At 72.4% G+C, this 112,992-nt stretch carries 96 protein-coding genes, 1 tRNA gene, 3 pseudogenes and 1 riboswitch (2 of these 101 only partly in view); of the genes and pseudogenes, 46 read left to right on the forward strand and 54 right to left on the reverse strand.

The genetic code is table 11. From position 1 onward, the window contains the following. A protein-coding gene (locus ACLJWH_RS03175; protein WP_411139991.1) for a type II toxin-antitoxin system RelE family toxin crosses the window boundary here: on the forward strand, positions 1–183 show its 3' portion. The gene continues 87 nt to the left of window position 1, outside the view; 183 of the gene's 270 nt are visible here — the last part of the coding sequence; its start codon lies beyond the left edge, outside the window; the stop codon is at positions 181–183. A 49-nt stretch (positions 184–232) separates the two neighbouring features. Here ACLJWH_RS03175 and ACLJWH_RS03180 read toward each other — a convergent pair whose 3' ends face one another. The 8 genes from ACLJWH_RS03180 to ACLJWH_RS03215 all read right to left on the reverse strand — a co-directional run bounded on the left by ACLJWH_RS03180 (position 233) and on the right by ACLJWH_RS03215 (position 9,150). Beyond that, positions 233–1,186 carry an exopolyphosphatase gene (locus ACLJWH_RS03180; protein WP_411139992.1) on the reverse strand — a complete coding sequence of 318 codons (954 nt, stop codon included), beginning with the start codon at positions 1,184–1,186 and terminating at the stop codon, positions 233–235. After that, positions 1,183–1,761, reverse strand: coding sequence for a DUF501 domain-containing protein (locus ACLJWH_RS03185; RefSeq protein ID WP_411139993.1), 579 nt, complete (start codon positions 1,759–1,761; stop codon positions 1,183–1,185). The genes ACLJWH_RS03180 and ACLJWH_RS03185 overlap by 4 nt, the downstream gene beginning before the upstream one ends. A gap of 109 nt (positions 1,762–1,870) precedes the next feature. Beyond that, positions 1,871–2,323 (reverse strand): FtsB family cell division protein, encoded by a 453-nt coding sequence (locus ACLJWH_RS03190; protein WP_411139994.1) that lies wholly within the window; start codon positions 2,321–2,323, stop codon positions 1,871–1,873. Positions 2,324–2,649: 326 nt separating this feature from the next. Then, complete coding sequence (eno, locus tag ACLJWH_RS03195) at positions 2,650–3,936, reverse strand: phosphopyruvate hydratase (RefSeq protein ID WP_411139995.1); 1,287 nt, start codon at positions 3,934–3,936, stop codon at positions 2,650–2,652. 423 nt (positions 3,937–4,359) lie between these two features. Further along, positions 4,360–5,043, reverse strand: a complete 684-nt coding sequence (locus ACLJWH_RS03200) for a transglycosylase family protein (protein ID WP_411139996.1) — start codon at positions 5,041–5,043, stop codon at positions 4,360–4,362. Positions 5,044–5,047: 4 nt separating this feature from the next. Continuing rightward, a riboswitch (cyclic di-AMP (ydaO/yuaA leader) is annotated at positions 5,048–5,259 on the reverse strand. A gap of 206 nt (positions 5,260–5,465) precedes the next feature. Further along, positions 5,466–6,506, reverse strand: coding sequence for a LysM peptidoglycan-binding domain-containing protein (locus ACLJWH_RS03205; protein WP_411139997.1), 1,041 nt, complete (start codon positions 6,504–6,506; stop codon positions 5,466–5,468). Between the two features lie 274 nt (positions 6,507–6,780). Beyond that, positions 6,781–8,115 (reverse strand): cytochrome P450 family protein, encoded by a 1,335-nt coding sequence (locus ACLJWH_RS03210; RefSeq protein ID WP_411139998.1) that lies wholly within the window; start codon positions 8,113–8,115, stop codon positions 6,781–6,783. A 156-nt stretch (positions 8,116–8,271) separates the two neighbouring features. Further along, positions 8,272–9,150, reverse strand: coding sequence for a LysR family transcriptional regulator (locus ACLJWH_RS03215; protein ID WP_411139999.1), 879 nt, complete (start codon positions 9,148–9,150; stop codon positions 8,272–8,274). 139 nt (positions 9,151–9,289) lie between these two features. On the opposite strand from ACLJWH_RS03215, the pseudogene ACLJWH_RS03220 reads away from it, so the two are divergent. Then, a pseudogene (locus ACLJWH_RS03220) lies at positions 9,290–10,537 on the forward strand (MFS transporter); the annotation flags it as partial. Positions 10,538–10,575: 38 nt separating this feature from the next. On the opposite strand, the gene ACLJWH_RS03225 reads toward ACLJWH_RS03220, so the two are convergent. The 5 genes from ACLJWH_RS03225 to ACLJWH_RS03245 all read right to left on the reverse strand — a co-directional run bounded on the left by ACLJWH_RS03225 (position 10,576) and on the right by ACLJWH_RS03245 (position 17,772). Next, a complete protein-coding gene (locus ACLJWH_RS03225; protein ID WP_411140000.1) occupies positions 10,576–11,706 on the reverse strand; it encodes a nucleoside triphosphate pyrophosphohydrolase in 1,131 nt (376 codons plus the stop codon). Positions 11,707–11,837: 131 nt separating this feature from the next. Continuing rightward, the gene (locus tag ACLJWH_RS03230; protein ID WP_411140001.1) at positions 11,838–12,482 is read right to left on the reverse strand and encodes a SurA N-terminal domain-containing protein; all 645 of its coding nucleotides are present in this window, start codon (positions 12,480–12,482) and stop codon (positions 11,838–11,840) included. 319 nt (positions 12,483–12,801) lie between these two features. Then, positions 12,802–14,511 carry a protein kinase domain-containing protein gene (locus ACLJWH_RS03235; protein ID WP_411140002.1) on the reverse strand — a complete coding sequence of 570 codons (1,710 nt, stop codon included), beginning with the start codon at positions 14,509–14,511 and terminating at the stop codon, positions 12,802–12,804. Then, positions 14,508–15,290 carry a hypothetical protein gene (locus tag ACLJWH_RS03240; RefSeq protein WP_411140003.1) on the reverse strand — a complete coding sequence of 261 codons (783 nt, stop codon included), beginning with the start codon at positions 15,288–15,290 and terminating at the stop codon, positions 14,508–14,510. The genes ACLJWH_RS03235 and ACLJWH_RS03240 overlap by 4 nt, the downstream gene beginning before the upstream one ends. 292 nt (positions 15,291–15,582) lie before the next feature. After that, positions 15,583–17,772 carry an N-6 DNA methylase gene (locus tag ACLJWH_RS03245; RefSeq protein WP_411140412.1) on the reverse strand — a complete coding sequence of 730 codons (2,190 nt, stop codon included), beginning with the start codon at positions 17,770–17,772 and terminating at the stop codon, positions 15,583–15,585. Positions 17,773–18,157: 385 nt separating this feature from the next. On the opposite strand from ACLJWH_RS03245, the pseudogene ACLJWH_RS03250 reads away from it, so the two are divergent. After that, positions 18,158–18,529, forward strand: a pseudogene (locus ACLJWH_RS03250) (DUF4190 domain-containing protein); the annotation flags it as partial. Positions 18,530–18,648: 119 nt separating this feature from the next. Here the strand turns inward: ACLJWH_RS03250 and ACLJWH_RS03255 are convergent. Beyond that, complete coding sequence (locus ACLJWH_RS03255; protein WP_411140413.1) at positions 18,649–19,401, reverse strand: HNH endonuclease family protein; 753 nt, start codon at positions 19,399–19,401, stop codon at positions 18,649–18,651. Between the two features lie 345 nt (positions 19,402–19,746). On the opposite strand from ACLJWH_RS03255, the gene ACLJWH_RS03260 reads away from it, so the two are divergent. Together ACLJWH_RS03260 and ACLJWH_RS03265 are read left to right on the forward strand one after the other, a co-directional pair. After that, entirely contained in the window at positions 19,747–21,321 is a 1,575-nt protein-coding gene (locus ACLJWH_RS03260) for a DUF2079 domain-containing protein (RefSeq protein ID WP_411140004.1), read from the forward strand. Between the two features lie 17 nt (positions 21,322–21,338). After that, on the forward strand, positions 21,339–21,872 hold the full coding sequence (locus tag ACLJWH_RS03265; protein WP_411140005.1) for a chloramphenicol phosphotransferase CPT family protein: 534 nt from the start codon (positions 21,339–21,341) through the stop codon (positions 21,870–21,872). A 34-nt stretch (positions 21,873–21,906) separates the two neighbouring features. Here the strand turns inward: ACLJWH_RS03265 and ACLJWH_RS03270 are convergent, their stop codons facing one another. After that, positions 21,907–22,431: a hypothetical protein gene (locus ACLJWH_RS03270; protein WP_411140006.1), complete on the reverse strand. Its 525-nt coding sequence runs from the start codon at positions 22,429–22,431 to the stop codon at positions 21,907–21,909. Between the two features lie 159 nt (positions 22,432–22,590). Then, positions 22,591–26,178, reverse strand: a complete 3,588-nt coding sequence (mfd, locus tag ACLJWH_RS03275; protein WP_411140007.1) for a transcription-repair coupling factor — start codon at positions 26,176–26,178, stop codon at positions 22,591–22,593. Positions 26,179–26,569: 391 nt separating this feature from the next. Here mfd and ACLJWH_RS03280 point away from each other — a divergent pair, with 391 nt between their 5' ends. Then, a complete protein-coding gene (locus ACLJWH_RS03280) occupies positions 26,570–28,351 on the forward strand; it encodes an MFS transporter (protein WP_411140008.1) in 1,782 nt (593 codons plus the stop codon). A 93-nt stretch (positions 28,352–28,444) separates the two neighbouring features. On the opposite strand, the gene ACLJWH_RS03285 is transcribed toward ACLJWH_RS03280, so the two are convergent. The 4 genes from ACLJWH_RS03285 to ACLJWH_RS03300 form a co-directional block, all read right to left on the reverse strand. Next, the gene (locus ACLJWH_RS03285; RefSeq protein ID WP_411140009.1) at positions 28,445–29,509 is read right to left on the reverse strand and encodes a cellulose-binding protein; all 1,065 of its coding nucleotides are present in this window, start codon (positions 29,507–29,509) and stop codon (positions 28,445–28,447) included. Positions 29,510–29,635: 126 nt separating this feature from the next. Then, entirely contained in the window at positions 29,636–30,571 is a 936-nt protein-coding gene (locus ACLJWH_RS03290) for an LCP family protein (RefSeq protein WP_411140414.1), read from the reverse strand. A gap of 438 nt (positions 30,572–31,009) precedes the next feature. Then, a complete protein-coding gene (locus ACLJWH_RS03295; protein ID WP_411140010.1) occupies positions 31,010–33,958 on the reverse strand; it encodes an SUKH-4 family immunity protein in 2,949 nt (982 codons plus the stop codon). A 5-nt stretch (positions 33,959–33,963) separates the two neighbouring features. Next, a complete protein-coding gene (locus tag ACLJWH_RS03300; RefSeq protein ID WP_411140011.1) occupies positions 33,964–34,971 on the reverse strand; it encodes an SMI1/KNR4 family protein in 1,008 nt (335 codons plus the stop codon). 460 nt (positions 34,972–35,431) lie between these two features. Here ACLJWH_RS03300 and ACLJWH_RS03305 point away from each other — a divergent pair, with 460 nt between their 5' ends. Continuing rightward, on the forward strand, positions 35,432–35,944 hold the full coding sequence (locus tag ACLJWH_RS03305) for a YwqJ-related putative deaminase (protein ID WP_411140012.1): 513 nt from the start codon (positions 35,432–35,434) through the stop codon (positions 35,942–35,944). Positions 35,945–35,952: 8 nt separating this feature from the next. Beyond that, positions 35,953–36,501: an SUKH-3 domain-containing protein gene (locus ACLJWH_RS03310; RefSeq protein WP_411140013.1), complete on the forward strand. Its 549-nt coding sequence runs from the start codon at positions 35,953–35,955 to the stop codon at positions 36,499–36,501. A gap of 89 nt (positions 36,502–36,590) precedes the next feature. On the opposite strand, the gene ACLJWH_RS03315 is transcribed toward ACLJWH_RS03310, so the two are convergent. Beyond that, positions 36,591–38,006 carry a sensor histidine kinase gene (locus ACLJWH_RS03315; RefSeq protein ID WP_411140014.1) on the reverse strand — a complete coding sequence of 472 codons (1,416 nt, stop codon included), beginning with the start codon at positions 38,004–38,006 and terminating at the stop codon, positions 36,591–36,593. A 156-nt stretch (positions 38,007–38,162) separates the two neighbouring features. On the opposite strand from ACLJWH_RS03315, the gene ACLJWH_RS03320 reads away from it, so the two are divergent. From ACLJWH_RS03320 to ACLJWH_RS03350, 7 genes are all read left to right on the forward strand, one after another. After that, on the forward strand, positions 38,163–39,008 hold the full coding sequence (locus tag ACLJWH_RS03320; protein ID WP_411140015.1) for a hypothetical protein: 846 nt from the start codon (positions 38,163–38,165) through the stop codon (positions 39,006–39,008). A 29-nt stretch (positions 39,009–39,037) separates the two neighbouring features. After that, positions 39,038–39,109 (forward strand) — tRNA-Gln (locus ACLJWH_RS03325). Between the two features lie 121 nt (positions 39,110–39,230). Next, entirely contained in the window at positions 39,231–40,688 is a 1,458-nt protein-coding gene (gene glmU / locus ACLJWH_RS03330; RefSeq protein ID WP_411140016.1) for a bifunctional UDP-N-acetylglucosamine diphosphorylase/glucosamine-1-phosphate N-acetyltransferase GlmU, read from the forward strand. Positions 40,689–40,759: 71 nt separating this feature from the next. Then, positions 40,760–41,734, forward strand: coding sequence for a ribose-phosphate diphosphokinase (locus ACLJWH_RS03335; RefSeq protein WP_411140017.1), 975 nt, complete (start codon positions 40,760–40,762; stop codon positions 41,732–41,734). 214 nt (positions 41,735–41,948) lie between these two features. After that, the gene (locus ACLJWH_RS03340) at positions 41,949–42,542 is read left to right on the forward strand and encodes a 50S ribosomal protein L25/general stress protein Ctc (protein WP_411140018.1); all 594 of its coding nucleotides are present in this window, start codon (positions 41,949–41,951) and stop codon (positions 42,540–42,542) included. Positions 42,543–42,826: 284 nt separating this feature from the next. Then, positions 42,827–43,414: an aminoacyl-tRNA hydrolase gene (pth, locus tag ACLJWH_RS03345; protein WP_411140019.1), complete on the forward strand. Its 588-nt coding sequence runs from the start codon at positions 42,827–42,829 to the stop codon at positions 43,412–43,414. A gap of 81 nt (positions 43,415–43,495) precedes the next feature. Next, entirely contained in the window at positions 43,496–44,020 is a 525-nt protein-coding gene (locus ACLJWH_RS03350) for a hypothetical protein (RefSeq protein WP_411140020.1), read from the forward strand. Between the two features lie 75 nt (positions 44,021–44,095). On the opposite strand, the gene ppc is transcribed toward ACLJWH_RS03350, so the two are convergent. Continuing rightward, entirely contained in the window at positions 44,096–46,873 is a 2,778-nt protein-coding gene (ppc, locus tag ACLJWH_RS03355) for a phosphoenolpyruvate carboxylase (RefSeq protein WP_411140021.1), read from the reverse strand. A 259-nt stretch (positions 46,874–47,132) separates the two neighbouring features. Here ppc and ACLJWH_RS03360 point away from each other — a divergent pair, with 259 nt between their 5' ends. From ACLJWH_RS03360 to ACLJWH_RS03385, 6 genes are all read left to right on the forward strand, one after another. Beyond that, a complete protein-coding gene (locus tag ACLJWH_RS03360; RefSeq protein ID WP_411140022.1) occupies positions 47,133–48,146 on the forward strand; it encodes an acyl-CoA desaturase in 1,014 nt (337 codons plus the stop codon). Between the two features lie 22 nt (positions 48,147–48,168). Continuing rightward, positions 48,169–48,855: a TetR family transcriptional regulator gene (locus tag ACLJWH_RS03365; protein ID WP_411140023.1), complete on the forward strand. Its 687-nt coding sequence runs from the start codon at positions 48,169–48,171 to the stop codon at positions 48,853–48,855. Between the two features lie 847 nt (positions 48,856–49,702). Next, positions 49,703–49,993 carry a WXG100 family type VII secretion target gene (locus ACLJWH_RS03370; RefSeq protein WP_411140024.1) on the forward strand — a complete coding sequence of 97 codons (291 nt, stop codon included), beginning with the start codon at positions 49,703–49,705 and terminating at the stop codon, positions 49,991–49,993. Between the two features lie 136 nt (positions 49,994–50,129). After that, positions 50,130–51,365, forward strand: coding sequence for a WXG100 family type VII secretion target (locus ACLJWH_RS03375; protein WP_411140025.1), 1,236 nt, complete (start codon positions 50,130–50,132; stop codon positions 51,363–51,365). Between the two features lie 28 nt (positions 51,366–51,393). After that, positions 51,394–52,515, forward strand: a complete 1,122-nt coding sequence (locus tag ACLJWH_RS03380) for a hypothetical protein (protein ID WP_411140026.1) — start codon at positions 51,394–51,396, stop codon at positions 52,513–52,515. 215 nt (positions 52,516–52,730) lie between these two features. Continuing rightward, complete coding sequence (locus ACLJWH_RS03385) at positions 52,731–53,363, forward strand: hypothetical protein (protein ID WP_411140027.1); 633 nt, start codon at positions 52,731–52,733, stop codon at positions 53,361–53,363. A gap of 23 nt (positions 53,364–53,386) precedes the next feature. Here the strand turns inward: ACLJWH_RS03385 and ACLJWH_RS03390 are convergent, their stop codons facing one another. Further along, the gene (locus ACLJWH_RS03390) at positions 53,387–53,749 is read right to left on the reverse strand and encodes a VOC family protein (RefSeq protein ID WP_411140415.1); all 363 of its coding nucleotides are present in this window, start codon (positions 53,747–53,749) and stop codon (positions 53,387–53,389) included. A gap of 53 nt (positions 53,750–53,802) precedes the next feature. After that, positions 53,803–54,657 carry a trans-aconitate 2-methyltransferase gene (locus ACLJWH_RS03395; RefSeq protein ID WP_411140028.1) on the reverse strand — a complete coding sequence of 285 codons (855 nt, stop codon included), beginning with the start codon at positions 54,655–54,657 and terminating at the stop codon, positions 53,803–53,805. A gap of 161 nt (positions 54,658–54,818) precedes the next feature. On the opposite strand from ACLJWH_RS03395, the gene ACLJWH_RS03400 reads away from it, so the two are divergent. Both ACLJWH_RS03400 and ACLJWH_RS03405 read left to right on the forward strand, forming a co-directional pair. After that, positions 54,819–55,316: a MarR family winged helix-turn-helix transcriptional regulator gene (locus ACLJWH_RS03400; RefSeq protein WP_411140029.1), complete on the forward strand. Its 498-nt coding sequence runs from the start codon at positions 54,819–54,821 to the stop codon at positions 55,314–55,316. Positions 55,317–55,637: 321 nt separating this feature from the next. Further along, positions 55,638–56,435: an SDR family NAD(P)-dependent oxidoreductase gene (locus tag ACLJWH_RS03405; RefSeq protein ID WP_411140030.1), complete on the forward strand. Its 798-nt coding sequence runs from the start codon at positions 55,638–55,640 to the stop codon at positions 56,433–56,435. 206 nt (positions 56,436–56,641) lie between these two features. On the opposite strand, the gene ACLJWH_RS03410 is transcribed toward ACLJWH_RS03405, so the two are convergent. The 4 genes from ACLJWH_RS03410 to galT form a co-directional block, all read right to left on the reverse strand. Continuing rightward, positions 56,642–57,415 (reverse strand): response regulator transcription factor, encoded by a 774-nt coding sequence (locus ACLJWH_RS03410; RefSeq protein ID WP_411140031.1) that lies wholly within the window; start codon positions 57,413–57,415, stop codon positions 56,642–56,644. A gap of 514 nt (positions 57,416–57,929) precedes the next feature. Continuing rightward, a complete protein-coding gene (gene galK, locus ACLJWH_RS03415) occupies positions 57,930–59,123 on the reverse strand; it encodes a galactokinase (RefSeq protein WP_411140032.1) in 1,194 nt (397 codons plus the stop codon). Continuing rightward, on the reverse strand, positions 59,120–60,181 hold the full coding sequence (galE, locus tag ACLJWH_RS03420; RefSeq protein ID WP_411140033.1) for a UDP-glucose 4-epimerase GalE: 1,062 nt from the start codon (positions 60,179–60,181) through the stop codon (positions 59,120–59,122). Before galE ends, galK begins: the two co-directional genes overlap by 4 nt. Further along, positions 60,178–61,251, reverse strand: a complete 1,074-nt coding sequence (gene galT / locus ACLJWH_RS03425; protein WP_411140034.1) for a galactose-1-phosphate uridylyltransferase — start codon at positions 61,249–61,251, stop codon at positions 60,178–60,180. Before galT ends, galE begins: the two co-directional genes overlap by 4 nt. A 262-nt stretch (positions 61,252–61,513) precedes the next feature. Here galT and ACLJWH_RS03430 point away from each other — a divergent pair, with 262 nt between their 5' ends. Further along, a complete protein-coding gene (locus tag ACLJWH_RS03430) occupies positions 61,514–63,205 on the forward strand; it encodes a sodium:solute symporter family protein (RefSeq protein ID WP_411140035.1) in 1,692 nt (563 codons plus the stop codon). Positions 63,206–63,223: 18 nt separating this feature from the next. After that, a complete protein-coding gene (locus ACLJWH_RS03435) occupies positions 63,224–63,553 on the forward strand; it encodes a hypothetical protein (protein WP_411140036.1) in 330 nt (109 codons plus the stop codon). A 28-nt stretch (positions 63,554–63,581) separates the two neighbouring features. On the opposite strand, the gene ACLJWH_RS03440 is transcribed toward ACLJWH_RS03435, so the two are convergent. From ACLJWH_RS03440 to rsmI, 8 genes are all read right to left on the reverse strand, one after another. Further along, on the reverse strand, positions 63,582–64,286 hold the full coding sequence (locus ACLJWH_RS03440; RefSeq protein WP_411140037.1) for a response regulator transcription factor: 705 nt from the start codon (positions 64,284–64,286) through the stop codon (positions 63,582–63,584). 240 nt (positions 64,287–64,526) lie between these two features. Further along, the gene (locus ACLJWH_RS03445) at positions 64,527–66,326 is read right to left on the reverse strand and encodes an ABC-F family ATP-binding cassette domain-containing protein (protein ID WP_411140038.1); all 1,800 of its coding nucleotides are present in this window, start codon (positions 66,324–66,326) and stop codon (positions 64,527–64,529) included. 146 nt (positions 66,327–66,472) lie between these two features. After that, on the reverse strand, positions 66,473–67,372 hold the full coding sequence (locus ACLJWH_RS03450) for a 4-(cytidine 5'-diphospho)-2-C-methyl-D-erythritol kinase (RefSeq protein WP_411140039.1): 900 nt from the start codon (positions 67,370–67,372) through the stop codon (positions 66,473–66,475). Continuing rightward, complete coding sequence (rsmA, locus tag ACLJWH_RS03455; protein ID WP_411140040.1) at positions 67,369–68,286, reverse strand: 16S rRNA (adenine(1518)-N(6)/adenine(1519)-N(6))-dimethyltransferase RsmA; 918 nt, start codon at positions 68,284–68,286, stop codon at positions 67,369–67,371. The genes ACLJWH_RS03450 and rsmA overlap by 4 nt, the downstream gene beginning before the upstream one ends. A gap of 73 nt (positions 68,287–68,359) precedes the next feature. Further along, the gene (locus tag ACLJWH_RS03460) at positions 68,360–69,463 is read right to left on the reverse strand and encodes a ubiquitin-like domain-containing protein (protein WP_411140416.1); all 1,104 of its coding nucleotides are present in this window, start codon (positions 69,461–69,463) and stop codon (positions 68,360–68,362) included. Between the two features lie 721 nt (positions 69,464–70,184). Further along, positions 70,185–71,105, reverse strand: a complete 921-nt coding sequence (locus ACLJWH_RS03465; RefSeq protein WP_411140041.1) for a TatD family hydrolase — start codon at positions 71,103–71,105, stop codon at positions 70,185–70,187. A 33-nt stretch (positions 71,106–71,138) separates the two neighbouring features. Beyond that, complete coding sequence (locus tag ACLJWH_RS03470; protein WP_411140042.1) at positions 71,139–71,585, reverse strand: hypothetical protein; 447 nt, start codon at positions 71,583–71,585, stop codon at positions 71,139–71,141. A 188-nt stretch (positions 71,586–71,773) separates the two neighbouring features. After that, on the reverse strand, positions 71,774–72,643 hold the full coding sequence (gene rsmI, locus ACLJWH_RS03475; protein WP_411140043.1) for a 16S rRNA (cytidine(1402)-2'-O)-methyltransferase: 870 nt from the start codon (positions 72,641–72,643) through the stop codon (positions 71,774–71,776). Between the two features lie 105 nt (positions 72,644–72,748). On the opposite strand from rsmI, the gene ACLJWH_RS03480 reads away from it, so the two are divergent. From ACLJWH_RS03480 to ACLJWH_RS03510, 7 genes are all read left to right on the forward strand, one after another. After that, the gene (locus ACLJWH_RS03480; RefSeq protein WP_411140044.1) at positions 72,749–74,485 is read left to right on the forward strand and encodes a dolichyl-phosphate-mannose--protein mannosyltransferase; all 1,737 of its coding nucleotides are present in this window, start codon (positions 72,749–72,751) and stop codon (positions 74,483–74,485) included. Positions 74,486–74,803: 318 nt separating this feature from the next. Beyond that, positions 74,804–76,006, forward strand: coding sequence for a serine hydrolase domain-containing protein (locus ACLJWH_RS03485; RefSeq protein WP_411140045.1), 1,203 nt, complete (start codon positions 74,804–74,806; stop codon positions 76,004–76,006). A 302-nt stretch (positions 76,007–76,308) separates the two neighbouring features. Then, a complete protein-coding gene (locus ACLJWH_RS03490) occupies positions 76,309–76,665 on the forward strand; it encodes a VOC family protein (RefSeq protein ID WP_411140046.1) in 357 nt (118 codons plus the stop codon). A gap of 300 nt (positions 76,666–76,965) precedes the next feature. Continuing rightward, positions 76,966–79,371: an ATP-binding cassette domain-containing protein gene (locus tag ACLJWH_RS03495; RefSeq protein ID WP_411140047.1), complete on the forward strand. Its 2,406-nt coding sequence runs from the start codon at positions 76,966–76,968 to the stop codon at positions 79,369–79,371. A gap of 246 nt (positions 79,372–79,617) precedes the next feature. Beyond that, positions 79,618–81,273, forward strand: coding sequence for a penicillin-binding transpeptidase domain-containing protein (locus tag ACLJWH_RS03500; protein ID WP_411140048.1), 1,656 nt, complete (start codon positions 79,618–79,620; stop codon positions 81,271–81,273). A gap of 186 nt (positions 81,274–81,459) precedes the next feature. Then, entirely contained in the window at positions 81,460–81,978 is a 519-nt protein-coding gene (locus tag ACLJWH_RS03505; protein WP_411140049.1) for a YbaK/EbsC family protein, read from the forward strand. Further along, complete coding sequence (locus tag ACLJWH_RS03510) at positions 81,975–82,838, forward strand: EamA family transporter (protein ID WP_411140050.1); 864 nt, start codon at positions 81,975–81,977, stop codon at positions 82,836–82,838. The genes ACLJWH_RS03505 and ACLJWH_RS03510 overlap by 4 nt, the downstream gene beginning before the upstream one ends. 118 nt (positions 82,839–82,956) lie before the next feature. Here the strand turns inward: ACLJWH_RS03510 and ACLJWH_RS03515 are convergent, their stop codons facing one another. The 3 genes from ACLJWH_RS03515 to ACLJWH_RS03525 form a co-directional block, all read right to left on the reverse strand. Further along, entirely contained in the window at positions 82,957–83,739 is a 783-nt protein-coding gene (locus ACLJWH_RS03515) for an SDR family NAD(P)-dependent oxidoreductase (RefSeq protein WP_411140051.1), read from the reverse strand. A 252-nt stretch (positions 83,740–83,991) separates the two neighbouring features. Then, positions 83,992–84,552, reverse strand: a complete 561-nt coding sequence (locus ACLJWH_RS03520; RefSeq protein WP_411140052.1) for a hypothetical protein — start codon at positions 84,550–84,552, stop codon at positions 83,992–83,994. Between the two features lie 158 nt (positions 84,553–84,710). Beyond that, positions 84,711–85,961, reverse strand: coding sequence for a serine hydrolase domain-containing protein (locus ACLJWH_RS03525; protein WP_411140053.1), 1,251 nt, complete (start codon positions 85,959–85,961; stop codon positions 84,711–84,713). 256 nt (positions 85,962–86,217) lie between these two features. Between ACLJWH_RS03525 and ACLJWH_RS03530 the strand changes: the two genes are divergently transcribed. Next, positions 86,218–86,364 (forward strand): hypothetical protein, encoded by a 147-nt coding sequence (locus ACLJWH_RS03530; protein WP_411140054.1) that lies wholly within the window; start codon positions 86,218–86,220, stop codon positions 86,362–86,364. Continuing rightward, positions 86,361–86,525 carry an LAETG motif-containing sortase-dependent surface protein gene (locus tag ACLJWH_RS03535; RefSeq protein WP_411140055.1) on the forward strand — a complete coding sequence of 55 codons (165 nt, stop codon included), beginning with the start codon at positions 86,361–86,363 and terminating at the stop codon, positions 86,523–86,525. The genes ACLJWH_RS03530 and ACLJWH_RS03535 overlap by 4 nt, the downstream gene beginning before the upstream one ends. A 232-nt stretch (positions 86,526–86,757) precedes the next feature. On the opposite strand, the gene ACLJWH_RS03540 is transcribed toward ACLJWH_RS03535, so the two are convergent. After that, positions 86,758–87,165 (reverse strand): hypothetical protein, encoded by a 408-nt coding sequence (locus ACLJWH_RS03540; RefSeq protein WP_411140056.1) that lies wholly within the window; start codon positions 87,163–87,165, stop codon positions 86,758–86,760. 257 nt (positions 87,166–87,422) lie between these two features. Between ACLJWH_RS03540 and ACLJWH_RS03545 the strand changes: the two genes are divergently transcribed. The 3 genes from ACLJWH_RS03545 (at position 87,423) to ACLJWH_RS03555 (ending at position 90,634) form a co-directional block, all read left to right on the forward strand. Continuing rightward, positions 87,423–87,677: a hypothetical protein gene (locus tag ACLJWH_RS03545; RefSeq protein WP_052856999.1), complete on the forward strand. Its 255-nt coding sequence runs from the start codon at positions 87,423–87,425 to the stop codon at positions 87,675–87,677. Positions 87,678–88,257: 580 nt separating this feature from the next. Further along, positions 88,258–90,264: a hypothetical protein gene (locus ACLJWH_RS03550; RefSeq protein WP_411140057.1), complete on the forward strand. Its 2,007-nt coding sequence runs from the start codon at positions 88,258–88,260 to the stop codon at positions 90,262–90,264. Further along, positions 90,224–90,634, forward strand: a complete 411-nt coding sequence (locus ACLJWH_RS03555) for a hypothetical protein (protein ID WP_411140058.1) — start codon at positions 90,224–90,226, stop codon at positions 90,632–90,634. The genes ACLJWH_RS03550 and ACLJWH_RS03555 overlap by 41 nt, the downstream gene beginning before the upstream one ends. Before the next feature lie 57 nt (positions 90,635–90,691). Here ACLJWH_RS03555 and ACLJWH_RS03560 read toward each other — a convergent pair whose 3' ends face one another. Beyond that, positions 90,692–91,972 (reverse strand): chloride channel protein, encoded by a 1,281-nt coding sequence (locus ACLJWH_RS03560; protein ID WP_411140059.1) that lies wholly within the window; start codon positions 91,970–91,972, stop codon positions 90,692–90,694. A 279-nt stretch (positions 91,973–92,251) separates the two neighbouring features. On the opposite strand from ACLJWH_RS03560, the gene ACLJWH_RS03565 reads away from it, so the two are divergent. Beyond that, the gene (locus ACLJWH_RS03565) at positions 92,252–92,476 is read left to right on the forward strand and encodes a hypothetical protein (RefSeq protein WP_411140060.1); all 225 of its coding nucleotides are present in this window, start codon (positions 92,252–92,254) and stop codon (positions 92,474–92,476) included. 244 nt (positions 92,477–92,720) lie between these two features. Here ACLJWH_RS03565 and ACLJWH_RS03570 read toward each other — a convergent pair whose 3' ends face one another. Then, positions 92,721–93,293, reverse strand: a complete 573-nt coding sequence (locus ACLJWH_RS03570) for a TetR/AcrR family transcriptional regulator (protein ID WP_411140061.1) — start codon at positions 93,291–93,293, stop codon at positions 92,721–92,723. Between the two features lie 359 nt (positions 93,294–93,652). On the opposite strand from ACLJWH_RS03570, the gene ACLJWH_RS03575 reads away from it, so the two are divergent. Continuing rightward, positions 93,653–97,186 carry a S41 family peptidase gene (locus tag ACLJWH_RS03575; protein ID WP_411140417.1) on the forward strand — a complete coding sequence of 1,178 codons (3,534 nt, stop codon included), beginning with the start codon at positions 93,653–93,655 and terminating at the stop codon, positions 97,184–97,186. Between the two features lie 173 nt (positions 97,187–97,359). Here ACLJWH_RS03575 and ACLJWH_RS03580 read toward each other — a convergent pair whose 3' ends face one another. From ACLJWH_RS03580 to ACLJWH_RS03595, 4 genes are all read right to left on the reverse strand, one after another. Then, complete coding sequence (locus ACLJWH_RS03580; protein ID WP_411140062.1) at positions 97,360–97,533, reverse strand: hypothetical protein; 174 nt, start codon at positions 97,531–97,533, stop codon at positions 97,360–97,362. Positions 97,534–97,781: 248 nt separating this feature from the next. After that, positions 97,782–98,663 (reverse strand): SDR family oxidoreductase, encoded by an 882-nt coding sequence (locus ACLJWH_RS03585; RefSeq protein WP_411140063.1) that lies wholly within the window; start codon positions 98,661–98,663, stop codon positions 97,782–97,784. Further along, positions 98,660–99,727, reverse strand: coding sequence for an alpha/beta fold hydrolase (locus tag ACLJWH_RS03590; protein WP_411140064.1), 1,068 nt, complete (start codon positions 99,725–99,727; stop codon positions 98,660–98,662). Before ACLJWH_RS03590 ends, ACLJWH_RS03585 begins: the two co-directional genes overlap by 4 nt. Then, the gene (locus ACLJWH_RS03595) at positions 99,724–101,349 is read right to left on the reverse strand and encodes a flavin-containing monooxygenase (RefSeq protein ID WP_411140065.1); all 1,626 of its coding nucleotides are present in this window, start codon (positions 101,347–101,349) and stop codon (positions 99,724–99,726) included. Before ACLJWH_RS03595 ends, ACLJWH_RS03590 begins: the two co-directional genes overlap by 4 nt. A gap of 210 nt (positions 101,350–101,559) precedes the next feature. On the opposite strand from ACLJWH_RS03595, the gene ACLJWH_RS03600 reads away from it, so the two are divergent. The 3 genes from ACLJWH_RS03600 (at position 101,560) to ACLJWH_RS03610 (ending at position 104,797) form a co-directional block, all read left to right on the forward strand. Beyond that, on the forward strand, positions 101,560–102,390 hold the full coding sequence (locus ACLJWH_RS03600; RefSeq protein ID WP_411140418.1) for a MerR family transcriptional regulator: 831 nt from the start codon (positions 101,560–101,562) through the stop codon (positions 102,388–102,390). A gap of 323 nt (positions 102,391–102,713) precedes the next feature. Continuing rightward, complete coding sequence (locus ACLJWH_RS03605; RefSeq protein ID WP_411140066.1) at positions 102,714–103,478, forward strand: DUF4389 domain-containing protein; 765 nt, start codon at positions 102,714–102,716, stop codon at positions 103,476–103,478. Positions 103,479–104,104: 626 nt separating this feature from the next. After that, positions 104,105–104,797 carry a DUF4232 domain-containing protein gene (locus ACLJWH_RS03610; RefSeq protein WP_411140067.1) on the forward strand — a complete coding sequence of 231 codons (693 nt, stop codon included), beginning with the start codon at positions 104,105–104,107 and terminating at the stop codon, positions 104,795–104,797. A 294-nt stretch (positions 104,798–105,091) separates the two neighbouring features. On the opposite strand, the gene ACLJWH_RS03615 is transcribed toward ACLJWH_RS03610, so the two are convergent. The 3 genes and pseudogenes from ACLJWH_RS03615 to ACLJWH_RS03625 all read right to left on the reverse strand — a co-directional run. Next, complete coding sequence (locus ACLJWH_RS03615) at positions 105,092–105,736, reverse strand: dihydrofolate reductase family protein (RefSeq protein WP_411140068.1); 645 nt, start codon at positions 105,734–105,736, stop codon at positions 105,092–105,094. A gap of 195 nt (positions 105,737–105,931) precedes the next feature. Further along, entirely contained in the window at positions 105,932–106,396 is a 465-nt protein-coding gene (locus tag ACLJWH_RS03620) for a VOC family protein (protein WP_411140069.1), read from the reverse strand. Positions 106,397–106,674: 278 nt separating this feature from the next. After that, a pseudogene (locus ACLJWH_RS03625) lies at positions 106,675–106,812 on the reverse strand (exodeoxyribonuclease III); the annotation flags it as partial. A gap of 244 nt (positions 106,813–107,056) precedes the next feature. Here ACLJWH_RS03625 and ACLJWH_RS03630 point away from each other — a divergent pair. The 3 genes from ACLJWH_RS03630 to ACLJWH_RS03640 are packed head-to-tail and all read left to right on the forward strand — an operon-like array spanning position 107,057 to position 108,905. Continuing rightward, positions 107,057–107,947: a hypothetical protein gene (locus tag ACLJWH_RS03630; RefSeq protein ID WP_411140070.1), complete on the forward strand. Its 891-nt coding sequence runs from the start codon at positions 107,057–107,059 to the stop codon at positions 107,945–107,947. After that, complete coding sequence (locus tag ACLJWH_RS03635; protein WP_411140071.1) at positions 107,944–108,102, forward strand: hypothetical protein; 159 nt, start codon at positions 107,944–107,946, stop codon at positions 108,100–108,102. Before ACLJWH_RS03630 ends, ACLJWH_RS03635 begins: the two co-directional genes overlap by 4 nt. Beyond that, a complete protein-coding gene (locus tag ACLJWH_RS03640) occupies positions 108,099–108,905 on the forward strand; it encodes a hypothetical protein (protein ID WP_411140072.1) in 807 nt (268 codons plus the stop codon). The genes ACLJWH_RS03635 and ACLJWH_RS03640 overlap by 4 nt, the downstream gene beginning before the upstream one ends. A 55-nt stretch (positions 108,906–108,960) precedes the next feature. On the opposite strand, the gene ACLJWH_RS03645 is transcribed toward ACLJWH_RS03640, so the two are convergent. From ACLJWH_RS03645 to ACLJWH_RS03665, 5 genes are all read right to left on the reverse strand, one after another. Next, positions 108,961–109,788 carry a phosphotransferase family protein gene (locus ACLJWH_RS03645; RefSeq protein WP_411140073.1) on the reverse strand — a complete coding sequence of 276 codons (828 nt, stop codon included), beginning with the start codon at positions 109,786–109,788 and terminating at the stop codon, positions 108,961–108,963. Next, positions 109,769–110,677, reverse strand: coding sequence for an aldo/keto reductase (locus ACLJWH_RS03650; RefSeq protein WP_411140074.1), 909 nt, complete (start codon positions 110,675–110,677; stop codon positions 109,769–109,771). Before ACLJWH_RS03650 ends, ACLJWH_RS03645 begins: the two co-directional genes overlap by 20 nt. Next, positions 110,674–111,861 carry a JmjC domain-containing protein gene (locus ACLJWH_RS03655; RefSeq protein WP_411140075.1) on the reverse strand — a complete coding sequence of 396 codons (1,188 nt, stop codon included), beginning with the start codon at positions 111,859–111,861 and terminating at the stop codon, positions 110,674–110,676. Before ACLJWH_RS03655 ends, ACLJWH_RS03650 begins: the two co-directional genes overlap by 4 nt. 12 nt (positions 111,862–111,873) lie before the next feature. Next, positions 111,874–112,023, reverse strand: coding sequence for a hypothetical protein (locus ACLJWH_RS03660; protein ID WP_411140076.1), 150 nt, complete (start codon positions 112,021–112,023; stop codon positions 111,874–111,876). Positions 112,024–112,156: 133 nt separating this feature from the next. Beyond that, positions 112,157–112,426, reverse strand: a complete 270-nt coding sequence (locus ACLJWH_RS03665) for a hypothetical protein (protein ID WP_411140077.1) — start codon at positions 112,424–112,426, stop codon at positions 112,157–112,159. Positions 112,427–112,966: 540 nt separating this feature from the next. Between ACLJWH_RS03665 and ACLJWH_RS03670 the strand changes: the two genes are divergently transcribed. Further along, on the forward strand, positions 112,967–112,992 hold the start of the coding sequence (locus tag ACLJWH_RS03670) for a helix-turn-helix domain-containing protein (RefSeq protein ID WP_411140078.1). It continues 802 nt past the right edge of the window; the window shows 26 of its 828 coding nt (coding positions 1–26); the start codon lies at positions 112,967–112,969; its stop codon lies beyond the right edge, outside the window.

Genomic DNA, 112,992 nt, shown 5'->3' on the forward strand with positions numbered 1-112,992 from the left:
CTGACCGCACTCGGCGACGATCCCTACCGCGAGGACGCCGACGTCAAGAAGCTCACCGGCCCCTCAGGTCTCCATCAGCTCCGGGTCGGCAACTACCGGGTCGCCTACCAGGTCGAAGGCGGCGAACTCAGCGTCCTCGTCGTCAAGGCCGGCGATCGACGCGACGTCTGCCGCAGCATCTGAGAAGCAGGCCGCGGATGCCCGGAAGCCCCGGGCATCCGCAGTCAGAGGGTCACTCCTCGTCAAGTGCCGCGTGCCAAGCGATCCCGTCAAGGATGTCGTGCTCGCTGACGACGACCTCCTCGGCGCCGACCCGCTCCATGACCGACAGCAGGACGAGTGCGCCGGCGGCGATCACATCGACCCGGCCCGGGTGCAGCACCGGGTTCGCGGCCCGCTCGGCGTGCGTGGAGGCCAGCAGGTCGCCGGTGATCTCCCGGACCTTCGCCAGCGAGATCCGGGAGTGGTGGATGGCCGCGGAGTCGTAGTGGCCGAGGCCCAGCGCGATGCCGGCGACGGTGGTGACGGACCCGGCGAGACCGACCAGGGTGGCGGCCTCGCTCAGCGGCACCGTCTCCTCGGCCCGGTCCAGCGCCGCGCCGATGTCGGCCTTGATGGCGGTGATCTGGCCGGGCGTCGGCGGATCGCTGATCTCGCCGTCCCGCAACAGATGCCGCTCGGTCATCCGCACACAGCCGACGTCCACCGAGCGTGCGGCCCGTACGGACTGTCCGCCCAGCACGAATTCGGTCGAGCCGCCACCGATGTCCACCACGAGGTAGGGCAGCTTCAGGTCCGTGCGGCCGGCCAGCTCCGTGGTGGCGCCGGTGAAGGAGAACTCCGCCTCCTGGTCACCGGTGATCACCTCGGGCTCGACGCCCAGGATCTCCAGCACCCCGTCGACGAACTCCGCGCGGTTCTCCGCGTCCCGGGAGGCGGAGGTCGCCACGAAGCGGACCTTCTCGGCGCCCAGGCCCTTGATCACCGCGGCGTACTCCCGGCAGGCCGCGAAGGTCCGCTCCAGCGCCTCGGGGGCCAGCCGCCCGGTCCGGTCCACGCCCTGGCCCAGCCGGACGATCTCCATCCGGCGGTCCAGCTCCCGGAGCTCACCGGTGCCCGGATCGACGTCCGCGACCAGCAGCCGGATGGAGTTCGTACCGCAGTCGATGGCGGCGACCCGCTTCACCTGACGTCTCCTTCGGGGGTGTCCTGGCCTTCCGTGGTGTCCCGGCCCTCGGCGGTGTCCTGGCAGGGGGACACGCACGGCCCCTTCTGCCACCACTCCGGCAGCATCGCCAGGGCCTCGTCGCCGAGCGGGTTGACGCCAGGTCCGGCCGCGAGCGAGTGGCCGACCAGGACGTGCAGGCACTTGACCCGGTCGGGCATCCCGCCCGCGCTCGGGAAGCCCTGGAGCACCTCGATGGCGTCCCGCCGCCGGAGGTAGTCCTCGTGGGCCGCGCGGTAGGCGGCGGCCAGCTCCGGGTCGCTCGCCAGCCGCTCGGTCATCTCCTTCATCACGCCGTTGGCCTCCAGCGTGCCGATCGCGGAGGCCGCGCGCGGGCAGGTGAGGTAGTAGAGCGTGGGGAAGGGCGTGCCGTCCTCCAGACGCGGCGCCGTCTCGACGACGTCCGGCTGTCCGCAGGGGCAGCGGTGCGCGATGGCGCGCAGTCCGCGCGGCGGGCGGCCGAGCTGCTCCTTGAAGGCGGCGATGTCCGCGGCGGTGGGCTCGGTGGGCTCGGTCTGGGGAGGGGGGGTGTCCATGTGCGCTTTCGGTGAGGTCGGTGGGGCGGCGGCGGGCGTTTCGGGCGGGTGGGACGGGCGCTGCGGTCGGGACCGCACTCATGCCACGGTACGCAGGTGACGGTACGGGCTACCGCTTGTCGGCGGTATCGGTGCCTTCCCACAGATTCTCGTACCAGGGGCGCTGCGCCGCCTCCGGCCCCTTGTGCGCCGTACCGGAGCCGGAACCGTCCTGGACGATATATCCGGTCTCCCCCGGCATGACGTAGTGCAGATGCCGGCGGGCCTGCTGCCGAACGTACTCCGCGTCCTGCCAGCGGGCCTTCTGGTCACGCAGCCGGTCCAGCGCCTCGCCCGCCTCCTGGGCCTTGCGGCGCTGTTCGGTGATGTCCGAGCGCTGCGAGATGTACTGCCTTATGGGGTAGGCGAGGACGACGACCAGCGAGCACATCACCAGGGCCAGCAGCGCGGCGCGGCCGGTGAGGCGGTTGCGGCGGGGCGGCCGGGCGCGCTGGACGCGGGCCGCGGCCTGCTCACCGAGCGCCTTGAGCCGGATCGCGGTCGAGAACCGGTCCGCGGGCACATCGCCTCCCCTGGATCGCCGGGCCTCGGGACGGCCGGCTTCCTGACACCTACGCTCCGGTCCGCTTCCGTGCCGAGGTGCCGAACCGTCCGGAAGCAGAGCCGTCCCCGGCAACGGTACGGGACCGTCGCCGGGGACGCTTCGAGGTGCCGCGCCGCGGCTCCCTCAATTGGCTCCGACCGCGCTGAGCCGATCAGCTCGCGGGGTGCGTGCCTGCTCGGTTCGCGGGGCGCTGTGCTGCTTGTACTGATTCAGTTCGCGGAGCACTGTGCTGAATCAGTTCGCGGAGCACTGTGCTGAATCAGTTCGCAGAGCGCTGTGCCCTATCAGTTCGCAGAGCGAAACCGGGGGAAGGCGGAGCGGCCGGCGTAGACCGCGGCGTCGTCGAGGATCTCCTCGATGCGCAGCAGCTGGTTGTACTTGGCGACGCGCTCGGAGCGGGCCGGGGCGCCGGTCTTGATCTGGCCGCAGTTGGTGGCGACGGCGAGGTCGGCGATGGTGACGTCCTCGGTCTCGCCGGAGCGGTGCGACATCATGCACTTGAAGCCGTTGCGCTGGGCCAGCTCGACGGCGTCCAGGGTCTCGGTCAGCGAACCGATCTGGTTGACCTTCACCAGCAGCGCGTTGGCGGAGTTCTCCTCGATGCCACGGGCCAGCCGCTCGGGGTTGGTGACGAACAGGTCGTCACCGACGAGCTGCACCTTGGCGCCGAGCTTCTCGGTGATGACGTGCCAGCCGGCCCAGTCGTCCTCGAACAGCGGGTCCTCGATGGAGACGAGCGGGTAGTCCGCCACGAGCCCCTCGTAGTACTCCGTCATCTCGGCGGCCGAGCGCTCCTTGCCCTCGAACTGGTACTTGCCGTCCTTGTAGAACTCGGAGGCGGCGACGTCCAGCGCGAGCGCGATGTCCTGGCCGGGGGCGTAACCGGCTTCCTTGATGGCCTCAAGGATGAGGTCCAGGGCGGCGCGGTTGGAGTCCAGGTTCGGGGCGAAGCCGCCCTCGTCGCCGAGGCCGGTGGACAGGCCGCGGGCCTTCAGGACCTTCTTGAGGGTGTGGTAGACCTCGGCACCCCAGCGCAGCGCCTCGGAGAAGGACTCCGCGCCGATCGGGGCGATCATGAACTCCTGGATGTCCACATTGGAGTCGGCGTGCGAGCCGCCGTTCAGGATGTTCATCATCGGAACGGGCAGGACGTGCGCGTTCGGGCCACCGAGGTAGCGGAACAGCGGGAGGTCACTGGCCTCGGAGGCGGCGTGCGCGACGGCGAGCGAGACGCCGAGGATCGCGTTGGCGCCGAGGGAGCCCTTGTTGTCGGTGGCATCCAGGTCGAACATCGCCTGGTCGATCAGCCGCTGCTCGGTCGCGTCGTAGCCGACGAGCTCCGGGCCGATCTGCTCGATGACGGCCAGTACGGCCTTCTCCACGCCCTTGCCCTGGTAGCGGTTCGGGTCACCGTCGCGGAGCTCGATGGCCTCGAAGGCACCGGTCGAGGCGCCGGACGGGACGGCGGCCCGGCCCGTGCTGCCGTCGTCGAGGCCGACCTCGACCTCGACCGTGGGATTACCTCGCGAGTCGAGAATTTCGCGGGCTACGACGACGTCGATGGACGGCACGTTGTCTCCTTCATGAGTGTCTGGAGTTCTCCGGCACGAGCCTAACGGCCTCCGGCGCCTTCACTCGCCGTCGGCCCGCTCAGTGGGACGAAAACCCGCGAAAAGAGGCCCAAAGGCCCAGTTCACAGGACGTATGGGCGCAATGTTCGCTGAGCGGGGAAAAGCCGGGAGATGCCGAGGTCAGGGCGGGCCCGGAGGGGCGGCCCGGCGGCGGGGACGGGGCGGGCCGGGTGGACGGCCCCGGGGTACGACGAAGCCCCGCCGCGGCGCGTGGGGGGGATGGCGCGCCGGACGGGGCGGTCTCGCGGAAGGCTGGTCCCAGGGGCTCCCGGACGGGCGGCTCGTGCGTACCGCCGTACGCACGGACCGCCGCGGTCGTCACGAGCCGGTGGGGTCCTCGGAGTTCCCGGTGCGGGGGACGGCTCAGATGCTGAGCTGCTGGCCCGGGAAGATCAGGTTCGGGTTGCCGCCGATGACCGACTTGTTCGCGGCGTAGACGGACTTCCAGTTGGTGCCGTGCGCCTTGGCGATCTTGGCCAGGGTGTCGCCCGACTTGACGGTGTAGTTACCGGTGCTGTTGGACGTCTTCGGGGCCGTCCAGGTCCGCTGCTGCTGCGGGGCGGGGGTGCTCTTCGTCGTGCCCTGCGACTGCTTGCGGGGCTCGGACTTGGTGGTGCCCTGCTTCTTGTACTGCTTGTGCTGCGTGTTGCTGGAGGTGTCGACGTTGGCGGCCGCGCCACCGGAGCGCAGGTTGCCGGCGCCGGCGCAGCCCCAGGCACCCGGGCCCTGCATGGCGAGCAGCTTCTCGGCGACGGCGATCTGCTGGCTCTTGGAGGCCAGGTCGGCGCGCGGGGCGTACTTGGTGCCACCCGCGGCGGCCCAGCTGGAGTTCGAGAACTGGAGGCCACCGTAGTAGCCGTTACCGGTGTTGATCGACCAGTTGCCGCTCGACTCGCACTGGGCGACCTTCTCCCAGGTGGAGACCGAGGCGGCCGAGGCGGAGGTGGCGCCCATCATCGGGACGGCCACCGCGGCACCGGCGACGCCGGCGAGCGTGGCGACGCGGACGGCCTTGGACGGGCGACGGTGCTTGGCCTTGTTCAGCATTCGATCGTTTCCTCACCGACGCCTACGAGGTGAGCTGTCGGGTTCGGGCCATGTGAGTTGCCCGGCCGTGTGTGCTTCACACATGGCTTCACCCCAAGCCGGTTGGCCCGCTTTCACGGGCGGGGCCGGCGCTTACCTTGGTTCCCCCGCTCCTGCCTTCGGCGCTTGCGCGTCGACTGTCCTTCGGCCACCGGCAGGATTCGGCGTGTGATCGAAGGGCCCGCTTTGGCGAGCGGTCCTGACCGTAATCAGGAACCCCCGGATGGATCAAACCCCACCTTCTGAGCCAAGTTGACCATTTTTGATCACGACTTGCTTACGTTTCCGCAGGTGGGGCCCGGTATGGAATCTGTGGCCGAGTCAGACACCGCGCCTCGAAACGAGAGCCATGTCTCACTTTCGCCAAAAGGGGCAAAGCCTCCCTAACTACCTGCTCCATGCCCGAGATCGAGGTGCTGGCCGGGCCGAATGAGGTCCGCGTCGGCACCGATGACGTGCTCGTTGCGGTCGTAGAGGGCGGGCCATCCGCCGGGCAGCTCATGGTGCTCGGCGATGACTGACAGGCTGTCACCCGGGCGCACGGTGTAGTCGCCGGCCACCGGGTCCGCGCGGTGCGCGTCACCGCCGCGCGAGGCATGCCGCCCGGCCGACCTGCCGCCGTCGTCCACCTCCCCCGCGACGCCCGTGCCCAGCTCGGCCCCGGCATCGCCCGTACCGCCGCGATGCTTGCCCGTACCGGTCGTCCCGGCCGGCGGCGCACCGGTCTCCGCCGCGCTCCCGCCGCCCGACGGGCCGGTGGAGCGGGACGGTCCGCCCGGCGTCGCCGAACCGGCGGGCTTCGGCGCCTTCGGGGCGTCCGACGGGCCGGCGGAGTCCGGCGCACCGGGAGCCGACGACGACGGCGGGGACGAGGGTGACGACGACGCGTCGGAAGCGCCGTCGGAGGGCCCCCGGGAGGGACCGCCGGAAGGGCCTGAAGAACCCGCGGAATCAGAAGACCCGGATGACCCGGATGACCCGGATGAACCGGATGAACCGGATGAACCGGCTGTCTCGGATTTGCCAGATTTACCAGACTTACCGGAAGGGTCCGACGTGCCCGACGGTGCGGGCCGCGACGGGCTTGCGCTGCCGGGGTCGACACCGGGCGCGCGGCCGTCCTTCTTCAGTCCGGCCTCCGCGGCACAGTTCGACCAGACGCCGGGCCCGCGGGCGTCCAGGATCGTCTCGGCCACCGCTATCTGCTGGGCGCGGCTGGCGAGGTCGGGGCTCGACGCGTACGCCGTGCCGCCGTACTCCTCCCACAGGTCCTGGGTCAGCCCGAGGCCGCCGTAGAAGCCCTTGCCCGCGGCGCTCCACACCCCGCCGCTCGCGCACTGGGCGACGCGGTCCCAGGTCGTGGAGTCGGCGGCGTGCGCGCCGCTCGCGGCGAACAGGGGCAGCGCGATCCCCGCGCCGGTCACCCCCGCCGTGACAAAGATGGCCGGTGCCTGACGGGGGCGACGGTGTCGGCCGTTCCCGGAGCGCATGCGGTTGCCTTTCGAGCGACGGTTGAGTTGTCCGGCCGGCCGCGGCGGTCGACTGCCGGTACAGCAATTCACCGGTTCGTCGCTTCGGCCGATCGGGTGGTGCGGGTCGATCGGTGAAAGGTAAGCCGGGGTCACGGGCCGTCACAAGTCGGTGTAGCGGGGATCACGCGAAGGTCACATACCTGACGCGCCGTCATATACCTTCCCGCTACGGCCGGGCCGGCTCCGCCGTGGAACGCGCTCCGGCGGCCGCCTCCGGGGTGAACGCCACCGGCAGGGTCCGCAGCCCGCGCATGATGAGACCGCCCCGCCACCGCAGGTCGTCCGGGTCCGCGGCGAGCCGGATGTCCGGCAGCCGGGTCAGCAGGGTCGCGAGGGCGGTCTGCCCTTCGAGCCGGGCCAGCGGCGCGCCCAGGCAGTAGTGGATGCCGTGCCCGTAGCCGAGGTGCGGATTGTCACGCCGGGCGAGGTCGAGGGTGTCGGGGCCGGCGAACCGGGCGGGGTCGCGGTCGGCGGCCGCGAGGACGACGAGAACGGGATCGCCCGCCGGAACGGTCCGCCCGCCGATCTCCACGGGTTCGGTCGCGTACCGCCAGGTCGCCAGCTCCACGGCACCGTCGTAGCGCAGCAGCTCCTCGATTCCGGTGGTGAGCAGACCGGTGTCGCCGGCCGCCAGCGACTTCTGGAGCAGTTCTCGCTGGTCGGGCCGGCGGAGCAGCGTGTGCAGGCTGTTGCCTATCAGGTTGACGGTGGTCTCGAAACCCGCGAACAGCAGCACGAAACACATGGCCGCGGCCTCGTCCTCGGTCAGGTGCTCACCATGGTCGCTCGCCCGTATCAGCCCGGAGATCAGGTCGTCGCCGAGGTCCGCGCGCTTGCGGTGGATCAGCTCGGCCAGGTACGTCCGTATCTTCTTCACGGAACGGGCGACCCCGCCGCGCGGCCCGCCGCCGTGCCGGATCATCATCCCGGCCCAGTCCCGGAAGTCGTCCTGGTCCTCGCGCGGGACGCCGAGCAGATCGCAGATCGCGTAGATGGGCAGCGGGAACGCGAACTCGTGGATGAGGTCCACCTCGCCCCGCGCCGCGAAACCGTCGATGAGGCCGTCGGTCAGCTCCTGGACGCGCGGCGCGAAGGCGGCGACCCGGCGCGGGGTGAACGCCTTCGACACCAGGCGGCGCAGCCGGGTGTGGTCCGGCGGGTCGATGTTGAGCAGATGCGTCATCAGGTTGGCGCTGCGCTCGCCCGGAATGCCGGTCTTGCTCTTACCGCGGGCGCCCTCGGCGTGATGCAGCGGATTCTTGGAGAGCCGGGCGTCGGCCAGCGCCTGCCGCGCGTCGCCGTAGCGGGTCACCAGCCATGCCTCGACACCACTGGGCAGGGCGGTCTTGTGGACCGGCGCGTGCTCGCGCAGCCACGCGTACGCGGGGTACGGATCGGCGGCGAACTCCCAGGTGAAGAGCGGGGGCGCGGGCGGCGGCGCCGGGGCGGCGGGGCAGCCTCGGGGGGCGTCGGCGGGGGTGGTGTCGGGCGTGTCGTGCACCTCTCGACCGTAACCGGTGACCGCGGCGGGGCGCGCTCGCGCCGAGGCGGGGTGCGCGGACCCGGCCGGGCGGCACCGCACGGCGGCGGGCTCGCGGACCGCCGCCCGGGAACGCCCCGGCCGGTCTCCGCCCCCTCGCCGTCCCACGCGCCCGCGCTACCCCGGATCCACCCCCAGCCCCGCCAGGAAGGCGGCGGCCGACGGGGACGGGCCGAGGACGCTCCACACCAGCCGCTCGACGCGCTCGGGGGCCGGCCGGACCCGGACGACGTGCAGCCCGGTCAGCTCGGCGGCGATGGTCTCGGGCACCATGCCGACCCCCAGCCCGGCGCGCACCAGCTTCGCCAGGAACTCGACGGTGGTCACCTCGAACGCCACATCCGCGGCGGCCAGCCCCGCGGCACGGAACGCGTCGTCGCGCTGGCGCCGGGCCGCCGACCCCGCGGTGAAGTCGACAAAGGTCTCCCGGGCCAGCCGCGACAGCCTCGTCCACGCCCGCCCGGCCAGCGGGTGCCCCGGCGGAACGACGGCGACCAGTTCGCCCCGCGACAGCTCCTGCTGCCGTACCCCGGCGATGCGCACGCCCGGTGCCAGGCCGATGAAGGCGACGTCCAGCACGCTCTGTCTGACCTGCTCGATGAGCTGATCGCTCATCTCCGTCCGCAGGCTGACCCGCACCTGCGGGCAGCGGGTGCGGAAGGCGCCCAGTTCGCGGGCGAGGTCGACGGCGGCGACGGTCGAGATGGCGCCCACCGCGAGCCGGCCGCGCACCTCACCGGACGCCGCCTCCACCTCGGCGCGGGCCCGCTCGGCGGCCTGGAGCGTCTGCCGGGCGACCGGGACGAAGGCCGCGCCCGCGGCGGTCAGCCGGACGCTGCGGCTGGTCCGGTCGAAGAGCCGCGCGCCGAGCTCCTTCTCCAGCCGGGCGATCTGGTGGCTGAGCGCGGACTGCACCACATGGCAGCGCTCGGCGGCCCGGGTGAACCCGCCCGTCTCGGCGACCGCGACCACGTACCGCATCTGCTGGAACTCCATCCGCCGATCGTAGACACCGATCGATCGTGTTCCACGATCGATGCGATGACAACGATGTGTTGGACTCATCGGTCTGCCCCGGCGCAGGCTGGATGCCGTCCGATGCCGCGGTGGCACGGGCGGGTACCGGGGAGGACCTATGGGAGAGCCCGAGCGGGATCGGGGAGCAGAGCCGGGGACGGGAGCGGATCCCGGCGGCGGCCCCGGGCGGCTGGGGCGCGGTCTGCTGCTGCTGATGTCCGTGGCCACCGGCCTGTCCGTCGCCGGCAACTACTTCGCCCAGCCGCTGCTGGATGTCATGGGCCAGGATCTGCGGCTGTCCGCCGGCACCGCCGCGCTGGTGGTGACGGTCGCCCAGACCGGTTACGGGCTGGGGCTGCTGCTGCTCGTCCCGCTCGGCGACCTGCTGGAGCGGCGTCGTCTCGCGGTCACGCTGACGGTGGCGACCGCGGTCTTCCTGACCGTCACCGCGAGCGCGCCGAACGCCGCCCTGCTGCTGACCGGCACCGCGCTCACCGGGCTGGCCTCGGTCATGGCCCAGGTCGTCGTGGGGTACGCGGCGACCCTCGCGGCGCCCGCCGAGCGCGGCCGGACCATCGGCACCGTCATGACCGGGCTGCTGCTGGGCATCCTGCTGGCCCGTACGGCCGCCGGGCTGCTCGCCGGACTCGGCGGCTGGCGCACCGTCTACTGGGTCAACGCGGCGCTGATGCTGCTGATGGCGCTGCTGCTGCGGCTCCGGCTGCCGGTCCTGCGCACCACGGCCGGGCTGCGCTATCCGGCGCTGCTGCGCTCGACGCTGGCGCTGTTCGCGCGGGAGCCGGTGCTGCGGTGGCGGGCCGCGCTGGGCGCGCTCTGCTTCGCGGGGTTCAGTGTGCTGTGGACGGCGCTGGCGTTCTTGATGTCCGGTCCGGCCTACGGCTGGCAGGAGTCGGCCATCGGGCTGCTGGGGCTGGTGGGGGCGGCCGGTTCGCTCTCCGCGTCGGTGGCCGGGCGGCTGGCGGACCGAGGGCTGGCGCACCGGGTCACCGGTGTCGCGGCGCTGCTGCTCCTGGGGTCCTGGGGGCTGCTGGCGGCCGGCGGCGCGGGCGGCGGGTGGTCGCTGGCGGCACTGCTGGCCGGGGTGGTCGTGCTGGACCTGGCCGTGCAGGCGGTGCACATCAGCAACCAGAACCTGATCAACGGGGTCCGCCCCGAGGCCCGTAACCGCCTCAACTCCGCCTATATGACCAGTTACTTCGTCGGCGGCGCGGCGGGTTCGGCACTCACCTCGGTGGTCTGGAGCGCGGCCGGCTGGAACGGCGTGTGCGTACTGGGCGCGGGGCTGGCGGCCGCCGTGGTGCTGGTCCGGCTCGCGGAGCGGCTGCGCCACCGGCCCCCGGCCGGGCGGCCCCGGCCGTGCTCCGCCCGGCCCTCCGGGCGCGCTCAGCCCTCCGGGCTCCCGGACGCGCAGCTACCGCCCCAGGCGCCGCCCTCTTCCCCTTCTTCTCCGGCCGTCTCCGCAGCGGGCTCCGGCGGCAGCCCCTCCGCCACCCGGATCGCCTCCCGATAGGTGCGGGCCGCGGCGCGCAGCGCGGTCTCCGGGTCGGTGCCCGCGGCCTGCGCGCGGACGGCCAGCGCCAGCAGTTCGTAGCCGATGCCGTCGCCCGCCGGGACCGCCTCGATCCCGGCCGTACGGGCCCGCGAGGCGAGCTTCGCCGCCAGCGCCAGACCGGGCTGGGCCAGCGGCACCCCGTCGGTCACCGACTCGCGCCGCTTCTCGGCCGCCTTGGTCCGCAGCCAGTGCGCCTTGACGTCCTCAGGGGTCGCGGCGGCCTCGTCGCCGAAGACATGCGGATGACGGTGGATCAGCTTCTCGACGATCCCGCCCGCCACATCGTCGACGGAGAACGGCGCGTCGGGGTCGTCCTGCGCGATCCGGGCGTGGAAGACGACCTGGAGGAGTACATCGCCCAGCTCCTCGCGCAGCGCCGCGCGGTCACCCGCCTCGATGGCCTCGACCAGCTCGTAGGTCTCCTCCAGGGCGTACTTGGCGAGGTCCTCGTGCGTACGGATGCCGGTCCACGGGCAGGCGGCGCGGATGCGGTCCATGACCTGGACGAGGTCCAGCAGCCGGGCGCCGGGCAGGTCGTAGGAGCCGGGCAGCAGCTCCAGGTCGGGCATGGTCTGCCGGCCGGAGCCGGCCAGCCGGGCCAGGCCGTCGGTCAGTTCGCTCTCGCCGTCCGCCGAGGTCAGCACTACGGCGGTGCGGGCGCCGGACGGGGCCGCCGACGGCGTCGAAGAGGCCGTGGGGAGGCAGTAGTCGACCAGCTCGCGGGCGGTGGGGGTGGCCGCTTCGACCTCGATACCGGCCTCCCGCAGATAGGGCAGCTGCGGATTGTCCGGGTCGGCGCAGAGCACCCGGTCGGCCGCGCGCAGCGCCTGCCACGCGGGCCAGGACAGCAGACCGGGGGCGACCCGGTGGCTGGTGGTCAGCAGGATCAGGCGGCCGGTGGCGGCGCCCTCTGGGCGGGCCGCGGCGCCGGCGTCGGCGGCGTGGGAGGCGTCAGCGTTCACCTGTCGAACGTAACGCACCCCACCGACACGCCGCCGCCCGCCGGGCGTACCGCGGCCCCGGTCCCTCCGCGGTACGGGCGCCGGCCGGTACGTACTTCGTGGTGGTCACCGGGCGCCGCGGCCCGCCGGGTTCAGAGCTGCTGCGGCTTCGGCGCGGGCGCGGTGGTGATCCACGGGTCCTTGGCCTGGCCGAGGATGACCTGCTTGTCGTCCCATTTCCCGTACCGCGGGTTGACCTCGATGCCCATCGCGCGGGAGGTCTTGGCCAGCGACGCGGCGAGCTGCTGCTGGCCCTGCGGCTGACGGCGGTCGGCGCCGAGGTGCTTGGCGAGGCCGTCCAGCAGCAGCTGGTTGCGGACCGTGGCGTCGATCCGGTCCGGCGCGACCCCCTGCTGGAGCCACATCACCTTCAGGCGCGCGGGGCCGCCCGTCTGCTCCTCGGCGGCCGCCCGCCACTGCTCCACCTCACGTCGACCGACCGTCACCCCGGCGTCCTTCGCACCGCGCGCCAGCACCTCCTCGAAGATCATGCCGTTGAGGGTGGCCAGGCTCAGCCGGCCGGTGCTCATGATGAGCCGGTCGCCCTGCGGGGACTCGCTCTGGGCGGTGCGGACGTCCTTCACCTTCGCCTGCAACTGCGAGACGGTGATCCGTTTGCCGTCCACGACGGCCGCGGCACCGGGGCGCGCGTCGCTGCCGCAGGCGGTCAGCAGCGGGGTCGCGGCCAGCAGGGCGACGGTGGCGGATACGGAGAGCGCTGTCCTACGGCGGAACACTGGGCCTCCCGGCGAAGATCGTGAACAATGCGGCGCGGCGCGGCGCGCCCTGCGGGGTGGTGGTCGGTGCGGACACCCCCAGCGGTGGCTGGAGGCGGGCGGGCTCATCGATCTGGCGTTGATCGATGGTAAGGAGTCCACGTGATCCGGGCCACCTGTTTGGCCAACGAATGCCCACGTGTTGGGGTGCGTCGCGCGGTCCGGCCCGGTGGGGACGGGTGACGGACGACCGGCCCGTGGGGGGCCGTGGTACCCGGTCCGCCGGGGTACGCGGCGTGCCCCCGCGGGCCGCGCCCGCCCCGCGTCCGGCCGGACCGGTTCAGCCCTCGACCCGGCCGAGCCAGTAGAGGGTGCGCCGGACCTCCGCCGGGAACGCGTGGTGCGGGCCGTGCAGCCGCTCGGCGTCGTACAGCAGCCGGGAGAGGGTCTCCTGCGCGGCGCCGCGCTCTCCCTGGGCGAGCAGCAAGTGGCCTATGGAGCGGCGGATTTCGAGCGGGCGTACGGGGTCGTCGGCGTAGCGCTCGAAGTGCGGCAGCAGCGCGCGGTACTCGGCCAGCGCCTGCGCGACCTCGCCGAGCTGCTCCAGGCACTGCGCCGCCTCGTGGCGGAACCCGAGCGCCTGGCGGGCCGCTCCCGGACCGGACTCCTTGGCGGACTCCTCGGCCAGCAGCCGCAGTTCGGGCAGGGCGCGGCGGTACTGGCCGTCGTCCATGAGGGTGGCGGCGTACTGCTTGCGCAGGGAGCGGACGACCGGGGAGCCCGCGCCGTGCCGGGCGGCGGCGGCCGGCAGGATGCCGCCGAGGATGTCCACGGCGCGGGTGATGCGGCCCTGGTCGAGCAGGCTCCTGACCTCGTCGACGGCGGCCGCGATGTCCGGCCCGGCGGGCGCGGCGGTGCGCGGGTCCGGCCCGGGGGACCGGCGCCCGGGGCCGGTACCGGTATCGGGGCCGGGGCCGAGGACGGACGTGCGGGGGTCGGCGGACGGGTGCCCGGTGCCGGAGGTCCGGAAGACCGGGGCGGCGGCCGGGGCGGGCATCGGCGCCTGACCCGGCACCGGCGTCGGGGCCGGGACCGGCGCCGTCGGCGGCGTCGTGGCGCGCACCGGCCAGGGGGCGTGCGGCTGCCGGAAGGGACGGGTCGGGTCCATCGGGGCGAGCGGGGTCCGCGGGGCCTGCGCGGCGTCCGCTCCCGCGGCGGCGGGGAGCAGCGGGGCGAGCGCCTGGTAGACCTCCTGCGCGCCGGCGGGACGGTCCTGCGGGTCCTTGTGCAGCAGGCGCAGCACCAGCGTTTCGAGGACCTCGGGGACGTCCGGGCGCAGCCGGCGCACCGGGACGGGCTCCTCGTGCAGATGGCGATGGAGCACACCGAGCGCCGTCGGGCCCGCGAACGGGACCTCGCCGCTGAGGAGTTCGTGGAGCAGCACCCCGAGGGCGTACAGGTCGGTGTGCGGGCCGACGGCGCCGCCCATGGCCTGTTCCGGCGCCATGTAGGCGGGGCTGCCGATGGGTGAGCCGGTGTGGGTGAGGCGGGTGGTGTCGGTGTCCAGGGCGGAGGCGATGCCGAGGTCGAGCACGACCAGCGAACCGTCCGGCCGGACCATGACGTTGCGCGGTTTGAGGTCGCGGTGCACGATCGGCACCGCGTGCACGGCGGCCAGCACCCCGCACAGCTGGGCGGCGACGCTGACCGCCCACGGCCAGGGGTAGGGGTCGTGCTCGGCGAGGTGGTCGGCGAGGTCGGCGCCCGCCACGTACTGCATCACCAGGTAGAGGTCCTCGCCGTCGCTCCCGGCGTCGTGCACGGTGACGAGTCCGGGGTGGTCCACCTGGGCGGTGACCCGGCATTCGCGGACGAACCGGCGGCGCATCTCCGCACCGTCGGGCGTGCCCGCCACCCGGTCCGGGCGCAGCAGTTTGACGCCGACCCGGCGGTCCAGGCGGCGGTCGTAGCCGATCCAGACCTGACCCATACCGCCCTGGCCGAGCAGCGCGGACAGTTCGTAGCGCTCGGCGATGACCCGGCCGTTCACCGCCCCTCCTCCTTGCGGAGGTAGTCACTCAGCTCATCGAGCTCGGCCCGTACCCGGTCGATCCGCTGCGGCTGCGGCCGCTCCCGGGCGCCGTCCCGCGGCGGGCCGGACGCGTCCTGGGGCGGGGTGTACGGGTGGCCGGGGGCGGCCGGACGGCCCGGCCGCGGCGGCGCGGGCGGCCGGGTCTCGGTCCGGGCGTAGGGAAGATCCGAGGCGTACGGCGGCGGGTACGGCTGGGCACCCCGCCCGTACGACGGGTCGTCACCCCCGTACGGGCGGGGGCCGTGCCCGTACGGCGGGCCGTCCGGCGCGGGCCCCCGGGACGGCGCGGGCGGCTGCGGCGGGCCGTACGGATGCGGGGCGGCGCCGGTGGCGAGCGGCCCGCCCGGATACGACGCCGCCCCCTGCGGGTACCCGTGTCCGGGGGCGTACGCGTTCCCGTGCCCGGCGGTCCGCACCGCGCGGATGTCGACGACGAGGTAGCGGACGACGGCGGCGGCCAGCTGGGCCAGCAGCACCGCCACCGCGGCATCCGTCCGCCAGTCCTCCGGGGGCAGGCCGCCCGCGACCGCGATCGTGCCGAGGATCACGGCCAGGTCGATGCCGAGCAGCCACCAGCCGAGCGGCCGCCGTTCCACGACCGCGGCCCGCAGCAGCGCGACCCAGGCCAGGAACCCCACGGAGAGCACGGCGACGCCCACGAACGCCACCCGCAACAGGACGACCGTCCCCTGCGCCGGGGGACGGTGCGGCGGATGAGCCGGGGCGGGGCCGTGCATTGCTGCTCCTGGTGGATCGGTCAGGGCCGGTGGAGCGGTGTTGCCGCACCGGCCTCGCGCGCGACCATCGGGGCGGGCGCATGCGTTTGTGAGCGTATTGAGCGTATATACGACACCGGCGGAGTGCCCGGGGTTGTACGGGAAGGGCTGCGCATTACGCGGACACGGCAACACCCGGCAACACCCGGCAAGGCGGCACGGCGAGCGGACCTGGCGGACCTGGTGAACGGGCCCGGCGAGCGGGCCCCGCGAACGGGCGCGACGGACACGGGCCCGACCGGGCGGTGGCCGGCTACTCCGGCGCCACCGAACCGTCCGTGAGGCCGTCGTGCAGCGCCTGGACGAGTTGCCCGCCGAGGCGGGCGGCGTGGCGGAGGGTCTCCTCGAAGGCGGCGAGGTCGCGGAACCGGCGGCCGTAGCGGGCCTGGTCGGCGAGGGGGAGGCGGGGCAGCTGGAGGCGGCGGACGTCGAGCCGGGTGGCGGTGGAGGCGTAGCTGCTGGCCTGGCGGGTGTTGGCGGTGCCGCGCAGGAAACCGGCGAGGAACCAGGGATCGACGGCGGCCGGGGCGGGCCGCAGGAGGGTGAGGTTGCGGCCGAGGGCGGCGCCCGCGGTGGCGTCGTCGATGACCCGGGCGACCGCGCCACCGCCGAGGACCGGGACGACGACATCGCCCGCCCGCACGAGGACGGGTTCCTCCGCGCCGGCCGAGGCGGCTTCCGGGAGCGTGCCGGAGGGCGCGTCGCCGCCGAGCACGTCGTGGTCGGTGAGCACGGCGGGCGCGCCGCCGGGGGGCGCGGTGCCCGCACCGCCCGCGCGCATCACCAGGGCGCCGGAACGGGCGAGTTCGCCGACGGTGGTGAGCGGCCAGCGGGCCGGCCCCGGCTCGTCGGCCGCGCCGCCGCCCTCGGACCGCCGGGTGCCGTCGGCCGGGGCGGCCTGGGTGGCCGTACGGGCGAGGGTGGTCGTACGGGCGAGGGTGGTCGTCAGCTCCTCGCGCACCCGGGCCAGTTCCGCGGGCCCGCCGGCCGCGGCGGGCGGCGGGAGATGCCGGGCCGGGGCGAGATCGACATCGTCGTCGAGGAGGTCGATGGCGGCCAGCGACCGCCGTACTCCGGGCTCTTCGGTGAGGGCGTCGTCACGGTCGAAGGCCCGCCAGGCGTCCACGGCGACGGTGCGGACCGCCGGCCAGTCGATCTTGTCGCGACCGGTGGTGGCGGTGCTGGTGGCGAGGCCCGCGGTGTCCACGACGAGGAGACGGGGCGAGGCGGACGCGCCGCCGCCGGGTTTGCGCAGCACCCACAGGTGCAGGGGAACACCGTTGGGCGGTGCGGCGCCCGCGGGCAGCGCGATGACCGCGCGCAGCGCACCGCGGCGCAGCAGGTCGGCGCGGATCCGGCGGCCGGAGCGGCGGGAGGCGGCGGCGGGCGGCATCAGAAGGACGGCGGTACCGCCCGCGCGCAGCCGGGCCAGCGCGTGCTGGACCCAGGCCAGTTCGGATTCGGTACGGGCCGGGAAGCCGTACTCCCAGCGGGGGTCGTAGGCGAGTTCGTCGTGGCCCCAGTTCCGTTCGTTGAACGGCGGGTGGAGCAGGACGGCATCGGCGGCCGCCGCCGGGAAGGCGTCGGCGCGCAGGGTGTCGCCGGCCCGTACCCGCACCCGGGCGTCGGGGGCGAGCAGCGCGAGGCGGAGCGCGGTGAGCGCGGCGAGGTCGGGGTCGGCCTCCTGGCCGTGGAGGGTGAGGGAAGCGGCGGTCCCGACCCGCTCCCCGGCCGGTGCCCCGGCCTGCTCCGCGCCGTGCTCCGCGCCGTGCTCCGCGACCTCCTCCGCAGCCCGCTCCCGGGCGGCGGTCAGCAGTCCGCCGGTGCCGCAGGCCGGATCGAGAACGGTACGCAACGGGCTTGCCAGGGAGGCGAGTTCGGCCATCAGCGCGGCCGGTCCCGGCGGGGTGAGGGTGTAGTGCCGGGGGTTGGCGTCCAGATGGCGGCCCAGCAGGAAGGCATACGCCTGCGGGGCGCCGTCCGCGGCGGCGAGGTCGGCGGTCGCGCGCACCAGGGCGGCGGAGGGGGCGAGCGCCTGGGGGGTCAGACCGTGGACGGGGTGCCGTGCGCCGAGCCGGGCGGTGAGCACGGAGTCCAGCGCCGCGGGGAGCGCGCCGGTCAGTCCGGCGTCGTCGGCGGCGCCGCGCAGCTGCCGCCAGGCGGCCGGCCGGTCGCGGACCAGCAGCAGGACGGCACCGGCCTGCCGCAGCGCGGCGGCGGCACCGGCCGGATGTCCGACGAGCTGCTGCCAGACCCGCTCACGCAGCGGCACCTCGGCGAGTTTCCCCTGGTCGCGCAGCCACTGCTCGACCTCGCCGAGGGCGAAGGCGGGGCTGGTCTCGGTGCCGCCGACCGGCTGGGGGAAATCGGCGTGCCGGCGCCGCCAGTTGCTGACCGCGGCCCGGCCGACCCCGGCCAGCCGCGCGATCCCGGCGGCGGTCACCTCGGTCGCCCGCCCGGCCGGGGTACCGCCCGCCGCCGTACCGCGATCCGCCCGGCCTGCCGCGTCCGCGCCGGCTGTGCCGGCTGCGCTGGCTGCGCCGTTCACCACGCGATCGTCCGGCGCGCCGCCGCTGGGCGTGCGGTCCGGTGAGGTGTTGCCCGGTGATGTGCTGTCCGGCACTTGGCTGGCTCCCGTCGCGATGCCCCCCGTGGCCGCTGTGCCGCCGAGCATACCCATCGGCACACCACCACCCCCTTCACGCCGTGAACAACTTAACCTCGTGAACTCGTGTTGACTCGATTCACAGCCTCTGCTGTTATTGACCCATCGCTTCGACAGGATCGCTTCGCAGGATCCGCTTCAGCGCCCGGAAGGGGCACCTCGTATGTCTCAGCAGATGCACTACCAGCCCGGCCCGCAGGGACCGATGGGTGCGCCGGGCCACCAGGTGGCCCGGAACGGTCTCGGTATCGCCGCCCTGATCCTCGGCATCATCGGCGCGCTCAGCGGACTCATCCCGCTGCTGTTCTGGCTGGCCGGAATCCTCGGCATCATGGCGCTGATCTTCGGCCTGGTCGGCACCGGCCGCGCCAAGCGCGGACAGGCCACCAACAAGGGCATGGCGATCACCGGCACGGTGCTGGGTGCCGTCTCGCTGATCCTGTCGATCGTCGGCGTGGTGATCACGGTGAACGCGGTGGGCGACGCGGTCAACGAGATCAACAAGACGGTGGAGCAGTCCTCGGTGCAGCCGAAGTAGCCGCTGCCCCGGACACCGCCCGGACGGCCGTCGGCCCGGTACCGCACTCGCGTGGTACCGGGCCGACGGCCGTCCGTCCTCCGTGCGCCCGCCGCTCGGCGGGCGCACCGGCGCGGTCAGTTCGCGCACTGCTCCAGCATGGCCTGCTTGTCCGCGGTCGTCACCGGCAGGCCGTACTTGAGGGAGACCTGGGAGAACCGGACCGCGTACGAGCAGCGGATCTTCTTGTCGGGCGGCAGCCAGGACGCCGGCCCCGAGTCGCCCTTGGACGCGTTGGCCGGACCGTCGGAGGGCAGCAGGTTCAGCGGGTCGTTCGCGATCTGCTTGCGCTTGCTCTCGTTCCAGTGGGCGGCCCCCATCTGCCAGTCGTAGGAGAGCGGCATGACGTGGTCGATCTGCACCGCGGTGGCCTTCTGCTTCCGCCACTCGATGGTCTTGCCCGTATAGGGGTCGTCCAGGGTCATGGATTCGACGACGCAGGTGGAGCCGGCGCGGTAGCGCAGCTCATGGCCGTCCCTGGCCAGGATGTCGTTCCGGGTGTCACAGCCGTTGCGCGCCATCGGCACCCCGTCGGCCGTGTCCATCCAGGCGTAGCCGAACTTGTTCCGGGCGTACCCGGTCTTCGGACCGCGGCCGGCGGTACGCACCTTGCCGATGAGCTGCCGCGCCTCTTCCTTCTCCGCCTTCGAGGTGATCGGGGCGATACCGGGTTTCGTCCCGTCAGGATTCTTCAGCGGGCTGACCCCGTGGCCCTCCTTGGCCGCCGCCGGACCGGGCTTCTTGGCGTCGGCCGTGGTCTTGTCCGTACAGCCGGCGAGCACCGCCGCCGAGACGGTCACGGCCACCACGCCGACGCCCGCCCTGCGCACCCGCCGGGCGACGGAGGTGGCGGCGGCGGTGGTGTCCGCGGCGGTGGCGGTGGTCACGGGAAGCGCTGCGCGGCGGGCGGTGGGCGCGGTCCGTATCAAGTCGGTTGTCCAATCCGGGAGCTGATGTCGCGATACCGGGGCGCGACGGCACGACCGCCGGCCCCGGCGTGCGAGCGTACGTGTGTGCGTTCGAATATCCAGGTATGCGGCCTGGGTGGGCGTGGCGCCGCGTGCGACGGACTCCCCTTCCGGCATGTCCCGGAATGCCCCCGGCGCCATGCCGGACCGGTCCTCGGCCCCCTCAGCCTTCGAGTATCTTTTCGGAAGTTGAGAGTGAGGACCCTCATGGACACGGCCGCAGCAACGGCGGCGGACGGCAGCGTCGGCCCACCCACCGGAACCGCGGCCCCGGCCGGCCCGGCAACCCCGGGACCACCGGCCCACCCCCGTATCCCCGGCCCCGCGCGCCGCGCCGCGGACCGGCTGCGCGGCCTCCCCCACAGCCGCGACGGCGCGGACGGGGACACCCCCGACGGCGACCGGCGGCCCGGCCGGCTCGCCGCGCTGCGCGCCCCCCGCCTCGATCCGTACTGGACGGCCGCGTTCTTCTTCGTCGCGTTCGCCGTCCTGTCCCTCTGCCGCTTCCGGTCGATGTCGCCGCTCTCCTGGGACCTGGGGATCTTCGAACAGGCCGTCCGCGGCTACGCCCACCTCCAGGCGCCGATCGTCGATCTCAAGGGCCCCGGCAGCAACGTCCTCGGCGACCACTTCAGCCCCGTGCTGGTCCTCCTCGCCCCCTTCTACCGCCTCTTCCCCTCCCCGGCGACGCTGCTGACCGCGCAGGCCGCGCTCTTCGCGCTCTCCACCCTCCCGGTCACCCGCGCCGCCGCCCGCCTCCTGGGCCGCGGCAGAGGGCTGGCCATCGGCATCGCGTACGGCCTGTCCTGGGGGGTGCAGAAGGCCGTCGACTTCGACTTCCACGAGATCGCCTTCGCGGTGCCGCTGATCGCCTTCGCACTCGAAGCGGTGCTGCGCGGACGCTGGACCGCGGCGGTGTGCTGGGCCGCGCCGCTGGTCCTGGTCAAGGAGGACCTGGGGGTGACCGCGGCCGCCATCGGCGCGGTCGTCCTGATCCGCACCCGCCGGGCCACCCCGCTCGCCATCGGCCTGGTCGCCTTCGGCATCACCGCCACCGCGGTCACCCTCGCCGTGATCATCCCCGGCTTCAACGGCGCCGCCTCGTACGAATACTGGAGCAAACTCAGCGGCGACGGCGGGCCGACCGCCGCCATCCCCCTGGCCACCGCCGTCCGCACCGTCCTGTGGGTCCTGCTGCCCACCACCGGTCTGCTCGCGCTGCGCTCCCCGCTGCTGCTGGTCGCGCTGCCCACCCTCGGCTGGCGGTTCCTCTCCCACGACCCGCACTACTGGGGCACCGACTGGCACTACAGCGCCGTCCTGATGCCGATGGTCTTCCTCGCCCTGGCCGACGCGCTGGCGCACACCCGGCTCTCGGCGCGCCCCTGGCTCCGTACGTACGCGCTGCATCTGCCGGCCGCGGTGCTCGCCGCCGCGCTCGCGCTGACCACCACGCTCCCGATGTCCCGCCTCACCGAGGCCGCCGCCTACCGCAAACCGTCCGTCATCGCCGACGCCGAACGGCTGCTGGACAAGATCCCCGACGGGGCCACCGTGGAGGCCGACATCCGGCCGCTGAGCCGCCTCACCGGCCGCGCCCGGGTCTTCTGGATCGGCGACAACCGCATCCCCCCGCCCGACTACGTCGCGATGCAGCTGCGCGACAACCGCACCCCGCAACAGGCCCTCGCCGACAACGCGGCCCGCCACCCGCACGCCACCTACGTACCCTTCGGCGGCGCCGCGGACATCGTCGTATTCCGGCGGACATCCGCCCCCTGACCGCCTACGGTGGCGCGATGACCACCGATGTGATCGTCCTCAACGGCGGCTCCAGTTCCGGCACCTCGTCGGTCGCCCGCGCGTTGCAGGACGTACTCGACCGCCCCTGGCTGACGTTCGGCGTCGACAGCTTCATCGCCGCGCTGCCGCCCGCCCTGACGGCCGCACCCGACGGGCTCGTCCTGGCGCCCGACGGCGGGGTCTCGGCCGGCCCGGTGTTCCGCACCCTGAACGACAGCTGGGCCCGCGGCGTCGCGGCGGTGGCCCGCGCCGGCACCGGCGTCATCCTCGACGAGGTCTTCCTCGGCGGCCGCGCGGAACAGGACCGCCGGCGCTCCGCGCTGGACGGGCTCGACGTGCTGTGGGTGGGCGTGCGCTGCGCCCCGGAGATCGCCAGGGCCCGCGAACTGGCCCGCGGGGACCGGGTGGCGGGCATGGCGGAATCCCAGGCCCACGCCGTCCACCGGGGCGTCCGCTACGACCTGGAGGTGGACACCGGCCGCGCCGGCCCGGCCGACTGCGCCCGCGAGATCGCGGCGCGGGTGCGCTGAGCGCGCGGCACGGGCCGGGGCGGCGGGCCCGGGACTACTGCCAGTGCGGGCGGCCGCTCTGCATATCGCAGTGCAGGGTGGCGCCGTGTGCGTCGCGGGTGGTCAGCCCGAGATGGATCTTCTTGCAGAACTGGCCGCGCCGGTAGTGGTTTCCGGACGGCGCGAGGATCACGTCACCGGACGCCTCGGAGCCGGAACCGGCACCCGGGCCCGAGCCGCTCCGTGCGCCGGACCCTCCGGAAGTGCCGGCCGGGGCCTCGTGGACCGGCTTCGGGGCAGCCGGCCGCACCGGCTCGGCGGGCCGCTCGGGAGCGGCCGGGGTCTTCGCCGGCGGGGTCTTCGCGGGCGGTTCCGCGGTGCCGGCGGAGGACGGCGGGGCGGCCGGCTCCGACGGGGAGGGGGACGGGGAGGTGTCGGCCGACGCCGACGCCGAGACCGAGGCCGACGGGCGCGCCGGGCTCCCTCCGCCGCTCCCGTCCGGGGTGCACCCCACGGCGGAGACCAGGGCGGCCGCCACAAGGGCGGCGGCGGACAGAGCGGTACGGCGGGCGCGTATCACGGCAAGGGATCCCGTCTGGTGAGAAACGTGGCAGGCCGGGCGGATATCCGCCCGGCCCGACAGTAAGGGGACATCTCTCCCCGGTCACCGGCCGAAGGTCCTGACACGGACATGCCGACCGGTCGGGTCACCTGCCGCCCGCCCGGCCTGCCGCCCCGGCTACGACCCCAGGACCGTCGTCAGGAACTCCCCCACCCACGCCAGCAGTTCGCGCCCGACCAGCGGCTTGCCACCGATCTTGCCGGTCGTCGGGCGCGGCACCAGGATCTGCTTGGTGGCCGCCTTGAGGACGGTACGCGGGTACAGCCGCTTGAGCCGCAGCTCCTGCGACTCCCGCAACTCCACCGGTCCGAAGCGGACGTTGGGGCCCTGGAGGGTGATGTCCGCGACGCCGCAGGCGCGCGCCAGCATCCGCAGCCCGGCGACCAGCAGGAGGTTCTCCACCGGCTCCGGCAGCTTGCCGTAGCGGTCGGTCAGCTCCTCGCGGACCGCGGCGATGTCCTGCTCCGTCGACGCGGAGGCGATCGCGCGGTACGCCTGGAGGCGCAGCCGCTCACCGGGCGCGTAGTCGTGCGGGACATGCGCGTCGACCGGCAGCTCGATCTTGACCTCCAGCGGCGGCTCCTCCTCCACCCCGCCCGCCAGCGACGCCCGGTAGTCCGCGACGGCCTCGCCGACCATCCGTACGTACAGGTCGAAGCCGACGCCCGCGATATGCCCGGACTGCTCGCCGCCGAGGAGATTGCCCGCGCCGCGGATCTCCAGGTCCTTCATCGCGACGTACATGCCCGCGCCCATCTCGGTGTGCTGGGCGATGGTCGCGAGGCGCTCGTGGGCGGTCTCGGTGAGCGGCTTCTCCGGCGGGTAGAGGAAGTAGGCGTAACCGCGGTCCCGGCCCCGGCCCACCCGGCCGCGCAGCTGGTGGAGCTGGGAGAGGCCGAAGTTGTCGCCCCGCTCGACGATGAGGGTGTTGGCGTTGGAGATGTCGATCCCGGACTCGACGATCGTCGTGGAGACCAGCACATCGAACTTCTTCTCCCAGAAGTCGACCACGACCTGTTCCAGGGCCGACTCCCCCATCTGGCCGTGTGCGGTCTGGATGCGCGCCTCGGGCACGATCTCGCGCAGCCGGGCCGCCGCCCGGTCGATGGATTCCACCCGGTTGTGGATGTAGAAGACCTGGCCCTCACGGAGCAGTTCCCGCCGGATGGCCGCGCCGATCTGCTTCTGCTCGTACGGCCCGACGAAGGTGAGGACCGGGTGCCGCTCCTCGGGCGGGGTGGTGATCGTGGACATCTCGCGGATGCCGGTCACCGCCATCTCCAGCGTCCGCGGAATCGGCGTCGCGGACATCGTCAGCACGTCCACATTGGCGCGCAGCTTCTTCAGCTGCTCCTTGTGCTCGACGCCGAACCGCTGCTCCTCGTCCACGATGACCAGGCCCAGGTCCTTGAACTTGGTCTGGTCGGAGAAGAGCCGGTGGGTGCCGATGACGAGGTCGACGGAGCCCTCCCGGAGCCCTTCGAGGACGGCCTTGGCCTCGGTGTCGCTCTGGAAGCGGGAGAGCGCCTTGACGTTGACCGGGAACTGGCCGTACCGCTCGGTGAACGTCCCGTAGTGCTGCTGGACCAGGAGGGTGGTAGGCACCAGCACGGCGACCTGCTTACCGTCCTGGACGGCCTTGAACGCCGCGCGGACCGCGATCTCGGTCTTGCCGTAGCCGACGTCGCCGCAGACCAGCCGGTCCATCGGGACGGACTTCTCCATGTCCTCCTTGACCTCGGCGATGGTGCTGAGCTGGTCGGGCGTCTCCGCGTACGGGAACGCGTCCTCCAGTTCGCGCTGCCAGGGGGTGTCCGGGCCGAAGGTGTGGCCGGGGGCCGCCATCCGCGCCGAGTACAGCTTGATCAGGTCGGCGGCGATCTCCTTGACCGCCTTCTTCGCGCGCGCCTTGGTCTTGGTCCAGTCGGCGCCGCCCAGGCGGTGCAGCGTCGGGGCCTCGCCGCCGACGTACTTGGTGACCTGCTCCAGCTGGTCGGTGGGGATGTAGAGCCGGTCGCCGGGCTGGCCGCGCTTGGCGGGCGCGTACTCGACGAGCAGGTACTCGCGGGTGGCGCCCTGGACCGTGCGCTGCACCATCTCGATGTAGCGGCCGACACCGTGCTGCTCGTGCACGATGAAGTCGCCGGCCTGGAGAGTCAGCGGATCGATCGTCTTACGGCGCCGGGCCGGCATCCGGCCCAGCTCCTTGGCCGCGGCCTTCTGCCCGGTCAGATCGGTCTCGGTCAGTACGGCGATCTTGAGCGCCGGATCGATGAAACCGTTGTCGACGGAGCCGCAGGCGACATGGACGACCGACGGGCTGATCCGGCCCAGTTCGGCGTCCAGCCGGGCGGCGATGCCCTCGCCGCCGAGCACCTCGACGGTACGGGCCGCGGGGCCGTGCGCCTCGGTGACGAAGACGGTGCGCCAGCCGTCGGCCAGCCACTGCTTGGTGTCGGCGAGCGCCCGCGCGGTGTCGCCGCGGTAGGCGTCGGGGGCGTGCATCCCCAGCCTGAGGGTGTCGTCGGCGCCGTCCGCGAGCGCGGCCACGGCCGCCGCCCCCGTGTCACCGGGGTCGCCCAGGTCACCGGAGGTGAACTGGCTGACCGACCACCACATCACCCCCAGCTCGCGCGCCCGCTCCCGGACGTCCGCGATGCCCCACAGGGAGGCCGCGCCCACATCGATCGGCGCCTCGCCGCCGCCCGCGCTCGCCGCCCACGACGCCTGGAGGAACTCCTGCGAGGTCGCCACCAGGTCGGCGGCGCGCGTCCGTACCCGCTCCGGGTCGCACACCACCGCCATGCTGCCGGCCGGCAGCACGTCCAGCAGCAGTTCCATATCGTCGACGAGGACCGGCGCGAGGGACTCCATGCCCTCGACGGCGATCCCCTCGGCGATCTTGCCGAGCAGTTCGCCCAGTTCGGGGTGGGCCTCGGCGAGCGCCGCGGCCCGCTCGCGCACGTCCGCGGTGAGCAGCAGCTCCCGGCACGGCGGCGCCCACAGGCCGTGCTCGGCGACCTCCAGGGACCGCTGGTCGGCGACCTTGAAGTACCGGATCTCCTCGACGTCGTCGCCCCAGAACTCGACCCGCAGCGGGTGTTCCTCGGTCGGCGGGAAGACGTCCAGGATGCCGCCGCGGACCGCGAACTCACCGCGCTTCTCGACCAGTTCGACGCGCGCGTACGCGGCCGCCGCCAGCCCGTCGACGATCTCTTCGAGGTCCGCGCTCTGCCCCGTCCGCAGGCTGACCGGCTCCAGGTCCCCCAGCCCCTTGACCTGCGGCTGGAGTACGGAGCGGATGGGCGCGACGACGACCGAGACCGGCCCGGCCGCCGGGTCGTCCGTGCGGGGGTGGGCGAGCCGGCGGAGCACCGCGAGGCGGCGGCCGACGGTGTCCGAGCGCGGCGAGAGCCGCTCGTGCGGCAGCGTCTCCCAGGACGGGAACTCCACGACGGAGCTGTCCTCGCCGGCCGGCATCAGCGTGCGCAGCGCGGCGGCCAGATCCTCGGCCTCGCGCCCGGTGGCGGTCACCGCGAGCACCGGCCGCCCGGCCTCCCGGGCCAGCGCGGCCACCGCGAACGGGCGGGCGGCGGGCGGCCCCACCAGATCCACATGCTGGCGGTGCCCGGCCTTCGCGGCCTGCACCGCCTCGGCGAGCGCCGGGTCCTGTACGACGGCGTCGAGCAGACCAGTCAGGCTCATGAAAAGGCTTCCGTCCCTGGGGGTGGACAACGCACGGCGCCCGACACGTCCAACGTGCCGGGGTTCTCCAGCGTACGACGGCGCACCGACACTCACCGACGGTGCGCGGAGTCTCACTGGTGGTACACCGGCGCTCGCCGGGGGTGCGCCGGCATCTGTCGGGGTGCGCCACCGCTCGCCGGGGTGCGCCGGCACTCGGGGCCGCCCGGCACCCGCCCGGCGAGGACCGGCGCCGACGGCGCACCGCACCCCCGGACTCCGGCAACCGGACGGATTCCAGGGGCACTTCGCCGCCCGCGCCCGCACGGCGGAGCGCCTCGCCCCCTCCCGCCGCGGCACGTGCGGGTGAGACCCTGAGGCCCGAACTACGTGCATAGCGAAAGGAACTCAGGTGAGCGGCACCTCCGGTTGTGCGGACTCGGACGGACCACGAATAACCAACCCACCCGGACCGGCCGCACCTCGACAAGCCACCACGACGAGAGCCACCGCACCCAGCGCCCGCACACCGGGCACCGCCGCACCGGGCACCGGCGCCGGGGCGCCCCCCGCCCGTGGCCGTGGACCCGTCGTCGCCGCCCTGATGCTCGGGATGGCGCTGGCCGCCCTCGACTCCACGATCATCGCGACCGCCATCCCGCAGATCGTCGGCGACCTCGGCGGCTTCGCCGTCTTCTCCTGGCTCTTCTCCGGCTATCTGCTCGCCGTCACCGTCACACTGCCCGTCTACGGCAAGCTCTCCGACACCTTCGGCCGCAAACCCATCCTGATCACCGGCATCGTGCTCTTCCTCGTCGGCTCACTGGCCTGTGCGGGCGCCTGGAACATGGCCTCGCTCATCGCCTTCCGGGTGCTTCAGGGGCTGGGCGGCGGCGCGCTCCAGGGCACCGTCCAGACCGTCGCCGCCGACCTCTACCCGATGGCGGAACGCCCCAAGATCCAGGCCAAGCTCTCCACCGTCTGGGCCACCGCGTCGGTCGCCGGGCCCGCCCTGGGCGGTCTGATCGCCACGTACGCCGACTGGCGCTGGATCTTCCTGGTCAATCTGCCAGTGGGCGCGCTCGCCCTCTGGCTGGTCGTCCGGCACTTCTTCGAGGACGGCAGACGGCGCGGCGCCGCGGACCCCCGGAGCCCGGCGGCCGCCCGGCCGCCCCGGCCCCGCATCGACTGGCCCGGCGCGCTCGCCATCTTCGCCTGCGGCGGTCTGCTGCTGACCGCCCTCGTCCAGGGCGGTGTCGCCTGGCCCTGGTTCTCCGCGCCGTCCCTGCTGTTCTTCGCCGGCAGCGCGGTGTGCGCGGCGGCCACCGTGCTGATCGAACGGCGCGCCGCGGAACCGATCATCCCCGGCTGGGTCTGGCGCCGCCGCACCATCTCGGCCGTCAACCTCTCCCTCGGCGCCCTGGGCCTGATGATGGTCGCCCCGACCGTCTTCCTGCCCACCTACGCCCAGTCGGTGCTGGGCCTCGGCCCGATCGCGGCCGGGTTCGTGCTCTCCGTGATGACCCTGAGCTGGCCCATCTCGGCCGCCCTGAGCAACCACGTCTACAACCGCATCGGCATCCGCAACTGCGCCCTCCTCGGCGTCGGCGCGGCCACCCTGATCCTGCTCGCCTTCCCCCTGCTCCCCTACCCGGGCGCCGCCTGGCAGCCCGCCCTGATCATGCTGGCGCTCGGCGCGGCCCTCGGGCTCTTCCAGCTGCCGCTGATCATCGGCGTCCAGTCCTCCGTCGGCTACGCGGAGCGCGGCACCGCCACCGCCTCGATCCTCTTCTGCCGCCAGGTCGGCCAGTCCATCGGCGCGGCCCTCTTCGGCGCCGTCGCCAACTCCACTCTCAACGACCGTCTGGCGCACGCCCCTTCGGACATCCGCCCCGGGCTGCCCGGCGACCTCGACGCCGTCTCGCACGCCCTGGAACACGCGGGCACCCTCACCGCGCACACCGCCGACTATCTGCGCCGCGCCGTCGCCACCACCGTCGGCCACGTCTACCTCGGCGCCGCCGCGGCCGCCGCCCTCTCCCTGCTCCTCCTCCTGCTGCTCGCCCCACGGCGCTTCCCGGTCCACGCGGACGCCCGTACGGCGCCGGAAACGGAAACACCGGAAACACCGAAAGCAGCAGAAACAACGGAAGCCGGGGCGGAGGCGGCGGCCCCCGGCCCGGCGGAGAAGTGACGGGGCTGCCGCACCGGCCGCCCCACACCACTGACAGCCGCTACGGCCGTACGGCCACGAGACCCCACGGCCGTGCGGCCGCACGGCCTCGGATCAGCCCTGCACCCGGGGCAGCTTCGTCTCCAGGGTCTCCTCCTTGTCGGGGTCCACGGGAGCCCGCCGGTCAACGGGAGCGGCGACCGGTGCGGAGTCCGGTCCACCGCTCGCCGTGCCGTCCGCCGTACCGCTCCCGCGCCCGTCGCCCTCACGGGCCGCCTTCTTCTCCCCGTCCTCCTCCGCCACCGGAGCCTTGCCGGTGAGCGCGGCCAGGGTGTTGCGCACGTACGCCATATGGGCCCGTAGCTCGTCGCGCTCCTCGTCGTGCTCGCGCAGCACCCGCTCGGTGGCCCGCTCGATGCGCTCCACCGCGACCCTGGCCTGCGCCAGCACCTCCGCCCCGCTGTCCTCCGCCTCCTCCTGGTGGTGCCGGGCGGCCTCCTCGGCCTCGGCGAGGGCCCGCTGCCGCTCGGCGAGCTTCGCCTCGCTGTGCGCCTCCAGCTCCGCGATCCGCTGCTCCAGGGCCGCCTCCTGGCCCGCCAGTTCGCGGCCGGCCGCATCCCACTCCTCGGCCTGCTGCTTCTCCTGCTCCTGCACCAGCTGCGTGGTGCGCCGGCGCACCTCCTGGAACGCCGCGTCCGCCGCATCGCGCCACTCCTCGGCGTCCCCGGCCGCGGCGGCCAGCTGCCCGGCGCCCTCGGTGCGCGCCTCGTCGACGGTCCGCCGCCCGTACTCCTCTGCCGCACCGCGCTGCTGCTGGGCCGCCTTGTCCGCCGCGTCCCGGACCTGGTCGGCATAGGCCGCGGCCTCGTCGCGCGCCTGCTCGGCCGCCTCCTCGGCCTCGGCCCGCAGCCGGGCCGCCTCGGACTCCGCCGTCGTCAGGATCAGCCGCGCCTGCTGCCCCAGGGACTCATACGTCTGCGGCGGCAGCTGTGCCAGATACGCCCGCAGCTCCGTCAGCTCCGCGTCCATCTCGTTGGCGAGGACGGTGAGCCGCGCGGCCCGCTCCCAGCACGAGTCGCGGTCTATGGAGAGTCCCTCCACCCGGCGGTCCACATCGTCCGGCCGGTAGCCACGCCCTCGTACGGTCTCGAACCCGTGAGGCGAAACCGATGCACTCATCCCTCAAGCCCCTCTCCGCCGCGCACCGCAGCCGCGCGGTCCCGCACAGTTCCGCACACATCTTGCTCGATCGGTCCGAAGTGGCCCTATCGCGGCACTCCGCCCCTCTCATCCCACCAGGATGCGTCAATTGTTGCCGGAAGTCGGAATTGGATCATCGTTGCGCAAGGCGTCGAACAGCCGCTTCGCTCCCTGTTCGTCCCACAGCAGCACCTCCCCCGCTCCGCCGGCCATCACACCGGGGGTCGCGACCGGAACGGTGGTCGCCGTCCCACCGCCCCCGGCGATCTCCTTCATCGACCATCCCATGCCCGTCAGCGCCGCCATCCCCGACCGGTCGTCCACGGTCAGCGCCGACAGCGCGGCGGTCAGCACCGTCCGCAGCCGGAAGGGGTCGAGACACACTCCCGGGGCGAGCGTCTCGTCCGCGACCGCGCTGAGCAGCTGCCGCTGACGTTTCACCCGTCCGAGGTCACCCTTCGGGTCCGCGTAACGGGCCCGTACGTACGCCAGCGCCTGCGTACCGTCCATCCGCTGGCAGCCGGCCCGGAAGTCCGCCCCCGACCGCGCGTCCCTCAGCGGTGTCCCCGGACACAGCCGCACCCCGCCCACCGCGTCCACGACCTGCACGAACCCCAGAAAACTCACCTCGGCATAGCGGTCGATGCGCAGCCCGGTGGCCTGCTCCACCGTCCGGGTCAGCAGCTTCGGGCCGCCCTCGGCGAACGCCGCGTTCACCTTCTGCCGGCCGTGGCCCGGCACCGATACGTAGCTGTCGCGGGGCAGGCTGACCAGATAGGGGCCGTGCTCACCGGAGTGCAGCACCATGATCGTGTCGGTGTTCTGCACCACGTCATTGCCGACGTGCAGCTCCCTGCGCTGCTCAGGGGTCAGCCGGCCGCGGCTGTCCGAGCCGATGAGCAGCCAGTTCGTCCCCTTGCCCGCGGTCGGCCGCCCGGCGTAGTCCGCCAGCGCGGCCACATGCCGCACCTGCTTCCCCGCCCATACGAACAACGTGGCGCCACCCGCCACCGCCAGCACCACGAGGACCAGCAGCGCCAGCAGAATCCGCTTCCACCATGTCCACGCTGCCCGCCACAGCCGCTCCGGCCGCCCTCTCCACCGACGCCGGCCGGGGGCCCCGCCCGGCCCGTGCACCGCCCGCGCCGCCGAGCGCCGCCAGGGCAGCCACCCGGCGCGGCGCCGGACCGTCGACGGCTGCTGCGGCGACGGGGGCGGCTGCTGCGGCGACGACGGTGCTGACGGCGGCTGGCCCATATACGCATCGTCGGGGCGCCCGCCCCGTCCCGCAGCTCGAACACCGGCGCACCGGCACGGACGGTCCGCCGTGGCAACCGGCAGCCGGCCGCGACCACCCGTAACCGGTGCGGCCCGTCTTCCGAACCGGCCGGTCGGGCCGGATCCGCGGGCGGCCCGACCGGACCGCCCGCTCAGACCGGCCGGTACGCGCGCCCGGCCGGCCGATGGGCGGGGGCCGGGTTACAGCAACCCGTCCCACATCTGTTCCAGCAGCACCGACCACCACGTCTCCGGCGAGCCGAGCGCGGGCGGGTCCAGGGCGACCAGCTGCGCCTGGAAGTCGACGGTCCAGCGGCCCGCCTGCTCGGGCGTCAGCCCGTACCGCAGCCGCCACATCCGCCCCAGCATCGCCAGACAGCGCACGAACTCCGGCAACCCGGTGTTCACGAACTGCGGCGCCGCCGTCCGGCCGCCGTTCGAGGCATCCGCCTCCAGCGGCACCGCCACGATGTTCGCGGTCCCGTACTGCACACACAGCTGACGGCCGAAGTCGTTGCCCATCACCAGATACGAGCCCGCGTCCGGCGCCGGCTGCACCCTGCGCTCCGCCGCCAGTTCCGCCAGCGTCGGCACCGGACGGCCCGGCTGCGCCTGCGCCCAGAAGAACGGCCCGAAGTCGACCGGCAGCCCGGACCACACCAGCGTCTGCGCGACCACGTCCGGTACGCCCTGCCGGGAGACCGCCCGCTGATCGAAGCGGAAGATCCCCTGCGGCCCGAACGCCTGCTCCAGCTCCTGCCCGAGGGCCTGGGGCGGCACCGGTGGCACCGGCGGCACCTGGGACGGGTGCGGCAGCGGCACCCGTACCGGCGCCGGGCGCGCCGGACCGTCCGCGACCTGGTGCAACTCCCCCTGGTGCGCGACGAGACGGCGGACGCCCTGCTGCCGTGCGGCATGGTCCCCGCCGTACGCGGCGGTGTGGCTGATCCGCACCTGCGGCCAGGTCTCACGGATCATCCGGGCACAGTAACCACCCGGCAGATCGCAGCACTCCAGCTCGGTGTGGAGCTCCAGCACCTGCTGCGGCGGAATGTTCATCCCGCGCAGCTCGTGCAGCAGCTGCCACTCCGGGTGCGGGGTGCCGGGTGCCGAGCGGCGCACGATCTTCTGCTCCGAACCGTCCGGCGCGCGATAGCTCAGCACCGCCATATAGCCGGGGCCGACGGTCGGCGGGCCGCCGGGCGCCTGCGGATAGCCGTACGCACCCGGGCCACCGGGGCCGCTCGGACCCGGCGCGCCGGGCGGACCCGGCACAGGACCGGACGGACCGGGGGGACCTGTCGGGGCACCCGGGGGCGGACCGGCGGGGCCGCCGGACGGCGGCATACCGGGTCCGGGCGGCCCCGGCACACCGGGACCGTCAGGGCCACCGGCTACGGCCGCACCACCGGCGAGCATCGTCGCCGCGGCATGCACTCCGCCGCCGGGGGCGCCCTCCGGGGCGGGCGGGGCGGACGGCGGCGGGGGCGGACCGGCCTGACCGCCGGAGCCACGGCCGCCCACGGCCGCGTCGGGTGGTACCCCGGGCACCCCGGGAGGCTTGGGCGCACCAGGGGGCGCGGGCGGCGGGGGTACCCCCGGCCCCGCGTCGGCCCCGGCACCACCGGGGCCCGCCCCATTGCCCGGCAGCGAGGCGCCGTCGGCGAACATCGTCGCGGCGGCGTGCACCCCGCCGACGGGGGCACCACCGCCCGCACCAGGAGCACCATCCAGGCCACCGAGGCCACCGGCACCGGCACCGGCCGCATCGGCCCCGTGGGAAGCAGGAGAACCGCTGACACCGCTGACACCGCCGACGCCGCTGACGCCTCCGACACCACTGGCGCCGCTGACGTTGTCGACGCCGTCGGCGTCATGAGCACCACGAGGACCATGGGAGCCATCGGAACCGCCGGGACCTCCCGGCCCCTCGGGACTACCGGACCCCCCGGCATCCCCCTCAACGGGCCCCGCACCCGGCGCACTTGCCGCACCGGACCCGTCCACCGCGCTGAGGTCCAGGTCCGCCGCGTCCACCTGCGAGACCAGCTGCGTCGGTACGTAGCCACCGGCCACCGCACCGGAACCACCGGGGCCCGCCGTGGCCGGACCGGGAGCACCAGGCACACCCGGGCCACCGGGCGGACCGGGCAGGCCAGGAGGAGGCGGTCCGCCGGCGTTTCCGGGCAGCGCCGGACCGTCGGCCATCATCGCCGCCGCGGCGTGCACACCCCCACCGGGCGGCGGCGGCATCCCCGGACCGGGGCCGGGACCGGCGCCCGGACCACCCGGCGTACCGGCGCCCGCCGGCCGCGCCACCCCCTCGGGCGGCGGCACATCGAGGACCGGCGGACCGGACGGCGGCGGCAGATCCGCCAGCCCCCGCGCACCGGGCGGCGCGGCCGGCATCGGCGGCGCGACCGGCGCACCGGGCCCCGGCCGCCCGCCGGGCCCACCGGTACCCGGCACCTCCGGCGCGGGCGCACCCGTCTCCTGCGCCGCGGGCGCCTTCGTACGCGGCGGCTGACTGCCGTCACGCAACAGCTCCGTCCGCGCCTCCGGCAGCGCCTGCGGCGTGCTGCCGTCCGCACCGTCGAGACCGTCGAGCGGCGGCGCGAAGACCGTGGCGGGCAGCCCCACCGACCGGTCCTCGTCCCCCGCTTCCCCGGTGGTGTCCGCCGCGGCCCACGGCGTCGTACCCGCCGGTCCGGCATCCCGCGCGGCAGCCGCGGGCGCGGGAGCCGGGGCCGCGGCCCCCTCCCCCGGCCGGTCCGGTATGCCGATCGCGTCCGCCACCTCCTGCAACCACTCCGGCGGCGTCAGCAGGAACGACGTGGCCTCCAGATCGATCCGCTGCGGCGGCTCCGCCGCGCCGTGGCCGCCGTCCGGCACCGCGCCGTACTCCTCCTCGTACCGGCGGATCACCTCGCCCACCGGCAGTCCGGGCCACAGCGTCGTCTCGCCGCTGTCCCGTGCGATCACCAGCCGGCTGCGGCCCCCGTCGGCGCGCGGGCCGTCCTCCCGGTCCTCCGCCCAGACCACGAAGCCCAGGTCGAACTCCCGCACCCGCACCTCGCGGTGGAACGTCGCCGGGACATCGCCGTTGACCCACTGCTCCGCGCGCTCCTGCGCCTGCGCGAATGTCACCATCGCGCTCACCCCTCCGCCGGGACGGCGTACGCGAAGCCACCGTCCACCATCAGGTTCGCCACGGTCTCCAGCTCCGGCGGATTGCCCGCCAGCCGCTGGAGGAAGTCGTCGAAGTCCGCGCCGCAGGGCAACAGCAGCCGCTCGACCCGCTCCTGCACCGTCCAGCCGTCCCGGTCGCGCGCGTCGTCGTACGGGCAGAACCACACCGAGCCGGTCTCCGCGCCGCGCACCTTCACCGCGAGCACCCCGCCCTGTACGAACGCCACGCCCAGGTAGTCCTTGGTGAAGTGGTCCCGCAGGCACTTGTTCACATAGACCAGGTCGTTCAGCGCGGCGTCATCGCGCACCGTGAAGAACGGCTGGTCGAGCAGCAGCCCCAACTCCGCGTCCAGCGCCGCACCCACCGGGGCGCACCCGCCCGCCGCCTTCAGGAACGCGCGGTACGCGCCGGGCAGCCGGTAGCCCAGCGACTCCTCGGCCTGCGCCACCTGCTCCTCGCTCACCGACAGGTCCCGGTGCGGCAGCCCGAAGTGCACCGGCCGGGTCTCCTGCAACGGCCGGGTGCCGCGCTTGTCGTGCGCCACGGCGGTCGTCGCCAGCCCACTGTGATGCCGCAGCAGCGCCTTCACCTCGGCGGGCACCAGTTCCAGCCGCCGGGTGCCCGCGACGTGATGCCAGGTCCAGCCGTGCGGCGTCGCCACCGACGGAACGTCCACCCACAGCTCGTGGCCCTGCGCGTGCAGCGCGGCGTTCGCGGACACGTAGTCCGTCAACCGCAGCTCGTCGACGCCGAATCCCGCCGGGGGTTCGGCGATCTCCACCGCGGCCCGCGCGTACGGCGAGAAACGCGGATGACCGTTCTCGTCCATCCGCACACCCGCGGGATACCGGGCGGCGCGGACCGGGTCCGGAAAGTGCACGACCTGCCCGGCGTACGCCGTGTTCGGCGGTGCGGTGATTGCCCCGGCCCGAGGGCCGGGAGGCGCGCCCAGCCCTTGCCGACCTGTCGTCATCGCGGTTGCCCCCATGCTGGATCCGGCTACTGCGGACAGCCTAAGCGGTGCCGCAATACCGCCCGCCGCCCCGTACGCGCACCCCGCCGCTCCGTCTCCGCACGCGTCAACTCCCCGCGGCCGGACCCGCCGCCGCACATCAGTCCCCTTCGCCCGCGCGGGCCGTACGCCCCGCCCTCCGCGGTCCGTCGGCGTCGATTTCCGGACATCCCGTTCGCGGCGGCCCTAGTCAAGCCCTGCCCACGGCCTACGGGCCCGCCGCCGCCACGCCCCGTTCGTCCCCTTATCGCCGGCCGCGAACCCCCGTTCGCCACCCCTCCGATCAGCCCTGGCGCGCCCCGTCCGACGGACCGTCACACATCAGTGACATCTCCGACAGCACGCCCGACTTCCACAACACCCGGCACATTTGGCAGGCTGACCCCGCAACCGGGGGATTGCAGGGAGGGAAAGCACGTCAATGAGCACCACCGCACACGACCACACCGCCACCGGCGACCCCCGCATCGGCTGGAGCGGCACCGCCGACAGCGATCGCGCGCCCGCGCTCCGGCACCGCCGCGACGGCATCCTCCCCACCGTCGGCGCCGCCCTCTCCGTCCGCGGCCACACCCTCACCTGCACCGCGAGCAAGGCCGAGCAGCCCCCCGCCCTGCACCACCTCGTCCAGGACTTCCTCGACACCCTCACCACCGCACAGCGCGAACGTTTCACCGGGCGCTGCCCCGAAGCCGTCCTGCTCTCCCGCCACCTCGCCTCCGTCGAGGCGAACCGCGGCAAACGCGCCTCCCGCAAACCCCTCACCAACGGGGAGGCCCGCCGCTCCCTCAAGCACTCCAAGATCACCGCACGTCATATCCGCGAGGACGGCGACCCCCGGCACGGCAGCTACGCCCCGCCCTGCCGCTCCTGTGACGCGCTCCTCGCCTACTTCGGCGTCATGCCCATCGGCAGCACGCCCACAGGAAGCTGACCCCCGCCATGCCCCACGCGTCCGCGCCGACACCCACCCACGACCGCGCCGGGTCCACCCGCTTCCCCGCCGCCGTCGACATCGCCCTCAAGGAAGCCGGCTGGCAGCCCGGCCGCCGGGACATAAAACAGGCCGAGCACTGGGCCGACACCCTGCGCGCCCACGCCTCACCCGCGGGCCACCGCCACACGGTCTTCCCCGCCGCCGTCGAAGCCTGGGCCGAATTCGGCGGACTCCACCTCACCGGACCGGGGCCCGGCCGGCATATCGCCCCCACCCCGTTCGCCATCGACCCCCTGCACGGCCTCCACCTCGCCCGCACCCTCGGCGACCTCGGCCGCGCCCTGGGCACCGGGGTCGCCCCGCTCGGCCAGGAAGAACTCACCACAGCCGACGGCACCGCCTTCGGCCAGGCCGTCCTCGCCATCGACACCGAAGGCCGCGTCTACAGCCTCGACCACACCGGCGACTGGTACCTCGGCGCCGACATCGACCAGGCCCTCGGGACGCTGGTACTCGGTACGCGGCCCAGCCGGCTCAGCGCGTCGAGCGGCTGACCGCACCCCGTCGGCCACGGCACGGCACCGCCTCCGGCGGGCCCGAAGAGAGCCGGCGGTGGGTGCCGGTCCGCAGGCCGGGAGCCGGTTCAGCCGGTGGCGGGGGCGGGCGCCACCGCCGGTACGACCGCCGAGACGCGGAAGCCGCCCTCGTCCGTGGGGCCCGAGACGAAGGCGCCGCCCAGCGCCGTCACCCGCTCCCGCATCCCCACCAGACCGTTGCCCCCGCTGGGCAGTCCCGCATCCGTCGCGCCGCGCGCCGACGGACCGTTCTCCACCTGGACCGCCACCTCGCCGGCCCGGTGCGCCAGCCGCACCCGCGCCCGCGCACCCGGCGCGTGCTTGTGCACATTCGTCAGCGCTTCCTGCACCACCCGGAAGACCGTCTGCTCCACCCCCGGCCCGTAGTCGGGCCCGGTCCCGTCGATGTCGCCCCCGGACGAGCCCTCCACCGACAGCTCGACCGTCATCCCGGCCGCCCGGGACTGCCCCACCAACTCCGCCAGCTCCGCCAGACACGGCCCTTCGCCGTCCGGCTCGGCGGACACCGGCACCCCGGCGGCCGGACCGCCCGGCGCCGCCGCCGGCGTCTTCGCCTTGGCCTGCGCCGCCACCGCCGCCAACCGCTGGGGCGCGTCCGACGCCGGGGCGCGCCGCACCGCCGAACCCTCGGCGGTCCGCAGCACCCCCAGCATCTCCCGCAGCTCCGTCAGCGCCTGCCGTCCCATGTCACCGACGAGCGCCGCGTTCTTCGACGCCTTCTCCGGATCCTTCAACGCGATCGCCTGCAACGCCGCCGAGTGCACCACCATCAGGCTCACCCGGTGCGCGACCACATCGTGCATCTCCCGCGCGATCCGCGTCCGCTCCTCGTTACGGGCCCACTCCGCCCGCTCCTCGGCCCGGTCCGCCAGCAGCGACAGCTCGCGCTCCAGACCGTCCGCCCGCTCCCGCAGGCTCTCCACCAGCCGCCGCCGGGCCCCGACATACAGACCCCACAACACCGGCGGCGCCGTCATCACGAGACACACCGCCATCGTCATCACCGGCAGGAACCACGCCGGCGGATGGAACGCGGGCTCCGACACCACGTCCTGGCGCATGGCGAAGAAGGCGGTGAGCATCCCGCCCACTATCGTCATCCCGGTCAGCAGCGCGATGATCCGGCGCGGCACGTCCGACGCGGCGAGCGTGTACAGCCCCACCATGCCCAGCAGTGCACCCATCTCCGCCGGCAGCACCGCGATCGCGACCAGCACCACCACGACCGGCCACCGCCGGCGCACCAGCAGCACCGCCCCCACGACCAGCCCCAGCAGCAGCCCCAGGGCCTCCGGCAGCTGCGCGTTGGCGGCGAAACGCTCGCCCTCCAGCGCACACTCCAGCCCCGAGACGACGGCGAGGAACACGTCCAGTACGGCACTTCGCCGCCGGGCCCACCACCACGGCCCCGCCGTGGGCGCGCCTCGCACGCGTGCTCCTTCACTTGCCCCCGTTGCAGTCATACCGCCCAGCCTAAGGGCGGCCACGCCTGTTCCCCCGACACCTGCCCGAGCACACCTCAGCCCCGTTACACACCCCTACCAGCGGATATCCCTCGAACTGTTGATTCGCCCACACTTTCGCCAATTCCGCACACACTTACCCGCCAGCCTGTTCGCATGCCTCACACACATCCGGACTACGCGTCCCTGCGCCACCAGGCCGTGGCCTTACGCCGCGCCGGCCTCAGCCGCCGCCAGATCCGCGACCGCCTCCACCTCCACAACAACGACCTCCTCAACCGCCTCCTCGACGGCGAACCGGCTCCCGCCCGCACCCACCACCCCAACGCCAAGGACGACCTCCGCGAGAAGGCCCGCGAACTGCGCCGGCAAGGGATGACCTACGACCGGATCCAACTGGAACTGGGCTGCTCGAAGAGTTCGATCTCCTTGTGGGTACGCGACCTGCCGAAGCCCCCGCCCCGCACCCGCGAAGAAGCCTCCGCCATCGCCAGGCGCGGCTGGGAAGCGACGCTCCGGCGCCGCGAAGAGGAACGGCAGCGGACGAAGCGGACCGCGGCCGACGAGATCGGAGAGATCACCGACCGGGAGCTCTTCCTGATCGGGGTCGGCCTCTACTGGTCGGAGGGCAGCAAGAGCAAGCCGTACCGGCTGAACGAGAGCGTCACGTTCATCAACAGCGACCCCAGCATGGTCGAGGTCTACATGGCGTGGCTGCGGCTGCTGGACGTCGGGCCGGAACGCCTGCGGTTCCGCGTGATGATTCACGAGTCCGCCGACGTGGCGGCCGCCGAACACTACTGGGCAGACCTGGTCGGCGTGGATGTCGCCACGCTCGGCAAGACGACCTTGAAAAAGCACAACCCCAAGACAGTCCGCAAGAACGTGGGAGAGGGATACCGCGGCTGCTTCGTGATCCGCGTCCTGCAAAGTGCAGACCTATACCGTCGCATCGAGGGCTGGTGGTACGGCATAGTGTTGGTGGCTGAGCAGCCCACCTAACGGCTTGTCCGTTTTAGACTGGCTTGCTATCCCCCGTGGTGTAATAGGCAACACTGCTCACTTTGGATGAGTTATTCCAGGTTCGAGTCCTGGCGGGGGAGCAAAGCCACATCCGGGTCCCCGCCGCCAGGTCGGGACCCGCCCGCGTTTCGGCCGCAATACGCACCGGTATCCTTCGGTTGACCACCACCCGAAGTAGCCAAGAAGCCGAAGGGCATCCCCGTGAGCGCCAACCGCCCGGCAGCCGTCGTCGTTCTCGCAGCGGGTGAGGGCACCCGCATGAAGTCGGCGACCCCCAAGGTCCTGCACGCGATCTGTGGCCGGTCCCTCGTCGGACATGTCGTAGCCGCCTCCCGCGAGCTGGACCCCGAGCACCTCGTCGTGGTCGTCGGCCACGCCCGTGAACAGGTACAGGCGCATCTCGTCGGCACCGACCCGGCCGTACGCACCGCGGTGCAGCACGAGCAGAACGGCACCGGCCACGCCGTACGCATGGGCCTGGAGGAGCTGAGCGGCCAGGGCGTCACGCTGGCCGGCACGGTCGTCGTCGTCTGCGGTGACACCCCGCTGCTGACCGGCGAGACGCTCCGGATGCTGAGCGAGACGCACGCCGCCGACGGGAACGCCGTCACCGTCCTGTCGGCCGAGGTGCCGGACTCCACCGGTTACGGCCGGATCGTCCGGGACGCGGCGAGCGGCGCGGTCACCGCCATCGTCGAGCACAAGGACGCGAGCGAGGCCCAGCGGGCGATCCGGGAGATCAACTCCGGGGTGTTCGCGTTCGACGCGCAGCTGCTGACCGACGCGCTGGGCAAGGTGCGTACGGACAACAGCCAGGGCGAGGAGTACCTCACGGATGTGCTGGGGATTCTGCGGGAGGCCGGCCATCGGGTCGGGGCCGCGGTCGCCGGTGATCACCGCGAGATCCTCGGGATCAACAACCGGGTACAGCTCGCCGAGGCGCGCCGGCTGCTCAACGAGCGGCTGCTGCACGCGGCGATGCTGGCCGGGGTGACGGTCGTCGATCCGGCCACGACCTGGGTGGACGTGACCGTGGGCTTCGAGCCGGACTCGGTGGTGCACCCGGGCACCCAGCTGATGGGGACGACGCGGCTGGCGTCGGGCGCCGAGGTGGGCCCGCACTCCCGGCTGACGGACACGGCGGTCGGGGCGGGCGCGGTGGTGTCGTTCACCGTCGCGGACGGTGCGCTCATCGGCGCGGGCGCGACGGTGGGTCCGTACGCGTATCTGCGTCCGGGTACGGATCTCGGTCCGAAGTCGAAGGCCGGGGCGTATGTGGAGATGAAGAACGCCACGGTGGGCGAGGGCACGAAGGTGCCGCATCTCTCCTATGTCGGCGATGCGACGATCGGTGAGTACACCAATATCGGCGCCGCGAGTGTTTTTGTGAATTACGACGGTGAAGCCAAACACCACACCACGGTCGGGTCGCATTGCCGGACCGGTTCGGACAACATGTTTGTGGCTCCTGTCACGATCGGGGACGGCGCTTACACCGCGGCCGGCTCGGTCATCACCAAGGATGTGCCCCCGGGTTCGCTGGCGGTCGCGCGTGGCCAGCAGCGGAATATCGAGGGTTGGGTCGCGCGGAAGCGGCCCGGAAGCGCCGCCGCACAGGCCGCTTCGGCCGCTGGCCAGGAGTCCGAAGGCGAGCGGTGACCGTGCAACGGGTGCGCCGTACGGGGCGTACCGTGATGAGCGCACGCACACAGGATTCGAGGAGATTTGCTGTGACCGGGATCAAGACGACCGGCGAGAAGAAGATGATGCTCTTCTCCGGCCGCGCCCACCCCGAGCTGGCCGAGGAGGTCGCGCATCAGCTGGGTGTCGGCCTGGTCCCGACGAAGGCGTTCGACTTCGCCAACGGTGAGATCTATGTCCGCTATCAGGAGTCGGCGCGTGGCGCGGACTGCTTTTTGATTCAGAGCCACACGGCTCCGATCAATAAGTGGATCATGGAACAGCTGATCATGATTGATGCGCTGAAGCGGGCTTCGGCCCGGAGCATCACCGTGGTCGTGCCGTTCTACGGCTATGCCCGCCAGGACAAGAAGCACCGTGGCCGTGAGCCGATTTCGGCGCGGCTGATCGCGGATCTGATGAAGACGGCGGGTGCGGACCGTATTGTCACGGTCGATCTGCACACGGATCAGATCATGGGCTTCTTCGACGGTCCGGTGGACCATTTGTTCGCGCTGCCGGTGCTGGCGGATTACGTCGGCGCGAAGGTGGACCGGGACAAGCTGACGGTCGTGTCGCCGGACGCGGGCCGGGTGCGGGTGGCGGACCGCTGGTGCGACCGGCTGGGCGCGCCGCTGGCGATCGTGCACAAGCGGCGCGACAAGGACGTGGCGAACCAGGTCACGGTCCACGAGGTCGTCGGTGAGGTGAAGGACCGGGTGTGCGTCCTGGTCGACGACATGATCGACACCGGCGGCACGATCTGTGCGGCGGCCGACGCGCTGTTCGCGAACGGCGCCTCGGATGTGATCGTGACGGCGACGCACGGTGTGCTGTCGGGTCCCGCGGCGGACCGGCTGAAGAACTCGAAGGTGAGCGAGTTCGTGTTCACGAACACGCTGCCGACGCCGAGCGAGCTGGAGCTGGACAAGATCACGGTGCTGTCGATGGCGCCGACGGTGGCGCGGGCGATCCGTGAGGTCTTCGAGGACGGTTCGGTGACGAGCCTCTTCGAGGAGCAGTGACCGGGCGGTGAACCGGGGCCCGCGGGCCGTGGTTTCCGCCGGTTTGTAGATCGACTTTGGGGCGGCCTTCCCGCCGGGTAGACTCACAGGGTTGCTCGGCGAGGGAGGCCGCACTTTTCTGTGTGGCTGGTCCGTAATCGACGCGCTCTTCGTAGCAGGTCTGTCGTGGGCCGGGTAACGGTCAGCAGTTTCCTGAGATACGAGGAGTGCAGCCATGGCTGAGGTCAAGATCGCCGCTGAGGTCCGTACCGACTTCGGTAAGGGCGCGGCCCGCCGTACGCGTCGCGAGAACAAGGTTCCGGGTGTGGTGTACGGCCACGGTGCCGAGCCGCAGCACATCGCCGTGGACAGCCACGCGCTGATGATGGCCCTGAAGACCCCGAACGTGCTGATCCGCCTTGAGGTGGACGGCAAGGACGCGCTGGTCATCCCGAAGGCCGTGCAGCGCGAGGCCATCCGCGGCTTCCTGGTCCACGTCGACTTCCTGGCCGTGCGCAAGGGCGAGAAGGTCACCGTCGAGATCCCGATCCTGACCGAGGGCGACCTGGCGCCGGGTTCGGGTCTGCTGGAGCACCTGCTCAACACCCTGCCGGTCGAGGCCGAGGCGACCCACATCCCGGAGTCGGTCACCGTCTCCGTCGAGGGTCTGAACACCGGCGACACCGTGCAGGCGAAGGACATCAAGCTGCCGGCCGGTTCGACGCTGGCCGTCGAGGACGACATCGTCGTGCTCCAGGTCGTCGCGGCGCAGGCCGAGGCGTCGGCCGAGGAGTCCGCGGGTGCGGGCGACGAGGCCGCTTCCGCCTGATCCGCACTCACTCAGAGCGCTTTCCAACCGCTGCCGCGCGCCTTTTGGGTGCGGGGTGGCGGTTGGGCTGTTTCATGGGGAGTTGCGCTGCGGCCGGCGGTGCGGTGGCCGGCTGTGTGGTGGTCGGCGGTACGCGGGCTGTGGTATTGCCATGGGTCGTATCGCAGCCGGTTGTCCGGCAATTGGCCGTACCGCGGCCGCTTGTTTCGTGAGCGGTTGTTTCGCAAGCGGTTGTTCTGTTTCGGGACTGGCGCAGGTGCCAGGTGGATGTGGGAGATACAGAGATGACGGACACAGACCCCTGGCTCGTGGTGGGGCTGGGCAATCCGGGCCCGGAGTACGCGGCGAATCGCCACAATGTGGGTTTCATGGTGGCGGATTTGCTGGCGGAGCGGATGGGCGGCCGGTTCAAGGCGCACAAGGCGCGGGCGCAGGTGGTGGAGGGCCGCATCGGTGCGCCGGGTCCCGGGAGTCGCCGGGTGGTGGTGGCGAAGCCGTTGTCGTTCATGAATCTGTCGGGTGGTCCGACGACGGCGCTGCGGGATTTCTACAAGGTTCCGCTGGCCAACATCATTGCGGTGCACGATGAGCTGGACATCGATTTCGGTGCGCTGCGGCTGAAACTGGGCGGCGGTGACAACGGCCACAACGGCCTGAAGTCCATCACGAAGTCATTGGGCGCGGACTATCACCGGGTACGGTTCGGGATCGGGCGGCCGCCGGGCCGTATGCCGGTGGCGGATTTCGTGCTGAAGGATTTCTCGTCGGTGGAGCGCAAGGAGCTGGATTACTTCGTGGACCGTGCGGCGGATGCGGTGGAGGCATTGGTGGCAGACGGTTTGGAACGGGCGCAGAGCACGTACAACACGTGAAATGGACAGTGCGTGCCAGGGCCTGACGAATAGTCGGCCGGAGGTTGACCGGGTGCCGCCGGATGGCCAAGGATCGCCGCCATGTCCAGAAGCCGTACGCATTCCCCTTCGGTGAAACGCAGTCGTGCCCGGAGAGCCGGTGAGAGCGCCTATGGGGCGCTGCTTGTCGTCCGGACCGGGCTGATGGGTGCGCTGGCGCTGCTGCTGCTGACCGCCGGGGTGTGGACGTCGTGGCGTACGGCGCAGTACGCGATGCTCGTGAAGGGGCGCGAGCACGGCACGATGACGGTGGCGGCGTGCCATGACGACCGGTGCACGGGCCCGTACGTACCGGCCGGCGGGACCGGTGAGCGGCGGGCGAAGGTGTCGATCGTGCAGGCCGCGGTGCCGGACCGGGGCAAGCCGGTCGAGGTGACGGTCAAGCCGGGTACCGAGCGTGCGGTGCGGACGGGGGCGGCCGGGGTGCTGCACGCGTGGGTGCCGTTCGCCGGGTCGTTGCTGCTGGCGGCGCTGGTGGTGGCGGGGGGCATGCGGCTGCGGCGTACGGCGTGGGCGATGGGGTTTTTCGGTGCGGTGCTGCTGGGGGCGGCGTTCGCGGCGCTGTAGGCGGGTGTGGCACGGCGGACGGCCCGCCCTCTTCGGATGGAAGGGGGCGGGCCGCTGTATGGGGTGCGGGGCCGGTCAGCCGGTGTTGCGGAGGCCGGCGGCGACGCCGTTGACGGTGAGCAGCAGGGCGCGGGCGAGGACGGGGTCGGCCTCTTCGCCGCGGGCGGCGGCCTCGCGCTGGCGGTGCAGCAGGGAGACCTGGAGGTAGGAGATCGGGTCGAGATAGGCGTCGCGGATGCGGAAGGTCTGGCGCAGGACCGGGTTGGAGTCGAGGAGTTCGTCCTCGCCGGTGATGCGCAGGACTTCCCGGACGGTGAGCGCGTGCTCGGTCTCGATGACGTCGAAGACATGCTTCAGGTCGTCGGGGACGAGGGTGTCGACGTAGTGCCGGGCGATCCGCAGATCGGTCTTGGCCAGGGTCATGGCGACGTTGGACAGGAAGTTGCGGAAGAAGTGCCAGTGCTCGTGCATCTCGTCCAGGACGCTGCCGAGTCCGGCTTCGCGGGCGGCCTTGAGGCCGGTGCCGACGCCGTACCAGCCGGGGACGATCTGGCGGGACTGGGTCCAGCCGAAGACCCAGGGGATGGCGCGCAGGCCGTCGAGTCCGGCGCCGCTGTCGGGGCGGCGGGAGGGGCGGGAGCCGAGGTGGAGTTCGGCGAGCTGGTCGACGGGGGTGGAGGCGAAGAAGTAGGCGGGCAGGTCGGGGTCTTCGACGAGGCGGCGGTAGGAGCCGTGTGCCGCGTCGGAGACGGTCTCCATGGTGGCGTCCCAGCGGGCCAGTGCCTCGTCGGACTGGCGGGGGGCGGTGTGCAGGGCGGACGCCTGGAGGGTGGCGGCGACGGTCAGTTCGAGGTTCTCCCGGGCGAGGGAAGGGATGAGGTACTTGTCGGAGATGACCTCGCCCTGTTCGGTGACCTTGATCTCGCCTTCGAGGGTGCCGTAGGGCTGGGCGAGGATCGCGTCGTGGGAGGGGCCGCCGCCGCGGCCGACGGTGCCGCCGCGGCCGTGGAAGAGGCGCAGCCGTACGCCGTGCCGGTGGGCGACGTCGCGCAGCAGGCGCTGGGCGCGGTGGATTTCCCACTGGCTGGTGGTGATGCCGCCGAACTTGGAGGAGTCGGAGTAGCCGAGCATGACCTCCTGGACATCGCCGCGGAGGGCCACCAGGCGCCGGTAGGAGGGGTCGGCGAGCATTTCGTCGAGGAGCTGGTCGGCGATCTTGAGCTCGTCGGTGGTCTCCAGCAGCGGGACGATGCCGATCTTGGCCCAGCCGGCGTGCAGGTCGATCAGTCCGGCCTCGCGGGCGAGGACGGCGGCGGCGAAGACGTCGTCGGAGCCCTGGCACATGGAGATGATGTAGGACTCGATGACCTCGGGCCCGAAGGTCTCCTTGGCCTTGTGGATGGTGCGGAAGACGCCGAGGGTCTTGGCACCGGCCTCGTCGAGGGGGGCGGGGGTGGGTGCCAGCGGGCGACGGGAGCGCAGTTCCTTGGCGAGGAGCTTGCGGCGGTAGTCGCGCGGCATGTCGACGTAGCGCCAGGATTCCTCGCCGAGACGGTCGAAGAGCTGGCCGAGGGCGTGGTGGTGGGCGTCGGCGTGCTCGCGGATGTCCATGGTGGCGAGCTGGAGGCCGAAGGCGGCGATGGTGCGCAGGGTGCGCTCCAGGCGGCCGTCGGCGACCAGGCCGCCGCGGTGTTCGCGCAGGGAGTCCTGGATGAGGGCGAGGTCGTCGAGGAGTCCGGCGGTGCCGAGGTAGTCGTGGCCGGGGACGTGCGGGGTGTCGGCGGCGAGGCGGTCGCGGGTGTTGACGAGCTTCTGGCGGATGCAGGTGGCCTTGAGGCGGTAGGGCTCCTCGACGTTCAGCCGCTTGTAGCGGGGGCTGATCTCCGGGAGGAGGTCGAGGTCGCTCCGGAGGGAGGTCAGGAGGGCGTCGGTGGCACCGCAGTTACGGATGGAGTTGGAGAGGGCGCCGCGCAGCTCGTCGACGTGTTCGAGGGCGTCGGTGATGCCGTGTTCGTGCTGGAGGATCAGGACGTCCCAGGTGACCTGGGGGGTGACGTTGGGGTTGCCGTCGCGGTCGCCGCCGATCCAGGTGCCGAAGGTGAGCGGGCGGGTGCCGGCGGGGAGGTGGGCGCCGGCGCGCTCCAGTTCGGCGGCGAGGTCCTCAAGGACGTCGCCGACGGCGCCGCGGCCGAGTTCATCGAGGTAGTAGATGGCGTTGCGGGCCTCGTCGGTGGGCTCCGGGCGGGCGACGCGCAGTTCGTCGGTCTGCCAGATGAGGTCGATGTTCTCGGCCAGGCGGAGGTCGGTGCGGCGGCGCTCGGTGGCGTCGGTGCGGTCGAGAAGTTCGGCGACCTTGCGGAGCTTGGTGAGGACGGAGCGGCGGGCGGCCTCGGTGGGGTGCGCGGTGAAGACGGGGCGGACGCCGAGGTGGGCGGCGGTCTCGCGCAGATGCTCGGGGTCGGCGTCCTTGAGCATGTCGGCGGTGCGAGCGAGGATGCTGCCTTCGGCGGCGCGCTTGGCGCGGAGTTCGCGGCCGCGGTGGACCTGCTCGGTGACGTTGGCGAGATGGAAGTAGGTGGAGAAGGCGCGGACGAGCTTGGCGGCGGTGGCCAGGTCGGTGTCGCCCAGGAGCCGCGCGGCGGCCTCGCCGTCGGAACGGGTCAGCGCGCGGACCCGCTCGACGAGGTCCAGGAGTTCTTGCCCCTCTTGGCGGACGAGGGTTTCGCCGAGGAGATCGCCGAGGCGGCGGATGTCGGCGCGCAGTGCGAGGGTGTCGCTCGCGGCACCGGGCTCGTCGGCCTGCCCGTTCTCGGTGGCGGCGCTCTCGGCGGAGGTGTTGTCGGCACTGCTCACAGGTGCGGCTCCTTGCAGTGATTGAGCACGTCAGGGCTTGCGGGCGGGTTGCGGACCGCGCTGTCCGACGTCCCCAGGATAGGTCTCCCCATTCCGCGCGGATCACACCGTCCGCTGGGTGGGCATCTGTGTGGTGGGTGTGGCGCGAGGGCCTGTCATGGCCTTGCTCGTGAGGGTGTCGCTGCCATACTTACGAAACCGTAGGTTACGGACCCGTAGCCGTGGCCTTACCCCCAGAGCCCCCGACGAGGGACACCACATGACCGCTGGTCCGGAAACCGTCGAAGAGTCACCGATTCCCGCCGATGCTCCGCTGCCGTCCGCGACGCTGGGCGGTGACAGCAAGCGTTCGCTGGAACAGATCACGCTGCTGCTGTTCATCACGGTGCCGTTCGTGGCACTGCTGGCGGCGGTGCCGCTGGCCTGGGGGTGGGGGGTGAGCTGGCTGGACCTGGGGCTGATGACGGCGATGTATTTCATCGGCTGCCACGGCATCACGATCGGCTTCCACCGCTATTTCACGCACGGCGCGTTCAAGGCGAGGCGCCCGCTGCGCATCGCGCTGGCCGTGATGGGGTCGCTGGCGGTGGAGGGGCCGCTGGTGCGCTGGGTGGCGGATCACCGTAAGCATCACAAGTTCTCGGACGCGGCGGGTGACCCGCATTCGCCGTGGCGGTTCGGTGAGACGGTGCCGGCGCTGATGAAGGGTCTGTGGTGGGCGCATATCGGCTGGATGTTCGACGAGGAGCAGACCTCGCAGCACAAGTACGCACCCGACCTGATCAAGGACTCCGCGATCCGTACCGTCTCGCGCCAGTTCGTCCTGTGGACGACGGTCTCACTGCTCTTCCCGCCGCTGGTGGGCGGGCTGGCGACCTGGTCCTGGCAGGGGGCGCTGAGCGCCTTCTTCTGGGGCTCGCTGGTCCGGGTGGCGCTGCTCCATCACGTCACCTGGTCGATCAACTCCATCTGCCATGCGGTCGGCAAGCGGCCGTTCAAGTCCCGGGACCGCTCCGGGAACGTGTGGTGGCTGGCGGTGCTCTCCTGCGGCGAGTCCTGGCACAACCTGCATCACGCGGACCCGACGTGTGCCCGGCACGGCGTGCTGAAGGGGCAGCTGGACTCCAGCGCCCGGCTGATCCGCTGGTTCGAGAAGGCGGGCTGGGCCTACGACGTCCGATGGCCCCAGGCGTCCCGCCTCGACGCCCGGCGCACCGAGGGCGGCGCCCGGCGCGAGGGCGGCGCCGCGCTGGGGGCACCTCCCGGCGTCTGACCGGGGAAGGCATGATTGACGAGTGGCGATCGACGGCAGCAGCGTGAGCAACAGCAAGGACAAGCCCTCCTCCGGCGCGGGCGCCAGACGGACCCGCCGGGTCCGGATGACCGGAGCCGAGCGCCGTGAGCAGCTGCTCGACATCGGTCGCACCCTCTTCGCCGAGCGCGGGTTCGAGGGCACGTCGGTGGAGGAGATCGCGGCGAAGGCCGGGGTGTCCAAGCCGGTGGTCTACGAGCACTTCGGCGGCAAGGAGGGCCTGTACGCGGTGGTGGTGGACCGCGAGATGCGGCAGCTGCTGGACATGGTGACCGGCGCGCTGACCGCCGGTCACCCGCGCGAGCTGCTGGAACAGGCCGCGTTCGCGCTGCTCGACTACATCGAGACCTACACCGACGGTTTCCGCATCCTGGTCCGCGACTCCCCCGTGGCCCAGTCGACCGGCACCTTCGCGTCCTTGATCAGCGATATCGCCACCCAGGTCGAGGACATCCTCGGCCTGGAATTCAAGGCCCGCGGTTTCGACCCGAAACTGGCCCCGCTCTACGCCCAGGCACTCGTCGGCATGGTCGCCCTGACCGGCCAGTGGTGGCTGAACGTCCGCAAACCGAAGAAGGCCGAGGTCGCCGCCCACCTGGTGAACCTGGCCTGGCACGGCCTGGACGGCCTGGAACCGAAACCACGGCTGATCGGGCATCGGCGGGCTTGAGCGGGGCGGGGGGATCCGCGCGTCGGGGGACCTGATCCGCGCGCCGGGGCCTGGGCGCGAATCGGGGGCCTGGGCGCGCATATCGGCGGGCTTGATCTCGTATCGGCGGGCTTTCTCTCGTACCGGCGGAGTCAGGGGGAGGCGGAGCGACGGGGGCGGTGGACGGGTGCGGTGCGACGGGGGCGGCCGGCACTGCGGTACGTGTGGGCGGGGCGGGCTCGTCACTGGTGATCGAAGGCCGCCGAAGAGCGACCTGGAACGACTTCACCGGCCTGGGCGCCTCCGCTGAACGGCAGGATCTGCGTCGCGATCGCAGGAGACTCCGGGCCGGCTCGTGAAGATGCTCCGGCTACCGGGTCAGCACGGCCGCGTTGCCGATCGTCCGGCGAAGCACCGCTTTCGTCCAGCACCACCCGCCTCAGGATTTCCGGCCGGTGGCCTGACGGACCTGTCTCATAGCCCGAAGGGCTGTCCCGTAATACCTGGCGGCCCGGCCGAATAGGAACGCCCATGCCCCGGCGGCCCGCTTCGAAGATCTTGCGGCAGACGCCGCTGGGGTCCGGCGGTGCGGGGCAGCGAATCAGCGCGGGACCGCCGCCTTCGTCGCATCATGCCTCCTCGCGCCTCCTCGCGCCTTCCGTGCGCCGCCGCATCGATATCCAGAAATTGCCGAGATCTCGACAATATTGACTATTCTCCGGAACATCCCTGTCTGCCGCAGTTGCCAGCCAGGCGCTTCCGGCCAAAAACCACAAGAAATTTTGCTCTTGGCATACGGGTTATTTGCGATACGGTGCCCGGGTAACGTGCCCGGAAAGGGCGTCCACTTGGGGGAGGGGACCGAGGCGTGCCGACAGATTTCAAGATCGATGTGCAGCGCGTACAGGGAATGCTGCACAAACTCGCGAATGCCGACGAGCGCATGCGGGACGCCACCGGACGTCTGAAAAAAGTGGGCCCGAAGGCGCTGGGCACCGAGGGGCTCGACGATGCGTGCGAAGAGTTTCAGTCACAGTGGGGCGATGGCATCAAACGTATCGCCGATGCCGCCAAAGACATCCACGAGAAGCTCAAGATGACGTTGGACGCCTATCAGGCCGGCGAGGAAGAGAACGCCAGGATGCTCGGCAAGAAGTAGGCGGCAGAGCCCGGCAAGAAATAAGCAGAACAAAAGCAAGCGACGGGAAAGAAGCCCGGCGAAGGAAGTCCGAAGAAGGAAGCACCGCACCGAGAAAGCTTTTCGCCCGAGGGGGAATCGCGTGTCCTGGCGGAGCATGTTCATCGAGGACGACTCGGCATGGCCCGGCGTCGGGTTCAATCCGGCCAAGGGTGATCTGCATGCCATCCAGGCACTCGCCTCCGATGTGAAGTCCGTCGGCGACGAACTGGACGAGCTCGATCATCTGCTCAAATCGGTCGGCAAAAGCGATGGCGCATGGGAGGGCGAGGCGGCACAGAACTTCGCGAAGAAGCTCGGCGAGCTGCCCAAGTATCTCCGGCAGGGCACCGAGTCCATGCACGACTGCGCCAAGGCGCTGAGCGGCTGGCACACCCAATTACAGGGGTTCCAGGACAAAGCCGGAAAGATCGAGGCGGAGGCCGCGACAGCCCGCAAGCAGGCCGAGGCCGATGAAGACCGTTACAAGGATCTCTACCGCAGGTACCAGCCGTACTTCGGACAGCCGATGGACGCGGCGGACGCCAACAAGATCAACGACGAGATGGACGCGGCCTCGGACCGGGCCAAGAATTCCAAGGAAAAACTCGACGACCTCATCCGCGAGGCCGAACGCATCCGGTCCCAGTGGAAGGACCGCGCCGGCGAGGCCGAACGCGCGATCCTCAAGGCGTCGGAGAATCACCCACCGGACCTGCATTGGTGGAACCGGGCCATCGACGGACTGAAGAGCGCGTGGCGCGATTTCAAGGACTGGCTCGTCGAGCATGCGGATTTGTTGTCGACGATCTCTGCGGGCCTCGCAGCCGCGGCACTGGCGTGCCAGGTCTTCCCCATCGGCGGCCAGATTGTGGGTGCCCTGCTCGGCGGCGCCTCCGCGGTCTGCGCGGCCGGAGCCATGGCGGGGCACTGGATGGGCAACGCCCGAGGCAACGGCACGCCCGGGTGGAAGATCGGCCTTGACGCGCTGGGTCTGCTTCCCGGCGTCGGCGGCGTGACCAAGGGCATTACGGCCGGCATCAAGAATGCCAGCGGCCTGGGAAAGGTCACGGGAGCCGTCAAAGGACTCGGCGACGGGAAGGTGATCGCGGCGAAAGCCGCCGAGAAGCTGCGGGCACCTTTTAGCCAGAAGATAATCAATGTAGGGCTCAAGCGCGCTTTCCAGGACGGCAAGGTACCGCCGAGGTGGGAAGCCGGCACGCAGACGGTCATCAAGGCGGGTTCCTTCGCCAACGGCGCCGTGCATCAGGTTTCCAGCCGCATCGGGGGCGACCGGAGCCAGCCGCAGAGCACCCCGTCCGGTCAGAAGTTCCACAGTGCGCTGGCTGCCTGAGCGGGGAAGCGGGGGAAGGGGGTAAAGCATGCCGGATTCCGTCGATGGCGGGGACGTTGCCGCAGCTTCTCTCCGGGATGAGTCGCCGAAGCTGCGCATCGGCTGGATCATGCCGCCGTTCGTCAGGGAACTGCCCGTTGACGTATCCGAAGCGGAAACGGCGGCAGCTCGCCTGCACGCGCTGGTGACCGATCTTCTGCCGAACCATTCGGCGGATGACCAGTATCGCTTCGCCCTCGGCCTCGCGGCTCAGCTGGAGCCGATGGTGGAGGCCGATGTGGTGTACGCCGGACTCTGCCTTCTGGAAGAGCAGGGTCACCCCAGCTTCTCGACCATTGTCGTCAGCAGATTCCGGCACGACAGCGACGACGAGGATCTGTTTCCGGCGATGCGCGAGGCGTTCGAGCGTAGATATCCCGATGCCGAGGTGCAGCAGGTGGAGCTGCCTTGTGGCCCCGCCCTCACACGCATCAGCAGTTACGGCTTCGTCATCGGCGCCCAGGAATCCCCTACGGGACAGGAAATCCCCGTCCAGCAAGCGCAGATCCAGGTGCACATACCCCTTCCCGATACCGGGGAGATGCTGGTCTTCGCCCTCGATTCACCATTCCCGGAGCAGTGGGACCTGCACTCCGAACTCTTCGCCGAGATCCTCAAGACGATCGGCTGGGGAACCGACCAGGATGTCGAGGACTACCGGGCCATGCGGCAGAGCGCCCCGGCCGCAGTGGAGCCGGACGACGCGGTGAAACAGGAGTTGTACTGGCACTCCAGCCGGCTGATGGACGCCGTGGCGCTGCGGGGCCGTATGGACAGCGGTCGGCAGCTCAGCTCCGTGACCTGCGGGACGTGTTGGGGCAAGGGCCTGCGGTCCGCGTGTTCGGCCCAACACCGTTGGCACATCGGCCAGGTGGCGGACGACGAGCTCCCGAACGCGCTGCCCCGGGTCATCGAGTCCTTCTCCTCACAGGGCTGGCAGACGGAAACGACGGATGAGGGCGTACGGGCACGGGCCGGAGACAGCGCGCCGGAGCGGTCGGCGGGCTATTCGTTCTCCGTATCCGTGGACACGGAGGCCAACACGTTCACCGCCGAGGTGACCTCACCCTGCGTACGTTCCTCGGCCGCAGTTGATTCCCTGTTCGGCTGACAAGGAGTTGAGGACCGTGCGGCCCGGATCTGGCGCAGAGACACGCGTCGGCCGATCCGGGAACGAGAGCTCGCGGATCAGCTCTCGACCGGGCCGCCCACGGCCTCGACCTTGGCCTCGGCCTCGGCCTCCGCGAACGAACATCCGTGACGAATAAAACGATACGGAAGAGAAGTCCGGCAGAGTCCTTCGTTGATCGACGAGAGGAACACAGCATGGGAACCGGCAACCTCACGAAACGGGTGCGATCCGCACTTCCGCCCGATGGCTTCCCCGCAGCGGTATTCACCGTGCACCACCTGCTGGACGGCAGCGAAGGGGGCGGTGACGCACCCAAGGAGTTACGCCCGCAGGTACTCGTGGGACATCACATGCGAGGTGACGGGTGGGCCCATGCTCTCTCCTTCATCCCTTTCGCTTTCAAGGTCGTTCTCAATGAATTCCCCTCCCCCTCCGCAGGATCCGACGACCCTGCGGTGAGAGTGCAGCGGCAGAAACAGAACAGTAAGTTCTTCGGTTCCTGGGACAGCCTGGCAGGGAAGCTGATGGCGGCGGCACAGCCACGATGCAGCGGAGGCGTGACGACCACCTTCGCACTGTCCGGAGATCAGGCGCGGTTCGTTTACTGGCAGCGGCGCCGCTGGGGTGCGAAGCTGGGCGATGCCCATGAACTGGGGGAATCTTTCCGTCGCGACAGCATCGCTTGGACACGCCGGCGGTCGAAGAACCTCGGCGAGTTCCAGTTCGGATTCGACGACGGCTCCTGGGGCACATTGCTCACTCCGGACAGCGATGCCTTCGTCGAACAATTCCCCCATACGTTGACGCACAAGGACCCCATCCCGTAACCCCACCCCGACCGGACGCCGCCTCACCCCTCCCCCGTCAGGAATTCCAGCCGGTTCCCCACCGGGTCCACCGAGAAGAAGCGGCGGTGTCCCGGCAGGTTGTCGTCCCAGGTGACGGGGGCGCCTCCGGCGGTGAGGGCGGCGGCGAAGGTGTCGATGCCGGTGACGCGGATGCCGGGGTGGGACTTCTTCGAGGGGTGGTGGCCGGGGTCGATGCCGAGGTGGATATGGGCCGTACCGGCCTCGAACCAGCAGCCGCCGCGGGCGGCGAGTGCCGGGGGCTTGGGGCGCTCCGTCATGCCGAGGAGGTCCACGTAGAAGGCCCGTAGGGCGTCCTCGGTACCGGGGGGTGCGGCGAGCTGGATGTGGTCGAGGCCGGTGATCACGACGGTCACCTCTTTCGGAGGGAAAGACAGGGGTGGGCGGCGGGACCGGGGTGCTAGTCGGGCCGGGGGCCGTCTGCCGTCGGCCCGTCGGGCCGGGGCTTGCGGGCGATCGCGAAGATGCGGCGGAAGGGGAAGACCGTGCCGTGCCGGCCGGTGGGATATGCCTTGCGCAGCAGGTCGCGGTATTCGGCGAGGAATTCGTCACGGGTCGCCAGGTCGTCCTCCAGGGCGGTGAGGACGGGGCGCAGGGCGGTTCCCTTGACCCAGTCCAGGACCGGGTCGTCGCCCTGGAGCAGCTGGACGTACGTGGTCTCCCAGGTGTCGGTGACACATCCGAGGTCGGAGAGGCGCTCCAGGTAGTCGGCCGGTTCGAGGATGTGGATGAAGCGGCGCCCGTGGTCGTTGAGGCGTTCGCGCCACTGCGGGGCGTCGCACAGTTCGCCGAGCAGGGCATGGCTGGGCGAGGTGAAGTTGCCGGGGACCTGGAAGGCGAAGGTGCCGCCGGGCGTGAGGGCCTCGATCCAGCGGGCGAAGGAGTCGGGGTGGTTGGGTACCCACTGGAGAGCCGCGTTGGAGACGATCAGGTCGTACCGCTCGCCGGGGTCCCAGTCGGCGGCGTCGGCCGGCGCGAAGTCGAGGTAGCCGCCGCCGGGGGTGGGCCCGGCGTGGATCTCGGCCTCCTTGAGCATCTCCGGGGAGTTGTCGAGACCGGTGATGTGCGCGTCGGGCCAGCGGGCGGCCAGCTCGGCGGTGACGTTTCCCGGACCGCAGCCGAGGTCGGCGATACGGGCGGGGGTCCCCTGGCGCGGCAGCTCCGGTATCCGGGCGAGCAGGTCGCGGAAGGGCCGGGTGCGGTGCCCGGAATGACGGAGGTACTGCTGCGGATCCCAGGTAGGTGCATCGTGCATATTCGAAACCCCTTTGCTGGTACAGGGCTGACACCGGGCGTACACAGGGCTGGTTCGCGCCAACCCGAGTGGTGCTTCCCGCCGACGATGCCCAATAGTCCAGCCAAATATATCTTGATGTCAAGAGACTTCATATCGACAGACCCTCTACACTGATCGTCATGGAGGACGAGGTCGACCGACTGGTCGCAGCATGGCGCCGAGAGCGCCCGGACCTCGACGTGGAACCACTTGAGGTCCTCAGCCGGGTTTCCAGGCTGGCCAGGCACCTCGACCGGGCCCGCCGCCTCGCCTTCTCCGAGGTGGGCCTCGAACCCTGGGAGTTCGATGTGCTCACCGCGCTGCGCCGCGCCGGAGCGCCGTATCAGCTCTCCCCCGGTGCGCTGCTGACCCAGACCCTGGTCACCTCCGGGACGATGACCAACCGTATCGACAGGCTCGCCAAGAAGGACCTCGTCGAACGGCTGCCCGACCCCAGCGACCGGCGCGGTGTGCTGGTACGGCTGACCGCCGAGGGCCGCGACAAGGCCGATGAATCGCTGGCCGCGCTGCTGACACAGGAGCGCGCCATCCTCGCCGAACTCTCCCGCCAGCAGCGCGGCGAGCTGGCCGGCCTGCTGCGCCGGCTGACCGGCCCGTTCGACAACACCCCCGGCTGACGGCAGCGCGCCCGGCCGGTCGGCGAGATCCCCGGCCGACGGCAATGTTCCGGACCGACGACCACACTTCCGGTTGACGGCCCGGATGCCTGGCTGACGTCCCCCCTTTCGACGCTTCATTCCGGACGGTACGGCGTAGCGTCGGCGGACGGTGGGACGGGCGGGCGAGTGGACGGGCGGACCACCCGCATCGGTACGCCGTTCCCCTGCGCCTTCGGGGTCGAGGTCAGCCCATCCGTCCCGTCTCGCGCCCGTCCGCACACCCGGCGCACCGTAGGACGTCCTCTTGCCCACAGCCTCCCGGTGGGCTTGGATCGCGCCATGAATCCGCAGTACGAACCGCGTCCGGCGCCCGGTGGCCCCTACGGCAGGCGGTTTCCCGGCCGTACGGTCCTGGTGACCGGTGCCGCCGCCGGAATCGGCGCGGCCACCGCCGACCGGCTGGCGGCCGAAGGCGCCGGGGTCCTGCTGCTGGACATCGACGACGCGCGCGGCGAGCACACCGCGCGGCGCATCCGGGCGGCCGGCGGCCGGGCCTCGTACGAGCACTGCGATGTGGCGCGGGAGGACGACTGGCAGCGCGCCGTCGAGGCCGCGCGGCAGCGCTACGGACCGGTCGACGCGCTGGTCAGCAACGCCTACCTGCCGGGCGCCGCCGCCGTCGACCGGACGCCGCTCGCCGACTGGGAGCGGCAGCTCGCGGTCAATCTCACCGGGTCCTTCCTCGGTGTGCGCGCCGCTCTGGAGGACCTGCGCGGCCGGCACGGCGCGGTGGTGCTGACCTCGTCCGTGCACGCCCTGATCGGGCTGCCGGGGCGCCCCGCGTACGCCGCGTCCAAGGCCGGGCTGACCGGACTGGCCCGGCAGTTGGCGGTCGAGTACGGGCCCGAGGTGCGGGTCAACAGCGTGCTGCCGGGGCCGGTCCTGACGGCCGCCTGGGACGGTATCGGCGATGCGGAGCGGCAGGCCAGCGCCGCCCAGACCGCGGCGCGGCGGCTGGGCCGGCCCGAGGAGGTCGCCGCGGCCATCGCGTTCCTGCTGTCCCCCGAGGCGTCCTTCGTGACCGGCGCGAGCCTGGTCGTGGACGGCGGCTGGAGCGTGTACAAGAACTCGTCCTGAGCCGGCGGCGGGAGCGATGTGCCGACGGCATGCATACCGGTGACACGCACGCCGGTGACCTGCCGTGGTGCGTCCCGTACGTCACGCCGCCCGCTCGCGGGAGCGCCGTCCTGACCGGCCCCGGCGGCCGGACCGGGCCGGGCGAACAGCCGGGAGCCGGGCGCGTGTCGGGGCGCGGCGGGCGCGCGGCCGGGTCCCCGCGCCCGTCAGGGCACCGAGAGCGAGGCGGTGGCCGTCGCCAGGTCGGCCGGGCCCACACCGGCCCGGCGGGCCAGTGCCACCGCCGCGAGGGTGGAGTGCACGCCGAGCTTGCCGAGCACGTTCTGCATATGCGTACGGACGGTGTGCGGGGAGAGGAACAGCCGCTCGGCGACCGCCTTGCGGCCCAGTCCGGCCACCATGCAGCGCAGCACCTCCAGTTCGCGCGGCGTCAGCGACTCCACCAGCCGTTCGCTCTCCGTACGGTGCTTGCGGGCCGCGGTCAGTTCGCGCAGGACGCCGGTGAGCAGGGCGGGCGGCAGATGCGTCTCGTCGCGCAGCACGCCGCGGATGACGGCGAGCAGCCGGGAGAGCGAACAGTCCTTGGCGACCCAGCCCGAGGCGCCGGCCTGGAGGGCGGCGGCCGCGCGGCGCGGGTCGTCGCGCTCGGCGAGGACGACGGTGCGCAGGTACGGATGGCTGGTGCGGACGCCGGAGACCAGCGCGATGCCGTCCACGGGGCCGCGCGGGGTGCCGTCGCGGGCCGGGGACGCCTGTGGGGGCACCGTCGTCAGCGGCTGTGCGAGGGTGCCGAGGTCGGCGTCGGCGAGCAGCACGTCGAAGCGGCGGCCGTCGGCGGCGGCCCGCTCCAGACTGCGCAGGGCCATGGGGCCGCTGCCCACGGCCGCCACGTCCACGTCCTGTTCCGCCGCCAGCGCGGCGGCCAGGGATTCGGCGAAGATACGGTGGCCGTCGACCACCAGAACCCGGATGCGTTGCACACAGACCCCCTGTCTCGGGGAACGGACCCTAGCGGGCGCGACGCCAGGATTGAACATCGCCTCGGCGGCCCGGCCGCCGCCGCGCCGCGGAGCCGTCCACCCGGGCGTCACACCCGTCCCCTCGCCCGTCCTGCGGCGCGGAGCGGCCCGGCTCACCCCTGATCGCGCCGGCCCCCATCGGCGCTGGTCCCAGCCTACGGACGGGGTGCGGCGGCGGAAGGCGAATGGCGAAACTGTTCCGCGCGGATGGGGCCGACGGGGCCCACGGCCTCTTCTGGTGCGGGATCCGGGGGTTTTCGTCTCGATCCGTTCGCCGGGGGCCATATGTCGTCGGTCCGGATGCCGTCGGTCCGGATGACCCCTGTCTCCATGCCCCTGCCGCGATACCGGCGGTCCGAGGACTGGCGGCCTGCTTGCCATCGGCCCGCCGCGGCCCTCGTCCGCGCCGCCTCGTCCGCCGGGCCTCGTCCGCCGGCCGATGGTCCCCCTGCCGTCGGCCCGCCGGTCCGCGCGCTCACGCCAGGCGGTGGGCTCCCGCGCTCGGTACGGCCGGGAAGATCCGCGGCGCGGTGTGGCCGGCCGCCGCGAACGCGTCGGTGACCGCCGCGCCGACGGACGCCTCGGCCGCCGCCTCGACCAGGACGATCGCCGAGCCGCCGAAGCCGCCGCCGGTCATCCGGGCGCCCAGCGCGCCCGCCGCGCGGGCGGTGTCGACGGCGAGGTCCAACTCGGCGCAGGAGACCCTGAAGTCGTCGCGGAGCGAGGCGTGGCCCGCGGTCAGCAGCGGGCCGATGGCGCGGGTGTCGCCCGCGTCCAGGCGCGCGATGACCTCTTCGACGCGGTGGTTCTCGGTGACGACGTGCCGCACCAGCGCCTGGACGGCCGGCTGTCCGGCCAGGGCGTCCAGGGTCTCGGGCAGCTGCGCGTACGGCACTTCGCGCAGGGTGTGCACGCCGAGCGCCCGCGCACCGCGCTCACAGCCGGCGCGCCGCTGCGCATACGCGCCGTCGGCCAGTGCGTGCCGTACGCGGGTGTCCACGACCAGCAGCCGCAGTCCGTCCGCCGCCAGGTCGAACGGGACCTGCCGCCGGGCGAGGTCACGGGTGTCCAGGAGGAGGGCGTGGCCCGTGGTGCAGCAGGCGGCGGCGGTCTGGTCCATGATTCCGCAGGGCACGCCGACGAACGCGTTCTCGGCGCGCTGGGCGAGCGTGGCCAGCCGCTGCCGGTCGAGGCCCAGTCCGTACAGGTCGTTGAGGGCGAGCGCGGTGACGACCTCCAGGGCGGCGGAGGAGGACAGTCCGGCGCCGGTGGGCACCGTGCTGTCGTAGTGCAGGTCCGCGCCGCCGACCGACAGTCCGGCCGCCCGCATCGCCCAGACGACGCCCGCCGGGTAGGCGGCCCAGCCGCCGGCGCCCGGGGGCCGCAGTTCGTCGGCGCGCAGTTCGACGGGGCCGCCGTCGGCGTCGCTGGAGTGCAGCCGCAGCAGACCGTCGGTGCGGGCCGTGGCGGCGGCGACGGTGGTGTGCGGGAGGGCCAGCGGCAGGACGAACCCGCCGTTGTAGTCGGTGTGTTCACCGATCAGGTTGACCCGGCCGGGCGCCGCCCAGAGACCGGTGGGGGCGGCGCCGTACACCGCGCGGAAGGCCGCCGCGGTCCGCCGGGCGCCGTGTTCGTGCGCCGGGGCCGGGGCGGCGGCGTGCGGGCTCATGCGCGCTCCCGGGTCCGTTCGAGGTACTGGGTGAACTGCCAGGCGTCGGCGACGATACCGGCCAGGTCGGCGCGGCGGGGCCGCCAGCCGAGCCGGTCGGCGGCCGTCTGCGCGGCGGCCACCAGGACGGCCGGGTCGCCGCCGCGGCGCGGGGCGAGGATCTCGGGGACGGGGTGTCCGGTGACCTTGCGAACGGTGTCGATGACCTCGCGGACGGAGAAGCCGTTGCCGTTGCCGAGGTTGCAGATGAGGTGTTCGCCGGGACGGACGCGGCGGCGCGCGGTGTCTCCTGCCGGGGCGGTGGCGGGAGACGGGAGGGCCGCGTCGAGGGCGAGGAGGTGGGCCTCGGCGAGGTCGGCGACATGGAGGTAGTCGCGGACGCAGGTGCCGTCGGGGGTGGGGTAGTCGTCGCCGTAGACCTGTATCGCCTCGCGCTTGCCCTGCGCGACCTGGAGCAGGAGCGGGATGAGGTGCGATTCGGGGTCGTGGCGCTCGCCGTAACCGCCGTAGGCGCCCGCGACGTTGAAGTAGCGCAGCGAGACGGCGGCCAGGCCGTGGGCGGCGGCCGCGCCGCCGATCAGGTGGTCGACGGCGAGTTTGCTCGCGCCGTACGGGCTGGTCGGCGCGGTGGCGGCGGTCTCGGTGAGGGGGGCGCCGGCGGATTCGCCGCCGCAGGTGGTGGGGTCGCCGTAGGTGGCGGCGGTGGAGGAGAAGACCAGGGTGCGGATATCGGCCGCGCGCATCGCGGCGAGCAGGTCCATGGTGCCGCCGACGTTGTTGCGCCAGTACTTCTCGGGGTCCGCGACGGACTCGCCGACCTGGGAGAAAGCGGCGAAGTGCAGCACCGCGTCGTAGCCGGGGCCGATGTGGCGGGCGGCGTCCTGGATACGGCCCTCGATGAAGCGGGCCCCGTCGGGGACGCCCGCGCGGTGGCCGGTGGACAGGTCGTCCAGCACGGTCACGTCGTGGCCGGCTTCCAGCAGATGTGCGGTGACCACGCTGCCGATATACCCCGCCCCGCCGGTGACCAGGTAATTCCGGATTGCTCGCTCACTCACTCGCTCGCTACCTCTCGCAGTCGCTCGGCCGCGGCCTCCGGCGGCACGTCGTTGATGAACACGTTCATGCCGGATTCGGAACCCGCGAGAAATTTCAGCTTGCCGGGAGTCCGGCGGATGGTGAAAAGCTCGAGGTGGAGCGCGAACTCGGCGCGGTCCGCGGCGTGTACGGGCGCCTGGTGCCAGGCGGCGATGTACGGCGTGCGGGCGGCGCCGGCCACGCTCTTCCCCCGGCCGTTCCCCTCGTCGAAGATCCGGTCGAAGCGCCGCAAGAGTTCCAGGTAGAGCTGTGGGAATTCTGTGCGCGCGGCGTCGTCCAGGGCGGTCAGGTCGGGCACCCGGCGCCGGGGGTAGAGGTGCACCTCGTACGGCCAGTGGGCGGCGTAGGGGACGAAGGCGGTCCAGTGCTCGCCGGTCAGCACGATACGGCGGCCGTCGGCCCGTTCCTCGGCGAGGACGTCGTCGAAGAGGTTGCGGCCGCCGGTCCGGGCGCGGTGGGCGGCGAGCGAGTCGAGCATCCGGGCGGTGCGCGGGGTGGTGAAGGGGTACGCGTAGATCTGGCCGTGCGGGTGGCCGAGGGTGACGCCGATCTCGGCGCCGCGGTTCTCGAAGCAGAAGACCTGAGCCACGCCCGGGAGCCGGGACAGTTCCGCGGTGCGGTCGGTCCAGGCCGCCAGGACCAGGGCGGCCTGGTCCTCGGTGAGGTCGGCGAAGGACGCGTCGTGGTCGGGGGTGAAGCAGACCACCTCGCAGCGGCCGCTGTCGCCGGCGAGGGAGGGGAAGCGGTTCTCGAAGACGGCCACGTCGTAGTCGGCGGCGGGGATCTCGGAGAGCCGGCCGTCGCGGGAGGGGCAGAGCGGGCAGGCGTCGGCCGGCGGGTGGTAGGTGCGGGCCTGGCGGTGCGAGGCGATCGCGACCCGGTCGCCGAGCAGCCGGTCGTGGCGGATTTCGGCGGCGGTGGCCACGGGTTCGAGCGGGCGGCGGTCGGCGGCGTCGCGGACCGCGTCCTCGTGTGCGTCGTAGTAGATGAGCTCCCGGCCGTCCGCGAGCCGGGTCGTCGTCTTCTTCACGGGAGCTCCTCAGCACTCCGACCAAACACAAACAAACACAATGAAGCACAAGCAAACAGCGGCGTCAACGCCTGGCACTCCAGCGGACATTGCGGAACGAAGCGGACGCATGGCGGCCGATTCAGCAAACAGAATCAACAAAACTGTTCAATTCCGGGTGCCTCAGGCGTAGCTTTTTGTTCGTTCCGATTGCGCGATGCGGCGTCCTCCGGAAGGCGCCGCGGCCACCGGCCCCGCTGCGTCCCCCCGAAACGAGTGCCCCATGATCACCCTGGCCGAAGGGCTACGGCTCCCCACCAACTGGCTCGACTACACCATCCTGGCCCTCTACTTCGCCGTCGTCCTCGGCATCGGCCTCGCGGCCAGGCGGAGCGTCCGTACGAGCCTGGACTTCTTCCTCTCCGGCCGGTCGCTGCCCGCCTGGGTCACCGGTCTGGCCTTCGTCGCCGCCAACCTCGGCGCCACCGAGATCCTCGGCATGGCCGCCAACGGCGCGCAGTACGGGGCGTACACCGTCCACTGGTACTGGATCGGCGCGATCCCGGCGATGGTCTTCCTCGGCCTGGTGATGATGCCGTTCTACTACGGCTCCAAGGTCCGCTCCGTACCGGAGTTCCTGCTGCACCGCTTCGGGCCGTCCTCGCACCTGCTGTCCTCGGTCATCTTCGCGGTCTCCTCGGTGCTGATCGCGGGCGTCAACCTGTACGCGATGGCCATCGTGTTGCAGGCGCTGCTCGGCTGGCCCCAGTGGGTGGCGATCGTGGTCGCCGGCTTCTTCGTCCTGGCGTACATCACCATCGGCGGCCTCTCCTCGGCGATCTACAACGAGGTGCTCCAGTTCTTCGTCATCCTGGCCGCGCTGATCCCGCTGACCATCGTCGGCCTCAAGCGCGTCGGCGGCTGGCACGGCCTGACCGACTCGCTCACCGCCACGCACGGTGACGCCTTCCTGAGCGCCTGGCAGGGCACCGGCATCGGCGAGGCCAATCCGCTCGGCGCGAACTGGCTGACCATCGTCCTCGGCCTCGGCTTCGTGATGAGCTTCGGCTACTGGACGACGAACTTCGCCGAGGTGCAGCGCGCGCTGTCCGCGAAGAACCTCTCCGCCGCCCGGCGCACCCCGCTGATCGCCGCCTTCCCCAAGATCTTCATCCCGCTGGTGGTGGTCGTCCCCGGCCTGATCGCGGTGGTCATGGAGCCGGCCCTCGGCAAGGGCGACCCCGCGCAGGGCGGCCTCCAGTACAACGACGCGATCCCGGTGCTGATGCGCGATCTGCTGCCCAACGGCGTGCTCGGCATCGCCGTCACCGGTCTGCTCGCCGCGTTCATGGCCGGTATGGCGGCGAACGTGTCGTCCTTCAACACCGTCTTCACCAACGACATCTGGGGCGCGTACCTCAAGAAGGGCCGCCCGGACGGCTATTACCTCACCACCGGGCGCGTGGTCACCGCGATCGGCGTGCTGATAGGCATGGGCACCGCCTTCATCGCCTCGTCCTTCAGCAACATCATGAACTACCTCCAGACGCTGTTCTCCTTCTTCAACGTCCCGCTGTTCGTGGTGTTCATCATCGGCATGTTCTGGAAGCGGACCAGCGCCGCGGCCGGATTCTGGGGGCTGCTGTCCGGCACGGTCGCCGCGATGGTCAACTACTTCTGGCTCTACAAGCAGGGCATCATCGCCATCCCCTCCGAACAGGGCGCCAACTTCGTCTCCTCGATCGTCGCGTTCGTCGTCGGCGCCCTGGTGATGGTGGCGGTCACCCTGGTCACCGAGCCCCGGCCGGCCGCGTCCCTGGCGGGCCTGGTCTACGGCACCGCCGCCCCCGGCGGGCCGGACGGCAGCGCGGAGCTGCGGGCCGCCGGCGACGACGCCTGGTACCGCAAACCGGCCGTGCTCGGCTGGGGCGCCGTCGCCCTCGCCGCCCTGTGCTACGTCCCCTTCTCCTTCTGAGCCCGCCAGGAGCGCACCATGAGCGACCACGACCACGACCGCCGGCACCAGGCCGGGGAACCGGCACCCGAATCCGCGACCGCCGCCCGGCTCTTCGACGTCCGGCGCATCATCGGCGGCCTGTTCGTCGTCTACGGGGTGATCGTCACCCTGGCCGGGCTCACCGCCTCGGACGCGGACCTGAAGAAGGCCCAGGGCATCAACATCAACCTCTGGACGGGCCTGGGCATGCTCGCGCTCGGGCTGTTCTTCCTCGTCTGGCTGAAGCTGCGCCCGGCGGTCCCACCGACGGCGGCGGAGCTCGACGAGGGTGCCCCGGCGGGCACTTCGGACGGCTCCGCGCACTGAGCGGCGGGCCCGCCGTCCCGCGCGGACGCTACGCCGGCGGGCCCGCCGTGTCCGATTCCGCCGCCCCGCCGAGCGCCACCCGCTCCAGCAGCCCGGTGCGCGCGGCCAGCGCGGCGGCCTCCAGCCGGGAGCCCACCTCCAGCTTCATCAGCACCCGCTGGACGTGCGTACGCGCGGTGCTCGGCGCGATGGCCATACCGGCCGCGATGAGCCGGGTGTCCTCACCGTCCGCGACCCGCATCAGCACCTCGACCTCGCGCGGGGTGAGCAGCTGAAGCAGCCGCGCGCCCTCGTCGTCCGGCTGGGGCACGGGGTGCAGCAGCTCCTCGAACGCCTGCCGCAGCAGTTGCGGGGCGATGGCCGCCTCACCCGCCCGCGCCTTCATCATGGCGCGTTCCACCCCCTCGATCCGCTCGTCGTTACGGACATATCCGGAGGCCCCGGCGGCGAAGGCGGCGGCGATCCCGCGCGGGCTGGGGACCGGGCCCAGCACGACGACCGCGACCTGCGGCCGTTCCCGCTTGATCCGTACGACCGGGTCGAAGGCGCCCGGCTCGGCGGGCGCGGCGGTGCCCAGCAGGCACACCTCGGGCGCCCGGCTCACCACCAGGTCCGCCGCCCCGGCGCTCGGCGCGGCGGCGGCCAGTACGCGGTGGCCGCGTAATTTCAGGGCCGAGGCGAGCGCCTCGGCGAGCAGACGGTGATCGTCGACCACCATGAGCCGCACGCCCATGGACCAACCCCTTCTCCCCGGCGGAGCCGCCCCGGTCCCCCGCCGGGCCCGTTGTCCCCGGGAAGCTACACGCTCGCCCGGCGAAGCGCGCCCCCTACCGGGGAGAAGACCACCGGAACGCGGGAATCCCGGCCATTCGGGGCCGGTTGCCGCCCTCCCGGGCCGCCCGCGGGCGGTGCGGGAGGTGCGGGAGGTGCCGCGCGCGGTACGCGCCTCCCCACCGCCCGGCCGTCGGCGGGGCTACGCGTCGTCGGCCAGCTCCAGCCAGCGCATCTCCAACTCGTCCCGCTCGCCCGCCAGTTCGCGCAGCTGGGCGTCGAGTCCGGCGACCTTCTCGAAGTCGGTGGCGTGCTCGGCGATCTGCGTGTGCAGCTTCTTCTCCTTGTCGCCGACCTTGTCCAGCTGCCGCTCGATCCGCTGGAGTTCCTTCTGCGCCGCGCGGTTGACGGCGGCGGCCTTCTTGGGCGCCACGGTCTGCTGGGCGGGCACCGGCGCCGCGGCGTCGATCACCTGCTGACGGCGCTCCAGGTACTCGTCCAGGCCGCGCGGCAGCATCCGCAGCGCGGCGTCGCCCAGCAGCGCGAAGACCCGGTCCGTGGTGCGCTCGACGAAGTACCGGTCGTGGCTGATGACGATCAGCGAGCCGGGCCAGCCGTCGAGCAGGTCCTCCAGCTGGGTGAGGGTCTCGATGTCGAGGTCGTTGGTGGGCTCGTCGAGGAAGAGCACATTGGGCTCGTCCATCAGCAGCCGCAGGATCTGGAGCCGGCGCCGCTCACCGCCGGACAGGTCGCCGACCGGCGTCCACTGCTTCTCCTTGCCGAATCCGAACCGCTCGCACAGCTGCCCGGCGGTCATCTCCCGGCCCTTGCCGAGATCGACCCGCTCACGGATCTGCTGGACGGCCTCCAGCACCCGCAGCGCGGGGTCGAGTTCGGCGACCTCCTGGGAGAGATGGGCCAGCTTGACGGTCTTGCCGACGACGACCCGGCCGGCCGCCGGCTGCGCCTCGCCCTGGGTACGCGCCGCCTCGGCCAGCGCCCGCAGCAGCGAGGTCTTGCCGGCGCCGTTCACGCCCACCAGGCCGATCCGGTCGCCCGGACCGAGCTGCCAGGTCAGATGCCTGAGCAGCACCTTCGGCCCGGCCTGGACGGTGACGTCGGTGAGCTCGAAGACGGTCTTGCCCAGCCGGGAGCTGGCGAAGTTCATCAGCTCGGCGGTGTCCCGCGGCGGCGGTACGTCCGCGATCAGTTCGTTGGCGGCCTCGATGCGGAACCGCGGCTTGCTCGTCCGGGCCGGGGCGCCGCGCCGCAGCCACGCCAGCTCCTTGCGCATCAGGTTCTGCCGCTTGGCCTCCTCGGTGGCCGCGATCCGCTCCCGTTCGGCCCGCGCGAAGACGTAGTCGCTGTAGCCGCCCTCGTACTCGTGCACATCGCCGCGCTGGACGTCCCACATCCGGGTGCAGACCTGGTCCAGGAACCACCGGTCGTGGGTGACGACCACCAGGGCGGAGCGGCGGGCCCGCAGATGCCCGGCCAGCCACGAGATGCCTTCCACGTCGAGGTGGTTGGTGGGCTCGTCCAGCACGATCAGGTCCTGCTCGGCGATCAGCAGCTTGGCCAGTGCGATCCGTCGGCGCTCGCCGCCGGACAGCGGGCCGATGACGGTGTCCAGGCCCTGTCCGAAGCCCGGCATGTCCAGTCCGCCGAACAGTCCGGTCAGCACATCCCTGATCTTGGCGTTGCCCGCCCACTCGTGGTCGGCGAGGTCACCGATGACCTCGTGCCGGACGGTGGCGGCCGAGTCGAGGGAGTCGTGCTGGGTGAGCACGCCCAGCCGCAGGCCGCCGGAGTGCGTGACGCGGCCGTCGTCCGCGGCCTCCAGCTTGGCGAGGATCCGGATCAGGGTGGTCTTGCCGTCCCCGTTGCGCCCGACGACGCCGATCCGGTCCCCCTCGTTGACGCCGAGCGAGACACCGTCGAGCAGGGCACGGGTCCCGTAGACCTTGCCGACGGCTTCCAGATTCACGAGGTTGGTGGCCATTGCGCTCCTTGCTGCCTGCTGCCCGCGGCTCCGGTCGGCGCACGCTCCTGGGCCTTTCCAGGATCCCATGACGCCGCCGGAGCCCGGCCGCCACCGGGGTACGGGGCCCCGGAGCCCGGCATACGGGTCCCGGCCCCGCCGCCGCCCTACCGCAGCGTCGCGCCCGGCGCCGGGGAGCCGGCGACCCGCGTCCGGCGGCAGGTGCCGGAGGCCAGCAACTCCTTCGCCACCCGCTCCGCCACCGCGGCGTCCGGCACCAGGAACGCGGTGGTCGGCCCCGATCCGGAGACCAGCGCGGCCAGGGCGCCGGCCGCGGTGCCCGCGTCGAGCGTCGCGGCCAGCTCGGGCCGCAGCGAGAGCGCCGCCGCCTGGAGGTCGTTGCCGAGCGCCGCGGCGAGCCCGGTGGCGTCGCCGGCGGCCAGCGCGGCCAGCAGCGCGGGGTCCGCCTCGGCGGCGGGCACCTCCCGGCCCTGCGTCAGCCGGTCGAACTCGCGGTAGACGGCCGGTGTGGACAGTCCGCCGTCGGCCACCGCGAAGACCCAGTGGAAGGTGCCGCCGACGGTCAGCGGCGTCAGCAGCTCGCCCCGGCCCCGCCCCAGCGCCGCCCCGCCGACCAGACTGAACGGCACATCGCTGCCCAACTCGGCGCAGATGTCCAGCAGTTCGTCGCGGCTCGCGCCGGTGGACCACAGTGCGTCGCAGGCCAGCAGGGCGCCCGCGGCGTCCGCGCTGCCGCCCGCCATCCCGCCCGCGACGGGGATGTCCTTGGCGATGTGCAGATGGACGTGGGGCGCGATGCCGTGGCGGGCCGCGAGCAGTTCGGCGGCGCGGGCCGCCAGGTTCGTCCGGTCCAGCGGGATCCGGTCGACGTCGTGGCCCTCGGCGGTGATCCGCAGGGTGTCCGCCGGCGCGGCGGTGACCTCGTCGTAGAGGCCGACGGCGAGGAAGACGTTCGCCAGGTCGTGGAAGCCGTCCGGGCGGGCGGCGCCGACGGCCAGCTGGACATTGACCTTGGCCGGTACGCGGACGGTGACCGGGGCGCTCATGCCGCCTCCCCCGCCTGCCGGATGCCCGGGGTCCCGCCGGGACCCTTGTGCTCGGCGATCCGCGCGAACTCCTCGACGGTCAGTGCCTCACCGCGGGCCTGCGGCGAGACCCCCGCCGCGCGCAGCGCGGCCTCCGCCGCGGCGGCGCTGCCGGCCCACCCCGACAGCGCGGCCCGCAGCGTCTTGCGGCGCTGGGCGAAGGCGGCGTCCACCACCGCGAAGACCTCCGCGCGGCTCGCGGTGGTCTGCGGCGGCGCGGCCCGCCGGACCAGCGAGACCAGCCCGGAGTCGACGTTCGGCGCGGGCCAGAAGACACTGCGGCCGATCGAGCCGGCCCGCTTGACCTCGGCGTACCAGTTCGCCTTGACCGACGGCACGCCGTAGACCTTGTTGCCGGGGCGGGCGGCCAGCCGGTCGGCGACCTCGGCCTGGACCATGACCAGGGTGCGGTCGATGGTGGGGAACGTCGCGAGCATGTGCAGCAGCACCGGCACCGCGACGTTGTACGGGAGGTTGGCGACCAGCGCGGTCGGGGCGGCGCCGGGCAGCTCGGTGACCTGCATCGCGTCGCGGTGGACCAGCGCGAAGCGGTCGGCGCGGTCGGGCATGCGGGCCGCGATGGTGGCCGGCAGCGCGGCCGCCAGCACCTCGTCGATCTCGACGGCGGTGACCCGGTCGGCGCACTCCAGCAGCCCCAGGGTCAGCGAGCCGAGGCCGGGGCCGATCTCCACCACGACGTCATCGGGGCGCACGCCCGCGGTCCGCACGATCCGGCGGACGGTGTTGGCGTCGATGACGAAGTTCTGGCCGCGCTGCTTGGTGGGGCGCACGCCCAGCGCGGCGGCCAGCTCGCGGACCTCGGCGGGCCCCAGCAGAGGGCCGGTCTCGTCGGTGGTGCTGCTGCTGTCACTCATGCCGAAGCCTCGCCGCGCGCCGCCGTGGTCACCCACGGTGCGCGCCTTTCCGTTGTTCGCTCGCTGCGCTCGTTCACCGGTGAAGCTTACGGCCGCACACCGGCCACGGGCTCGCGCCCCGGATGATGTAGAGCTTCTTGGCGCGGAAGGTCTGCTCCGCGGCGGAGGCGTCCTGCGGGCGCCCGCTGCCGCCGAGCCGGTGCCAGGTCCTGATGTCGAACTGGTAGAGGCCGCCGAAGGTGCCCGACACATCCACGGCGTCCACCCGCCCGCCCGCCTCGCACCGCGCGAGCGCGCCCCAGGCCAGGCCGTCGGTGCCCCGGACGGAGACCGGCAGCGTCTTGGTGCCGACGTGCACGATCTGCTCGCGCGGCGCCCGGACGGTCTCGGCGCCGAGCGGCTGCGGCTTCTGCCGGACGCCGTTGACGGTGCGCAGCCGGAAGGTGACGCGCCGCACGCCGGGCCGCCCCTGCTGGACCACCGCCTCGGTGCCGCGGGCCAGCCCGGGGTCGTTGCGCCGGACCGTACGGAACGGGATGAGCTCCTCGCGGACCTCCTTGATGCCGGTGATCCGCAGCACGGAGACGGTCTGGCCCTCGCGCGGGAAGCTGTCCGCCGGCACCGAGGTGGTGTCCTCGTCGCGCAGCGCGAGACCGGCCTGTGCCAGGGCCTCGCGGACGGTGGCGGCGTTGGTGCGGACGCGGTGCTCATGGCCGTCGGCGACGAAGACCACCGTGCGTTCGGTGCGGACGGCCAGTTCCAGGCCGTGCCGGCCGATGCGCTGGGAGCGGGAGCTGGAGAGGTAGGCGCCCTCGGCGCGGACGCCGAGCTGGTGCAGCGCGCCGCCGACGGTGTCGGCGGTGGTCCACACCTGGCGGCGCTGCCCGTCGAGGGTCAGGACGAGCGGCCGGCCGTGCCGGACGGCCACCTCGTCACCGCTGGTCAGGGGGGTGCCGGGGGCGGGTGCGACGAGATCGTGCCGACCGATGTCGAGATGCTCGTCGGCCAGCAGGTCATCGACGTCGTCGGCGAAGGTGTGCAGGGTGCGGGGGGTGCCGTCGACGCTGAGCCGGATCGCCTTGTCGTGGGCGACGAAGGCGGTGGTGCCGCCGGCGAGGAAGGCGACGACCAGCGCCTGGGGCAGCAGCCGGCGCAGCGATTCGGGGCGCTGCACCAGGCGCCGGCGGCGGCCCGCGGCGCGCCGGGCGGCGGCCCGGCCCCCCGGAGCGCCCGGAGTGCCCGGAGCGGGCGCGGCGCTCGGAGCGGGCGGGGCCTTCGGGGCCTCGGGGCGGACGGAGGCGTACGGGTTGGCCGGGTGGTACGGGGCGGCCGGGGGACGCGGGGCGGCCGAGGGGTACGGGCGGTAGGGAGGGGCCGGGGCCCGGGGCGCGGCCTGGGCGTAGGGATTGGCCGGGGGGTACGGGATGCTCGGGGGGTACGGGCCGGGCGGGACATAGGGACCGGCGGGGGCGTACGGGGTGTACGGAGGGGCCGGGGCGGCTGCCGTACCCGGTGCACCCGGAGCAGCTGCCGTACCCGGCGCCCCTGGGGCGGCTGCCGTACCCGGTCCCCCCGGGGCGGCTGCCGTACCCGGCGGGGTCTCCGTGGCCGCCGGCTGGCGGGGCAGCAGACCGCGCCGGCCGGCGGCCTGGGGATCGTACGGGGCATACGGACCGTACGGGGCGTCGTACGGCGGTCTGTAGGGCGGGCCGGCGGCGCCCGGACTCCGGCTGTGACGGCCACGCGCGGCGCGGTGGCTGCTCTGCGAATGACTCACGACGCTCCACATGCCACAGATGCGGTTGACTGCCGGAATGTAGCGGAGCGGAGGTGACTCTCCAAAGTTGGCCCGCTACGGAACGTCGTCACGCCGGAGTACGCCGGCGCCCGCGGCCGCCTCAGTAGCCGAAGGCGCGCGCCGTGTTCGCCGCGACGGCTGTCGCCAGCGCGTCCTCCGTCTCCCCCTTGACCTGGGCCATCGCCCGCAGGGTGACGGGGATGAGGTACGGCGCGTTCGGCCGTCCGCGGTACGGCGCGGGGGTGAGGAACGGGGCATCGGTCTCGACGAGCACCAGTTCGGACGGGGTAACCGCGAGCGCATCGCGCAGCGGCTGGGCGTTCTTGAAGGTGACGTTGCCCGCGAAGGACAGGAAGTAGCCCGCGGCCGCGCAGGTCTTCGCCATCTCGGCGTCGCCCGAGAAGCAGTGGAAGACGACCCGCTCGGGCGCCCCCTCCTCGCGCAGGATCCGCAGCACATCCTCGTGTGCCTCCCGGTCGTGGATGACCAGGGTCTTGCCGTGCCGTTTGGCGATCTCGATATGGGCGCGGAAGGACCGCTGCTGGGCGGCCATGCCCTCGGGGCCGGTACGGAAGTGGTCCAGGCCCGTCTCGCCGACGCCGCGGACGTGCGCCAGGGCGGCCAGCGCGTCGATACCGTCCAGCGCGGCGTCCAGGGCGGCGTCGCCACCGGGCCGGCGGGCGCCCTGCCGGGACCAGCCGTCGGGGTCGCCGAGGACGATCCGGGGCGCTTCGTTGGGGTGCAGCGCGACCGTGGCGTGCACCCCGTCGTGCGCGGCGGCGGTGTCCGCGGCCCACTGCGAACCGGCCAGGTCACAGCCGACCTGCACCACCGTGGTGACGCCGACCGAGGCGGCCTTGGCGAGCGCTTCGGCGACCGTGCCGTCCTGCATGTCCAGGTGGGTGTGCGAGTCCGCGACCGGGACCCGAAGCGGTTCGGGCAGCGGTGGCGGTACGTCCTTGGCCGCTTTGGCGGCCTTTGCCGCCGGGCCTGCTACGGGTTGGGGGGCTTGCTGTGCCATGGCCGCGATCCTACGAGGACCGCGGCCGACGCCTCATCCGCGGTGGTGGTGGAACGGGTGCAGCAGGTCGGAGAGGTGCCAGTGGTGGCGTTCGCCCTCCGCGGCGGTGCTGCCTGCGGCGGCGCCCTCGGCGGCGGAGCCGCGCCGGTTGCCGTGCTTGGTGCCGTGCTGGCGCTGATGCATGCTGGCGATCGCGTTCGAGACCATCGAGACCTGACCGGCGCGCATGATGCGTACGACGTTGCCGCCGCAGTTCAGGCAGGTGGGCCGGGTGAGCGGGGACGGCACGCGCTCGCCGTCCGCGTAGTAGACGACGTGCGTCTGACCGCCGGCGTCCACCTGGTGCTGTATCTCGTACGCCTGCTCCCAGCCGTGGCCGCATCCCATGCACGCGAAGGCGTACGCCTCGCGGGCGGCCGGCTCGGACCGGGGGGTGGGCCGGGCCGCACCCGTGGCAGGGGTCTGTGCGATCTCGCTCATTGCCGCTCCTCTTGTCCGCTGGACAAGGTCTTGGGGACGAGCGTCCCGCCTCCCAGTGGACGCCTTTCCCGGCCGCGGCGCAGCTGAGCTTCTACCTATTGGCCCAGATTTGGCAGGTTGTAGGAAAAGCGCCCCGCTACCCGACCCCGCGCTTTACCTTTCCAGGCCATTCGTTTACCTAATGAAAGTCATTTACCCGGTGCGGCTCCGGCACGGGCCGCGTTCTTCGCCGCGACCACGGCGTCGAAGACCTCGCGCTTGGGCAGTCCGGCGTCCGCGGCGACGGCGGCGATGGCCTCCTTGCGCCGCTCCCCCGCCTCCTCGCGGACCTGCACCCGGCGCACCAGCTCGGCGGCGTCCAGCTCCTGCGGCCCGGTGTCCGGGGCGCCCTCGACGACGACGGTGATCTCGCCGCGTACGCCCTCGGCCGCCCAGGGGGCCAGCTCGCCGAGCGGTCCGCGCTTGACCTCTTCATAGGTCTTGGTCAGCTCGCGGCAGACCGCGGCCCGCCGGTCCGCGCCGAAGACCTCGGCCATCGCGGCGAGGGTGTCGTCCAGCCGGTGCGGCGCCTCGAAGTAGACCAGCGTGCGCCGCTCGTCCGCGACCTCGCGCAGCCGGGAGAGCCGCTCGCCCGCCTTGCGCGGCAGGAAGCCCTCGAAGCAGAACCGGTCCACCGGCAGCCCGGAGACGGCCAGCGCGGTGAGCACCGCACTGGGCCCCGGGACGGCGGTGACCTTGATACCGCGTTCGACGGCGGCGGCGACCAGGCGGTAGCCGGGGTCGGAGACGGACGGCATACCGGCGTCGGTGACCAGCAGCACCCGCGCGCCGCCCGCCAGCGCGTCGGCCAGCTCGGGCGTTCTGGCCGCCTCGTTGCCCTCGAAGTACGACACGACCCGGCCGGCCGGGTGCACGTCCAGCGCCTGGGTCAGCCGGCGCAGCCGCCGGGTGTCCTCGGCGGCGATCACATCGGCGGCGGCCAGCTCGGTGGCGAGCCGCGGCGGGGCGTCCGCCACCTCGCCGATGGGCGTTCCTGCAAGTACCAGCGTTCCAGTCACCCCTCCATCCTCCCAGCCCGGCGCCGCGCCCCGCCCCGCCGGCCACCGCGGCGCCGGCCACCGCCCCGCGCCGTGGCACGCCGGTCCGCCGGCGGCTTCCCTACGATGGGCCGGGTGACGAGTGACACCGCGACCGACGCAGCCGCCCCGCGCGCCCACGAGCCGGCCACCGAGCCCCCCGTGTGGCAGCGGCGGCTGCGCCGCTTCGGGTACGTGGGCCGCCCGCGGGGCGATGTCCGCGCCCGGCTGGTGCCCGCCTTCCCGGAGCCGGACACCCGGCTGTGGGCGCTGTGCGGCCTGGGCCCGGCCGCCGCGGGCCGGCTCGCCCGCTGGTCGGGCTGGGGCGGCCCGCTGCTGGTGACGCTCTTCGCCGGGGTGCTGCGGTTCTGGCAGCTCGGCAGCCCCCGGAAGGTGATATTCGACGAGACGTACTACCCCAAGGACGCCTGGGCGCTCCTCCAGTACGGCTACGAAGGCACCTGGGCCAAGAACGCCAACGACGCGCTGCTGGCGCACCCGCCGCAGATCCTGCTGTCGCCCGAGCACTCCTATGTCGTCCATCCGCCGCTGGGCAAGTGGCTGATCGCGGCCGGTGAGTGGGCGTTCGGCATGAACCCCTTCGGCTGGCGGTTCACGGTCGCGCTGCTCGGCACCCTGTCGGTGCTGCTGGTCTGCCGGATCGGCCGCCGGCTGCTGCGCTCCACGGCGCTGGGCTGTCTGGCGGGCGCGCTGCTGGCCGTCGACGGGCTGCACTTCGTGATGAGCCGCACCGCGCTGCTGGACCTGATCGTGATGTTCTGGGTGGTGGCCGCGTTCGGCTGTCTGCTGGTGGACCGGGACCGCACCCGGGCCCGGCTGGCGGCGGCCCTGCCGGTCGGCCCCGACGGGCTCGCGCGGCCGGACGCGGACGTCGGCGGCCGGCTGCGGCTGGGCCGGCGGCCGTGGCGGATCGCGGCCGGGCTCTGCCTGGGCCTGTCCGCCGCCACCAAGTGGAACGGTCTGTACTACCTCGCCGCGTTCGCCCTGATGGCCGTGGTGTGGGACATCGCGGCGCGCCGTACGGCCGGTGCCCCGCGCCCGCTGCGCGCGGTGCTGCGCCGCGATGTGCTGCCCGCCTTCGGTGCCACCGTCGTCGTCGCGCTCGCCGCCTACCTCGCCTCCTGGTCGGGCTGGCTCGCGACCAAGGGCGGCTACTACCGCGACTGGGCGACCACCCCGGAGGGCCGGGACAGCGCCTGGACCTGGCTGCCGGACTGGCTGCGCAGCCTGTGGCACTACCAGACCGAGGTCTACGCCTTCCACACCGGACTGACCACCCCGCACACCTACCAGTCCAACCCGTGGAGCTGGCTGGTCCTGGGCCGCCCGGTCTCGTACTTCTACGAGTCCCCCAAGGCCGGCCAGGACGGCTGCACGGCGGCGGAGGGCTGTGCCCGCGAGGTGCTGGCGCTGGGCACACCGCTGCTGTGGTGGGCGGCCTGCTTCGCGCTGCTGTACGTCCTCTACCGCTGGCTCTTCAAGCGGGACTGGCGGGCCGGCGCCATCGCCTGCGGGGTCGCGGCCGGCTATCTGCCGTGGTTCCTGTACCAGGAACGCACCATCTTCCTCTTCTACGCGGTGGTGTTCGTCCCGTTCCTGTGTCTGGCGGTGGCCATGCTGATCGGCGCGCTCATCGGCCCGCCGGGCTCGACGGAACGGCGGCGCACGGTCGGCGCGGTGGGCGCCGGCGTCCTCGTCCTGCTCATCGTGTGGAACTTCATCTACTTCTATCCCCTCTACACGGGCCTGCCGCTGCCCAAATCCGCCTGGAACAACCGGATGTGGTTCGACACCTGGATCTAAGGGCTGTCCCGTAATACCTGGCTGGACAGCCCTTAGCAGGAGAGACGGCGGTGGCAGCGCGGGCCGCTCGCGGGCGGCCGCCGCCGTCGTCGCCATTCACCGCCGGTCGATTGCCGGTCGTTGCCGGGGTGCGGAACGGCAGGTACCCGGGGGCACGGGCTCGCCGGGGAGCCGGGGGTTCTCCCTACGTCGCAGGGGCGTGCTGACCGGACGTCGCATGGGCGTGCTGACCGGCTGGTCCGGTGGATCTCGGGCACGCAGGCTGGACACGACCGGTTTTCCGATGCAGCCAGCCGGTTGCACAGAGGGAGTTCACCCATGTCCGACCGTTCTCAGCAGCCCCGGCGTGTCCGCACGGCAGCACCGTCCAGGCCGCGGCGGGCCGTCACGGCGGTAGCGGCGCTGGCTGCCGCCCTGGCCGTGGCCGGCACGTTGCCCGCGGGGGCGGCGGAGTCCCACGGCTCTCGTGAGGTCGTACGCAAGGGCCTGGAGCGGCTGGTGACCGACGACCGGTTCCCCGCCGCGCTGGCCGCCACCATCGACCGTGACGGGCGCACCCGCGACTACACCGCCGGTGTGGCGGACGTGAAGACCAGGGCGAAGGTGCCGGTGGACGGGCAGGTGCGGGCGGGCAGCAACACCAAGGCGTTCACCGCCACGGTCGTGCTGCAACTGGTCGGCGAGGGCAAGGTCCAACTCGACGCCCCCATCGAGAAGTACCTGCCGAACCTGGTGCGCGGCAAGGGCATCGACGGCCGCAAGATCACGGTGCGCCAGCTGCTCCAGCACACCAGCGGACTGCCCGAGTACACCAACTTCCTGGGCGAGGAGGCCATTCTCGGCAAGGGCCGTCACACCTACCACCAGCCCCGTGAGCTGCTCGATCTGGCGCTGGCCCACAAGGCGGACTTCGCCCCCGGGACCAGCTGGTCGTACAGCAACACCAACTACGTCCTGGCCGGACTGCTCATCGAGAAGGTCACCGGCCGCCCGGTCGCCGAGCAGATCACCCAGCGGATCATCGACCGCATCGGCCTGCGGCACACCTACTTTCCCGGTGTGGGCGACCAGGGCATCCGCGAAGCCCACCCCCGGGGCTACTTCGCGGCGAAGCCCGGGGCACCACTGGAAGACATCACGGAGATGGACCCTTCCTGGACCTGGTCCGCGGGGCAGTTGGTCTCCACCCCCGGCGACCTGAACCGCTTCTTCTCCGAGCTGATCGACGGCAAGCTCCTGCGGCCCGCCGAGCTCACCCAGATGCGTACCACCGTCAAGGTCCCCAAGGAATTCGATTCGGGGTCCGGCATCCGGTTCGGGCTGGGGCTGACGAGCACGCCGCTGAGCTGCGGCGGCCTGATGTGGGGGCACCGCGGTGACACCCCCGGCTACCACACGCGCACCGGTGTCACCGTTGACGGCCGCGCCGTCACGACCGCCGTCACCGCCAGCCCGGCGCCCACACCGAAGGGCCTCGCCCACGCCGACGCCGTCCTCGACACCACCTTGTGCGAGAAGTGACGGCCGGCACGCCGCGGTGACGGCGCGAGCGGACCGGTGACCCCGCGCTCACCTCCGCACGGTCGGCCTCCGTGTGCGGTGAGCGGGTAGCCCTCGGGGCCCTCGGGGCCCTCGAAGGAGAACACCGGCCCGTACGGGCTCTTCGGGAGTTCCCGCCGGGGGCCGCGTCGTCGGGGGGCGCCGCCGGGCGCCGGTTCGCGAGGCGCGGAAATCGCCCTCCGGGGCCATCGGGCTGTCGTTTTCCGGTCTTCACATTCGTCCTTAAGCTGGACAATCCCGAACGGACCACGACAGGAGTGATCATGACCGGCTCTTCCACCCAGGGCATCAAGACCGTGCTGCATCCCGTTTCCGACCTGGCGGCGGCCAAAGCCGTGTACACCGCGCTGCTCGGCGTACCGCCGCAGGCCGACGAGTCGTACTACGTCGGCTTCGAGGCCGGGGGTCAGCACATCGGGCTGGTGCCGGGCGGCGGGCCCCAGGGCATGACCGGGCCGGTGGCCTACTGGCACGTGCCGGACATCGCGGCGAAGCTGGCCGAGGTGACCGCCGCGGGTGCCACGGTGCAGGAGCCCGCGCACGATGTCGGCGGCGGCCGTCTGGTGGCCACCGTCACCGACCCCGACGGCAACGTCCTCGGGCTGCTCCAGGACCGCTGAATACCGACGCCCGGCTCCCGCGCCGGGCGTCGGGCCGGTTTCGCTCCCCCTCGCGCCGCACCCGGGCCCGGCGCGAGGGGAACGGGCTGCCCGGCCGGGCACTGACGGGCGACGGCCACCCGCCGGTCCGCGCTTCGGCGGGCCCGCCGCGTGGCCGGGGCCGAGCGGTGCCACGGGCCGGAGCGAAGCAGAACCGGACGAACAAAAACCGGACGTACCCTTCGAAGCCGGTCGGATCGAGAGCCGGGCGACGCCGACGGAGTCCGCGCGGGCGGCCCCGCCCCACACGAGGGAGAGACGATGAGCACAGCCACGAGGACGGACCCGCAGGCGCCTGCGCCGCACGTCGCCGACAGCCACGGTCTGATCCGCGTGCACGGCGCGCGCGTGAACAACCTCAAGGACGTCAGCGTCGAGATACCCAAGCGCCGGCTGACGGTGTTCACCGGCGTCTCCGGCTCGGGCAAGAGCTCGCTGGTGTTCCACACGATCGCCGCGGAGTCACAGCGGATGATCAACGAGACCTACAGCGCCTTCGTCCAGGGCTTCATGCCGACGCTGGCGCGGCCCGAGGTCGACGTGCTCGACGGGCTGACGACCGCGATCATCGTCGACCAGCAGCGGCTGGGCGCCGACCCCCGCTCCACCGTCGGCACCGCCACCGACGCCAACGCGATGCTGCGCATCCTCTTCAGCCGGCTCGGGCAGCCGCACATCGGCCCGCCCGGCGCGTACGCCTTCAACGTCCCCTCGGTCCGGGCGAGCGGCGCGATCACCGTCGAGCGCGGTGCCGCCGCCAAGGCCGTGAAGACGACCTTCACCCGCACCGGCGGCATGTGTCCGCGCTGCGAAGGCCGGGGCACGGTCTCCGACCTCGACCTCACCCAGCTCTACGACGACGCCAAGTCGCTCGCCGAGGGCGCGATCACCGTTCCCGGCTACAAGGCGGGCGGCTGGAACTACCGGCTCTACAGCGAGTCGGGCTTCTACGACCCGGCCAAGCCGATCCGCGAGTACACCGAGCAGGAGCTGCACGACTTCCTCCACCGCGAGCCGACCAGGATGAAGATCGCGGGCATCAACATGACCTACGAGGGTCTGCTCCCGCGGATACAGAAGTCCATGCTCGCCAAGGACCGGGAGGGGATGCAGCCGCACATCCGGGAGTTCGTCGACCGGGCGGTCACCTTCACGTCCTGCCCCGACTGCGGTGGCACCCGCCTCAGCGAGGCCGCCCGCTCGTCGAAGATCCAGGAGGTCGGCATCGCCGACGCCTGCGCGATGCAGATCAGCGACCTGGCCGAATGGGTCCGCGGTCTCGCCGAGCCGTCGGTGGCGCCGCTGCTCACCGCGCTGCGGCAGACCCTCGACTCGTTCGTGGAGATCGGGCTGGGCTACCTCTCCCTCGACCGGCCGGCGGGCACGCTCTCGGGCGGTGAGGCGCAGCGCGTCAAGATGATCCGCCACCTCGGCTCCTCGCTCACCGACACCACCTATGTCTTCGACGAGCCGACCATCGGTCTGCACCCCCATGACATCCAGCGGATGCACGGCCTGCTGCTGCGGCTGCGTGACAAGGGCAACACGGTGCTCGTCGTGGAACACAAGCCGGAGACGATCGCGATCGCCGACCACGTCGTCGACCTCGGCCCCGGCGCGGGGACGGCGGGCGGCACCGTCTGCTTCGAGGGCACCGTCGAGGGACTGCGGGCCGGCGGCACGCTCACCGGCCGCCATTTCGACGACCGGGCCGCCCTCAAGGAGACGGTGCGGACACCCACCGGCCACCTTCCGGTCCGCGGCGCGACGGCGCACAACCTGCGGGATGTCGACGTCGACATCCCGCTCGGGGTGCTCACCGTCGTCACCGGCGTCGCCGGCTCCGGCAAGAGCTCGCTCGTGCACGGGTCGCTGGGCCGGCGGCCGGGGTCCGCCGGCGCGGACGTGGTGTCGGTCGACCAGAGCCCGATCCGCGGTTCGCGACGGAGCAACCCGGCGACGTACACCGGACTGCTCGACCCGGTCCGTAAGGCGTTCGCGAAGGCCAACGGCGTGAAGCCGGCGCTGTTCAGCGCCAACTCCGAGGGTGCCTGCCCCGGTTGCAACGGCGCCGGCGTCATCCACACCGACCTGGCGATGATGGCCGGTACCGCCACCGCCTGCGAGGAGTGCGAGGGGAAGCGGTTCCAGGCATCGGTGCTGGAGTACCGCCTCGGCGGCCGCGACATCAGCGAGGTGCTCGCGATGCCGGTGACCGAGGCCGAGGAGTTCTTCGGCGCCGGCGAGGCACGGATACCGGCCGCGCACCGCATCCTGGCCCGGCTCACCGACGTCGGGCTCGGCTACCTCGGCCTCGGCCAGCCGCTCACCACGCTGTCCGGCGGCGAGCGGCAGCGGCTCAAACTGGCCACACACCTGGCCGAGAAGGGCGGGGTCTACATCCTCGACGAGCCGACCGCCGGTCTCCATCCCGCCGATGTCGAGCAGCTGCTCGGCCTGCTCGACCGGCTCGTCGACGCCGGCAAGTCGGTCATCGTCGTCGAGCACCACCAGGCGGTCATGGCGCACGCCGACTGGATCATCGACCTCGGTCCCGGCGCCGGCCACGACGGCGGCCGGATCGTCTTCGAGGGCACCCCCGCCGACCTCGTGGCCGCCCGCGCCACCCTCACCGGCGAGCACCTCGCGGCGTACGTCGGCGCCTGACCGGGGCCCGCACGGACGCCTGCCGCGTGCGGCGGCCGGGCGCGCGCAGTCGGGCCCGACCACGGCACCGGACGGGGCGGGGGGGGCGCCCCGCGCCCCGTCCGTCGCCACGTCACTCCGGGCGACAGGACGTCACCGGACCGTGCCCGGATCGAGACGCACGGCTTCCCCCGTGTCCCATAGAGTGCGACACACGCTCTTGTGTACGTATATCCAAGGGCGAGGATCTGGGAGGGGATCGGTGCCATGCGCCGTGAGGTGAAGTACGGGCTGATCGGCGGATCGGCGGCCCTGGTCGCGGGAGTTGTCGGCGGATTCACACTGTTCGGCGGCTCGGACGACACATCGCCGCAGGCGGTCCGGGCGGCGGACGCCAAGGCGGGCGACCAGGTGCCCCAGGTGCCGACCGGCCCGCTCACCGCCGACGAAGTCCACACGACGGCACAGCAGTTCCTCACCGCCTGGCAGTCCGGCGACACCGCGAAGGCCGCCGGACTGACCGACAGCCCCGACACCGCGAAGGGCGCGCTGGAGGGCTTCGCCAAACAGGCGCGGTTCTCGAAGGTGCAGCTGACCCCGGGCAAGCCGGCCGGTGACAAGGTGCCGTACACCGTCGCCGCCGAGATCGACTTCAAGGGCGCCAAGGCACCGTTCTCGTACGGCACTTCGGTGCACGTGCAGCGCGACAGGACCACCGGTGAGCCGCGGGTCGCCTGGCAGCCGGCGGCCCTCCACCCCGAACTGGGCAAGGGCGACACGCTGCGTACCGGCGAGGCCGAGGCGCCGCCGATCAAGGCCGTGGACCGCAACGGCACCGAGCTGACCCCCGAGGCGCATCCGGCGCTGGCCGGGGTGCTGGACAGCCTGCGGAGCAAGTACGGCGACAAGACCGACGGCAAACCGGGCGTGGAGCTGTACATCCACCGGGCCAAGAGCGACAAGGCGAGCGCGCAGCAGCCGGACAAGACGCTGAAGGTGCTCGCCAAGGGCACCCCCGGTGTCCTCAAGACGACCCTGGACGCCCGGCTCCAGGCGGCGGCCGAGAAGGCCGTCAAGGGCAAGAGCTCGGCGTCCGCGGCGGCGGTCAGACCCAGCACCGGGGAGATCCTGGCGCTCGCCAACTCCCCCGAGAAGGGCTTCAACATCGCCGCCCAGGGGTCGCTGGCCCCCGGCTCGACGATGAAGATCGTGACGGCGGCGCTGCTGCTGGACAAGGGTCTGACCGCGCCGGACAAGCCGCACCCGTGCCCCCAGTACGTCACGGTCGGCGGCTGGAAGTTCCAGAACCTCAACAAGTCCGAGATCAAGAGCGGCACCTTCGCGCAGAGCTTCGCCGCGTCCTGCAACAACGCCTTCATCTCGCAGGCCGAGAAGCTCGCCGACGACGATCTGACGAAGGAGGCGCGGGACGTCTTCGGCATCGGCCTGAACTGGCAGACCGGCATCCCCACCTTCGACGGCTCGGTGCCGGTGCAGCACGACGCGCAGATGGCGGCCTCGCTGATCGGCCAGGGCGGGGTGCGGATGAACCCGCTGACGGTCGCCTCGCTCGCCGCGACGGTCCGCGCGGGCTCCTTCCACCAGCCGTACCTCGTCGCGCCGTCGCTGGACAACCGGACGCTCGCCAAGGCCGCGGGCGCCATGAAGCCGGCGACGGCGGCCGGGCTGAAGTCGCTGATGCGGCTGACCGCGACGTCCGGTACGGGCGCCGAGGCGATGGCCGGGATCGGTGGTGACATCGGCGCCAAGACGGGCTCCGCGGAGGTCGACAACCAGGACAAGCCCAACGCCTGGTTCACCGCCTACCGCGACGATGTCGCCGCGGCGGCCGTCGTCCCGGCGAGCGGCCACGGCGGCTCCAACGCGGGCCCGGTGGTCCGCGCCATCCTCACCGCGAGCTGACGACAGCGGACCGGCGACGGCGGACCGGCACCCGCGGACCGACGACGGACGGACCGCGGCGGGCGGGCGGGTGCGCGGGCATCCGGCCCGGTCCTGATCTGCCCGGTCCCCCGGCCCCGGTCCCCTGACCCGGCCCGGACGGATTCCGGTCGCATGGCCCGTACAGCTTTCGCTAGCGTGCGGGCCATGAGCGATTCCGCGTCCGACGCCACCACCCCGCAGCCCGCGGCCTCCCCGGCCCATCCCCGCTTCGCCGAGGCGCTCGCGGACCTGGGGCTGACCGTCGAGGTCCGGCGTTTCCCCGAAGCCACCCGTACCGCCGCCGAGGCCGCCGCCGCGATCGGCTGTGACCTCGCCCAGATCGTCAAGTCGCTGATCTTCGCGGCGGACGGCGAACCGGTGCTGGTCCTGATGGACGGCGCCTCCCGGGTCGATGTGGCACGGGTCCGTGCCGAGCTGGGGGCCACGAAGGTCGGCCGGGCGAACGCCGATGTCGTACGGGAGACCACCGGTTACGCCATCGGCGGCGTACCGCCCTTCGGCCACCGCACCCGCACCCGCGTCCTGGCCGACCGGGGACTCCTGGCGCACGGCACGGTCTGGGCCGCCGCCGGCACCCCGCACACCGTCTTCCCGCTCGACCCCAAGTCCCTGATCGCGTACGCCGAGGGCCGTGTGGTGGACGTGCGCGAGCGCACCGCGTGACGCCCCTCGTCGTCGCGGCGGTTCTGATCGCCGCGCTCACCCACGCCAGCTGGAACGCGATCGCCCACGGCATACGCGACCAGCTCCTCGCCTTCACCCTCGTCGGCGGCGGCGGTGCGGTCTGCGGTGCCCTGCTGGCCGGCTTCGTCCCGCTGCCGGCCGCCGCGGCCTGGCCCTACCTGCTGGGCTCCGCCGTACTGCACGTCGTCTACCAGGTGCTGCTGATGCAGTCCTTCCGGCTGGGCGAGTTCGGTCAGATGTACCCGATCGCCCGCGGCACCGCGCCACTGGCCGTCACGGTCCTCGCCGCCGTCTTCGTCCACGAGATCCCGGACGCCTGGGCGCTGTCCGGCGTCGCGCTGGCCTCGGCGGGTCTGCTCGGCGTCGCCCTGTGGGGCATCCGCGGCTCCGCCGCCCGCCCCGACGCCCCGTCCCGCTGGCCGGCCGTCGCCGCCGCCGTCGCGACCGGCCTGTCGATCGCCTCGTACACCACCGTGGACGGCCTCGGGGTACGCGCCTCGGGCACCTCGCTCGGCTATATCGCCTGGCTGATGATCCTCGAAGGCGTGGCGATCCCCGGGTACGCCCTCGTCACCCGCCGCCGCGAACTGGCCGCCCAGCTCCGCCCGGTCGCGCTGCGCGGTCTGGCCGGCGGCGCCCTGTCCGTCTTCGCCTACGGTCTGGTGCTGTGGGCCCAGACCCGTGCCCCGCTCGCCCCCATCGCGGCGCTCCGCGAGTCCTCGATCATCGTCGGCGCCGCCATCGGGGCCCTCTTCTTCAAGGAACGCTTCGGCGCGCCACGGATCGCCGCCGCGGGCCTGATGGTGGTGGGGATCGGGCTGATGCTGCACACGGGGTGAGACGGGCGGGGCGAACGGGGTGGCGCGGCGCCCCGGGCCGAGGGGCGAACGGCCCGGGGCGCCGCGGACGCGCGGAGTACGCGGCCGGGCCGGGGCGCCCGCTGCCTGGGCGCTCCCCTCACCCGCCCCGCAGCGACTTGCGCAGCTCCGTGTTGGCGACCAGCACCCCGCCGTCCACCGGCAGGGTGATACCGGTGACCCAGGCCGCGTCCGTGGAGGCCAGATAGGCGACCGCCGCGGCGATGTCCGCCGGCCGCCCGACCCGGCCCAGCGGATAGGCGTCCGCCGCCCGCCGCAACTCGTCCTCCCGGCCGTCCCAGTTGGGGGTGGCGACCGTGCCCGGTGCGACGAGGTTGACCCGTACGCCACGCGGTGCGGCCCGGCCGGAGAGCGTCCGGGTCAGGCTGGCCAGGCCCGCCTTGGCCGCGCTGTAGGCGTGGTTGCCGAAGTCCTGGATGCCGTTGACCGAACCGATGTTGACGATCGCGCCCCGGCCGCCGGCGGCGGCCAGATGCGGCAGCGCGGCCCGCGCGCAGCGGAAGGCGCCGCCGAGCGTGATGTCCAGATCCGCCGCCCAGTTCTCGTCCGACTCGTCCTCGAACAGCGGGGTGTCGGGGTGGCAGCTGAAGGCGTTGTTGACCAGCACGTCCAGCCCGCCGAACCGCCGCACCGCATGGCCGACGGCCGCCTCCACGGCGGCCCGGTCCCCCACATCGCAGGCCATCGCCTCGGCATCGCCGCCCGCCGCCCGGATCCCCGCGGCCGCGTGCTCGGCCCGCGCCCCGTCCACATCGGTGACGAGCACCCGGGCCCCCTCCTCGGCCAGCCGCCGCGCGGTGGCCTCCCCGATCCCCCGCCCCGCACCGGTGATCAGTACGCCGTATCCCTCGAACCGCCGCATGACTTCGCCCCTTCGCCGTATGTTTCCGAGTGGCCCCGCCAGCCTCATCCGTTGCAGTCTGCCCCGCCCGTGGCGGCCGCAACGGGCGTACGGGGTGTTTACGGAACGGTTCGCGGGTCGCCGCCCGCGGGGCGGCACAGCGCGTTGCCGAACGGCCCGGAACATGACGGAACGTGCTCGCGGCCCGCGCGGGGGGGCAGACGGTCACCCGGTCCGCGGGCCACTCGATCCGCGGGTCAGCGGGTCAGCGGGTCAGCGGTAGTCCTCCGGATGGCCCTGCATCCAGGAGTTGATCCGGTCGCGGGTGCCGATGAGCACCTGCTGGTGCTTCCGCAGATTGCCGAACGACCGGTCCGCGCCCAGTTCCTGCCACAGCTCCGCCGTCCAGGCCAGCGGCTCCTTGAAGTGGCCCGGCCCCTGACGGTCCGCCCGCATCGCCCTTTCGAGCCTGCCCAGTTCACCGGCCACCCGGTCCAGGAAGTACGCGCAGTTCCCCGGCGTACACGAATCGCCCAGCGTGGCCTGCACGCCCGCGAACGCGTCCCGGACCGCCTCGGCCGCGATGCCGGGCGGCGCGTCCTCTTCCTCCGGTGCCGCCTCGCCCGGGGACACCGCGGGGTCCGCCGGGCCGCCGTCCTCGCCGGGAGCGGCCGTCGGGGACGGTACGGAAGACCCGGAGGGCGCTGCCGGTGCCGACGCCGCGGACGCCTTGCCGGGTGGGGCATCCGCCCCCGCACCGGAACACGAGACCAGCGACCACGCCGCCAGCACCCCGACAACCGGCCCAACGATCCGGACAGATGCTCCGCGCACCAGGCTCCCCGTCTCCCCCACCGCTTTCACGGCTCTCACCGCTCCCGTCGCCCTTCCGCATTTCCACTGATCCCCGCTGATTCCTGCCGATTCCCAACGGACGTCACCAGGCCCCCACCCGGGCGGGAGAGCGGAGCGGAAGGCGGTCTACGGCGGCGTCACCCGGCCGCGCGGCAAGCGGCGGCCAGGGCCCGTACCACCGCCCGCGGCCGCGGGTCGGCCGTCACATTGCGCTGCATGCCGTTGGTGAGGTAGCCGAAGGCGATCCCGCTCTCCGGGTCGGCGAAGGCGAGGGCGCCACCGCGTCCCGGGTGCCCGAAGGAGCCCGGGGCCAGCAGCGGCGAGGACGGTCCGTGCAGCATGAAGCCCAGGCCGAAACGGGTGTTGACGACGAGGGTGCGGTCGGGCCCGGCGGACTCCTCGGTGCGGGCGAGCGTCAGTGTCGCGGGTGCGAAGAGGCGCGGATGGCCGTCGACAGGGCCGATCAGGGCGGCGTAACAGCGGGCCAGCGAACGGGCCGTGGCGATACCGGCCGAGGCGGGGAGTTCGGCGGCGCGGTAGGCGGGGTCGTTCTCGTCGGGGGGCGGGGCGATGGCGCCGAAGGCGCGGCTGGTGAGCGAGGCCGGGTCGCGGTACGCGTCGGCCACCGCGCGCTTGGGCCGTACCCGCAGGCCGGCGGCGGCGGCCGGAACCGGCGTCGCGATCTCGGCGAGCCGGCCGACGCGGGACCGGAGCGCCTCCGGGAGCCCGATCCACAGGTCGAGGCCGAGCGGCCCCGCGATCTCGTCGGCGAGCCAGGTGCCGAGGGTGCGCCCGGTGACCCGCCGCACCAGTTCGCCGAGCAGCCAGCTGTAGGTCTGCGCGTGGTAGCCGTGGTCGGCGCCGGGGGTCCAGGCGGGGGCCTGGGCGGCGAGCGCGGCCGGGCCGCTGACCCCGTCGATGGCCTGGGCCGGCGTGAGCGGGGTGTCCAGGACGGGCAGCCCGGCGCGGTGCGAGAGGAGGTGGCGGACCAGGACGCGGTCCTTGCCCGCGGCCTTGAACTCGGGCCAGTACGTGCCGACCGGCGCGTCCAGGTCGAGCAGCCCGCGCTGGTGCAGCAGGAGCGGGACGACCGCCGCGACGCCCTTGGTCGCGGAGCGGATCACCTGCGCGGTGTCCGCCTCCCAGGGCGCGGGCACCGCGTCGGCGCCGCCCGTCGCGGGACCGCCGGCGTACGCGTCACCGCCGCCGTCCCCGTGCTTGGTGCCGCCCCACAGATCGACGACCTTCCGCCCGTGCCGGTACACGGCGACGGCCGCGCCCCGTTCACCGCGCTGCGCGAAGTTGGCCGCGAAGGCGTCCCGGACCGGCTCGAAGCCGTCCTCCACCGTGCCCCGGACGTCCACCACTGATTCCTGCTTCCCACTCATCTGTCGCGTTCCATGACCCATCAATGGTGCATCGCGCGGATCAGTGCTGGTGACCGGGGCCGCGGCCCGTGGGGTTCATCACAGCGGCCCGGCCGACGGCCCCGGAGCGGGCGCGCCGGTGCACGCGCTCCAACCGACGTCGAGCGGTTCCCGTTGCCCGTCGCCCGGGTCCGCGACGGTCCGGGGCCGGAGCAACAGGTAATCGAGGGAACGTCAGGAGCAGCATGCGCCAACGGGAGGCGTTGGGGTCTTCCTTATGAACCAGAAGGACCAGAAGGGGGAGCAGGACCGGCAGGACCGAAAGGACGAGCGGGGCAAGGACGGCGACGCGGGCGAGAAGCCGGCCGCCGGCGGTGACCGGCGGGAGTCCGGCGGTGCGGACGTGCCGAGTCCGCCGCCGTGACCTCCCCGAGCGCCGTCGCCCCCGCCGGTGGCAGCACCGAACTCGCCGCGACCGGCGCCGGATCCGCCACCCCGTGGGCGATCGGCGGCGCAGCCGTGGCCCTCGGCGCCGGCGCGGGCCTGGTCCTCGCGGCCCGCCGCCGCACCGCCACCGGGCGCTGACCGCCGCCACGGCAACGACTCGACCGGCCGGTGGTCAGCCGCAGAAGGCCGGCCGGCCACCGGCCGCACGTAGCAGCGGCACGCGCCGCCGGGCGTGAGATGCCCACCGCCGAACACGAGGTGCGCCCCCGGGAGTGAGGTGCGCACCGCAGGACCTCCGCGGAGAAGGCGGACCGGCCGCCCCGTCGGCGATCAGGACCCCGGTCGCTCCCGAGGTGCCGCCCGTCCTGTCTCAGGCGGTGGTCCGGCCGGCGGGCGGGTCCTCGTCGGGGAGGGGCGCGGGGTCGGCGGCGGGCCGCCGGGCCGGTCCGCCGCGCAGGATCAACAGGGCCCCGGTGGCGAAGACCACCAGGAACAGCACGATCGCCGCCACGGCGATCAGTACGGCAGGGGCGTGCAGCGCCTGGTTGGCCAAGGTGAGCAGGACCGCCGGGATGCTGCTGCCGAGGGCGAGCAGCAGCATCCCGATGCCGATCGCAGACGGTGAGGTGGGGTGGGTCTCGGTGGTGGCGCTGCCCTTGCCTTTGACAGGGCCGATCGACCATTCGAAGGTGAGCCCGGTGCTTTCCCGCAGGACGAGCGCCTCCGCGCGGTTGCTGGGCCGTTCATCGCTGAGGTTGAGGTGCCTGGTCGTCCCCATGAAACGACGTTATCGGTCACCGCTCGGCGCTCCAACCAGGTTGTTTCAAAGCGCACATGACTGTTACCCAACCCTGACACGGCGGGTACGGAACAGGGGGCGCAAGCCGCGCTCCGTATGGGCATCATGCATACAATGACTGCTGTTGATGCATACGTCTGATTGACATCGCAGGGCGGATCCGCCAGACTTAAAAAGTGTTGAGGCTCTGGCCGTGCCAGATCGCCCGGATGGACCAGTTCAAGGGGGGACCTCAGATGTCCACTTCTCACTCGGGGGCGACGGCCCGCGTCGGGCAGAGTGCCGGACCGGTGCGCGTCACCGTCAACTTGGCCCCCAAGGCAGCCGCGGCCCTCGATCAGGCCGTCAAGCTCACCGGCGACACCAAGACCGACACCATCAACCGGTCTCTTCAGATCTACGCCTACCTGGAGAAGGTCATACAGGAAGGCGGCACCTTGTACACCAGGTCAGCGGACAGCGACGAGCTCGAACGCCTCTACTTCGTCTGATCGCTCCACCGCGCTTCACCTGAACGGCACTTCCCATGCGCGGCACCTCGTTCGAGCGCGCCGCCACCTGTTCGCCCGAGCGGCATGGCGTTTCGCATACTCACCTCACGGCCCCGGCTGGACCTCATCAGTCGGGGCTGCGGCATGTACGGACGCTTCCCGTGGGGGTGCGAGACCGACGGCCTCGCGTTATCGGCTGTCGGGTATTCGCCGGGCGGGCCCGGCCCTTCTTCACCGTGCGTGGTCACCAGGAGTGCGGTGGCACCAAGTCCCTCCGCCCTCGGCGGCGAGCCGGGCCGGAGAGCTGAGCGGCGGGCAGGGTCCCGCCGTCCTTGAGGGCGAGCCCGGTCGGCGGGCCGGGCGGCCGACGTGGCCCGGGGCATCCGCGATACCCGGCGCCGCCCCTCCGGATGTCCGGAAACCCGCTGTGCGTCATTGGGTGGCGGATACAGACTGTTTCCCTGGGCCTCGGAACCGGTTGCCGTGAACAGCCGTTCCTGGCCAAGTGGTTGGGGCGGCGAGTCGCGCGGGTGGCGCGATCACGTCGCTGCGGCGATATCGACGAGGTACGGGGGATTTCATGACGGAGCCGGCGCGCCCGGACGGCCAGTGGCCACCACAAGGACCGCCGCCAGGGGGCCCGCAAGAACCGCCGGAGGGCAGCCCGTTCGGCCCGCCTCCGGGTGCGTTCGGCCCGCCGCCGAGTGACTTCGGGCCGCCACCACAGCCCCGGTACGCACCCTCGAACGGCTTCCCGTACGGTCCCCCTCCCCCGGCACCGCCGGCCGGCGGCGGGGCGGGGCGGCCGCTGCCCTCGGGGCGGCGCGGGCGCTTCCTCCTCTTCGGCGGGGCCGGAGCGCTCGTCCTGGCGCTGGTGGCCGGGCTGCTGGTCTGGAACAGCGGCTCCGGCCCGGACGGGCCGGTGGCGAAGCGGAACCTGGAGCCGTTCCAGCAGGCCCTGGCCGAGCTGGCCACGGCCCCCGGTCTGCGCTACCAGGACTCCGCTGCCGCCGGCCGCACGAAGCAGGACATCACCGTCACCGCCGCCGGCAGCCGCTACGGCACCACGGGCTACGGCGGGACGCTCGACCGCGAGATCCTGCACGTGGGAGGCAAGACGTTCACCCGCCGGCCGGCCAGGCCCGGGGAGAGCGGTTCGGGCACCTGGGCCGCCGGGGACGAGGGCGGCTCCGGGCCGGCGGCGGAGGCGGTCGGGCGCAGGCCGTCCCCGGCAGTGCTGGCGATGCAGCTGTCCGAGGCCCTGGACGAGGCGTCCGACGTACCGGCGCCCGGCGCATCGGCCCAGCACCCCCTCACGGTGAACGGCACCCCGGCCCTCGCGGCGGACACCCCGGCGGGCCGTCTGCTCATCACCGGGAAGAAGCCCTATCGCGTGCTGCGCCTGGAGCCCGCCGGGCCGTCCCGGTCAGCCGGCCCCTCCGCCGGATCGGCCCAGCCGTTCTCGGCGCAGCCGTTCTCGGCGCAGATGAGGCCGGCGGCGGCGCGGAGTTCCCGCGAGGACCCGTCAGCGGTCCCCGCGGTGGCCGCAGGCCCCCTCCTGGGCAGCGATTCCCAGGGCATGGACCTGACCCCGGTCACCGGCGGTGCCGTCGAGCCGATGTTCAGCACCCTGGAGAAGCAGACCGGGGAACTCGGCAACGCCACCGACAGCGGTATATCCCTCGCCCTCAGCGGCTCCGGAACCGTGCAGTGCAGCTCGGGCGGGTGCACCGCCAGCAGCGGCGTCGCCGGTCAGATCACCACCGGTGCGAAGAGCCGCCTGACGGGCGGCAGCGTCACCGCCGTGATGACCGCCTCCTTCCGGATCGACGGCAGGCCCGCCGGCCGGTGCACCAGCCCGCCGGGCTCCTTCGCCGTCACCGGCACCAGCGTCTCCGGCAACCTGTCGTGCTCCGATCCGGGCGCCGGGCCGGTCTTCACCTCGATCGATGCCCAGAAGAAGGCCGATGCCCAGGCCCGCTCCCGGGCGAACGGCGGTCGCCCGGTCCAGTACCGCATTCCGTACGACGCCAGCTGGCTGATAACGGCACGCGCACTGGCGACGACCGAGGTCAAGAAGCTCGTGGAGAAGGTGAAGAGGGAACGCGACAACACGGGCTGTGCGAAGTCTCCGAGCACGCCCTCCGGCGCCCGCCTCTCGGTCGGTGGATTCCACGCGTACTATGCGCTGGCGCGCAGTGCGTCAGCCCTCGTCCTCGACAACGATGACGACCCGGGCTCCTTCTCGAACCTGGTTCCGGAGGACAAACCCGACTGGTTCAAACCGATTCCACCCGACATCGCACTGGCCCGGTCCGGGAACTACCTGTACGTGGTGCTGGAGAACGGCGACCTCGTCATCGGCAAGTCGACGGTCGGGCATGTGAGCCTCGCCCGGGGCAACCCGGTGCTGGCCGCAGGCCAGTTCAAGACCAAGGGCGGCGCGGTGGTGTCTCTCGACAACAAGTCCGGGCACTACCGGCCCTACGGAGCCCGCGCACAGAAGGCCGCCGTCGACGCATTCAACAGAAATGGGCTGCACGCCGATGGGAAGTACAACGCCGCATGGGGAAAGCCCGGCTGCTGATCCTGTCACACGTTTTCGGGGCATCATTCAAGATGTCCTGGATGCCGCCGAGAATTCCTGCGGAGTCGAGGCACTGGAACGGGACCTGGAGCGTGCGCTCGCGCTGCTGCAACGGAATCCCGGCCTGCGGCCGCAATTCGAGACGGAACTCATTTCCCTGCTCGATTCGATGCGGGAAGGCGTCGTCGAATTGATCTCGTTCACCATGCACGACCTGCGGTGGCCCGCGGTGGAAGCAGCGATCGCAAGCCGGATCTCCGCCCCCGGGAGAAACGTCAGCCACCTTCGGCTCCACGAAGCGATGCTCGACGCGTTCTCCGACTCCTGGCGCGACCGCGATCTGTACACGAGGTTCCAGGACAGGGACTGAACCGGCGGGACAGGTCTCCCCGGTCCCCGCACCCTACGGGGATCCGTGCGCCCGGGGTCACTGGGCGGGGAGGCGTACGGAGTAGATGGACGGGGTGTCGAGTCTGCGGGAGACGAGCATGGCTCCGGTGACCGCGAAGAGCAGCGGGACCATCAGGGCGTCGACGGTGCGGGTGAGTTCCAGCATCAGGACGATGGCGGCGACGGGCGCCTGCATGGCGGCGGCGAGGACGGCGGTGGCGCCGATGACCGCGAAACCGGCGGCCGGTCCCGGCCAGGCGTGTGTCCAGCCCTGCCCGGCGAGGGAGCCGAGCAGGGCACCGACGGCGAGGGTGGGCGTGAAGAGCCCGCCGCTGGCCCCGCTGCCCAGGCTGCCGGCGGTGGCGATCGGTTTGAGGAAGAGCAGGGCCACCAGTGCGGGGGCGGCGAGCTGTGCGCCGAGGGTGAGCTGGACGATGTCCTTGCCGTTGCCGAGCAGCTGCGGATACGGGACGGCCAGCGCGCCGACCGCGGTGAACACCAGCACGGGCGCGGCCACCAGCCGCCACCCCGTCGGCCGGTGTGCGTGCGCGATCCGGATCATCCGCACCCAGCCGACCGAGACCAGCCCGGCGAGCGGGCCGAGCAGTACGGCGAACCCGGTCAGCGAAGCGGACAGGGCCACTTCGGGCAGCCGGTAGGTGGGCCCGGTGGGCAGCACGGTCCAGGAGACCGCGGTGGCGATACAGGACGTGGCCAGGGCGGGCAGGGCCAGCCGCAGCGACAGGACGCCGAGCATCACCTCCAGGGTCAGCAGCGCCCCGCCCAGCGGGACGTTGTAGACACAGGCCATCCCGGCACCGGCACCGCAGGCGGCCAGCAGTCTGCGGTGCGCGGTGTCGATACGGGCCCAGTCGCACAGCCGGGAGGCAAGCGCCGCGCCGGCCAGCCGTGGCGCCGCCTCCCGCCCCAGCGACGCGCCCATGCCCACGATCACCACGGACAACACCGCGGTGCCCAGACTCCGCCGCAGCGGCAGCCGTCCCTCGTCCCGCCACAACGCCGTGCTCACTTCCGAACCGCCGGGCCCCGTCCACCACCGCAGCAGCCACCAGCCGATCCCGGCCACCGCCCCGGCGGCGGCCAGGGCCACCACCCGGCGAACCGCACCGGCCTGCTCGACCGCGGCCAGGAAACTCCCCGACCGGTAGGAGTACGTGAGGTGGGCCGACGCGTACAGCAGCGCCATCAGGGCGGCGCCCGCGAGCCCCGCCAGCACCCCCGTGGCCACCACCAGCGCCCAGAACCGCGGGGACAGCGCGGGAACATCCGCCGGCGCGAGCAGGTTCGGCTGCCCCACCGCCCCGGCCGTGCCCCTTCCGCGGTCACCGCTCCGTCCACCGCCCATCGCTCGCCTCTCCCGGGAAGTCGGCCGCCACTCGGTCCTCGCCGGGCATCGTCTCCCGGCCCGGCTGCCCGCGGCGGCGCCCGGCTCGCGTGTCGCGCCACCGCGCGATCCGGGCACCGGGGGCGGTCCGGGGAGCCCGTACCGCCATCCGCCTGCACCTGGCGCTATGCGCCCACCGGATCGGCCCGGCCGTCGTTGTACCGGAGGGGTACCGGACGTGAGGGCGCGGCGATGGACCGGAATGCGCAGTGGGTACGGGATGCCTCGGTGACCGCCGTGGACCTTGTGGTCACCGTCGCTCTGTTCACCGGCGCCGCGCTGCTGCACGTCCGCTGGCTCGCGGCGGTCGGCGGCCTGTGGGCGCTGCTGACCCTGCGGCAGGGCTACCTGGCCGCACGGATACGCGGACGTTCGGCGCGGGCGCCGGACGGCACGCGACACCGCCCACGCTGCTGAGCATGCGCGACGGGGCCCGGCGTCGGCCCCCGTTCCCACGGAGGCCGTCGCCGGGCCCTTTTCGCGCGCCGCTCCGTCCCCACGGGCGGGCGCCGGCTCCGGGGCGCCGCTCCGCTCGCTCGGCGGGCCCGGAGGTCTGGAGGGTCGTCAGCGGTCGGCCGACGGCCTCGGTAGAGAGATGTGGCGGAGAGAGAAAGGAAGAGAAGGAGGGGAGGGGTGGCGGGGGCGGGTGGGGGCGTCGGGGTCAGACGCCGAGGGCGGGGAAGACCACGGCGTCCACATAGGCGGAGAGGAACGCGGCGTCGGCGCTGCGGCCCTCGATGAGCTGCCGGGCGAGGAACGCGCCGGTCAGCAGGTGCGGGGCGAACTCCAGCGCGGGGCAGTCCGCGGCGATCTCACCGCGGTCGATACCGCGGCGCAGCATCGCCTTCAGCCCGGTCACCTCGGGGTCGAAGAGCACCTCGCGGAGCGCCTGGTGCAGATCGGGGTTGCGGTGCACGGCCTGGCCGAGCCCCCGCATCAGGGCGGAGTCCCGGGCCAGCTGGCGGTCGTCGGCGCGCCGCACCCACTCGGCGAAGTCGCCGCGCACGCTGCCGGTGTCGATGTCCTGGGTGATGACCGGTTTGGTCTGCCGCAGCGCGGTGGCGACCAGTTCCGGTTTGCCCTGCCACTGGCGGTAGAGGGTGGCCTTGCTGGCGTGCGTACGGGCCGCGACGGCGTCCATGGTCAGCGCGTCGTAGCCGACCTCGCGCAGCAGGTCGAGTACGGCGCCGTAGAGCTCGGCCGCCCGCTCGGGCGTCAGCCGGCTGCGACCCATGACGCATACCTCCTGGAGGGACCACGGGGGCGGCGCCGCGCGAGGCGGCCCGGCGCGGCGACGAACGACGGGGATGACGGGAGCGACGGAGCTGGCAGCGGACGAAACGGTTTCGTACCGCCGCGAACCATACGAATCCCGCGAACCCCATGAACGTACTCCTGCCCTCAGCGAAACGACAACGTTTCGATAGGGCTGCGGTGCGTGGTGTGCGTCACCCGGTGCGTGACCTGTGTCACGAGGCCGAGTTGCCGCGGGGTGCCCGTCCCGAAACGATGGGGGGTGTGAGCGACGCACGCGAGACCGTCGGGCAGCACCCGGAGCCGCATCCCACCGCACACGGTGGGCGGCTGCGCAGAATGCCGGCCCCGCCGGGCCCGCCGCCCGCCGCCTATCTGCGTTTTCCGCATCTGCACGGCGACAGCCTCTGCTTCGCGGCCGAGGACGACCTCTGGGTGGCCCCGATCGCCCCCGCCGGCGAGGAGCCCGGCCGCGCCTGGCGGCTGACCGTGGACCGTACCCGCGTCAGCCACCCCCGCTTCTCCCCCGACGGCCGGCAGATCGCCTTCACCACCTGGCGCAGCCTGGACCCGGAGGTCCATCTCACGCCGGTCGACGGCGGACCGGCCCGGCGGCTGACCTACTGGGGCAGCTCGGACGCCCGGGTCTGCGGCTGGACGCCGCCCGGCGAGGACGGCACCGCGCAGATCCTCGCCGTCTCCTCGCACGGCCAGCCGTTCTCCTATTACTCCTGGGCCCACAGCCTGCCGACTGACGGCAGCCCCGGCCGCCGGCTGCCCTGGGGCCCGGTCGCCGATATCGCCGTCGCCGACTTCGAGGGCGGCACCTTCGACATGGGCACCGTCGACGAGGACACCCTCGCGGCGGGCCACGGCCCCGCGTCCGGTCACCCGGGCGAACACCGCACCCTGCTGCTCTCCGGCAAACCGCCGCACGAACCCGCCGCCTGGAAGCGTTACCGGGGCGGTGCGATGGGCCGGATGTGGCTGCACGGCACCCGGCTGCTGCCGGATCTGTACGGGCATCTCGACTCGGTTATGTTCGTCGGCGGCCGGATCGCGTTCCTCTCCGACCACGAGGGCGTCGGCAATGTCTACTCCTGTCTGCCGGACAGCACGGATCTACGGCGGCACACCGATCACGCCGACTTCTACGCCCGGCACGCCTCGACCGACGGCTCCCGCATCGTCTACCAGTGCGCCGGTGACCTCTGGCTGGTCGAGGACCTGGGCGCGCACGCCCGGCCGCGCAAGCTGGCGGTGCGCCTGGGCGGCCCGCGGGCCGGCCGCCGTACCTACCAGGTCCCGGCGGCCTCGCACGTCACCTCGCTCGCGGTGGACGCCACCGGCCGGGCCAGCGCGGTGGGCGTACGCGGCAGCCTGTACTGGCTCACCCACCGCGACGGCCCGGCCCGTACGATCCACGACATCCCCGGGGTCCGGGTCCGGCTGCCCGAGATGCTCGGCTCCACCGGCCGGATCGCGTACATCACCGACGCCGAGGGCGACGACACGATCGAGATCGCCGATCTGCCCCGGGCCAGCAGCGCGGGCGAACCGCGCCGGCTGGCGGCCGGGCAGCTGGGCCGGGTCCACGAGATGGTCTCCTCACCGGACGGCGAACGGCTCGCGGTGGCGTCGCACGACGGCCGGCTGCTGCTGGTGGACGTGACCCGCCCGGAGGACGCGCCCACCGTGGCGGAACTGGCGGCGGCCGAACTGGCAGCGGAGGAGCTGACAGCGGAGGAGCCGGCGGCCCATGAGGTCATGACGGACGCGGCGATGGCGGACGCGGCCACGGCGCGCGCCGCCGCAGCGGACGGACCCAGGACCGAGGGGACCGCCGCCGACCCGGCCGACGGTCAGGTCACCGAGCTGATCCGGTCCGTCAACGGCCCGGTCCGCGACCTCGCCTTCTCCCCCGACTCGCACTGGCTGACCTGGTCGCACCCCGGCATCGGCCGCTCGCTGCGGGAGATCAAGATGGCCCGGCTGGCGGACCGCACCATTGTCGATGTCACCAACGGCCGCTTCGAGGACGAGCAGCCGGTCTTCACCCGGGACGGCCGCTATCTGGCGTTCCTGTCCTGGCGCGGTTTCGACCCGGTCTACGACGTGCACACCGGCGACCTGTCCTTCCCGCTGGGCTGCCGCCCGTATCTCGTACCGCTGTCCTCCGCGACGCCCTCCCCCTTCGCACTGTCGCCGGAGGGGCGGCCCGCGGCGGGCGGGCTGGACCCGGCGGAGAACCCGCCGGTCGGTGAGGGTCCGGTGCTGGTCGAGGTGGAGGGGCTGCCCGACCGGGTCACCCCGTTCCCCGTCGCGGCGTCCAAGTACTCCTCCCTGTGCCCGGTCAGCGGCGGCGGTCTGGTCTGGCTGCGCTGGCCGATCTCCGGTGCGCTGGGCGAGACGTTCGCCAACCCCGACAACACCTCGGGAAAGCCGACCCTCGAACACTTCGATCTGACCAAGGCCCGGCGCACCGAACTCACCAGCTCCCTCGACGGGTTCGCGCCGAGCGGCGACGGCACCCGGCTGGTCGTCAACGACGAGGGCGAACTGCGCGCGGTACCGGCGACCGAGCCGCCGGACAGCGATTCGACGGTCTACCTGGACCTGCGGCGCATCCTGCACGACGTGCACCCCGAGGCGGAGTGGCACCAGGCGTACGACGAGGCGGGCCGGATCGTCCGGGCGTACTTCTGGGAGCCGGGGATGTGCGGTATCGACTGGGACGCGGTGCTGGCGCAGTACCGCCCGCTGCTCGACCGGATCGCCTCCCCCGACGAGTTCGCCGATCTGCTGCGCGAGGTCCTGGGCGAACTCGGCACCTCGCACGCCTACGTCACCGGCGCCCGGCGCAACGAGGGCCCGCCGCACTACCAGCGCGCGATGGGCCTGCTCGGCGCCAACTTCGTCTGCCGGGAGGGCCGTTGGGTGGTGCGGCGGATCCTGCCCGGCGACTCCTCGGACTCCCGGGCGCGCTCACCGCTGGCCGGTACGGGCATCCGCGAGGGCGCCGCGCTCACCCATGTGGACGGCCGCCGGGTCGATCCGGTGGCCGGACCGTACCCGCTGCTGGCCGCGGCGGGCGGCACCACCGTGGAACTGACCTTCGCACCGGCCGACGGCGGCCCCCCGGCCCGCCGGGTCGCGGTGGTCCCGCTGATCGACGAACGGCCGCTGCGTTACCAGGACTGGGTGGCCAAACGCCGGGCGGTCGTCCGGGAGTTGAGCGGCGGCCGATGCGGCTATCTGCACATCCCGGACATGGGCGGCTCCGGCTGGGCCCAGTTCAACCGCGATCTGCGGATGGAGGTCTCCCGGCCCGCGCTGATCGTGGACGTACGGGGCAACGCGGGCGGCAACATCTCCGAGCTGGTGATCGAGAAGCTGACCCGGACGATCCTGGGCTGGGACCTGACCCGCGACGCCCAGCCGGTGTCGTACGCGAGCAACGCGCCGCGCGGCCCGGTCGTCGCGGTCGCCGACGAGATGACGTCCTCCGACGGCGACATGATCACCGCGGCCTTCAAGCTCCAGGGCATCGGCCCGGTGGTCGGCATGCGCACCTGGGGCGGGGTGGTCGGGATGACCGGCCGGCACCGGCTCGGGGACGGCACCACGATCACCGTGCCGATGAACGCCGCCTGGTTCAGGCTCTACGGCTGGGGCGTGGAGAACCACGGCGTCGAGGCCGACATCGAGGCGCTGCGCTCCCCGCTGCACTGGGCCGAGGGGCGCCACCCCCAGCTCGGCGTCGCCGTCCGCACCGCCCTCGACCTGCTGGAACGCCATCCGGCCGCGACGCCGCCGGACCTCTCGGACGTCCCCGACCGCCACCGGCCGCCCCTCCCGCCGCGCGGCGCCTGAGCCGCACCGGCACCCCCGGCCCGTACGCGGGGGCGCTCCGCACGGGCCCGTACGCAGGAGTCACGGGCAGGGCCCGCACATACTGAGGGGCGCACCCGGATCACCGGATGCGCCCCTCGCTCACGCGCCGCGCACTGTGAGCGCGTGAGGTTCAGGACATGCCTCGCCATGTGTCAGTCCTGGGGGTGGTCCTGGGCATCGTCCAAAGTCTCCTGACCCTTGTCGCGGTCCTGCCCGCCACGGTCCTTGGACGCGTCCCGGCCGCCCTTCTTGGCGTCGTCCCGCTTCTTCTGCGCCTCGCTCTTGAGCTTGTCGGCCTTGTCCTTGAACTGGTCGGAGATGCCCATGCTGATCACTCCTCGTGGGTGGGGGGAGATCCCGCTCAAGAATGCGGGGGATCGAGCCTCGACCAGCCTGACACGAACAGACGTCCGTCGCACTTCGATCACGGACCGGCACGCTCCGTGACGATACGAGGTCCGGACGGCGTGTGGCGGGGGCGGACAGGGGCGCGACGGGGGTGGGGCGGGGGCGGGCGGCGGAGGGACACGCCGCCCCGTCCGCCTGCCCGGCGCCCCGCCTGCCGGGGGCCGGGCTACCGCGCCGCCCGCGCCTTCTCGTCCGCCGCCCCGCCCGCGCCGACCAGCCCGACGCGCAGCCCGTCGGCGCGGTCACCGAACCGCCGCATCTCGCGCCGGCCCACCGTCCCGATGACGGCCGGCAGACCGCCGCGGAGCGACTGCATCCCGCGCAGCCACCACTGCCCGTAGACATGCGCGGAACGGCGCTCGATGCCCGCCGCGATCCGGTCGACGGCCGGGCCCAGCGGATAGGTCTTGTTGGACGGCCAGGGCAGCCGCGCGCGCAGTTCACGCATGACGTCCTCCTGGTCGGCGCCGCGCACCATATCGGTGTCGGTCCAGCTCAGATAGCCGACGCCGACCCGTACGCCCTTGTGGCCGACCTCGGCTCGCAGGCTGTGCGCGAACGCCTCGACGCCGGACTTGGACGCGCAGTACGCGGTCATCATCGGGGCCGGGGTGATCGCGGCCAGCGAGGCGATCTGGAGGAAGTACCCGCGGGACGCCATCAGTGCGGGCAGGAAGGCGCGGCCGGTGACCGCGCCGCCGATGAGATTGACCTCGATGACCCGCCGCCAGGCGACCGGGTCGGAGTCGACGAAGGGGCCGCCGGTCGCCACTCCGGCGTTGGCGACCACCACATCGGTCTTCCCGAAGCGGTCCTTGACCTCGTCCGCGACCCGCGCCATCGCCTCGTGGTCGGTGACATCGGCGTGCCAGTGGTGCGCCGGGCCGTGCAACGAGGCCGCGACGGCGGCCAGTTCGGCCGGCTCCAGGCCGACCAGCGCCAGTGTGGCCCCGCGCGCCGACAGCTTGCGGGCCAGCAGTGCGCCGACCCCGCGGGCCGCGCCGGTGACGACCACGACCTGCCCGTCCAGGCTCCGGTGTCCGCTCATGCCGCCTTCTCCTTCTTCTGCCGCTCCTGCCGCTCCTGCTGCTCGGACGGCTCCGACTGCTGTGACTGCGCTGACTGCTTCTGCTGCTTCTGCTGGGGTGTCCGCTCACCCTGCGGGGACGGCACCCCGTCCCCGGCGGCCGCCTGCCCGGCGCGGGGGGCCAGATGTTCCTGGACGAGTGCGCGCAGGCGGCCGGCGACCGCGCCCGGATCCTCCAGCGGCGTCATATGCCCCAGGCCGGGCAGCTCGGTCAGCCCGCGGCAGTCGGGGAGTACGGAGGCCAGCCGGCGGGCGTGCACGAGGGGGGTGAGCCGGTCGGCGGTACCCGCGACGACGACGGTCGGCACGTCCAACCGGGCGGCACCGCCGGTCAGTTCGAGACGGTACAGCACCTTGCCCCAGCGGGACCGGACGACGGGCGGGCAGGCGTGCACGATCCGCGCGCAGGCTTCGAGCTGCTCGGCGGTGGCACCGGCGCCCATCGTGACGTACCGCAGGATCCGCTTGCCGAACGGGGTGACCGGTCCGAGCGGGACCCGCGAGCCGAGCATCCCCCGGTGCACCCGGCGGCGGAGGCCGGGACTGCGCAGCGGGATCACCCGCGATTCGGTGGCCAGACCGGCGCTGCCGGTGCTGCACAGCAGCGCGGCGGCGGCCCGCGCGCGCAGCTGCGGCCGGCCGGCGGCGGCCATCAGTGTCATCCCGCCCATGGAGTGGCCGCCCAGGACGGCGCGTTCACCGGGCCCCAGCGTCGCCTCCAGGACGGCGATCAGGTCGTCGGCGAGCGCGCCGGTGCCGTAGCCGCCGGGGCGTACGGCCGGGGTGCGGCCGTGGCCGCGCTGGTCGTAGAGGACCACCCGGTGGTCGGCGGCGAGGTCGCGCACGACCGGCGCCCAGAAGGCGGTGGAGCAGGTCCAGCCGTGCGACAGGACGACGGCGGGGGCGCCCTGGGGCCCGTGGATCTCGGCATACAGCCGGGCCCCGTCGGCGGAGGTCACCATCAGCTTCTCGCGCGGCACCGGCGGCGCGTACGCCCCGCCTGCCCTATGCGTCAACCGGCTCATACGGCCACCTCCTCGCTCTGGCCCGCAGCCTTCCCCGCGGACCCCTCAGCAGGCCCGCCTCCGGGCCCGTCCACGTTCACGTCGGCGCTCCCGTCCGCGGTTCCGCCGGTAGTCCGCTCGGGCGTCCCCCCGCCGGTCCGGGCGGCCGGGACCCGCAGCACCTCGTACTCGGCGAGATCGACCTGCCGGGTCACCTTCCGGAACTCCGAGGTCGTCCCCGGCCAGGCGGTGGTGTTGCGGCCGTGGGAGTCCAGGTACCAGCTGTCGCAGCCGCCGGTGGTCCACACCGTGCGCGCCATCCGCCGCTGTATGCGGCGGGTCCACTGCTGTACGGCGGACGGGCGGGCGCTGAGCGCCATCCGGCCGCCGAGGACGTCGAGTTGGCGCATGAAGTCGGCCAGGTAGTTCAGCTGGGACTCGATCATCAGGATCATCGAGCTGTTACCGAGGCCGGTGTTGGGGCCGATGATGGTGAGGAAGTTGGGGAATCCGGCCGCGGTGGCGCCACGCAGCGACTCCATCCCGTCCCGCCACTCCTCGGCCAGCGTCGTGCCGTGGGCGCCGGTGACGCGGTGCGCGATCGGCAGGTCCGTGACCCGGAAGCCGGTGCCGAAGACGATGGCGTCGGCCTCGGTCTCGCTCCCGTCGGAGCCGATCAGCACATTCCCCCGCACCTCGGCCAGCCCCGCCGCGACCACGTCCACATTGGGCTGGACGAACGCCGGATAGTAGGTGTTGGAGAGCAGGATGCGCTTGCAGCCGATGCGGTAGTCGGGGGTGAGCCGGGCGCGCAGCCCCGGGTCCTTGACGGCCTTCTTCAGATGGCTCTTGGCGACGAACTCGACCAGGCCCAGCTCGTCGGGGCGCTTGGTGAAGGCGCTGACCTGGAGTTCCCGGATGCCCCACAGCAGACCGCGGCGCGCGGCGCGGGTGGCCGGGACATGGGTGTGCAGCCAGCGCTCGGCCGCGCTGATCTCCCGGTCGGCGCGCGGCAGCACCCAGGCGGGGGTGCGCTGGAAGAGGGTGAGCCGGCCCACCTCCGGCTGGATGGCCGGCACGATCTGTATCGCCGAGGCGCCGGTGCCTATCATCGCGACCCGCTTGCCGCGCAGGTCGAAGTCGTGGTCCCAGCGCGCGGAGTGGAAGACCTTGCCGGGGAAGGTGTCCAGGCCCGGCACGTCGGGGATCTTGGGGTCGGACAGCGGCCCGGTCGCGGAGACCACCACCTCCGCGGTCAGCGGACCGCGCGCGGTGTCGATCTCCCAGTGCAGTGCGTCGTTGCACCACCGCAGGCCGCGCACCTCGGCGTGGAAGCGCAGATGCGGGCGGAGCCCGAAGGTGTCGGTGACCCGCTCCAGGTACGCGCGGATGTGCGGCTGCCCGGAGAAGTTGCGCGGCCAGTCCGGGTTGGGCGCGAAGGAGAACGAGTACAGATGCGAGGGCACATCGCACGCGCACCCCGGATAGTCGTTGTCCCGCCAGGTGCCGCCCACCGAACCGGCCCGCTCCAGGACCACGAAGTCGGTGATGCCCTGGCGGCGCAGGCGTACGGCCGCTCCCAGGCCGCCGAACCCCGATCCGATCACCGCCACCCGCACATGCTCGCGCTCGCGCTCGGTCATGCCGCTGCCTCCCGGACTCGCCCCAACCGCGCCAGCAATCACTGGCACGGTGGGAGCGTAGGGCAGCTCCGTACCGAGCGGTAGGGGGCGTGCGCCGGGAAGTTACCCACCCGTCCCGCCTCCCGGTCCGGCCCCATGCCCCCGGCATAGGGTGAGCGGGTGGCAGCGAACGAGTACGCGAACGAGGAACCCGGAAAGCGTGAGTTCCGGATGGCCGAACTGGCCGCGGAAGCCGGCATCACGGTCCGTACGCTGCGCTTCTACCGCGAGCGCAAACTCATCGCCGCACCGCGCCGCGAGGGCCGGATCGCCTGGTACAACGAGCACCATCTCGCCCGGCTGCGCACCATCGCCGGCCTCCTGGAGCGCGGTCACACCCTCGGCGGCATCGCCGAACTCCTCGCCGCCTTCGAGAGCGGCCGGGACGTCGGCGAACTGCTCGGCCTGGACAGCGCGATCGTCCCGCCCTGGTCGGAGGAGACCCCGGTCCGCCTGACCCCCGAGGAACTCGCCGACCACTTCCGCGACGAGATCACCCCCGAGAACCTCGCCGTCTCCCTGGACATCGGCTATCTCGGCGTCGACGGCAACGAGTTCGTCCACATCAGCCGCCGTCTGCTGGACGCCTCCACCGACCTCATCGCCCAGGGCGTCCCGCTCGCCGCCGTGCTGGAGGCGGGCCGCGCGGTCCGCACCCACGCCGACGCCCTCGCCGACATCTTCACCACCCTCATCCGCACCCACGTCCTGCCCGACGTCCCCCAGCGCACCGCCACCGACGCGCCCGCCTGCGCCGACGCGGTCGACCGCATCACCGAAACCATCGAGAACCTCCGCCCCCTCGCCAAGGGGGTCGTCGAGGCGGAACTCTCGATGGCCATGGACCGCCGCGTACGCGCGGAAATCGACGACTGGCTGGGCACGCGCTCCACTGCGGACCCGGAACCCGGTCCAGGTCCGGGTCCGGACGCGGGCCTGAACCCGGACCCGGCCCCGGACGCCGGCCTGGGCCGGGACGCGGCCCCGGACAGCCGCGCGTAGGCCGCGCCCGCCCCTGCGACAAGCGGGTCGAGAGCGCCCGGGGATCCCTCTCCGTACCCTCCGATCCGAAGACCGGCCCGGATCGGAAGACCGGCCCGGACCAGGAGAACAACACCGCGCCGAGCACGGTGGAGTACACCGGCTGACGGGCCGCCGGGGTGCGGGGCGGGTGCCTGTGCGGGGCGGGTGCGTGGTGGGTGCAGATGCGGTCACCGCCGCACCGGAAAGACCTACCCTGGAAAGGAGCGAGCGGCCCTGGGACGGGTTTCCGGCCCGCCTCGCGCGCCACGGCGGCCCGGACCGGGTCATCGAAGCCCGTTGCGGTGCCCGCAGGCGTTGACGCGCAGCCGTTCGACGGTGGCGGCCACCCTGCCGGGAAGGAGCTGACCGTCATGGCGACGATCGCGGCGGTGTACCGGCCGGTCCGGCTCGAAGGGGAACTGGACGAGCCCCTGTCCCGCTGGCTCTGGCTGGTGAAATGGCTGTTGCTCTTCCCCCACCACATCGCTCTGATCCTCCTGTGGATCTCCTTCCTCATCGCCAGCGCGATCGCGTCCTTCGCGATCTTCTTCACCGGGCGCTATCCACACGTACTGTTCCGCTTCACCACCGGCGTACTGCGCTGGACCTGGCGGGTGGCCTTCTACTCGTACGCGGCACTGGCCACCGACCGCTATCCACCCTTCAGCCTCGGCGCCGTACCCGACTACCCGGCCCGCCTGCACATCCCCTACCCGGAGCAACTGCCGCGCGGTTCGGCGCTGGTGACGTCGTGGCTGCGCGCGGCCCCTCACTACGTCCTGATCGCCCTCTTCTTCCTCGCCTTCCGGCTCCTGTGGTGGCTCGGCGGGCTCTCGGCGTTCCTGGCGCTGGTTGTCGCAGTGATCGTGCTCTTCACCTGCCCCGCCGGAATCCTGGCGTTCACCGGCCGCTATCCCAGGCGCCAGTTCAACGCGCTCATGGCCTTCGACCGCTGGCTGGGGGAAGTCATCGCCTACATGTTCCTGCTGACCGTCGCCTACCCACCGATCCGCCCGAACCCGGCCCCCTATCCGGACCCGCCGGACGTGGCGAAGTCCCCCACGTGACCGGACATCCCGGGGATTCGGACACCCCCCGGCTGTGCCCCACCACAGGAGCGGGGCGCCCCCGTCCGCGTGCACACGGAAGGGACGCCCCGGCTGCCGCTGATGCCGACGCCGATGCCGATGCCGATGCCGATGCCGATTGCGACACTGCTGTCGGACAGCACGGAAGACGTCAGCGACGCACCGCACCTCTCAGTGATCTTCTCAGTGTCGCGTTGAAGGTTTCAGAGATCTGGGACTGTGTCGCTACCGGCGACGAGCTGAGATGGACCGCCTGGCACCTATAGGAGCCTGGACCCAACCCGGTTCGGCTGCCCGCCCCGACCGCGGCGTCAGGCCGCAACAGATCGCCCCGGCCTGGATGTCGGCCCGCTCCCCGGCCGTGCTCCCGGTACCTGGAGCACGGCCGCCCGGCCTCCCTCACCGACTCGGCCGCGGCGGGCCGCGGAGCTCAAGCTGGGCACCGCTGAGCGGTCCACGGCTCGGCCTCACCCGTTCGCGCGCGGTGTGTCAGCGGGACGTGAGTGAGGCGTTTCCAGAACGTCAGTGGCCCCGGGAAGAGTGGTGTCCACACCGCGGGAACGACCAAAGGAAAGTCCCGCACCCGACGCAGGGGGAACCTGATCATGCGTACTTCCCGGATTCGTACCGCCACCCTGGCCGCCGTCACCGCCGCGCTGGCGCTGGGCCTGACCGCCTGCGGCGGCGCCGACGGCAGCTCGAAGGCGGCGGGCGGCGACAACGCCGCCGGCACCGCGCAGAGCCGGTCCGTGTCCACCGGGGACGGCAAGGGCGGTGCGGAGCAGGCCAACAGCGGCGGTCACACCAAGGAGAGCGCGCGCTCGACGACCGCCTCGGGCGGGACGAACCAGACCGCGGGCAAGGGCACAACGGCCGGCGCCCAGCAGTGCCGCGGCGACGAGATGCTGCTCACCGCGGTGCACCGCTTCGCCGGGCAGCAGGGCGACCACCTGCTGGTCACCGCGTCGAACGAGGGCAACAAGCCCTGCTGGGTGACCTCGTACCCGTCCGTGAAGCTCGGCGACGTCGACGGCACCGCACTGCCGCACTCGAAGAAGGACAACCCGGGCGGCAACCAGCACATCACCCTCCAGCCCGGCGGCAAGGCGTACACCGCGGTGAACCTCTTCGACTACGGCTCGAAGAACCACACCGCCACCTCGTTCGCCCTCGCGCTGCGCGGCGCGGACGGCCACGACGGCCCCTTCTACTCCGTCGACAACAAGGGCGAGAAGCAGTTCAGCTGGAACGAGGCCGACGTGCTGAACTGGAACACCGAGAAGCCGTACGACTTCTGACGGCCCGACGGCCAGTGGCGCGTCCCCCCGGACGCGCCGCGCGCCCCGGACTCCGCCCGACGCGGCGCGCACCTTCGGCGCCGCGTCGGCGTTCGAGGTCGTCGGTGAACCGCCTCACCCTCAACGGCACCATCACCGAGACCACCACCGACTCCGGCCGGATCGCCGCCACCCGGGCAGGAGCTGAGGAAACCGTCAGGGCCGGCTGACCGCCCGAGGCACGACTCGGCGGCCCGCCTCAGGGCCGGCCCCGGGAGGCACCACAGCCGACCGGGGCCGGCCCTGAGGACAGGGTCACTTTCGCCAGAACAGGTGGTGCGTCACCCCGCTCGGGCTGGGCACGATCTCCAGGTGGAACCGGTCGCGCAGCTCATCGGGGGACGCCCAGAGGCGTAGTCCGGCACCGAGCTTCACCGGTGAGACCGCCACATGCAGGGTGTCGACGAGGCCGGCGTCGAGGAACTGCCGGATGGTGCTCACCCCGCCGCCGAGCCGGACGTCCTTGCCCTGCGCCGCCTCCCGCGCCTGCTCAAGGACCGTGGCAGGGTCGCCGTCGACGAAGTGGAACGTGGTGTCGGAGAGCGTGAGCGAAGGACGCTTGTGGTGGGTCAGGACGAACACCGGGGTGCGGAACGGGGGCTCGTCACCCCACCAGCCCTGCCACTCATGGTCCTGCCAGGGCCCCCGCTGGGGCCCGAACTTGTTGCGGCCCATGATCTCGGCGCCGATGTTGCGTGCGTAGTCCCGCGTGAGGTAGTCGTCGAGGCCCCGGCTGCCCCCGGGGTCGGTGCGCATGGGCCAGCTCGCCGTGGCGCCGGCCCAGGCGAACAGCCTCTCGGGCTCGACATGACCGAACGGCCTCTCAAGACTCTGGTCCTCACCGGCACCGATGCCGTCACTGGAGACGTTGAAGTTCTGGACTCTCAGCAGCTGAGCCACGTGTTCCTCCTGTGTTGTCGATAACGATGGTGAGACTCTCCGGGCCGGGCCAACTCGTAGAGGTGCCCGCGACCGGTCGGCAAATGGGCTGCCCGGACGAGCAGTTCCGATGCGTTCGGTGATCGGATGCAGCCGGTCGGGCCCGGAAGAGCGCGGTCGGCGCCACTTCGAGGGCGTACTCGGCGCCGTGGACGGCTAGTGCACGCAGAACTCTCCGCCCTCCGGATCCGTCATGACCACCCACTCGCCGGACGGTTCCGTGACGTGGTTCCGGATCTGGGCGCCGAGCGCGCGGAGGCTCTCAACCTCCGTGTCCAGCTCGCCCGCGGGGCTGTGCACGTCGATATGCAGGCGATTCTTGGCCGTCTTTATCTCCGACCGCGGGACGCGGTTGAAGAGCAGCCGGCGCCCCAGTCCCGTACCGCTCTCCGCGTCGTACGGGTCGTCGGGGTGGCGTACCGCCGCCGCGTCCCGCCAGGCGCGCCGGTCGTGGTGGCCGACGAGTATCTCGGGCGGGATGGCGCCGAGGCCGAGGAGCCTGCCGATGAGGACGCTGTGGTCCTCGACCTCGTAGCCGAGCACGGCCGCCCAGAAGTCGGCCTGGGCGTGCGGGTCGTGGGCGTCGACGACGAGCTTCCAGTGCAGCGGAGTTGAGGTCATGGACACCACTTATAGACCGCGGCACTGACAATGGGGGCTGCCGCCCGCACCCAGCCGGGTGGATCAGACGCGGTCAGTGATCGAACGCGGCCGGCATCACCGCAGGACCGGGGCGCCGGTCCTGCGGTGATGCCGGCCGGCTGCGCCGTCGCCACCCGGTCGGTGTGAACCGATCCGGCCACGAGCGCCCTCGGCCCCTCAAGTTCCGGTGGCACGCGGTCAATCACCGATGGCACTGGACGGCGGCATCCGGAGACATCACGCGCCGCCGCACGTCATCAGAGATCGAACGTCACCGTGACGGGAGCGTGGTCCGACCAGCGCTGGTCATAGCTCGCGGCCCGTTCCACGTACGCCTTCACCGCGCGCGCGGCGAGGCCGGGGGTGGCCATCTGGTAGTCGATGCGCCACCCGGTAGAAGCAGAGTCCACAACGGCATGCGGTCATCTGACCGCCGCCACTGTAGCGCTCTGACCAGCGGGTTTCCGGAGATTCAGCCAAGTCCTTGGTGATCACTTTGGACATGCCGAATCGCTACCCCACCGGAATACAGAGGGACCCCAGGCGCCTGGACAGCTAACCGGGGTCTCTCCTGACACCAGGAGCTGAACCCTCCCAGTGCGCGTTCATCGTACGCAGCATGATCGTGAATTCACCATCGTGCCCAATGCCATCTGTCGGAACCGCCGCCTCTCCTTCACGGCGCGCGGCATCCTTCTGCACCTTCTGAGCCTCCCGGACGGCGCTCAGGAGGACGCCCGCACCCTGGCCGACCGGAACCCCGGGGTGGGCCGCAAGGGCGTCGCCAACGCCCTGGACGAGCTGGAGGCGGCCGGATACTACGTCCGTCGGACGATCCGTGACCCGGAGACGGGCCGGGTGTTCACGGTCACGGACGTTTTCGACCTGCCGCAGACTCAGGGTTCCCCGGTTCCCGCATCACCGGGAACCGGTGGCCCGGGTGTTGGGAACGCGGGAAAGCTCCCTTCGGGAGTAAAGGACTCTTCCAAGAACCTGGGAAAGCCCCTCCCCTCCCCCTCCGTGACCAAGGTGCAGGCCCCGGCCGCTCCGGCTCGGGAGGGAGTCCAGAAGGACGAACCCCAGATCCAGGAAGCGGCCCGCGCCCTTGGCCGCCTGGAGGCTGCGGACGCCCGTCTCCTCCTCTCCCGGCAGCAGGTTCAGGAGCTGGCTCCGCTGGCGGCTCAGTGGCTCCAGAACGGCGCGTCCGCCGTTGAGATCACGGATGCCCTGGTTCAGGGCCTTCCGGCCACGGTGCACTCCCCCGCCAAGATCGTGGCTGACCGGCTGACGCGGAAGCTGCCTTCCCCGCGTCGCCGCTGGGCGGAGTACACGGACTGCTCCGACTGCCGGAGGCCCCTTCCGGTCGGGCGGTCTGGCCAGTGTGCGGTGTGCGCCGGAGCCGTCCCCCACCCGGATCTCCAGGCCCTGGCTGCCGATTCCGCGCCGGACCCGTTCGTGACCACCTGCGCTTCCGAGATCCGCGCCGCGATGCGGGCCCGCCTGGGCGCCGCCAAGGAGGTGGCCGCGTGATCACGTGTTGGGGCTGCGGCGACGAGGACGGGCCGTTCGTGCACGTCGGGCGCACGTGGTTTTGCGAACCGTGCCAGGCGCGCTCCCTGGCGATTCTCCAGGAACTGAAGGACCGTGCGGTGAACGGCCGCCAGAACGTTGGAGGCCACGAGTGAACGCCAAGACCATCGCCATGCCCTGGTATGCCCGCCCGGCCGCCTTCACGGTCCTCGGGGCGGCACTGGTCATGTCGGCCCCGGGTGAGTACTCCCTGGCCGTTCTGGCCGGGTGGTCGCCGTGGGTCGCGTGGCTCATGCCGGTGTGCGTGTCCGTGTACGCGGCCGTGGCGGCCATGTTCGTGGACTCCCGTCCGAAGGGGGCTCCCGGTCGTGGAACGGCCGTCGTGGGGGCCGCCGGGGCCCTTACTCTGGCGTTGGCCGCGCAGGTGACCGCGCACCTGATATCGGCCGGGTTCGTGGAGTCGTCTGGATGGTTGGTGGCCGCTGTGTCCGCCGTGCCGCCGGTCGTGGTTGCGCACATCATGCACATGGTGGCCAGGGCTCACACGGTGGCCGTGGAGGAGCCGGTGGCGGTCACCGCGGATTCCGCCGAGACGGCCACGGTCGTGTCCGGCCGGGACGAGACGGAGGCCGATGTGTCCGTCCAGGACGAGACAGAGGCCGACGGCCAGGAGCTGGAGGGCGAGGTGGCCGTGGACGCGGAAGCGGTGGACGCTCCGTCGCGGCCGGCTGAGCTGTCCGCGATCACTGGAGGGGCCGGGCAGGTGGACACGCTCCCGGGCCTGGAGGTTATCCAGACGCGGAAGTCCGCGCCGCGTGGCCGGACAGCGGAGGAGATCCGGGCAGCCGTGGCCGCCTTGGAGACGGAGGGACAGCCGGTCAACGGTTCCACGCTGGCCGGTCAGCTCGGAGTGTCCGACCGGACAGGGCGCCGATACCTGGGAGAGCTGGCCGCGTGACCGCCCCGGCGGCCTGACTGTCTTCAGGCAGGCCGCCGGGCTCTTCCGACGGACGTCAGGCCAGTTCAGCGGCCAGGGCCCGGAGCACGGGGACCAGCTCCGGGTAATCTCCGCGTGTGGCCGACTGCATGAGTTCGGTGACGACCACGATTTGGGCGACCCGCCCCGCCTCTGTGTCGAGTACCGGGAACGTCTCGCGGACTCGGGCGGTGAAATCCGGGGCCAAGAGCGAGTACGCCAGCAACATGGCCGGGTCGTATCCCACCGGCGCCAGGCCGAACCCCTCCCAGTCCAACAGGTACGGGGTACCGTTCGTCAGGTTCGCCGGTTGCAGGTCACCGTGAGCGGTCTCCCATTCGGCGATCTGAGGTGCGGGCATACCGAGAAAACGGGGGACGCAACGGTCCACCCACTCCTGCCGTACGGCGATGCGGTCCGTTGGAGTCTTCACTACGTAGGCGAGATCCGTGCGGAGCGATTCCCACCAGGGAGCGCGGGGCGCGGGCGTGTCCGGCATGAGAACCGGCGAGGGAGAGCAGATCGGCTCCGGGATGAACTGGCTCAGTTCGGCCCGGTAGGCGTACCCGTCCTTGTTCTCGTCCACGGTGGCGTGGAGGGCCGGCATCGTGACGTGGCCGCCGAAGAGTTCAGCGGCTTTCTGGTTGCCTTCCCAGATCTTGCCCGTTGCCTTCTCCTCCGGTGTCGATGTGAGCCGGAGCCAGGCCAGGCCATACGTCGGTGAGTGAACACGACCGCTCAAGGTGCGGCCGAACCACCCCCAGACTTCCGAGCCGTGCACGGTGACGCCCAGTTCATGGACGGCACGTTTGAACGCCTCCGCCATTCGTTGCCGGTCGGCGGGATCAGTCGGGGGCGAGTACATCCAGCACCTTTCGAAGCGTCGTGGCCGGGATCGGCGGCTCACGGAGGGCCGCGCGGGCTTCGGCCCAGTGTGCCGGGCTCGACGCTGACAGGAGAACCCGCGTCACTCCTGGGCATGACGCGACGGCTAAGAGGCAGGCTTGGGTCACGTCGAGGTCCGGGCGGAGCAAGTCCGCCAGTTCGCGCGTGGCCAGGTCGGACAACTTTCCGCCGAACAGGGGGGCCGATGCGTACACCTGCCACCCCCGGCCGGCTGCCTGGGCAACCGGGCCTTCTCCGTCCAGCGCCTGGGCGAAGGCGGTTGCGGTCACCAGCGACACGGGAAGTTGCAGGGCTCGTAGGTGGTGCTGAGCCGTACCGGCCGCTTCGGCTGCCACGCGGTCCAGCTTCGGCACGGTGAGCATCCCGGTCTCGAAGCCGTCCCAGGTGGCCACGCCGTACGCGTCCAGGGCCCCCGCCTCAACCTGCTCCTCCAACGCGGTGAAAGCGGTACGAAGTGCGTCATCCGGGTCGCCCGTGGTCCGCTCCGGGTTGTGGACGAAGACCACGTTCAATCGGTCCCGTCCCAGCTCCGTACGGTTTTGGGCACACTGCCAGTGGACATACGGAGCGGTCAGGCAATGCCCCGAAGCGGCTTCGGCGGCGCTGAGAGCCCTGTCCGCGACTGCTGCCGTGGCCGCGCTCTTCGTCAGGAATCCCACCTTCGTGGAGACCGGGACCGGGTGGCGGGCCAAAGCCGGAGCCAGAAGGGATTGGGCCCGACCCTCCAAATAATTGGGGGCGGTGTCCACCCAGGCGGTTTTCGGGTCCTCCGCCGCACGGCACGCCGCTTCGTGCACGGCAGGGGGGCGAAGGCGGTATGTGCCCAGTCCCAGGGATGCCACGGTCATCCGGCACCCCCGTCTACTGCAACCGCCTGGCCGCTGACCAAATCCGCGATCACCTGGGCCGCGTCTTCCACGGCGATGCCGGCGCGGTCGGCCAGTTCGCCAAGGGAGATCGAACCGGGCACGGCGGAGAGCAGGCCACGTAACAGGGGCGCGGCCTCCGTTGCCATGTCCCACTCGTTGCCGCACGCGCGGAAGGTGACTCCGTCGCCGGTGAGTTCAAGGTCTGCGCGGGCTGTGGTCAGCCTGACGCGCACCGCGGGCACAGCAGGGACATCAGTGATGTGCGGAAGGCTGGGCCGCATCCGGGTCACGTCCTCCCCGTCCCGCGCGGCCACGTACCGGCCGATGAGGCGGGGGTCCGCCAGGGCCGTCGCGACTTCCTTTCGGAGCCGCTCCAGATAGTCCGCTTGCTCCTCGGGCGATGCGTGAACGGGAAGATCCATGCGCAACACGTCGTGGCGCCGCAAGTCGTCGGCGAGCCACGACAGGAGCTGTGCACCTGTCGTCGTTCGGATTCCGAAGGTCAGATGTAGGGAGCGTTCTCCTTCGGAAGCGGCAACGGAATGCCACCATCCGCGGGGGAGATAGAGGAGATCCCCGGGGCGCATGACCACTTCCGTGAGCGGCTCTTCCGGCGGTGGCTCCGGCTCTTCCGTGTCCTTGTACATGGGCGCCGCGCGAGTGGGGCCGTAGACCTTCCACCGCTTCACCCCGTCCACCTGAACCACAACAACATCGTGGTCGTCCCAGTGAACACCGAAGCCCTCCCGGGCAGTCCACGAGGCATACAAGTTGGCCTGCACACCAGTGCGGAGCCATTGCTCCAGCTCCATGGCGGCGCGGCCAACTGCGGGGTGGAGTTCGTCCACGGCGTCGATGACCAGTGAGGCACCTTCGGCGAGGCGGGCGTGTAGCTCCGCCGGGTGAAGTCGCTGCCATACGACATGGCGCCGCGTCGTGACCGGAGAGCTGTACCGGTACTGCGGCAACATCTCACCGTCCATGGAAAGGCGGAGGCGGGGCGGGTCCATGCGGTTGGTGGCAAGGATGGTGTTGAGATCATCCCAGGTGATCAGTTCCCGGGGGGCCGGGACAGCGCCCGGCACGTGGTGGTAGTGGCGGTGGTACACCTGGGCCAGGAACTCCTCCTGGCCCAGGTGCGTCGCCAGATTCAGCGGCGACAACGTTCCTCCGGATTAGTCGTTGCTGTCGGTACGGCCGGTGCCGCCACCGTCGGACGGGGTGACGCCCCGCTCACGGGCGGCGCTGATCGCGCGCCGGGCCTTGACCAGACCGGACCCCTGGGTCGTACTGCCCGCCTTCGCGGCGGGGGTGGTGCTTGCCATAACTCCTCCTTGGTGGGTGAATCTCTGCAAAGACCCGCTCCTTGGTGGCGGGCCCGTCGTGCCCGCCCCTGCCGGGATTCCGAATGGGGTATTGGGGGAGCCCCGATTCAGCTACGTCCGGCAGGGACGGGAGTCATAGGCGGCCGGATACCGCCAGGGCGAGGATGCCGGCGCACGACAGGAAGACGCAGGAGACGAACGTGGCCCATCCGTACCGGCCGACCATCCGCACTGGCCGTGACGGGGGCATCGGTGCCGCGTGCCTGCCGCGCTGCGGAATGTGGACGACGTCCGACTTCGTGTTCAGTGCGCCCGTGTGCGGAGTGCCCACGAACGGGTCGGCGGTGGTAGCTGCGGCGGTCCCCTGCGCCGTCGCAACGTCCTCTCCGCGTTCGGGGTTCATGCCTCCACCTCCGTCTCGTGCGGGTGCCGCTGGATGATCGTGTTGCAGCCCTGGATGGTCACCGAGCTGCCCAGTTGGTGTCCGCGATCACGAGCGCGTGCCGCTGCCATGCAGATAGGGCACTCGGGGTGTGGCACAGGCTCCAGCCCGGGAACGTACAGCGCCGGCGGATGCTCATTAGCGGACATCAGCCCTCCGCTTGAGTTGGAGGAGACCGGTCTCGACCCTCCGCAAGGTCGCCCGGTTGGGCACGGTGTAAGGCCCACGCGGTACCTCAATGGGTAGCGGCGCCCACGGGGAGAACCAGACCTTCGGCGGCCCCGGCATCAGCAAGTGGGGCCGGGCTACGGGCGCGTTCAGATCCGACGCGCCGTCACGTGCGCGATGCCGCTTCGGTAGATCGTTCGCCATGGCTGCCACCACCTTTCGTCTCGCGGCCCGTATTGCGCCTGACCACCTAAGGATCGGCTTCCGGGCGTACGCTGAACAGGCAGGCAGCTTGGACAGTCGCAACTGTCCAGCACTTTCAAGGGGGTTCGTTTGAGCGTCGAAGATGAGTATGCCGA

The organism is Streptomyces sp. x-80, from assembly GCF_046549095.1.
Taxonomy (GTDB): domain Bacteria; phylum Actinomycetota; class Actinomycetes; order Streptomycetales; family Streptomycetaceae; genus Streptomyces; species Streptomyces celluloflavus.

Excerpts from the sequence above, each read along its gene's own strand:
- ACLJWH_RS03185 (WP_411139993.1), bottom strand. The coding sequence starts at position 1,761 with ATGGACACCCCCCCTCCCCAGACCGAGCCCACCGAGCCCACCGCCGCG.
- ACLJWH_RS03200 (WP_411139996.1), bottom strand. The coding sequence starts at position 5,043 with ATGCTGAACAAGGCCAAGCACCGTCGCCCGTCCAAGGCCGTCCGCGTC.
- ACLJWH_RS03215 (WP_411139999.1), bottom strand. The coding sequence starts at position 9,150 with ATGGAGTTCCAGCAGATGCGGTACGTGGTCGCGGTCGCCGAGACGGGC.
- ACLJWH_RS03240 (WP_411140003.1), bottom strand. The coding sequence starts at position 15,290 with ATGCACGGCCCCGCCCCGGCTCATCCGCCGCACCGTCCCCCGGCGCAG.
- ACLJWH_RS03260 (WP_411140004.1), top strand. The coding sequence starts at position 19,747 with ATGGACACGGCCGCAGCAACGGCGGCGGACGGCAGCGTCGGCCCACCC.
- ACLJWH_RS03265 (WP_411140005.1), top strand. The coding sequence starts at position 21,339 with ATGACCACCGATGTGATCGTCCTCAACGGCGGCTCCAGTTCCGGCACC.
- mfd (WP_411140007.1), bottom strand. The coding sequence starts at position 26,178 with ATGAGCCTGACTGGTCTGCTCGACGCCGTCGTACAGGACCCGGCGCTC.
- ACLJWH_RS03285 (WP_411140009.1), bottom strand. The coding sequence starts at position 29,509 with ATGAGTGCATCGGTTTCGCCTCACGGGTTCGAGACCGTACGAGGGCGT.
- ACLJWH_RS03295 (WP_411140010.1), bottom strand. The coding sequence starts at position 33,958 with ATGGTGACATTCGCGCAGGCGCAGGAGCGCGCGGAGCAGTGGGTCAAC.
- ACLJWH_RS03300 (WP_411140011.1), bottom strand. The coding sequence starts at position 34,971 with ATGACGACAGGTCGGCAAGGGCTGGGCGCGCCTCCCGGCCCTCGGGCC.
- ACLJWH_RS03305 (WP_411140012.1), top strand. The coding sequence starts at position 35,432 with ATGAGCACCACCGCACACGACCACACCGCCACCGGCGACCCCCGCATC.
- ACLJWH_RS03310 (WP_411140013.1), top strand. The coding sequence starts at position 35,953 with ATGCCCCACGCGTCCGCGCCGACACCCACCCACGACCGCGCCGGGTCC.
- ACLJWH_RS03315 (WP_411140014.1), bottom strand. The coding sequence starts at position 38,006 with ATGACTGCAACGGGGGCAAGTGAAGGAGCACGCGTGCGAGGCGCGCCC.
- ACLJWH_RS03320 (WP_411140015.1), top strand. The coding sequence starts at position 38,163 with ATGCCTCACACACATCCGGACTACGCGTCCCTGCGCCACCAGGCCGTG.
- ACLJWH_RS03340 (WP_411140018.1), top strand. The coding sequence starts at position 41,949 with ATGGCTGAGGTCAAGATCGCCGCTGAGGTCCGTACCGACTTCGGTAAG.
- pth (WP_411140019.1), top strand. The coding sequence starts at position 42,827 with ATGACGGACACAGACCCCTGGCTCGTGGTGGGGCTGGGCAATCCGGGC.
- ACLJWH_RS03350 (WP_411140020.1), top strand. The coding sequence starts at position 43,496 with ATGTCCAGAAGCCGTACGCATTCCCCTTCGGTGAAACGCAGTCGTGCC.
- ACLJWH_RS03360 (WP_411140022.1), top strand. The coding sequence starts at position 47,133 with ATGACCGCTGGTCCGGAAACCGTCGAAGAGTCACCGATTCCCGCCGAT.
- ACLJWH_RS03375 (WP_411140025.1), top strand. The coding sequence starts at position 50,130 with ATGTTCATCGAGGACGACTCGGCATGGCCCGGCGTCGGGTTCAATCCG.
- ACLJWH_RS03380 (WP_411140026.1), top strand. The coding sequence starts at position 51,394 with ATGCCGGATTCCGTCGATGGCGGGGACGTTGCCGCAGCTTCTCTCCGG.
- ACLJWH_RS03385 (WP_411140027.1), top strand. The coding sequence starts at position 52,731 with ATGGGAACCGGCAACCTCACGAAACGGGTGCGATCCGCACTTCCGCCC.
- ACLJWH_RS03395 (WP_411140028.1), bottom strand. The coding sequence starts at position 54,657 with ATGCACGATGCACCTACCTGGGATCCGCAGCAGTACCTCCGTCATTCC.
- ACLJWH_RS03400 (WP_411140029.1), top strand. The coding sequence starts at position 54,819 with ATGGAGGACGAGGTCGACCGACTGGTCGCAGCATGGCGCCGAGAGCGC.
- ACLJWH_RS03405 (WP_411140030.1), top strand. The coding sequence starts at position 55,638 with ATGAATCCGCAGTACGAACCGCGTCCGGCGCCCGGTGGCCCCTACGGC.
- galK (WP_411140032.1), bottom strand. The coding sequence starts at position 59,123 with ATGAGCCCGCACGCCGCCGCCCCGGCCCCGGCGCACGAACACGGCGCC.
- ACLJWH_RS03430 (WP_411140035.1), top strand. The coding sequence starts at position 61,514 with ATGATCACCCTGGCCGAAGGGCTACGGCTCCCCACCAACTGGCTCGAC.
- ACLJWH_RS03435 (WP_411140036.1), top strand. The coding sequence starts at position 63,224 with ATGAGCGACCACGACCACGACCGCCGGCACCAGGCCGGGGAACCGGCA.
- ACLJWH_RS03440 (WP_411140037.1), bottom strand. The coding sequence starts at position 64,286 with ATGGGCGTGCGGCTCATGGTGGTCGACGATCACCGTCTGCTCGCCGAG.
- ACLJWH_RS03445 (WP_411140038.1), bottom strand. The coding sequence starts at position 66,326 with ATGGCCACCAACCTCGTGAATCTGGAAGCCGTCGGCAAGGTCTACGGG.
- ACLJWH_RS03450 (WP_411140039.1), bottom strand. The coding sequence starts at position 67,372 with ATGAGCGCCCCGGTCACCGTCCGCGTACCGGCCAAGGTCAATGTCCAG.
- rsmA (WP_411140040.1), bottom strand. The coding sequence starts at position 68,286 with ATGAGTGACAGCAGCAGCACCACCGACGAGACCGGCCCTCTGCTGGGG.
- ACLJWH_RS03465 (WP_411140041.1), bottom strand. The coding sequence starts at position 71,105 with ATGGCACAGCAAGCCCCCCAACCCGTAGCAGGCCCGGCGGCAAAGGCC.
- ACLJWH_RS03470 (WP_411140042.1), bottom strand. The coding sequence starts at position 71,585 with ATGAGCGAGATCGCACAGACCCCTGCCACGGGTGCGGCCCGGCCCACC.
- ACLJWH_RS03480 (WP_411140044.1), top strand. The coding sequence starts at position 72,749 with ATGGGCCGGGTGACGAGTGACACCGCGACCGACGCAGCCGCCCCGCGC.
- ACLJWH_RS03485 (WP_411140045.1), top strand. The coding sequence starts at position 74,804 with ATGTCCGACCGTTCTCAGCAGCCCCGGCGTGTCCGCACGGCAGCACCG.
- ACLJWH_RS03490 (WP_411140046.1), top strand. The coding sequence starts at position 76,309 with ATGACCGGCTCTTCCACCCAGGGCATCAAGACCGTGCTGCATCCCGTT.
- ACLJWH_RS03495 (WP_411140047.1), top strand. The coding sequence starts at position 76,966 with ATGAGCACAGCCACGAGGACGGACCCGCAGGCGCCTGCGCCGCACGTC.
- ACLJWH_RS03500 (WP_411140048.1), top strand. The coding sequence starts at position 79,618 with ATGCGCCGTGAGGTGAAGTACGGGCTGATCGGCGGATCGGCGGCCCTG.
- ACLJWH_RS03505 (WP_411140049.1), top strand. The coding sequence starts at position 81,460 with ATGAGCGATTCCGCGTCCGACGCCACCACCCCGCAGCCCGCGGCCTCC.
- ACLJWH_RS03515 (WP_411140051.1), bottom strand. The coding sequence starts at position 83,739 with ATGCGGCGGTTCGAGGGATACGGCGTACTGATCACCGGTGCGGGGCGG.
- ACLJWH_RS03525 (WP_411140053.1), bottom strand. The coding sequence starts at position 85,961 with ATGAGTGGGAAGCAGGAATCAGTGGTGGACGTCCGGGGCACGGTGGAG.
- ACLJWH_RS03530 (WP_411140054.1), top strand. The coding sequence starts at position 86,218 with ATGAACCAGAAGGACCAGAAGGGGGAGCAGGACCGGCAGGACCGAAAG.
- ACLJWH_RS03540 (WP_411140056.1), bottom strand. The coding sequence starts at position 87,165 with ATGGGGACGACCAGGCACCTCAACCTCAGCGATGAACGGCCCAGCAAC.
- ACLJWH_RS03545 (WP_052856999.1), top strand. The coding sequence starts at position 87,423 with ATGTCCACTTCTCACTCGGGGGCGACGGCCCGCGTCGGGCAGAGTGCC.
- ACLJWH_RS03550 (WP_411140057.1), top strand. The coding sequence starts at position 88,258 with ATGACGGAGCCGGCGCGCCCGGACGGCCAGTGGCCACCACAAGGACCG.
- ACLJWH_RS03555 (WP_411140058.1), top strand. The coding sequence starts at position 90,224 with ATGGGAAGTACAACGCCGCATGGGGAAAGCCCGGCTGCTGATCCTGTC.
- ACLJWH_RS03565 (WP_411140060.1), top strand. The coding sequence starts at position 92,252 with ATGGACCGGAATGCGCAGTGGGTACGGGATGCCTCGGTGACCGCCGTG.
- ACLJWH_RS03570 (WP_411140061.1), bottom strand. The coding sequence starts at position 93,293 with ATGGGTCGCAGCCGGCTGACGCCCGAGCGGGCGGCCGAGCTCTACGGC.
- ACLJWH_RS03575 (WP_411140417.1), top strand. The coding sequence starts at position 93,653 with ATGCCGGCCCCGCCGGGCCCGCCGCCCGCCGCCTATCTGCGTTTTCCG.
- ACLJWH_RS03580 (WP_411140062.1), bottom strand. The coding sequence starts at position 97,533 with ATGGGCATCTCCGACCAGTTCAAGGACAAGGCCGACAAGCTCAAGAGC.
- ACLJWH_RS03585 (WP_411140063.1), bottom strand. The coding sequence starts at position 98,663 with ATGAGCGGACACCGGAGCCTGGACGGGCAGGTCGTGGTCGTCACCGGC.
- ACLJWH_RS03590 (WP_411140064.1), bottom strand. The coding sequence starts at position 99,727 with ATGAGCCGGTTGACGCATAGGGCAGGCGGGGCGTACGCGCCGCCGGTG.
- ACLJWH_RS03595 (WP_411140065.1), bottom strand. The coding sequence starts at position 101,349 with ATGACCGAGCGCGAGCGCGAGCATGTGCGGGTGGCGGTGATCGGATCG.
- ACLJWH_RS03600 (WP_411140418.1), top strand. The coding sequence starts at position 101,560 with ATGGCCGAACTGGCCGCGGAAGCCGGCATCACGGTCCGTACGCTGCGC.
- ACLJWH_RS03610 (WP_411140067.1), top strand. The coding sequence starts at position 104,105 with ATGCGTACTTCCCGGATTCGTACCGCCACCCTGGCCGCCGTCACCGCC.
- ACLJWH_RS03620 (WP_411140069.1), bottom strand. The coding sequence starts at position 106,396 with ATGACCTCAACTCCGCTGCACTGGAAGCTCGTCGTCGACGCCCACGAC.
- ACLJWH_RS03645 (WP_411140073.1), bottom strand. The coding sequence starts at position 109,788 with ATGTACTCGCCCCCGACTGATCCCGCCGACCGGCAACGAATGGCGGAG.
- ACLJWH_RS03650 (WP_411140074.1), bottom strand. The coding sequence starts at position 110,677 with ATGACCGTGGCATCCCTGGGACTGGGCACATACCGCCTTCGCCCCCCT.
- ACLJWH_RS03660 (WP_411140076.1), bottom strand. The coding sequence starts at position 112,023 with ATGGCAAGCACCACCCCCGCCGCGAAGGCGGGCAGTACGACCCAGGGG.
- ACLJWH_RS03665 (WP_411140077.1), bottom strand. The coding sequence starts at position 112,426 with ATGAACCCCGAACGCGGAGAGGACGTTGCGACGGCGCAGGGGACCGCC.